Genomic DNA, 111,769 nt, shown 5'->3' on the forward strand with positions numbered 1-111,769 from the left:
TGCGCGACCACCTCGTCGCTACGGTCGAGAGCTACGCGCCGCTGATGGCACGCGCGCCGAAAACCTTTAACTTCTTCATTAACCAGCCGCTGGTGCGCAAACTCTCGGAAAAACATATCGGCATGGTTGATTTGCCGCTGCTGTCGGTCCCCTCGCTACAACAACAAATGGTGGGGCATCGCTCGGCAAACATGACGCTGGAACAGCTTGAATCTCTCAATGCAGAGCAGAAAGCGCGCACAGTGTTGGTGGTGCAGGACCCCTTTACCAGCTATTACGATGCGCAAGTGGTGGCGGATTTTGTCCGTCTGGTCGAAAAATTAGGTTTCCAGCCTGTGTTACTGCCATTTTCGCCAAATGGCAAAGCCCAGCATATTAAAGGTTTTCTTAATCGTTTTGCGAAGACGGCGAAAAAGACGGCGGATTTCCTCAACCGTATGGCGAAGCTGGGTATGCCAATGGTGGGCGTCGATCCGGCGCTGGTACTTTGTTATCGCGATGAATATAAACTGGCGCTGGGCGAGGAGCGTGGCGAGTTTAACGTCTTACTGGCGAATGAATGGCTGGCAAGCGCACTTGAGTCACAGCCAGTGGCTACAGTCAGCGGTGAATCATGGTATTTCTTTGGTCACTGTACCGAAGTTACCGCCTTGCCGGGTGCGCCAGCACAATGGGCCGCGATATTTGCCCGTTTTGGCGCGAAACTGGAAAATGTCAGCGTGGGTTGCTGCGGCATGGCAGGGACTTACGGACATGAAGCGAAAAACCATAAAAATTCGCTCGGGATCTATGAGTTATCCTGGCATCAGGCTATGCAGCGACTGCCGCGTAACCGCTGTCTGGCGACCGGATATTCCTGCCGTAGTCAGGTCAAACGGGTTGAAGGCACGGGGGTACGCCATCCTGTGCAGGCTTTACTGGAGATTATTAAATGATATGGAAACGAAAAATCACCCTGGAAGCACTGAATGCCATGGGTGAAGGAAACATGGTGGGGTTGCTGGATATTCGCTTTGAACATATTGGTGATGACACCCTTGAAGCGACAATGCCAGTAGACTCGCGGACAAAGCAGCCTTTCGGGTTGCTACATGGAGGTGCATCCGTGGTACTAGCCGAAAGTATCGGTTCCGTTGCCGGTTATTTATGTACCGAAGGTGAGCAAAAAGTGGTTGGTCTGGAAATCAATGCTAACCACGTCCGCTCGGCACGAGAAGGGCGGGTGCGCGGCGTATGCAAACCGTTGCATCTCGGTTCGCGTCACCAGGTCTGGCAGATTGAAATCTTCGATGAGAAAGGGCGTTTGTGCTGTTCGTCACGATTGACGACCGCCATTTTGTGACGTTGTCACCAGAAAAGTGTGACGCATATTGCTTTTGGTCATTATCTGCACAGTAAACGGTGGTATACTGTGCAGGTCTTGTCTAAAAGCGAGGATGCTATGTCTACTCAACTTGATCCCACCCAGCTGGCCATTGAATTTTTACGCCGTGACCAGAGCAATCTTTCACCTGCCCAATATCTCAAACGTCTGAAACAACTAGAACTTGAATTTGCTGACCTGCTTACTCTCTCTTCTGCTGAATTAAAAGAAGAAATCTACTTTGCCTGGCGTCTGGGCGTGCATTGATCCTGACTTAATGCCGCAAGTTCGCCAAATCGACTTGGATTAACCTCCGTCCAGGTTCGATGACCTTCTTAATACTGCTTATCTACCGCCTGATATTGTTCAAAAATAACACTAATCGCAGTTTGTGTTAAAACGGCGGGTTAGCTTTATGAGATTATTCTTATCGCCCCTTCAAGAGCTAAGCCACTGAGAGTGCCGGAGATAAGCGCCGGATGGGGTAGAAACCCTTTAGCCTGTGTCGCACAGACTTAAGGGTTTTCTTATTTCTGAACGCTGCACTTTTTTACCTATCTCTTAAATAGTCATTTTCAATACAACTTTTTCTTTTTCATCACAGCCTTAATGCTCCTTAGATAATAACCATTATCTAACAATGAGATACCTAATTCTTAGCGTGCCTGTTAACCCACACATCAGGGTCTATGCTTATTAAAAGCAGGCAAAAAGCATGTTTTACGGTAAAGCCCCTGCGTTTGCTGGGTTGAACTGATAATCATTATCACTAACATGCTGTTATACGCTGAAAGCGATGAAGTGAGGTAAATCGATGGACATGCATTCAGGAACCTTTAATCCACAGGATTTCGCCTGGCAAGGCTTAACGCTGACACCCGCAGCCGCTGTCCACATCCGCGAGCTGGTGGCAAAGCAGCCGGGTATGGTCGGTGTGCGCTTAGGCGTGAAGCAAACAGGCTGCGCGGGCTTTGGCTATGTGCTCGACAGTGTTAGCGAGCCGGACAAAGACGATCTGCTGTTTGAACACGACGGCGCGAAGCTGTTTGTCCCGCTACAAGCGATGCCGTTTATTGATGGCACGGAAGTCGATTTCGTTCGTGAAGGACTTAATCAGATATTCAAATTTCACAACCCTAAAGCCCAGAATGAATGTGGCTGTGGCGAAAGCTTTGGGGTATAGGCGGTACTATGTCTCGTAATACTGAAGCAACTGACGATGTCAAAACCTGGACCGGCGGCCCGCTGAATTATAAAGAAGGATTCTTCACCCAGTTAGTCACCGATGAGCTGGCAAAGGGGATAAACGAAGAGGTGGTGCGCGCAATTTCGGCGAAGCGTAATGAGCCGGAGTGGATGCTGGAGTTTCGTCTAAACGCCTATCGCGCATGGCTGGAGATGGAAGAACCGCACTGGTTGAAAGCGCACTACGACAAGCTGAATTATCAGGATTACAGCTACTACTCGGCACCATCGTGCGGTAATTGTGACGACACTTGCGCGTCTGAATCTGGCGCGGTGCAGCAAACTGGCGCGAACGCCTTTTTAAGTAAAGAGGTGGAGGCGGCGTTTGAGCAGTTGGGCGTTCCCGTGCGGGAAGGCAAAGAGGTGGCGGTGGATGCCATTTTCGACTCAGTTTCGGTTGCCACTACTTATCGCGAAAAACTGGCGGAGCAGGGAATTATTTTCTGTTCCTTTGGTGAGGCGATCCACGATCACCCGGAACTGGTGCGTAAATATCTCGGCACCGTGGTGCCGGGGAATGACAACTTCTTTGCCGCGCTTAATGCGGCGGTAGCCTCTGACGGTACGTTTATTTATGTGCCTAAAGGCGTGCGCTGCCCGATGGAACTTTCCACCTATTTTCGCATTAACGCGGAAAAAACCGGGCAGTTTGAGCGCACCATTCTGGTGGCCGACGAAGACAGCTACGTCAGCTACATTGAAGGCTGTTCCGCTCCGGTGCGTGACAGCTATCAGTTACACGCGGCAGTGGTGGAAGTCATCATCCATAAAAACGCCGAGGTGAAATATTCCACGGTACAAAACTGGTTCCCTGGCGATAACAACACCGGCGGTATTCTCAACTTCGTCACCAAGCGTGCTTTGTGCGAAGGCGAAAACAGCAAAATGTCATGGACGCAATCAGAAACCGGGTCAGCGATTACGTGGAAATATCCCAGCTGCATTTTGCGCGGCGATAACTCCATTGGTGAGTTTTACTCAGTGGCGCTGACCAGCGGTCATCAGCAAGCGGATACCGGCACCAAGATGATCCACATCGGTAAAAACACCAAATCGACCATTATCTCGAAAGGGATCTCTGCCGGACATAGTCAGAACAGTTATCGCGGCTTAGTGAAAATCATGCCGACGGCAACCAATGCGCGCAATTTCACTCAGTGCGACTCAATGCTGATTGGCGCTAATTGTGGGGCGCATACCTTCCCGTATGTTGAGTGTCGTAACAATAGTGCGCAACTGGAACACGAGGCAACGACATCACGTATTGGTGAAGATCAACTGTTTTACTGCCTGCAACGCGGGATCAGCGAAGAAGACGCCATCTCGATGATTGTTAACGGTTTCTGCAAAGACGTGTTCTCGGAGCTGCCGTTGGAATTTGCCGTTGAAGCACAAAAACTCCTCGCCATCAGTCTTGAACACAGCGTCGGATAAGGAATAAACATGTTAAGTATTAAAGATTTACACGTCAGCGTGGAAGATAAAGCTATCCTGCGCGGATTAAGCCTCGACGTTCGTCCCGGCGAAGTTCACGCCATTATGGGGCCAAACGGTTCGGGCAAAAGTACCTTATCGGCAACGCTTGCCGGGCGAGAAGATTATGAAGTGACGGGCGGCACGGTTGAGTTCAAAGGCAAAGATTTGCTTGCGCTGTCGCCGGAAGATCGCGCGGGCGAAGGCATCTTTATGGCCTTCCAGTATCCGGTGGAAATTCCCGGCGTCAGTAACCAGTTTTTCCTGCAAACGGCACTTAATGCGGTGCGCAGCTATCGCGGCCAGGAAACGCTCGACCGCTTTGATTTTCAGGATTTGATGGAAGAGAAAATCGCTCTCCTGAAGATGCCGGAAGATTTATTAACCCGTTCGGTAAACGTTGGTTTTTCCGGCGGCGAGAAAAAGCGCAACGATATTTTGCAAATGGCGGTGCTGGAACCGGAGTTATGCATTCTTGATGAGTCAGACTCCGGGCTGGATATTGACGCATTAAAAGTGGTTGCCGATGGCGTGAACTCGCTGCGTGACGGCAAGCGTTCATTCATCATTGTTACGCACTACCAACGCATTCTCGACTACATCAAGCCTGATTACGTCCATGTGCTGTATCAGGGACGAATTGTGAAATCCGGCGATTTCACGTTGGTCAAACAACTGGAGGAGCAGGGTTATGGCTGGCTTACCGAACAGCAGTAACGCGCTGCAACAGTGGCATCACTTGTTTGAAGCTGACGGAGCGAAACGCTCTCCGCAAGCACAGCAGCATTTACAACAATTGCTGCGTACCGGACTGCCGACACGTAAACATGAAAACTGGAAATATACGCCGCTGGAAGGGCTGACCAATAGCCAGTTTGTCAGCATTGCGGGAGAGATATCCCCACAGCAGCGTGATGCCTTAGCGTTAACATTAGACGCTGTGCGGCTGGTTTTTGTCGATGGACGTTACGTGTCAGCACTGAGCGATGCGACTGAAGGCAGCGGGTATGAAGTGAGCATTAACGACGACCGTCAGGGGGTACCCGACGCTATTCAGGCGGAAGTGTTTCTGCATTTGACGGAAAGCCTGGCACAAAGCGTGACGCATATCGCCGTGAAGCGCGGTCAACGGCCGGCAAAGCCATTGCTGTTAATGCATATTACCCAGGGCGTGGCAGGTGAAGAGGTCAACACTGCCCATTACCGACATCATCTGGATCTGGCGGAAGGTGCCGAAGCAACGGTGATCGAACATTTTGTCAGCCTTAATGATGCTCGTCACTTCACCGGCGCACGGTTCACTATCAATGTCGCAGCGAACGCCCACTTGCAGCATATCAAGCTGGCGTTTGAAAACCCGGTCAGTCACCACTTTGCCCATAACGATTTGTTGCTGGCTGACGATGCCACCGCATTTAGCCATAGTTTCCTGCTGGGTGGCGCAGTGTTACGACACAACACCAGTACGCAACTCAATGGCGAAAACAGCACGCTGCGGATCAATAGCCTGGCGATGCCGGTGAAAAACGAGGTGTGTGATACCCGCACCTGGCTGGAACACAATAAAGGTTTTTGTAACAGCCGACAGTTGCACAAAACTATCGTCAGCGACAAAGGCCGCGCGGTATTTAACGGTTTGATCAACGTCGCGCAGCACGCCATCAAAACGGATGGTCAGATGACCAACAATAATCTGCTGATGGGCAAACTGGCGGAAGTGGATACGAAACCGCAGCTGGAAATCTATGCAGATGATGTGAAATGCAGCCACGGCGCGACGGTGGGGCGTATTGATGATGAACAGATGTTCTATCTGCGCTCGCGCGGGATCAATCAGCAGGATGCCCAGCAGATGATCATTTACGCCTTTGCTGCTGAACTGACGGAAGCACTGCGTGATGAGGGGCTTAAACAGCAGGTGCTGGCCCGAATCGGTCAACGACTGCCAGGAGGTGTAAGATGACTTTTTCCGTCGACAAAGTGCGGGCCGACTTTCCGGTGCTTTCTCGTGAGGTAAACGGTTTGCCGCTGGCTTATCTCGACAGCGCCGCCAGTGCGCAGAAACCGGGCCAGGTGATTGACGCCGAGGCCGAGTTTTATCGTCACGGCTACGCGGCGGTGCATCGCGGTATTCATACCTTAAGCGCCCAGGCGACCGAGAAAATGGAGAACGTACGCAAGCAGGCATCGTTGTTTATCAACGCCCGTTCGGCGGAAGAGCTGGTGTTCGTCCGCGGCACGACGGAAGGGATCAATCTGGTCGCCAATAGCTGGGGCAACAGCAACGTGCGGGCGGGCGATAACATCATCATAAGTCAGATGGAGCACCACGCTAACATTGTTCCCTGGCAGATGCTTTGCGCACGCGTTGGCGCAGAGCTGCGTGTGATCCCGCTCAATCCCGACGGTACGTTGCAACTGGAGACGCTGCCTACGCTGTTTGATGAGAAAACTCGCCTGCTGGCAATTACTCATGTCTCCAACGTGCTTGGCACAGAAAATCCACTGGCGGAAATGATCACGCTTGCGCACCAGCATGGCGCAAAAGTGCTGGTGGATGGCGCTCAGGCGGTGATGCATCATCCGGTGGATGTTCAGGCGCTGGATTGCGACTTTTACGTGTTCTCCGGGCATAAACTGTATGGCCCCACCGGAATTGGCATTCTTTATGTGAAAGAAGCCTTGTTGCAGGAGATGCCGCCGTGGGAAGGGGGCGGTTCTATGATCGCCACCGTCAGCCTGAGTGAAGGCACTACCTGGACCAAAGCACCATGGCGGTTTGAAGCCGGTACACCCAATACCGGGGGCATCATTGGTCTTGGCGCGGCGCTGGAGTATGTTTCGGCGCTGGGGCTTAATAACATAGCCGAGTATGAACAGAATCTGATGCATTACGCGCTATCACAGCTGGAATCTGTACCGGATCTCACTCTCTATGGCCCACAAAACAGGCTTGGCGTTATTGCTTTTAATCTCGGTAAACACCACGCCTATGATGTTGGCAGTTTTCTCGATAATTACGGCATTGCTGTGCGTACCGGACATCACTGCGCTATGCCATTAATGGCCTATTACAACGTCCCTGCGATGTGTCGGGCGTCGCTGGCCATGTATAACACCCATGAAGAAGTGGATCGTCTGGTGACCGGATTGCAACGTATTCACCGTCTGCTGGGATAACAGGGAGGCACTATGGCTGTATTGCCGGATAAAGAAAAATTGCTGCGTAATTTTTTACGCTGCGCCAACTGGGAAGAGAAATATCTCTACATTATTGAGCTGGGCCAGCGTCTGCCAGAATTACGCGACGAAGACCGAAGCCCACAAAATAGCATTCAGGGCTGCCAGAGTCAGGTGTGGATTGTCATGCGCCAGAATGCGCAGGGAATTATTGAATTGCAGGGCGACAGCGATGCGGCGATTGTGAAAGGGCTTATTGCGGTCGTCTTTATTCTCTACGATCAGATGACGCCGCAGGATATTGTCAGTTTCGATGTGCGTCCGTGGTTTGAAAAAATGGCGCTCACCCAACATCTCACCCCATCTCGTTCACAAGGTCTGGAAGCGATGATTCGCGCAATTCGCGCCAAAGCCGCTGCACTTAGCTAAACTAAAGGGACAGCTTTCATCCGGTTGGCTCACATTGCCGGATGGTCAATGTTTACACTGACCTGCACAGGAGTGTTTCGGTTTCAGGTGAACATAAGCGCCATCCGACGTTTCAGCGTGAGTCTCCGGCAAATACAGGAGGTTTACAATGAAACGCGCGTCTTTGCTTACACTCACGCTTATCGGCGCTTTTAGCGCCATCCAGGCTGCCTGGGCGGTTGATTATCCGCTACCACCAACCGGAAGCCGACTGGTTGGGCAAAATCAAACGTATACGGTGCAGGAAGGGGATAAAAACCTTCAGGCTATTGCCCGTCGTTTTGATACTGCGGCAATGTTGATCCTTGAAGCCAATAACACTATCGCCCCGGTGCCAAAACCTGGTACGACGATAACTATTCCTTCGCAACTGTTATTACCTGATGCGCCGCGTCAGGGGATTATCGTTAACCTTGCAGAGCTGCGCCTTTATTATTATCCGCCGGGAGAAAATATCGTGCAGGTTTATCCGATAGGTATTGGCTTGCAGGGGCTGGAAACGCCGGTGATGGAAACGCGTGTGGGGCAGAAAATCCCTAACCCAACCTGGACGCCTACGGCAGGCATTCGTCAGCGTTCGCTGGAGCGTGGCATTAAATTACCTCCAGTCGTCCCTGCCGGGCCAAATAACCCACTAGGACGTTACGCACTGCGCCTCGCGCATGGTAATGGCGAATACCTCATTCATGGCACCAGTGCGCCGGACAGCGTCGGTTTGCGCGTCAGTTCAGGGTGTATTCGCATGAATGCACCGGATATTAAAGCCTTGTTCTCCAGCGTGCGGACGGGAACGCCGGTGAAAGTGATCAACGAACCGGTGAAATATTCCGTGGAGCCTAACGGGATGCGTTATGTTGAAGTACATCGACCACTATCGGCAGAAGAACAGCAGAACGTTCAGACAATGCCATACACACTGCCAGCAGGCTTTACGCAATTTAAAGACAATAAGGCTGTAGATCAGAAGTTAGTCGATAAAGCGTTGTATCGTCGGGCAGGGTATCCGGTTGCGGTGAGCAGTGGAGCAACTCCCACAGCCAGCAATGCGCCTTCAGTAGAGTCAGCGCAGAATGGTGAACCAGAGCAAGGGAATATGTTACGCGCGACGCAGTAGCGGTAAATGGCAGACAAAAAAAATGGCGCACAATGTGCGCCATTTTTCACTTCACAGGTACTATTACTTGCGGTATTTAGTAGCCATGTTGTCCAGACGCTGGTTAGCACGAGCTGCGTCATCTTTAGCAGCCTGAACGTCGGAACGCATTGCGTTCACGTCGTTGCTCAGCTGGTCAACTTTAGCGTTCAGAGTCTGAACGTCAGAAGACAGCTGATCGATTTTAGCGTTGCTGGAGCAACCTGCCAGCAGAGTAGAACCCAGGATTACCGCGCCCAGTACCAGTTTAGTAGCTTTCATTATTAATACCCTCTAGATTGAGTTAATCTCCATGTAGCGTTACAAGTATTACACAAAGTTTTTTATGTTGAGAATATTTTTTTGATGGGAAGGCACTTATTTTTGATCGTTCGCTCAAAGAAGCATCGAACGCTGGGTTTTAGATAAAAAAATTGAGAGAAAACAGGATGCTTCCATCGGATTCATCTTAGATAAAGTGAGATTATATAGTGAAATCCGATTTGATTTTTTATTGCTTCTGGTTATCGATTAAATAAAAAAAGCGCCCATCAGGGCGCTTCGATATACAAATTAATTCACAAAAGCAATATTACAGGACGTGAACAGATGCGGTGTTAGTAGTGCCGCTCGGTACCAGTGCACCAGAAACCATAACTACGACGTCACCTTTGTGTGCCAGACCGCTCTGCAGAGCCAGTTCTTTACCCAGACGGTAGAAATCATCAGTAGAAGTGATCTCTTTAACCAGCTGCGGCACAACGCCTTTGCTCAGTACCAACTGATGAGCCGTTTTTTCGTTGGTGGTCAGTGCCAGGATGGTGGCATCCGGGAAGTATTTACGTACTGCGCGAGCAGATTTACCGCCCTGAGTAGCAACCACGATCAGCGGAGCATCCAGTTTTTCAGCAGTTTCAACGGCACCACGGCATACCGCTTCGGTAATGCGCAGTTTACGGTTGTCATTGTTGAACTCGAGACGGCTGTTCATCACGCGGTCGGTACGTTCGCAGATGGTCGCCATGATAGAAACCGCTTCCAGCGGGTATTTACCTTTTGCGGATTCACCAGACAGCATCACTGCGTCAGTACCGTCGAGGATGGCGTTTGCAACGTCACCGGCTTCTGCGCGAGTCGGGCGTGGGTTTTTGATCATGGAATCCAGCATCTGGGTCGCAGTGATAACGACTTTACGTGCACGGATACATTTTTCGATCATCATCTTCTGGGCGAAGATAACTTCTTCTACCGGGATTTCTACACCCAGGTCGCCACGCGCAACCATGATGCCGTCAGAGGCTTCGAGGATTTCGTCGAAGTTGTTGAGGCCTTCCTGGTTTTCGATTTTGGAGATGATGTGGATGTTTTCGCCGCCGTGCGCTTTCAGGTGCTCACGGATTTCGATAACGTCAGAACGCTTACGAATAAAGGAAGCAGCAACAAAGTCTACGCCTTGTTCGCAACCAAAGATCAGGTCCTGTTTGTCTTTTTCAGCCAGTGCTGGCAGAGCAATGGAAACGCCAGGCAGGTTCACACCTTTGTTTTCGCCCAGGTCACCGTTGTTCAGCACTTTACAGATAACTTTGTTACCTTCAATGGCGGTAACTTCCATACCGATCAGACCATCGTCAACCAGTACGGTGTTGCCAACAGACAGGTCAGTAGTGAAACCTTCATACGTTACCGCAACCATTTCGCTGTTGCCGATAACAGATTTATCAGTGGTGAAAGTAAAGGTCTGACCAGCTTTCAGAGAAACGTCGTTACCGCCTTCCAGTTTCATGGTGCGGATTTCCGGACCTTTGGTATCAAGCAGGATAGCGGCGGTTTTACCAGTTTTGCTCATCACGTTGCGCAGATTCTGAATGCGCTGACCGTGTTCTGCATAGTCACCATGAGAGAAGTTCAGACGCATAACGTTCATGCCAGCGTCCAGCATTTTAGCTAACATCTCTTCAGATTCGGTTTTCGGTCCGATGGTGCAAACAATTTTGGTCTTTTTCATGACAGTCTTAGTCTTTAAGTTGAGAAGGATGGGAGAAACTTGCTTTCTGGGCGCACTGCCGGAAAGCGAATCCGGTATTACGAAAGTGGTGGTGCCTCGCTCTAAGGATAGGTGACATCGAAAAAGCGTGCAGAGGAATGTGTGCTTGTGTCTCAGCCCAACGTGAGTGCCTGTTTTTGAGTCGTTGAGTTCTACAGTCCAAAGTGCTGAAACCATTCAAGAGTCAATTGGCGCGCATTATACGCTGAAATTAATCCAAAAGGAAAACAAAAACAGCGTTTCAAAAAATATACAACTTGTTAGACAATAAATTGTTATCAAAGATTTAACGTTCCAGGGAAAAGGTTACGCAAAAACTTCACTGTTTGCGCAACGTCTGGTGCCGAAGTTGTCAGTGTGAGGATAAGTGAAAGTTCATCCGGTGTATAAATATATCATCGCTCAATTGCTACAGTTAAAATAATTTATCGCGTTATTTGTCTGATTTTGTTTGATTTTTGTTTAATTGGTTAGATTGATATATGCTGATAGTTGGCATGATAAATAGGTATAAAGAATGGGAAATCGGACAAAAGAGGATGAACTGTACCGAGAAATGTGCAGAGTTGTCGGTAAAGTTGTGCTGGAAATGCGCGATCTGGGGCAGGAACCAAAGCATATTGTTATCGCAGGCGTATTACGTACAGCATTAGCCAATAAACGCATTCAGCGCAGTGAGCTGGAAAAGCAGGCGATGGAAACCGTCATTAACGCACTGGTAAAATGACCATTCAGGATGAGGCGGTAAGCTTCATCCTGATATTCTTGCTTCAGTTGCGGTCCAGTTAATCATTCTAAATAACAACTGCTGAAATTATACGAATTTCGGGTGATGCTGCCAACTTACTGATTTAGTGTATGATGGTGTTTTTGAGGTGCTCCAGTGGCTTCTGTTTCTATCAGCTGTCCCTCCTGTTCAGCTACTGACGGGGTGGTGCGTAACGGCAAAAGCACCGCCGGACATCAGCGCTATCTCTGCTCTCACTGCCGTAAAACATGGCAACTGCAGTTCACTTACACCGCTTCTCAACCCGGTACGCACCAGAAAATCATTGATATGGCCATGAATGGCGTTGGATGCCGGGCAACAGCCCGCATTATGGGCGTTGGCCTCAACACGATTTTACGTCACTTAAAAAACTCAGGCCGCAGTCGGTAACCTCGCGCATACAGCCGGGCAGTGACGTCATCGTCTGCGCGGAAATGGACGAACAGTGGGGCTATGTCGGGGCTAAATCGCGCCAGCGCTGGCTGTTTTACGCGTATGACAGGCTCCGGAAGACGGTTGTTGCGCACGTATTCGGTGAACGCACTATGGCGACGCTGGGGCGTCTTATGAGCCTGCTGTCACCCTTTGACGTGGTGATATGGATGACGGATGGCTGGCCGCTGTATGAATCCCGCCTGAAGGGAAAGCTGCACGTAATCAGCAAGCGATATACGCAGCGAATTGAGCGGCATAACCTGAATCTGAGGCAGCACCTGGCACGGCTGGGACGGAAGTCGCTGTCGTTCTCAAAATCGGTGGAGCTGCATGACAAAGTCATCGGGCATTATCTGAACATAAAACACTATCAATAAGTTGGAGTCATTACCCGAATTTCGGTATGTATTTTAATTTATAGCGATAATGTTATTTTTATTTTCTGCAATGAAAGTCACAAATAATTGTCGCTTAAGTTAAATTTATTTCAAATGATAATAAATATCAGTTCACTTATAATTTCTTGCTTTGTAATTTTAATTGATAACGATCAATGTTAAGGGCTCAGAATAATCACATTATTTTTTCTCCTAACCATAAAGGATTAGTTTATCGGCGTTAATCTTTTCTCATACACTATCGGGTTAGGGAAAATATCTGGTGTTGGGGACAGAGTCAGCAGCGTATTAGTTGAATGCTTAATATCAGGCTGCTGAATTGTCAGCACTGTGTTTGCGAAGAGGATGCGAAATAAATGAACCCGGTTGATCGTCCACTATTAGATATTGGCTTAACGCGATTAGAATTCTTGCGTATATCAGGAAAAGGCCTTGCTGGTCTAACAATTGCCCCTGCGTTACTGTCACTTTTGGGTTGCAAACAGGAAGATATTGATAGCGGCACAGTAGGGTTGATAAATACCCCCAAAGGGGTGCTGGTGACCCAGCGAGCGCGATGCACGGGTTGCCACCGCTGTGAAATCTCTTGTACCAACTTCAACGATGGCTCAGTAGGGACATTCTTCTCCCGTATCAAAATCCATCGCAATTATTTCTTTGGCGACAACGGGGTTGGCTCTGGCGGCGGCCTGTATGGCGATCTCAACTATACCGCGGACACCTGCCGTCAATGCAAAGAGCCGCAATGCATGAACGTCTGCCCGATTGGTGCGATTACCTGGCAGCAGAAAGAAGGCTGTATTACCGTCGATCATAAACGCTGTATTGGCTGTAGCGCCTGTACTACGGCATGCCCGTGGATGATGGCCACCGTAAATACCGAAAGTAAAAAATCCTCGAAATGTGTGTTATGCGGTGAATGCGCAAACGCCTGCCCAACAGGGGCGTTAAAAATTATCGAGTGGAAAGATATTACTGTGTGAATCTTGCAAAGGAAAAAATCATGGCTAACGGTTGGACAGGTAATATATTAAGAGTCAATCTCACGACAGGAAATATTACCCTCGAAGATTCCAGTAAGTTTAAAAGTTTTGTCGGTGGCATGGGCTTCGGCTACAAAATTATGTATGACGAAGTACCGCCAGGCACGAAACCTTTCGATGAAGCGAATAAATTAGTCTTTGCTACCGGCCCATTAACTGGATCTGGTGCCCCCTGTAGTTCTCGCGTAAATATCACCTCACTTTCTACTTTTACCAAAGGAAATTTAGTCGTCGATGCCCATATGGGTGGCTTTTTTGCAGCGCAAATGAAATTCGCTGGATACGACGTCATTATTATCGAAGGGAAGGCGAAATCACCGGTATGGCTGAAGATTAAAGATGACAAAGTTAGCCTGGAAAAAGCCGATTTCTTATGGGGAAAAGGGACGCGCGCAACGACGGAAGAAATTTGTCGATTGACCAGTCCGGAAACCTGTGTGGCGGCTATTGGTCAGGCTGGGGAAAACCTTGTTCCTCTCTCTGGCATGTTGAATAGCCGTAACCACAGCGGCGGTGCGGGAACTGGCGCAATAATGGGTTCGAAAAACCTGAAAGCGATTGCGGTTGAAGGGACGAAAGGGGTCAACATTGCCGATCGTCAGGAGATGAAGCGTCTCAATGATTACATGATGACTGAACTTATTGGTGCGAATAACAACCATGTCGTGCCAAGTACGCCACAATCGTGGGCAGAGTATTCAGATCCCAAGTCACGCTGGACAGCACGTAAAGGGCTGTTTTGGGGCGCGGCTGAAGGTGGTCCGATTGAAACGGGTGAAATTCCGCCAGGCAATCAGAATACGGTCGGCTTTCGTACCTATAAATCCGTTTTTGACTTAGGACCGGCGGCAGAGAAATACACAGTAAAAATGAGCGGCTGCCACTCTTGCCCGATCCGTTGTATGACCCAAATGAATATTCCTCGGGTGAAAGAGTTTGGCGTGCCCAGCACAGGTGGTAACACTTGTGTAGCAAACTTTGTCCATACCACCATCTTCCCGAACGGGCCGAAAGATTTTGAAGATAAAGACGATGGTCGTGTGATTGGTAACCTGGTGGGTCTGAATTTGTTCGATGACTACGGCCTATGGTGTAACTACGGGCAGTTGCATCGCGACTTTACTTATTGTTACAGCAAAGGTGTGTTCAAGCGTGTTCTGCCAGCTGAAGAGTATGCAGAAATTCGCTGGGATCAACTGGAAGCGGGTGACGTTAACTTCATTAAAGATTTTTACTACCGTCTGGCGCATCGTGTGGGTGAGCTGAGTCACCTGGCTGATGGTTCATATGCCATCGCAGAACGCTGGAATTTGGGTGAAGAGTACTGGGGCTACGCGAAAAATAAACTCTGGTCGCCGTTTGGCTATCCGGTTCACCATGCCAATGAAGCGTCAGCGCAGGTCGGTTCCATTGTTAACTGTATGTTCAACCGTGACTGCATGACGCATACCCATATCAACTTTATTGGTTCCGGCTTGCCATTGAAACTGCAACGTGAAGTGGCGAAAGAACTTTTTGGTTCTGAAGATGCTTACGATGAAACCAAAAACTACACGCCAATCAATGACGCAAAAATTAAATATGCAAAGTGGTCGCTGTTGCGGGTCTGTTTGCATAACGCCGTCACCCTGTGCAACTGGGTCTGGCCAATGACCGTTTCGCCGCTGAAAAGCCGTAATTACCGGGGCGATCTGGCGCTTGAAGCCAAATTCTTCAAAGCGATCACCGGCGAAGAGATGACTCAGGAAAAATTAGATTTAGCTGCAGAGCGTATTTTTACGTTGCATCGTGCCTACACGGTAAAACTGATGCAAACCAAAGATATGCGTAATGAACACGATCTTATCTGTTCCTGGGTATTCGACAAGGATCCGCAGATCCCGGTCTTTACTGAAGGTACTGACAAAATGGATCGTGACGATATGCATGCTTCGCTCACGATGTTCTACAAAGAAATGGGCTGGGACCCACAGCTTGGTTGTCCAACCCGCGAAACATTGCAGCGTCTGGGGCTGGAAGATATTGCCGCCGATCTGGCAGCACACAATCTACTGCCTGCGTAAGGAATGGGTAAGATGAACCATCAGGATGAATTGCCGTTAGCGAAAGTCAGCGAAGTTGACGAGGCGAAGCGGCAATGGTTGCAGGGGATGCGTCACCCCGTTGATACGGTAACCGAACCAGAACCTGCTGAAATCCTGGCTGAGTTCATTCGCCAGCATTCTGCGGCTGGGCAGCTGGTGGCGCGCGCCGTGTTTCTCTCGCCACCCTATTTGGTTGCAGAAGAGGAACTGTCAGTTTTGCTGGAAAGCATTAAGCAGAACGGAGACTACGCGGATATCGCTTGTTTGACGGGAAGCAAGGATGATTACTATTACTCAACGCAGGCCATGAGTGAAAACTACGCGGCGATGTCTTTGCAAGTTGTGGAGCAGGACATTTGTCGCGCCATTGCACACGCCGTTCGTTTTGAGTGCCAGACGTATCCTCGTCCTTACAAAGTCGCCATGCTGATGCAAGCGCCATATTACTTCCAGGAAGCGCAGATTGAAGCCGCGATCGCCGCGATGGATGTTGCACCTGAATATGCCGATATACGGCAGGTGGAGTCATCGACGGCGGTGTTGTACTTGTTTAGCGAGCGATTTATGACCTATGGCAAGGCTTATGGCTTATGCGAATGGTTCGAGGTAGAGCAGTTTCAGAACCCCTGAAATTTCAGGGAGATGTCATGGATAGGGTGGACAGTTGCAGCCACTGCATTAGGGGATAATCAGATGTCCTTCACTCGACGCAAATTTGTTCTGGGGATGGGAACAGTAATCTTTTTTACTGGTTCTGCGTCTTCTCTGTTAGCGAACACGAGGCAAGAAAAGGAAGTTCGGTATGCCATGATTCATGACGAGTCACGGTGCAATGGCTGTAATATTTGCGCCCGCGCATGCCGTAAAACTAACCACGTCCCCGCTCAGGGAAGCCGTTTATCGATAGCACACATTCCAGTCACCGATAACGACAACGAAACGCAGTATCACTTTTTTCGCCAGTCATGTCAGCACTGCGAAGATGCTCCGTGCATCGACGTTTGCCCGACGGGGGCATCGTGGCGTGATGAGCAGGGGATCGTGCGGGTAGAAAAATCGCAGTGCATCGGCTGCAGTTATTGCATTGGCGCTTGTCCGTACCAGGTTCGCTACCTTAACCCTGTCACTAAAGTGGCAGATAAATGTGATTTCTGCGCTGAGTCCCGGCTGGCAAAAGGCTTTCCGCCCATTTGCGTCAGCGCCTGCCCGGAACACGCATTGATCTTTGGTCGCGAAGATAGCCCAGAAATTCAGGCGTGGTTGCAGGATAATAAATACTATCAATATCAGCTACCTGGTGCCGGGAAACCGCATCTGTATCGCCGGTTCGGTCAACATTTGATTAAAAAGGAAAATGTATGAACCCGTCGCAACATGCTGAACAGTTTCAGAGCCAGTTAGCGAACTATGTGCCACAGTTCACTCCCGAATTTTGGCCGGTGTGGTTGATCATTGCCGGAGTATTGCTGGTTGGGATGTGGTTGGTGCTGGGGCTGCACGCCTTGCTTCGTGCTCGTGGCGTGAAGAAATCAGCCACCGATCATGGTGAGAAGATTTATCTTTACAGCAAAGCGGTCAGATTATGGCACTGGTCGAATGCGTTACTCTTTGTATTGTTGCTGGCAAGTGGGCTGATAAATCACTTTGCGCTGGTGGGCGCAACTGCGGTTAAAAGTCTGGTTGCGGTGCATGAAGTTTGCGGATTTTTGTTACTGGCATGCTGGCTCGGCTTTGTTCTGATCAATGCCGTTGGGGGTAATGGCCACCACTATCGCATTCGTCGTCAGGGTTGGCTGGAGCGGGCGGCAAAACAAACGCGATTTTATTTGTTTGGCATTATGCAGGGGGAAGAACATCCTTTCCCGGCAACAACCCAGTCTAAATTTAATCCCTTACAGCAGGTTGCCTATGTTGGTGTCATGTATGGATTGCTGCCGTTGTTACTATTGACGGGGCTGCTGTGTCTCTATCCGCAAGCCGTGGGAGATGTGTTTCCTGGCGTAAGATACTGGTTATTGCAGACACATTTTGCTCTGGCATTTATAAGCCTCTTTTTTATCTTCGGTCATCTTTATCTTTGCACCACGGGGCGTACGCCACACGAAACCTTTAAAAGCATGGTCGATGGCTATCACCGGCACTAACGAATGATCATTACACAAGCAGACCTGCGAGAATGGCGTATCGGAGCGGTGATGTATCGCTGGTTCCTGCGCCATTTCCCACGCGGCGGTAGTTATGCCGATATTCATCATGCACTGATTGAGGAAGGATATACGGACTGGGCGGAGAGTCTGGTTGAGTATGCGTGGAAAAAATGGCTGGCGGATGAAAACTTCGCGCATCAGGAAGTTTCCTCTATGCAAAAACTGGCCACAGACCCCGGAGAGAGACCATTTTGCAGTCAGTTTGCCCGCAGCGACGATCATGCTCGCATCGGCTGTTGTGAGGATAACGCCAGAATCGCAACCGCTGGGTATGCCGCGCAAATTGCCAGTATGGGTTATAGCGTGCGGATTGGAAGTGTCGGCTTTAACAGTCACATTGGCAGCTCCGGTGAACGCGCACGGGTTGCTGTAACCGGTAATTCTTCGCGGATAAGCAGCGCTGGAGATAGCAGTCGGATTGCGAATACCGGAATGCGAGTACGCGTTTGTACATTGGGTGAACGATGTCATGTCGCCAGTAATGGTGACCTGGTGCAAATCGCCAGCTTTGGCGCAAACGCCAGAATTGCCAACAGTGGCGACAATGTACACATCATTGCCAGCGGTGAAAATTCAACGGTAGTGAGCACGGGCGTGGTCGACTCAATTATTCTCGGGCCAGGAGGAAGCGCTGCACTGGTATATCATGACGGCGAAAGAGTTCGCTTCGCCGTCGCCATTGAAGGTGAAAACAATATTCGAGCCGGAGTCCGCTATCGTCTTAATGAACAGCATCAGTTTGTTGAGTGCTGATAGCTTTACCTTTAATCAAACGAAAGACGCCGACGTGCACGGGAGGCAGGTTTTACGACCGCCCGAGCCATCGCCTCACCAATTTCTGCACATGCCGTAAGTCCCTGAACGAAAGGCTGGTCGTGCATTAACCAGGGCAACGCGCCGAACGCTACGCGCCCACGAATATCTTCGGGTTGCTGTAACGTATAATCTTCACCAACATCAGGGATTTCATCCCCTGTTTTCTGTAATTGTTCGCGTAGTCCATGGAAAGGAATATCTTTCACTTTAAGCGGACGCTGCCCGCGGGCATCGATAAAAACGTCAAACGAGTAGCTGTTGTCTTCCGTTTTCAGGACGGTGCGCGACTCATTAATTTCCATTTTGTAGTCTTCACCGAGGGCGAGAATATGAATGATTCCCGCTTCACGTAAGGCAAGTAGGCGACGAATAGACTCTGAAGGGATTGCCGCATAATTATCGATGAAAACCCGGGCAAGGCCTTTACTGAACCGTTTATGGTCGTGTTCATTCAGATGTGGAACAATTTCCTGTACGGCTTCATGCAGGCGCAGAATGACATAACGCCAGGGAACAGTATGTTTTTCTCGTTTATTGCGTTCGACTTCCTGGAGATTTTTTTCTGCCCAGTCAAATGGGTCGCGTTGTTTGCGCTCGGCAAACCAGGCTTGAGCAAAGGAATCGACATTCAGGCTCTCTAAGGCTATGCGTTGACTCCAGTCTGGATCAGCAAACTTGATTTCCTCTACTATCAATCTAAATACCCGATCCAAAAGGCCCTCTTCGCCTTTTTGAATCTCAGCATTTAATGCCTGATCGGTGACGATGTGTAAGGGCTCGTAGGGAATAGGGCAATAGAAATCGGCTTCGGGTAAAATACCCGTGCGCGACATCAACGTGATATTTAGCTTTTCACTTGCGTTATCGCGGTGAAAAACGACGTGTTGTTTATCATCTTCAATGAACGAACCATGCTGAATAGCCACTGCCATTGCCGCATCCAGTCCGCTCAAGGATGTTCCCATAATACCCACGTTACACGCATCGACCTTTGCTTCCATCAGGCCTGACCACGGGCTGGGAAAATACGTTCGGGTTGCTTCTTCTTCATCAGGCCAGACGTGACCCGTGGCAATCACCGCTAAATCAAACGTCTCGCTGGGTAAATCCTGATTTGTAGCGAGCATGACGCCAGCATTTGTAATTTGCAGATCGGTAACCTGGCATGATTCATAAACAGCCACTGCAAATTTTTGCTTTCGTGCCTGGTCTACTAATCGTAAAAATTGATCGCGGAAATATTCGCCCAGCAGAATTCGCGGTAAAAACTGACGATCGTGCAAGGTTTCTTTTTTAACGCCATAACGCTGGAGATGGCTGGCTTCTTGCTTTTGTAGCCATTCGAGATACGTACAATAAATCGGCGGTATTTCAATACTGGCAATATTTGCCAGCATCATTTTTGAGTTTTCCTCATCACTGTATGGCATCCCGACACCGGCCTCGTCAGCCTGCTCGAAGATAGAAATAGAAAGTGGAGTTTGTTGCTGTAGAAGCGAGAATAAGGTGTAGATCCCCGTAGGCCCGGCACCCACAATAGCAATTTTTTTCATTGTTACTTACCTGTACGCATTCTTTCGAATTTAGTGTTATCAGATAAGTTTGGTTGAAATTTTTAGAATTTGAGAAATTTCAGACAGGGATGAAAAGGGCGCTAACCGCCCTTGATTAAATTCTGTCAGGCGAGTTTTGCCTGATTGATTTGACTCAGTGGCTCATTGACATTGAAAACTTTGGCGACAACTTCCTCAACGCCGAGATTTTTCAGTCGGGCAGTGTGTTTTTCCAGATAGGCAAGGGCGCTTTTTTCATCAGTGAAAAGGTAGATCCCACCGGCTTCGTGGTTCTTTTCACTTTCGGTCCATACCTTCCACAGAAAACCAGGTTCCTGATTAATCGACTCAGCAAGCGGTTTAAGCTGCTCAGCCATTGTGTCGCCAAATGGGCCATTGAAAGAAAAATGAAGTTGTAACAAAGTTGCCATAGCGATTCTCCTTCTGATAACGCATACGAAGACAGTGTAAATCTTTTAACGTATTGGATACAGAGAAGAAACAGAGGGAAAAAGGAGAAGACCAGATTAAGAAAATCTGGTGCGTCCGAGTGGACTCGAACCACCGACCCCCACCATGTCAAGGTGGTGCTCTAACCAACTGAGCTACGGACGCAGGATGGTGCGTTCAATTGGACTCGAACCAACGACCCCCACCATGTCAAGGTGGTGCTCTAACCAACTGAGCTATGAACGCAACGTTGTAGGTGACAACGGGGACGAATATTAGCGGCAGAGTGGGAAGGTGGCAAGAGGCAAAACGTAATTTTCTGCGCTATTTCGACCGTTTGCAGAGCTTTTAAGCAAATTGGCTATATTTTGTTGATTTGCAAGGGCGATTTTTATTCAGGATCGCATTTACATCTGATACAACCCAATAATTCGTGTATCAGAGTTTAAACAGAGTTGTTTGCCACCATCTCAAATCTGTCGTGGATAAATCCTCCGTAGCCTTTACACTTAGGTAGCAATAAAGGCACACAGATGCAGCAAAGGAATAAATCATGGGATCTGATGCGAAAAACTTGATGAGCGACGGGAACGTGCAAATTGTTAAGACCGGCGAGGTCATTGGCGCGACTCAACTTACTGAAGGCGAGTTAATTGTTGAGGCTGGCGGAAGAGCTGAAAATACCGTGGTCACGGGGACCGGCTGGTTGAAAGTTGCAACCGGTGGGATCGTCAAATGCACACAGTACGGTAACAATGGCACGCTATCGGTCAGCGACGGTGCCATTGCCACAGATGTTGTTCAGTCCGAGGGAGGCGCAATTAGTCTCTCTACGCTCGCTACGGTTAATGGCCGCCATCCCGAAGGTGAATTCAGCGTTGATCAGGGTTATGCCTGCGGTTTGTTGCTGGAAAATGGCGGTAACCTGCGTGTACTGGAAGGACATCGCGCGGAAAAAATCATTCTCGATCAAGAGGGCGGCCTGTTGGTCAATGGGACAACCTCAGCGGTTGTGGTAGATGAAGGTGGTGAATTGTTGGTGTATCCAGGTGGGGAAGCCAGCAATTGTGAGATTAATCAGGGCGGCGTTTTTATGCTGGCCGGGAAAGCCAGTGATACGTTGCTTGCTGGTGGCACCATGAATAATCTCGGTGGTGAAGACTCTGACACTATTGTTGAGAATGGATCCATTTATCGTCTGGGGACGGATGGCCTTCAGCTCTACAGTTCCGGTAAGACGCAAAACCTGTCCGTGAATGTGGGTGGTCGGGCTGAAGTGCATGCCGGTACGCTGGAAAATGCGGTAATACAAGGTGGAACAGTGATCCTGTTGTCACCCACCAGCGCGGACGAAAATTTTGTCGTAGAGGAAGATCGCGCACCGGTTGAACTGACCGGGAGTGTTGCATTACTGGACGGCGCTTCAATGATTATTGGTTATGGCGCAGAGCTGCAACAATCAACGATTACTGTACAGCAGGGCGGTGTGTTGATTCTCGACGGCAGTACGGTAAAAGGTGACAGTGTCACTTTCATTGTTGGTAACATCAATCTGAATGGCGGAAAACTGTGGCTGATCACTGGTGCGGCAACGCATGTGCAACTGAAAGTGAAACGCCTGCGCGGAGAGGGAGCGATTTGCCTGCAAACCAGTGCGAAAGAAATTTCACCTGACTTCATCAATGTGAAAGGGGAAGTTACCGGGGATATACGCGTTGAGATAACAGATGCCAGTCGGCAAACTCTGTGTAACGCACTGAAACTACAGCCAGACGAAGACGGGATTGGCGCAACGCTCCAGCCTGCGTAAAAACACAGGCGCAACCCGTGAAGGTTGCGCCTTGTCTTTATTAGCGGGACGCTCGTTGCAGAATGATGGCTGACGGCAGACGTTGCAGGAACCGCATACGCAGCATCATCATAATGGCTGCCGACGTCAGGCCAATAATAAAGCCTATCCAGAAGCCTGCTGGCCCCATAGGTTCAACGACCAGATCGGTCAGTGCCAGAATATAGCCGCTTGGCAAGCCCAGCACCCAGTAAGCCGTAAAGGTAATATAGAAAATGGAACGCGTATCTTTATAACCACGCAAAATCCCACTGCCAATCACCTGGATCGAGTCAGAAATCTGATATACCGCCGCCAGCAACATCAAATGCGCAGCCAGCGTTACAACCTCGGGATTGTCGTTGTACAACAGGGCGATTTGCTCCCGCAGTGAAACCGTGAATATGGCCGTCAGGGTTGCCATACAGACACCCACCATAAGCCCGGTCCGCGCAGCGGTTTGCGCATCCAGCGTTGAGCCCTGACCCAGACGATAACCTACGCGGATAGTTACCGCTGCCGCCAGCGACATTGGAAGCACAAACATCAGTGAACTAAAGTTCAGGGCAATCTGGTGTCCTGCGACATCAACAATACCGAGCGGAGACACTAACAGAGCCACGACGGCAAACAGTGTCACTTCAAAGAATAGTGCCAGCGCAATCGGCAAACCGAGTTGAATCAGTCGTTTCATAACCGCAGGATCGGGTTTCGCGGTGCCTTTTTCGTTACGAATATCGCGCATGGAGCGGGCGCGTTTAATGTAAGAAACCATGGCAAGGAACATGACCCAATACACCGCCGCAGTAGCCACGCCACAACCAACGCCACCGAGCTCAGGCATACCGAAATGACCATAAATAAAGATATAGTTCACCGGAATGTTCACCAGCAGGCCGATAAAGCCCATTACCATACCCGGCTTGGTTTTTGCCAGACCTTCACATTGGTTACGGGCAACCTGGAAGAACAGATATCCCGGCGCGCCCCACAGCAACGCACGCAGATAACCCACGGCTTTCTCCGCCAGAGCCGGATCGATGTTTTCCATGGAGCGGATAATGTAACCTGCATTCCACAGCACCAGCATAATGAGAACGGAAACAAAACCTGCCAGCCAGAAACCTTGTCGCACCTGATGCGCAATGCGCTCACGTCGACCAGAACCATTTAATTGCGCGATAACCGGCGTTAATGCCAGCAGCAGTCCGTGACCAAAGAGGATCGCCGGAAGCCAGATAGAAGTACCGATAGCGACCGCCGCCATGTCGGTGGCACTATAGCCGCCCGCCATCACGGTATCGACAAAACCCATCGCAGTTTGGGCGATTTGCGCGAGAATCACCGGGATTGCTAATGCTAATAACAGACGCGCTTCACTGATATACTTCTGCACGTGAACACCTTTTATTTGTAGTTATATGAGAGACTAAAAAGCCGCCTGAATGGGCAGCAAAAAGAAGAAGCAGGGGAAATTCAGTCTATTGTAGCGAGGATTTATTAATTCTCCAGTGAAAAAATAGTCATTCTTACCCCTTCACTGGTAAGGGCGTTTGCCACCTGCTATTGTGCTGAACAGAATGTCTTAACTGATTTCAGGAGTTGTAAGTATGTTTACGGGGATTGTACAGGGCACCGCAAAACTGGTGTCGATTGACGAGAAACCAAATTTTCGTACGCATGTGGTGGAGTTACCCGACCACATGCTGGACGGCCTGGAAACCGGTGCGTCCGTGGCGCATAACGGTTGCTGCCTGACCGTGACGGAAATTAACGGCAACCATGTCAGTTTTGACCTGATGAAAGAAACGTTACGCATTACCAATCTTGGCGATTTAAAAGTGGGGGATTGGGTAAACGTTGAGCGTGCGGCGAAATTCAGTGATGAAATTGGCGGACACTTAATGTCAGGTCATATTATGACCACCGCTGAAGTGGCGAAAATATTAACCTCGGAAAATAATCGCCAGATCTGGTTTAAAGTCCAGGATAGTCAGTTGATGAAATATATTCTGTACAAAGGATTTATTGGCATCGACGGTATTAGCCTGACCGTCGGCGAAGTCACGCCAACGCGTTTTTGCGTCCATTTAATTCCGGAAACACTGGAACGCACGACTCTTGGGAAGAAAAAACTTGGCGCACGCGTCAACATTGAAATCGATCCACAAACTCAGGCAGTGGTAGATACGGTAGAACGTGTGCTGGCGGCACGAGAAAATGCCATGAATCAACCAGGTACAGAAGCCTGATCTGAAATCGCCCCCGGAGAGGGGGCGATAGAATAGCCTTTAGCGAGCCACTCGAAGGCCGTTTTCAACACCGCGTGAGAACACGACCTGCCAGAGCTGAATATCACGGGCGCGGAAAGCACCTGCACAGGCATTCAGATAATAGGTAAACATTCGTTTAAAGCGTTCACTGTAGTTATCCGCAATTTCTGGCCATGCGGCGAGGAATCGTTCATACCACGCCATCAACGTAGTATCGTAATCAGCACCGAAGTTATGCCAGTCTTCCATCACAAAGTGGGGTTCGCTGGATTGAGCAATCTGGCGTACAGAGGGCAGGCAACCGTTCGGAAAAATATATTTGTTAATCCAGGGATCAACATTCAGATCGGTTTTTTTCGAACCGATAGTATGGAGCAGGAATATGCCTTCCGGTTTCAAATTACGATCCACCACCGCAAAATAGGTATCGTAATTTTTCGGTCCGACGTGCTCGAACATCCCCACAGAAACAATACGATCAAACTGGTCGTTCAGGTCACGATAATCTTGCAGCAAAATGGTGACATCCAGGCCTTCACAGCGTTCCTGAGCCATTTTTTGCTGTTCGGCAGAAATGGTGACGCCCACCACGCTTACGTCATAATTAGATGCCATGTAGTGTGCCAGTCCGCCCCAGCCGCAGCCAATATCCAGTACGCGCATCCCTGGTTTTAACTGCAATTTTTCACAAATCATTTTGAGCTTCGCCTGCTGGGCAGATTCCAGATTATCGGCATCTTTCCAGTAAGCGCAGGAATATTGCATGAAGGGATCAAGCATGCGGCTGAACAAGTCATTACCCAAATCGTAATGCTCTTTGCCGACTATCCAGGCACGTTTTTTACTCTGCAGATTGAAGAGACGAGCGCCGGCAATACGCAGCGTGTCTTTGAAATGATGGGGGAGTTGGTTCTCGAGACCTGCGCGTAAGACTTTGCTAAAAAACATATCCAGTCGGTCACATTCCCACCAGCCATCCATATAACTTTCGCCTAACCCCAAAGAGCCTTCTTGCAGAACGCGTTTAAAAAAATCGGGGTTTTTCACACGAATATCCGCCGGGGCAGAACCGTTAATGGCTATACCGGCACGGCTAAGTAATTCGTTGGCGATACGGTACCAGTTGTCATCCGGTACGCTGACTTCTTCTATACACGATGAACTCATAGTTTCTCCATCACTGGTCGGTGATCAGAACCTTAAAACAGCGTAGACGCTTTTTGGGCTTTGTGAGAAATCTCGCAGAAAAAACCGCGAGTCTATAATCCGACGTAGAACAGAGGGAAAGGAGGAACCCTTGCCGAAATGACCATCCATAGTGAGTCGGGAACGATCCTGTCCCCGTAAAAACATAATATTTATCGTAGCTTTAACAACTCGAAATTAGTATAGGCCGCTAATTTCAATCATACAACAAAATTTTGTTAGCAGCCTAAGTATATCGATATAGATCAGTGTGATTCGCTATGAGCGACTTCGGCATTGCCATGATTCTGGCAGCCAACTTCTTCACAACGTTGCATCATGTAACCCAGCGCGACCAGCACTACTGTTGATAACATCACGCTGGTGGTGGTGAGCAATGGCGTGCTGATACTGATCAGCCAGGAAACTACCAGACTTGCGAGGAAGCACAGACCCAGTTGTAGAGTGTTCTGCAAAGCTGCGGCGCGACCAGTTGCGTGTGGGAAGGGACGCAGCGCCTGGGCGACAACAATAGGGTAGATCGCGCCATTGGCAATCGCCATCACACAGAATGGGATCAGGATTTCGACCAGCGACACATGGCTAATGAAGCCTGCAGCCCAGGTCGCAATGACGCTGACAGCAAACAGCACCAGCAACCACGGTAATAACTGCTTGCCTTGCCATTTCTGCAGTGCGGCGCGACAGCCATAACCACCAATCAGAAACGCGATAGTTTGCGGGACATAACTTAAACCAATAACTGCCGGGCTGTAGCCCATTTCACTAAGGATGAACGGTGAACCGGTCAGCCATGCAAAAAAACTGGCTGAACAGGCCGCATATATCAGCACGTTGCCGCGATAGGTTTTAGAACGTAGCAGGTCGGTAAAGGTCAGACCATCCTGACTATTGTTACGGGCCTTCGTCGTGGGTTTGAGCCAGAAAATAGGCAGAATCAGCACCACGGTAATGGCAAACAGGGTGGCGAAAATCGCCTGCCAGGAAAAATGGACCAGCAGCCAGCTTCCTAACAGGGGAGCAAGTGCCGGAGACAGACCCACCAGCGGCATGATGGTCGCAAAAATACGGTTGACTTTCTGTGAAGGATAATAATCCGTCACTAACGCTTGCCAGATAACCGCCGCGGCGCAGACCCCCACAGCCTGTACAAAACGCAATACCAGCAGCGTAGCGGCGTTTTCTACCCACAGCATCCCCAGACTACCTAACGCAAAAATTGTCAGGCCGATTAATAACACCGGTTTACGACCATAACGGTCGGAGAGTGGCCCCCACAGAAGCTGGGCTGCGGCAAAACCGGCAAGGAACAGACTAAGGCTGGCACTGACAGCAGACGCAGGCGTTTGCAGGTCGGCCTGTATGGCGGCGAAAGCAGGCAGATACATATCGGTTGCCAGAAAACCGAGTACGCTCAAACCCGCCAGCCAGACTAAAAATCTTTTCCCAGGTTGCATGTATATTCTCTAAATCTCTCAATTAAACACCGCCGCAAAGTGTAGGGAGTGAAATTAGTGTTGTGAAACGGTAATATTTGATGACTGGTTTCAAAAATTTTGTAGGCAGACTATGTGGTCAGAATATTCACTCGAAGTTGTTGATGCGGTAGCGCGTAATGGTAGTTTTAGCGCTGCGGCACAGGAGCTGCATCGCGTTCCTTCTGCGGTCAGCTATACCGTGCGTCAGCTGGAAGAGTGGCTGGCGGTGCCGCTCTTTGAACGACGGCACCGTGATGTGGAGCTGACCGCTGCTGGAGCGTGGTTTCTCAAAGAAGGGCGCTCTGTTGTCAAAAAAATGCAGATCACCCGCCAGCAATGTCAGCAGATAGCGAACGGCTGGCGCGGTCAGTTAGCTATCGCAGTGGATAATATTGTCAGGCCAGAACGTACACGGCAGATGATCGTTGATTTTTATCGCCATTTTGATGATGTCGAACTTCTTGTCTTTCAGGAAGTGTTCAACGGTGTCTGGGATGCGCTTTCCGACGGGCGCGTGGAACTGGCGATTGGCGCAACACGCGCGATTCCGGTAGGCGGTCGTTATGCCTTCCGGGATATGGGGATGCTAAGCTGGAGTTGCGTTGTTGCCAGCCACCACCCGCTGGCGTTGATGGATGGTCCATTCAGCGATGATACGTTGCGCAACTGGCCGTCGTTGGTGCGCGAAGACACCTCGCGAACGCTACCTAAGCGTATTACCTGGTTGCTGGATAACCAAAAAAGACTTGTCGTGCCTGACTGGGAATCATCGGCAACCTGTATCTCGGCAGGATTATGCATAGGGATGGTGCCAACACATTTCGCCAAACCGTGGCTTAATGAGGGGAAGTGGGTAGCATTAGAACTGGAAAACCCCTTTCCGGATTCGGCATGTTGTCTGACATGGCAGCAAAATGATATGTCGCCTGCGTTAACCTGGTTGCTTGAGTATCTCGGCGATAGTGAGACGCTGAATAAGGAGTGGCTGCGGGAGCCGGAAGAGACTCCCGCAACGGGTGATTAACGACGATAGTCGCGGAACGGGCCGTCAGCCACGGAGCGGCGTTCAATCAAGCGCGGATGCACTTCAATGGACTGCGGTTCTTCACGTTTGTTGACGATACGATCCAACAGCATGTTGAACGCTGTTTCACCCAGCGAGTCTTTTGGCTGATGGATCGTGGTCAGCGCCGGCGTAAAATAGCGGGCGTTGCGCACGTTATCATAACCGATCAGCGAAACATCCTGCGGGACGCGCAGGCCCATTTCATCAGCAGCACAAAGTGCGCCCATTGCCATGATATCGCCACCACAGAAGACGGCAGTAGGGCGATGCGGCTGCGACAGGATTTGCTGCATGGCGCGATAACCGGATTCAGGTTCAAAATCACCCTGCACAATCCAGCTTTCCGGCACCTTGATCATTGCTTCTTCCATCGCCTTCATAAAACCGGCAAGGCGGCCTGCGCCAGTGTTACGTTCCAGCGGGCCGGGGATAACGCCGATTTCGCGGTGACCGCGTTCAATCAGATAACGCCCGGCCATGTAGCCGCCTTCAAACGCGTTATCAATGACCGCATCGGTGAAGTCAGCTTTTGCTTCACCCCAGTCCATCACCACCATTGGGATATGGCGATACTCTTCCAGCATCGCCAGCAACGGCTCTGGGTACTCAGAACACATCACCAGCAGACCATCGACGCGTTTTTGCGCCATCATCGACAGATAAGCCCGCTGTTTCTCAAGATTGTTCCACGCATTACCCAGAATCAGGGTGTAACCTTTCTGGAAGCAATTTTTTTCAACCGCTTCAATGATCTCGGCAAAATAGGCCGCTTCGCTGCTGGTCGCCAGCAAACCGATAGACTTGGTGTGGTTAACCTTCAGGCTACGCGCCACCGCGCTAGGGGAGTAGTGTAATTCTTTAATCGCTGCCCACACGGCGTTGCGCGTTTCTTCAGCGACGAAACGTGTTTTGTTGATCACGTGTGACACAGTTGTAGTGGAAACGTTTGCTCGTTTCGCTACATCTTTTATTGTTGCCATTCCATTTCACTCCAGACCCTAACTTCAGCTCCTGCAAAATCGCAAGGTAAACGTTTGCCTTTACACACCTTACGCACAACAAAAGTGTTGCGGTACGCCGGAAAAACGACACGGAGCGTCAGGAAGGGGTCAATGGCCAGTACGCAAATAGTGTAAGCGTGGAATTTTGGCCGATCTTGACGAAAAGGGGAAGTGGTAAAAACACTTATCATTATAAATGACGGGAGATTTTTTCATCACAGTGTGTAAAAATGCGTAATATCACTTTTTGTGTGGTAATAAAAAAGGAGAAAACTTGATGAGCACCGACCTTAAATTTTCACTGGTAACAACGATTATCGTCCTCGGTTTGATCGTAGCCGTGGGTTTGACTGCCGCGCTGCACTGATTTCCTCTCGAGGGAGCGCGTTCTCCCTCGCATCTCCTTCCTGTTTGTTAGCAAAATGGCAAAAGTGTTTTCTCTTTTTGTTATTTTCATTTTTTTGTGATTGCTGTCATGCTTTCGCCACTTTAATGAATATCGCGTAATGACGCGAAGAGGTGGAGATAAGGCATGAAAATTAACTATCCGTTGCTGGCGCTGGCGATTGGCGCGTTTGGTATCGGGACAACGGAGTTCTCGCCAATGGGCTTGTTGCCCGTCATTGCGCGCGGTGTGGATGTCTCGATTCCCGCTGCCGGAATGTTAATCAGTGCCTATGCAGTTGGCGTAATGGTGGGCGCGCCGCTGATGACGCTTCTACTTTCTCATCGTGCCCGCCGCAGTGCGTTGATTTTCCTGATGGCAATTTTCACGCTAGGCAACGTTCTTTCCGCCATCGCGCCGGATTATATGACCCTGATGCTTTCACGCATTTTGACCAGCCTGAATCACGGAGCATTTTTTGGTTTGGGTTCAGTCGTGGCCGCAAGCGTGGTGCCAAAACATAAACAGGCCAGCGCAGTTGCCACTATGTTTATGGGGTTAACCCTGGCAAATATCGGTGGCGTGCCGGCGGCGACCTGGTTGGGTGAAACCATCGGCTGGCGGATGTCATTTCTGGCAACGGCGGGGCTGGGAGTGATTTCAATGGTAAGTCTGTTCTTCTCATTACCTAAAGGTGGTGCAGGGGCACGACCTGAAGTGAAAAAAGAGCTGGCGGTATTAATGCGTCCGCAGGTGCTGTCTGCATTGCTGACGACGGTACTGGGAGCTGGTGCAATGTTTACTCTCTACACCTATATCTCTCCGGTACTGCAAAGTATTACCCACGCAACACCGGTGTTCGTCACGGCAATGCTGGTGCTGATTGGTGTCGGATTCTCTATCGGTAACTATCTCGGCGGCAAACTGGCAGATCGTTCAGTTAACGGCACGTTGAAAGGCTTTTTGTTGCTGCTGATGGTGATTATGCTGGCAATCCCGTTCCTGGCCCGCAATGAGTTCGGCGCAGCTATTAGCATGGTGGTGTGGGGCGCAGCAACCTTTGCGGTCGTACCGCCGTTACAGATGCGCGTGATGCGTGTCGCCAGTGAAGCGCCGGGTCTGTCTTCATCAGTCAATATTGGTGCCTTTAATCTTGGAAATGCGCTGGGAGCAGCTGCTGGTGGTGCGGTAATTTCCGCTGGGCTGGGATACAGCTTTGTGCCGGTGATGGGAGCGATTGTCGCGGGACTGGCATTATTGCTGGTGTTTATGTCAGCCAGAAAACAACCTGAAACAGTTTGCGTTGCTAACAGCTAATTAAACAAAAACGCAGAAGGATAACCTTCTGCGTTACAGTTGCTGACAACGTGCGATTTATCTTGCCGGATGCGGTGTTAACGACTCATCCGCGTTGACATGAAAAGACGCGTTAGGCGTCGTATCATGCAGCGCTTGTCGGATGCGGCGAGTGCCTTATCCGACCTACATCGATGATCCGCGTAGGCCTGATAAGCGTAGCGCTTCAGGCAATGCTGCATTTGCCATCAGTTATTATGCAGCGAGATTTTTCGCTACGAATTCCCAGTTCACCAGCGCCCAGAAGTGCTCCAGATAGCCAGGACGTGCATTGCGATAGTCGATGTAATAAGCGTGTTCCCAGACATCAACGGTCAGCAGCGGAGTCGCATCGGTGGTCAGCGGAGTACCCGCGTTAGAGGTTGAAACGATAGCCAGTTTGCCATCGCTGTTTTTCACCAGCCAGGTCCAGCCAGAACCAAAGTTTTTGATCGCTGCATCAGTAAACTGCGCTTTGAAATCGGCAAAGCTGCCAAAAGATGCGGCGATAGCTTCAGCGACTTTTCCAGTCGGTTCGCCACCGGCGTTCGGTGCCAGGCAGTTCCAGTAGAAAGTATGGTTCCAGACCTGAGCTGCGTTGTTGAATACGCCACCTTCAGAGCTGCGAATAATCTCTTCCAGTGATTTACCTTCAAACGCGGTACCTTTAATCAGGTTGTTCAGGTTAGTGACATAAGTCTGATGGTGCTTGCCGTAGTGATACTCGATGGTTTCCGCAGAAATGTGCGGTGCCAGAGCATCTTTAGCATATGGTAGTGCAGGTAATTCGAATGACATTGCTACTCTCCTTTATTATTAATTTGCATACGTACAATAGCCTTATTGTGCGTATGGATAGGGTAGCAAATTAAAAGGTGAGACAAAAGATGAACTTACCCTGTTGCCGTAACAACAGGGTAAAGTTTTAGCGAAGTGTTTTTGGGGTCATTACCCGACGAGCGCCAACATAGTGGCGCTGCCAGTAGTCTTCACTGAGAGAAGTGATTTGAATTTCCTGACCTGTGCGCGGTGACTGAATAAATTTGCCGTTGCCGACATACACGCCGACATGATCGGCTGTGCCGCGTCCCTGAGTACGGAAAAAGACCAGGTCGCCGTTTTTCAGTTCACTACGTTCGATTGGCGCTGCATCACGCAGGTGATACATTTCATTCGCCGTACGCGGAATACGAATTTTCACCAAATCTTTATAAGCGTAATAAACCAGGCCGCTGCAATCAAAACCGGTACGCGGTGAGCTGCCACCCCAACGATATGGCTTACCAATTTGCTGCATCAGTTTATTCATTGCCACTTTCGTAGCTTTTTGCACCTTCGCTTTGTGCGCGTCGGCAAGAGTTCCTGACGCGGCATTTTTGACTTTCACACAATGCGATTTATAGCCCTTACGTTTGGTACACTTTTCGGTAAAGCTGGCTGAGGCCGTTTTATTGACGGCGTGTTTGCTGCGAGTTTTGGCGTTTTTAGAAGCGGTAATGGAAGATTTTTTAACGGAAAAAGCGGTTTTGCTTTTGGTCGTACTTTTACTGGCGGCTTTTTTCGCTGTTTTCTGGGTCTTTTTGGTGGTTGCCGTGCTTTTCTTTTTATCTGCTTTTTTGGTGATATGAGTGGTAGCAGAACTCTCCCTGGCTTGCTTTGAAGCATGGGCCATAGGCGTTAAAGGCAGGGTGGTAAAAAGTAAAGCACAGAGCGTGATCGAAATACGGTTTATCCGCGCCACTGAGCGTCCCTCTGTTAAGGCAGGTCTATCATGCCTGCGTCTGATTTACAAAACTTGATGATTCTAATGCATAGAAGAAGAGAAAGTTAATAGCTTTTATTGTTAAAAAATACGTTTCGTTGGCGAGCGCAAAAAAATGCAGCAGTGAAAGCTAAAAATGGTTATAAATACGCCAGTTTGCCGGCATCAGAGAAGAAACGAATATTTGAAATGCAACAAATAGAGCAAAGGGATAAAATAGCAAAAGCGTGATGAAAATGTTATTTTCCGATGCCGCACTGACCCGCTACAATGTCAGATTACTGCCGTAAAGAAGTTTGAGGAAGCAAGACAATGAGCACCACTATCGAAAAAATCCAACGCCAGATTGCTGAAAACCCGATCCTGCTGTACATGAAAGGTTCACCGAAACTGCCGAGCTGCGGTTTCTCTGCCCAGGCAGTCCAGGCGCTTGCCGCATGTGGCGAACGTTTTGCCTATGTTGATATTCTGCAGAATCCGGACATTCGTGCGGAACTGCCGAAATATGCTAACTGGCCGACCTTCCCGCAACTGTGGGTTGACGGCGAGCTGGTCGGCGGTTGTGATATCGTGATCGAAATGTATCAGCGTGGCGAACTGCAGCAGCTGATCAAAGAAACTGCCGCTAAATACAAGTCTGAAGAGCCGGACGCGGAATAATCCGTCCTGCAATACTGACGGATGCGAACGGGCATCCGTCAGTCCTTTCTCTATCCCCAATCCAGCCCTTGTGGCGAACTTGAAAATCCCGCCTCACGCAGCAGCGTAAACATCGGCGTTTGCCGGACCGGTAGATCATTCACTTCTGTTAGCGTAAAGCGCAGCCGTGGTTCGCGACGCAGTGCGGTAGTCAGCGCGTGGAAAACCTCTGGGGCGAGTAATTCCTCTTTTTCCTGCCAGACCAGCATTTTTTTGCCACCTTGCGCCAGATAGAGTAACAATTTGCCGCCAGAAACGACCACCAGCGCACCCGCCCGACGCGTTGGAACCAGCGTTGCCGGATGTGCAGGCCAGGGCAGAAGATTTCCCCACACATTAGCCGGATCGTTGGCAGAGAGCGCCACTGGTGTATAGTGGCGCGTTTGCGTGGCTTGTGTCGCCAGATCGCGCAATCGGTCAATAGTCAGACGTTCAGCGAATTGCGCGCCACCCAGACCTTCTACAAAACGACCTCGCATAATTCGCCCGGAGTCTTCCATACTTCGACAAAGCGTTTGCATCGATGGAAACCCGCCAGGGATATTTTCGGCTATCACCGCCTGACGACTGATGATGCCGTAGCGGTCGAGCATATTTTCCGCCAGCGCCAGCATCCTTTCGGTATCGTTTAGTGGCTCCACCTGCAATAACGACCAGCGTCCAGCCAGATTTGGTGTGTTGTAAGATACCCGCGGCGAGACGGGTTGCGCATAGACAGGACGTCCACGACGAGCCCGGTGACTGCGGCGAGTTGAGGTGCGTGCGTTGGAACTGCTGCGGGTGAGGGCGCGTAACGGTGCCCAAATGTCGCTGGTGATGACGCCTTGCCAGACCAGCGCCCATAACGCCTCTTGCAGGGCAGAGAGATCAACCGATTCGCCGATTTTGTCGCGTATCCGTTGGCTGATTTGTTGTGCAAACCAGGCTCCTCCGTCAGCCAGAACAGCGACTATCGCTTGTTGCAGCGCCGAACGATTCGCCTGATCCGCTTCGGCGGGAGTGAACGATTCTGCAGCATATTCCTGTAGATGCAGTGCCACCAGGCCGTCATCTTCACCCAGTTTTTTTTGCCCCGACCAGATAACCGCACCGGTTGCCAGTAATTCATCGAGCATTTCTGACGAATAGTCGCGTACGCGGGCAGGCAGGATCTGGCTTTCCCAGAGTGAGGCGGGTAAACCGACTCCGGCAAGCTGTTCGATCACCCGCATCACGCCATCTACGCCCTCATAAACGCCTGGCGATGTTGAGGCAAAGAGCGCCGGGCTACCATCGGTGGCGGGTAATACGCCCTGACGTTCCAGCAGCAATCGCGCATAGGTCGTGGCTGCAACGGGACGCGTCGCTTCTCTGGCGGCTTGCAGCGAGCGCAAACGCAGACGACGAAATACTTCATCGCTCACCCAGATGTCTTGTTGCAGATTCATCACCAGACCCTGTTCACGCAGTTGCTGAAGCTGCTCTTCGACAATGGCAATACCGAGACTAAACTCATGAGCCAGTTGTTCAGCCGTGACCAGAGCATGAGCCCGGAGATAGCGCAGAAAGAGGTCGCGAAGCGGGTAACTGACTCTATGTAAATAAATCTCTGGCAATGACTCTGGTAGTCGTACGCCGAGGGCATCACGCAGCCTGGCGGCATCATCCATACAGGCAAGACGCTCCTGTCCGCTAATCATCGCTGGGAAGATTCGTTTTACTGCAAGAAGATTTTCCAGATACGACGCAACCTCTTCACTGCTGCCTGTATGCCGTTGCGCCAGGTCTTCAACGGTCATTGGCCCCAGTTCGCGCAGCAGGTCGAACAATCCTTCTTCACCTTTCGCTCTTCTGCCAGGAGCCAGTCGTTGCAACTCTTCTTCCACCTGGCGAATGACCTGCGGGTCGAGTAATTCCCCCGGATCGACCTGTCCGAGTAGATTGCGCAGTAACTCGCTGTCCAGCGACAGTACGGATGCCCGGCGCTCTGCCAGCGGGGCGTCGCTCTGGTACATAAATTCCGCGACATAGCCGAACAATAAACTTGTGGCGAAAGGCGAGGGCGTAGTGGTCGTTACATCGGATATTTGAATTTCGCCACCGTTCAGGCGACGCATCAAACGTTCCAGTGCGGGAAGATCATAAACATCTTGCAGACATTCGCGTAGGGTTTCGAGAATGACCGGAAAATCCGGATATCCCTGAGCGATTTCCAGCAACTGACTGGCGCGCAGCCGTTGTTGCCAAAGCGGGGTGCGATGGCCCGGAGTGCGCCCCGGCATTAATAATGCCCGCGCGGCGCATTCGCGAAAACGGGCGGCGAAAAGTGCCGAGCTGCCTACCGCCTCGCGGACAATTTGCAGCAACTTTTCTGGTTCAAACAAAAAAATCGCGGCATCGGGCAATTTACCATCGGTGTCAGGAATACGTGCAACAATGCCGTCATCACTGGCGACCACCGACGCGTCAGCGCCCCATAGCGCATGTATTCGCCCGGCAATCGCCAGCGCCCAGGGTTCATGCACCCGTCTTCCATAGGGAGAGTGCAAAATAATACGCCAGTCACCAATTTCATCACGGCACCGTTCGAGGACCAGATGGCGACTCCCCGGAACGATGCCCGTCGCGTTGCGCTGCTCCTCAATCAACCCCTGAATATTGGCGATCGTATTTTCTTCTGCCAGCCACGGGGGAATAGTCCCGGAAAAGAACGCGCCATCCGCCAGCAAATGAAGAAAATCGCCGATCATCTCGCCTAATTCAGCCGGACGTCCGTTACCTTCACCACGCCAGAAGGGGAGCCGGGCAGAACGACCCGGAGCAGGAGTCACAATCACCTGATCGCGGGTGATTTGCTGGATCCGCCATGAGGTAGCGCCGAGAGTGATAATGTCGTTCACCCGCGACTCATATACCATCTCCTCATCCAGTTCACCCACCCGCCGCGAACCGGCCTTTTCTTCACCTTCGGGTAATAACACGCTATACATGCCACGATCCGGAATGGTGCCGCCGCTGGTAACCGCCAACAATTGAGCGCCAGGTCGGGCGGTCAATATCCCGGTCTCCCTGTTCCAGACCAGTTTGGGGCGAAAAGCAGAAAAATCGCCAGAGGGATAGCGCCCGGAAAGCATATCCAGCGTGGCGTCAAAAACACGTCTTGGCAGATCTTTCCACGGTGCGGCACGGCGTACGCGGGAGTACCATTCGTCTACCTGTAATGCATCCATCGCCGCGGCGGCAACGGTTTGCTGCGCAAGGACGTCGAGAGGATTATGCGGTGGTGTCAGGTTTTCCAGCCTGCCTGCGAACATACACTCTACAATGACTGCGGAATCGACTAAATCACGCCGGGTACGGGGGAAAAACAGCCCTTTAGATACACCGCCAACCTGATGTCCGGCGCGACCAATGCGTTGTAACCCACTGGCAACAGAAAGCGGCGTTGCCACCTGAATCACCAGATCCACCGCGCCCATATCAATCCCCAGTTCAAGACTGGAGGTTGCGACCACGCAGCGTAATTCACCCGATTTCAGCGCCTGTTCGGTGATTGCTCGTTGTTCTTTAGAGACGGAGCCGTGGTGTGAGCGGGCAATAAAAACGTCGCTACTTTGTACACGGTTAGAGGTTGCGCCGGAGGTCGACTCGAAATGGGCCGCATCAACGGCGATAGACGGGGAACGCTGTAAGCGTGCGGCGTAAAGCTCATTTAATCGTGCCGTCAGTTTTTCCGCCAGCCCGCGTGAATTAGTAAAGACAATGGTCGAGCGATGGCGCAACACTTCATCAAGGATACCCGTTTCAATATATGGCCAGATGGAGCCTTCCCGGCCGGCATGGCTGTCTTCGCCGGTGCCGCTGGCGACCGATGAGACATCATCCATATTGGCGACCGGTACGACAATTCGTATCTGCGGATGGCGCATTGCGGGCGGGTTGACTACCGTAACCGGGCGATCGCCACCAAGAAATGCTGCCACATCGCTGGCTGAGCGCACAGTGGCAGAAAGGCCAATTCGCTGTGCTGAGGTGTGGAGCAGCGCATCGAGCCGCTCCAGACTTAACGCCAGATGCGCACCACGTTTACTGCCCGCTACCGCGTGGACTTCATCAATAATTACCGTTTCGACGCCGCGTAGCGTTTCGCGCGCGCGGGAGGTCAGCATCAGATAGAGTGATTCGGGTGTGGTGATCAGAATATCCGGCGGATTACGGGTGAGTTTGCTGCGTTCCTGTGCAGGCGTATCGCCAGTACGGATCCCTACGCGAAGATTGACTTCCGTTTCGCCGCGCCGCCGCCGTTCATCGGCAATACCCTTCAACGGGATCTGCAAGTTGCGCTGAACGTCGGTGCCCAGGGCTTTTATCGGTGAAATATAGAGGATGCGTGAGGTTTTACGCTTATGCGCCTCGCGGGTATCTTCGCCGCCTTCGCGGAAGAGCCGATCGAGGGCGTAGAGAAATGCTGCCAGCGTTTTCCCGGAGCCGGTCGGTGCAATCACCAGCGCATGTTCGCTTCGCGCCGCCACATGCCAGGTTTGCGGCTGGACAGCGGTCGGCTGTTTAAAGGCGCGAAGAAACCAGTCGCGGGTCGCCGGTGAAAACACGTCCGGCAGGAGCGATGAAGGGTCTGGATTATCTGCCATTAACGCTATTCCCCGTGAATATCATGCAGGATGCGTGGAATAGCCTCACTATAGATGCCTGAATCATTGCATGTCATCAGGCATCGACTCGATTACACCTCTTCGGCGGCAGGTAGCGGCCAGCCTCCCAGACGTTTCCAGCGGTTGACGATTTCACAAAACAGCACAGCAGTGCGTTCGGTGTCGTACAGCGCGGAGTGCGCCTGGGTGCTGTCGAAGTCCATGCCAGCGGTCTGGCAAGCCTTTGACAATACGGTTTGTCCGAGTGCCAGCCCGGCCAGTGCAGCAGTGTCAAAAGTGGCGAAAGGGTGGAACGGGTTACGTTTCAGTGAGGCGCGTTCTGCGGCGGCCATCATAAAGCTGTGATCAAAATTGGCATTGTGCGCCACCATAATGGCGCGGTTACAGCCGCTCGCTTTAATACCTTTACGTACAACTTTAAAAATTTCGTGCAGCGCCTCGTATTCGCTGACCGCGCCGCGATCGGGATCGTTCGGGTCAATGCCGTTGAAGGCGAGGGCTTCTGGTTGCAAATTTGCGCCGACAAATGGTTCGACGTGGAAATGTAATGTGGTGTCCGGCATCAGCCAGCCTTGTTCATCCATTTTCAGGGTGATGGCGGCAATCTCAAGCAGCGCATCGGTTTTGGCGTTAAATCCGGCTGTTTCAACATCGATCACAACAGGATAAAAACCACGAAAACGGTCGCACAGACCGGTAAGTTGAGCGTTATCGGACATCTGATTCTCTTAATACGGATAAATTGCAGCGCGCATTATGACAAATATTACTTGTCGATGCAGTAAAGATGCGGGCGCGATGAGTTCACGCCCGGCAGGAGATTAGTTGCCCAGACCGCGACCGGCGTCTTTCTCTTCGATTAACTCAATTTTGTAACCGTCCGGATCTTCCACAAACGCGATAACCGTAGTACCGCCTTTTACCGGACCCGCTTCACGGGTCACGTTACCCCCGTTTTGACGGATTTTTTCGCACGCTTCAGCGGCGTTATCTACGCTAAGCGCGATGTGACCATAAGCAGTGCCGAGTTCGTATTTATCCACGCCCCAGTTGTAGGTCAGTTCAATCACCGCTTCTTCGGTTTCCGGGCCGTAGCCAACAAACGCCAGTGAGTATTTGTATTCCGGGTTTTCGCTGGTACGCAGCAGTTTCATGCCCAGCACTTTGGTATAAAAATCGATGGAGCGTTGCAAATCGCCAACGCGCAGCATGGTATGAAGAAGACGCATCTTTTTATCCTCAAAATGGCTAACAGATTCAAAATGTTGTTTTAGTATAGCGGCGGCTTTACGCCGCTCGCAATGTTGGATTACAACGTCGGGTAATCGGTATAGCCTTCCGCGCCGCCACCGTAGAAACTTTCGGCACGCTGTGGGTTAAGCTCAGCTTTGCGCTGCAAGCGGGCGACCAGATCCGGGTTCGCAATCCAGTCACGACCAAATGCCACCGCATCAATTAACCCTTTGCCGATCAGCGTTTCAGCTTTTTCTACTGTGTATGCACCTGCCCCGATAATCGGACCGTGGAAACGGGCGCGTACTTTTTCGCGGAACGCATCAGTATACGGTTCACCCCCCGCCCAATCTGGTTCTGACATATGCAGATAAGCAATGCCGCGTTTACCCAGTTGTTCAATCAGATACAGTGCATCGGCTTCTTCATTCGGGCCGTTATCTGTGTTCTGGAAAGTACCGATTGGCGAAACGCGAATGCCAATGCGATCGGCACCCCATTCTTCAATCCCGGCATCGACCACTTCCAGTACCAAACGTGCGCGATTTTCCACGCTGCCGCCGTACTGATCGGTACGATGGTTTGAAGAAGGAGAAAGGAACTGATGCAGCAAATAACCGTGAGCAGAGTGGAGCTCTACCAGATCAAAACCGGCTTCACGCGCGTTAGCAATGGCCTGACGGAAATCATTGACGATACCTGGAATCTCTTCCAGTTCAAGCGCACGCGGCATGGATGTTTCAACACGGATCGCCTGACCATTTTCATCGCGCAGAGAAGTACGTGTTCCCGCGCTAAGTGCTGAAGGCGCTACCGGTGCCTGACCGCCAGGTTGCAGGCTGGCGTGAGAAATGCGTCCGGTGTGCCACAGCTGCACGGCCATATGACCATTTTCAGCATGAACGCCAGCGGTGATTTTTTTCCATGCGGCAATTTGCTCCGGACTATGGATGCCAGGCGCACCTGCATATCCTTTTGCCTGGGCAGAAATTTGCGTGGCTTCACTAATAATCAAACCGGCACTGGCACGTTGGCGATAGTATTCCGCCATCAACGGGGTAGGAATGTCACCCGGTTCAATACTGCGCAGACGCGTCAGCGGTGCCATAAAAATACGGTTTGCCGCCGTGATCGCGCCCACTTTCAGTGGGGAATACAGTTTTTCAGATGACATAAAGGCTCCCGGTCGTCTGGTGATAAAAAATGCCTGCTAAACGGCAGGCGTCGCAATAATGTTTTTTACATGGGCCAGCGCGTTTTCCAGTGGCTCGAAACTGCGCGAAATTTTGGCCTGCAGATTCGCGCCAAGCCACAGTGCGTAAAGCACTTGTGCCTGTTGCAGCGGTTCGCCACAAAAGGTTAAACAATGGTTCTCACGGCCATTTTCCAGCGCCTGAGAGAGCAGGGCGATCACGCCGCGAGCACCTTTATCCATCGCGCTGCGCATATCTTCTGACAGATCGCACACTTCGGCAGAGAGTTTTACTGTCAGGCAACCACTGATGGTTCCATGTTGGCAAAACTGGTTCAGTGTTTGCTGGTAATAAGCCAGTATGCGGTCGCGGTAGTTACCTTCGCCGGATTGCAGCAACTCAGTCAGTCGCTGGTGATATGCGGCGTAATGACGCTCAAGCATGGCAACGCCAAACGCTTCTTTAGAGCGAAAGTAGTGATAGAAGGACCCTTTCGGCACTTCAGCGGTTTTTAGTAATTCGCTTAGCCCCATCCCGGTGAATCCACGTTGCAGGCAAAGTTGCTCGCCCGTCGCCAGGAGATGTTCGCGAGTATCATGTTCGGTGTGTTTGTTCATGCGTTGGAGTGTAGTAGACCAGTCGGTCTAGTGCAAGCAAAGTTGCTACTTTGGACATTAACAGCTTCAATAATGGTAATAATCTTATCTGAGGAGGGCGAAGTGGCGGAGCAATTAGAGTTCTTTCCCGTCCAGAGCCCGTGCCGGGGAATTTGCCAGTCTGACGAACGCGGGTTTTGTCGCGGCTGTTTTCGTAGTCGTGATGAGCGTTTTAACTGGAATAAAATGAGCGATGGCGAAAAACAAGAGGTGCTGCGCCTTTGTCGGCAGCGATTAATGCGCAAATTACGCGCAAATAAGCCAGCGTCATCAGACGAACCGGAGCAACCATCACTCTTTTGAACCTAATCTTGCGTATACTCCTCTCATATCTGATAAGAGGAAGCGATTATGGTTCAGCGTATTACTATTGCGCCGCAAGGCCCGGAGTTTTCCCGTTTTGTGATGGGCTACTGGCGATTGATGGACTGGAATATGTCCGCCCGCCAGCTGGTCAGTTTTATTGAAGAGCATCTGGATCTCGGCGTGACCACCGTGGACCATGCTGATATTTATGGTGGCTATCAGTGCGAAGCGGCGTTTGGCGAGGCACTGAAACTGGCACCTCACCTGCGTGAACGGATGGAAATCGTCAGTAAATGCGGTATCGCGACGACCGCGCGTGAAGAAAACGTCATTGGTCATTACATCACTGACCGCGATCACATCATTAAGAGCGCCGAACAGTCGCTAATTAATCTCGCGACCGATCATCTGGATTTGCTGTTAATCCACCGACCAGACCCGTTAATGGATGCCGATGAAGTGGCGGACGCGTTCAAACATCTGCATCAGAGCGGCAAAGTGCGTCATTTTGGCGTATCGAACTTTACGCCTGCGCAATTTGCCCTGTTGCAATCACGTCTGCCGTTTACCCTTGCCACTAATCAGGTGGAAATATCCCCGGTGCATCAGCCGTTACTGCTGGATGGCACGCTCGACCAACTACAACAACTGCGTGTTCGTCCGATGGCGTGGTCCTGCCTTGGTGGTGGTCGTCTGTTTAATGATGATTATTTCCAGCCGCTGCGTGATGAACTGGCTGTGGTGGCAGAGGAGTTAAACGCGGGCTCGATTGAACAGGTGGTTTACGCCTGGGTATTACGTTTACCATCGCAGCCGCTGCCAATTATCGGTTCAGGTAAAATTGAGCGCGTACGGGCAGCTGTCGAAGCAGAAACACTGAAAATGACCCGTCAACAATGGTTTCGTATCCGTAAAGCGGCACTGGGGTACGACGTACCGTAAGCACTTTTAGGAATAGCCGCCGTTCAAAAATGTGTCACTGGTTTACACTTATTCAGGAATGCACAATGAACGGAGGTCCTATGAAACGTTTTAGTCTGGCTATTCTGGCGCTGGTTGTTGCAACCGGCGCACAAGCTGCCAGTGAAAAAGTCGAGATGAACCTCGTCACGTCGCAAGGGGTAGGGCAGTCAATTGGTAGCGTCACCATTACTGAAACCGATAAAGGTCTGGAGTTTTCGCCCGATCTGAAAGCATTACCCCCCGGTGAACATGGCTTCCATATTCATGCCAAAGGAAGCTGCCAGCCAGCCACCAAAGATGGCAAAGCCAGCGCCGCGGAATCCGCAGGCGGGCATCTTGATCCACAAAATACCGGTAAACATGAAGGGCCAGAAGGTGCCGGGCATTTAGGCGATCTGCCTGCACTGGTCGTCAATAATGACGGCAAAGCTACCGATGCCGTCATCGCGCCTCGTCTGAAATCACTGGATGAAATCAAAGACAAAGCGCTGATGGTCCACGTTGGCGGCGATAATATGTCCGATCAACCTAAACCGCTGGGCGGTGGCGGTGAACGCTATGCCTGTGGTGTAATTAAGTAATTAAGAGGCCAGCGTACCTTGCGGTGGTGCTTGCTCAAGTTGCGAAAGCGAGCAGTACAGCCGCCAGACAATTGCCGCCAGCTCACGGGCGGCAGGTTGATGATGACGGGCAAGGCTGTCGCAAATCCGCTGTAATTCTTCAAGTGTGGCCGCCAGTGATTTTTGCTGAACGCCACGCTCACTCATCACTCCCCGCAACAGTGAAATACAGTTATCCCGTACTCGCGATAACGGATCGGAACGCGATTCCCAGTCGCGCAATTGCCAGACAACATGAGAACAGTTCAGCAGCACTACACCCCAGCGTAATAACCAACGGCGAGCCAGCGCATCCTGGCTGTTACTCAACTGACTGACGTGATGATAAGTGAGCGATTCAAATTCGCTTTCACTCAGTGTTGGATGGCGGCTTAGCTGATCGACAAAATCCCGGCGCAGCGCGCGAATATGGCGGCGGCTTTTACGAGCATCCGATCCTGGACGCAGAATGGCGAACGCTAACCACGCCAACGCGACGCCAACGATTTTTGCCAGATTATCGTTAAGAAAATCAGCAAAATCATACACCGGGGGATTAGTGACAGCGATAAAAGAACCCATAAAAACAATCAGTTGCCCCCACAATGCGGCAAATTTTGGCATCTGCAATTTAAGAAGCTGCATTGTCGCCAGCAGTGGAAAGAGAAACAGTAAAAATTGCCACAGATCGCTAATCTGGACCATCAGACCAAATTTGACCACAAAGCTGAATAGCGAAAGTAACACCAGCGTGCGCATCAGAAGTGACAACGACTTAAACGGTGCTGCGACGGCGGAGTAGAGTACGCAGCTAATTGCTGCCAGCGTTAATGCATTGGCACCGGCATCCCATTGCGAAGCAATACTCCATGCGCCAATCATCATCAACGTACAAAATGTACGCAGCCCGCTCCACATAGCTTCGGCGTTATCGGTATGACGAGCCAGGCCGGATGTCCGTGGGAGTCTGGTATGATCATCTACACCGCTTTGCAGACGATGTAATTCCTGACTACTTTGCAGATAAAGGCGGCAAAAATAACGTAGTCGCTGCCAGAAGGCGACGTGCCGATAGTCGGCGACGTTGGTCGGGCGTAGCGGGGCGATAATACGTGCGACGGTGTAAACATCTGTTTGCGAACTGGCGAGCGCCGTCAGCAACTGTTCGAGAATTTCTCGTGTGGCACCTGGCGGTGAGGGCCAGTTGAGCAACATACGTCGCAGGCTGGAGATGACACTGGTCATACGTAATTGCTGGTGGAGCAGCGCATTAAGGCGCGCGTTTTGCTGGCGAAAACGATAGTGGCTCCAGAAAGCCTGGATACGCAGCAAATTCATGGTCAGTATCTGCCCAATCACCCCTTCATGTGCTGCACGAATGGCATCGGTTGTTTCAGGCTGCCAGAGTAAACTGGCATGTTCAAGTAGTCGGGCGTGCATGTTTTTCAATGCGGTTAAAAGGGCTGTAGCATCGGAACTGCTAGGCAGGATCATCATCATCATGCCGCCGCACAAAATGCCGACAATCACCTCGCAAACGCGCGCCTGAGCGATATCCCACAGCTGGCTGGCCTCAGTAATATTAACCATCGGAAAGGCGATGATGGCAGCCGTGTAGCCCGCCAGTTGAAATGCATACGCGACGTTATTCGTGAAGTGCGCACAGGCCCAGGTACAAAAGCCAAGCCACGCCGACATGCTCAATAGAAAAAACCACGGCTCATTGAGCGTATGCCCGGCAAGAAGCAGTGCCGCAATGGCTCCGAGCAAACTGCCAGCGATGCGTCCGAGGCTTTTGCTGATAACACCGCCAACGGTGGGAAAGCTAACCACTGCAGCCGAGGTCATCGCCCAATAGGGTTCATCCAGATTTAAATAATAGGCAACCGTCAGCGCCAGACACATGGCAATGGTATTGCGTAACGCATAACGCCATTGCGCCAGCGTGGCCCTGAACCAGGGCAAATTGCGCAAGGACCATGACGATGCGTTCATTATTGACCTACGGCAATGCTACAGGTGGTGCCCGACACCAACGTGACATCGCCTGGGACTTTATCCAGCGCAAAGCGGACGGGAACGCGTTGGGCGAGTCGAACCCAGGGGACGTTAGGTTTAACATCCGGAATAAGGCTTGAGTCACTTTCAACGCTCTGATCATAAATCGCCCGACCGATACTGGAAACGTGACCCTGTAACGTTTTGTTATCACTATAGAGGGTAATTTGTGCTGGTGCACCTTCGCGGATATGGCGCAACTTGGTTTCTTCAAAATAACCAATGACGTAAAACGAGTGGCTGTCGACAAGGGCAAACAGCGGTTTCCCGGTATCAGCGTAATCGCCGATGCGGGTAGTAAGGTTAGTCACCCATCCACTCACCGGGGCGCGAATTTCCGTTTGCGCCAGTTGCCATTGTGCCTGTTTCAGCGTCGCCTGTGCGGCATCAACACTGGCCTGCATCGCTTTAACATTGAGGTTAGCGGTATCGAGTTCTTCGGCAGAAATAAAATTTTGTGAGAGATGACGACGACGATTCGCTTCGTTATTGGCTTTTGCGAGGTCAGATTGCGCTTTCGCCAGCTGAGCCTGTGCGTTCAGCTCGGCGATCTGAAAGGGCGTTTTATCGATCGTGAGCAGAAGATCCCCCGCGTTAACCAGCTGGTTGTCTTTTATATTCAGCTCAACAATACGTCCCGACACCTGTGGGGTGATAGAAACCTGTTCTGCGCGTATTTTCCCGTCGCGTGTCCACGGAGATTGCATGTAATAATTCCACAGCCACCATCCGGCAAGAACCGCAACTACCGCTACAATGATTGTTGAGAAATACTTAATTGTTTTAATTGACATAGTTACCACGCAATCAGTATTGCCAGAGCAAGGCAAACGCAAATCGCAAACAGCGATAAATCCATTAACAAGGGATGCCAGATGTCACCGGCGTAGATCCAGCCACGAAGCAGGCGGTGTACGACAAGCCAGATGACGAATCCAAACGCGAAGGCTTTGAAAAACGGAGGAAAGTAGACGGACGCACCGAACACCAGATCTTGTAAGGGCAATCCTGTTGCATTGAGCATAAACTTCACAAAGTAGATTCCTTTACGACCGAATATATTGCGTTAGATTAATAAATATTCTTTAAGTGCGAAAAATTTACGCGCAATTTCTGAAAAATATGTCTGACGGTAACCAAATGCAGCAATACATTTGTTTTAGCAATACAATTGCTGCACACTATTCTAAAAGCCGCATAATATCTTAGCAAGCTAATTATAAGGAGATGAAATTGGAATCGCCACTAGGTTCTGATCTGGCACGGTTGGTGCGCATATGGCGTGCTCTGATAGACCATCGCCTGAAACCGCTGGAGTTAACACAAACCCATTGGGTTACGTTACACAATATCCATCAGTTACCTCCAGACCAGTCGCAAATTCAACTGGCAAAAGCGATTGGCATCGAGCAGCCATCACTGGTCCGTACTCTGGACCAACTGGAAGAAAAAGGGTTAATTTCGCGTCAAACTTGTGCCAGCGATCGTCGGGCTAAACGTATTAAACTGACGGAAAAGGCAGAGCCACTGATCAGCGAAATGGAAGCTGTTATTAACAAAACCCGCGCGGAAATATTACATGGCATCTCCGCAGAGGAACTGGAACAACTGATTACGCTCATCGCAAAACTTGAGCATAATATCATTGAGTTACAGGCCAAAGGGTGAAATGAAGGGGGCGTGTGGTCAGTAACCTGACCACACGCAAACTTATTTAGCGCGGAGAAACGGTCACCTGACTGCCATTGCTGGCCAGTACGACACGTTGGCCCGGAGAGAAACGAGTGTTGCCTTGTTTCTGTACCACCATGATGGTATTACCATCGTCTTTACGAATTTCCAGCTCGACACCCTGCGTTTTGTTCATTGCACTCTGTACGCCCTGACCAGCTACGCCACCTGCAACAGCGCCTGCTGCAGTAGCCAGAGAACGCCCGGTTCCGCCACCAACAGTATTCCCCAGGAAACCACCAAGAACAGCACCGCCAATTGCACCGATAACGTTGGAATCATCACCGCCCTGAATCTGTACCGGACGTACGTTAACGATGGTGCCATAGCTGACATTCTGTACTTGTTTCGCTTCAGAAGCGGTATAAACATCCCCTGACAGGGTGTCGTTATTAACACAACCGACAAGAGACAGACCTACCATTGAAACAACCAATACGCGTTTAATCATTGAAAAATCTCCTGTTCACCATGAAACGCCACGCAAGCATCCCTCATGGTCAAAGTATATGGCATATGTGAATCCATGGTTACATGTTCTACCAAATATGAGCAAATCATAATGAAAGTAGGATCAACCAATTATAAACAAAACATTCATGATGATTATTGATTTGAAGATAATGTTTTACTACCAACGGTAAAAATCGGTCATTCCGCATGGTATTCACGAAAAGTTTATGTTTGAGTGGTGCGCAAACGTCAGATTGAAAAAGGATGAACTATGAAATCGGGCCGCTTTATTGGCGTTATGTCAGGCACCAGCCTTGATGGTGTTGATGTTGTGTTGGCGACAATTGATGAACACCGGGTCGCACAGCTGGCAAGTTTGAGTTGGCCGATCCCGGTATCTCTGAAACAGGCTGTACTGGATATTTGCCAGGGCCAGCAGCTTACACTTTCGCAGTTTGGACAGCTTGATACTCAACTCGGGCGACTTTTTGCTGATGCGGTCAATGCCTTGCTTAAGGAACAAAATCTGCAGGCAAGAGATATAGTTGCGATCGGTTGTCACGGTCAAACCGTCTGGCATGAACCGACGGGCGTGGCACCACACACTTTACAGATTGGCGATAACAATCAAATTGTGGCACGCACCGGAATTACGGTTGTCGGTGATTTTCGCCGTCGCGATATTGCCTTGGGAGGACAAGGCGCACCGCTGGTACCTGCGTTCCATCATGCGCTGCTGGCTCACCCAACCGAGCGACGAATGGTGCTCAATATTGGCGGCATCGCCAATCTGTCACTGCTCATTCCTGGGCAGCCGGTTGGGGGCTACGATACCGGTCCTGGTAACATGCTGATGGATGCCTGGATCTGGCGTCAGGCCGGTAAACCTTACGATAAAGATGCCGAGTGGGCACGGGCGGGTAAAGTTATTCTCCCACTGCTGCAAAATATGCTCAGCGACCCGTATTTCTCGCAACCTGCACCGAAAAGCACCGGACGCGAATACTTTAACTATGGTTGGCTGGAGCGCCATTTGCGCCATTTTCCGGGTGTTGATCCCCGAGATGTGCAGGCGACACTGGCAGAACTCACCGCCGTGACCATTTCTGAACAAGTTTTGTTGAGCGGTGGCTGCGAACGATTGATGGTATGTGGTGGAGGTAGTCGTAATCCGCTACTCATGGCGCGTCTGGCGGCATTACTGCCAGGCACAGAAGTCACCACCACCGATGCCGTTGGCATTAGTGGCGATGACATGGAAGCATTGGCTTTCGCCTGGCTTGCCTGGCGGACGCTGGCGGGATTACCAGGAAATCTGCCTTCCGTCACTGGCGCAAGCCAGGAGACGGTACTGGGGGCTATTTTCCCCGCTAACCCGTGATATCAGAGTTAACTGAATTTTTCTTACCGCGTCTGCCGTTACACTTGGAACGTTAGGGAGGGCGTATTGCCCTCCAGACCAGGAAAGTCTTCGGGATATGACTATGAAAAAACTGTTAATTATCATTTTGCCGGTCCTTCTCTCCGGCTGTAGCGCCTTTAATCAGCTGGTTGAGCGCATGCAAACCGCTACGCTGGAATACCAGTGTGATGAAAAACCGTTGACGGTCAAACTGAATAATCCGCGCCAGGAGGTCAGTTTTGTTTACGATAATCAACTACTGCATCTCAAACAGGGCATTTCAGCCTCTGGCGCGCGTTACACTGACGGAATCTATGTTTTCTGGTCGAAAGGCGATGAAGCGACTGTCTATAAACGCGACCGCATCGTCTTGAATAACTGTCAGTTACAAAATCCACAGCGTTGAGATTTTTCCAGGGGCGGCGCACAATAGCGTCACCCACTGACAATCCGTAAAGAAAACCATGTCTGATAACGACGAATTGCAGCAAATCGCGCATCTGCGCCGTGAATACACCAAAGGCGGGTTACGCCGCCGCGATCTTCCCGCCGATCCATTAACCCTTTTTGAACGTTGGCTCTCTCAGGCTTGTGAAGCCAAACTGGCGGACCCTACCGCGATGGTGGTCGCTACCGTGGATGAACATGGTCAGCCTTATCAGCGCATCGTTTTACTCAAACATTACGACGAAAAAGGCATGGTGTTTTACACCAACCTCGGCAGCCGTAAAGCACATCAAATCGAAAATAATCCGCGCGTTAGCCTGCTGTTCCCGTGGCATACCCTTGAGCGCCAGGTGATGGTGATCGGTAAAGCAGAACGACTTTCGACTCTCGAAGTGATGAAATATTTTCATAGCCGCCCGCGTGATAGCCAGATTGGTGCATGGGTTTCGAAGCAGTCCAGTCGCATTTCTGCCCGCGGTATCCTTGAAAGTAAATTCCTGGAGCTGAAGCAGAAGTTTCAACAGGGCGAAGTGCCATTGCCGAGCTTTTGGGGCGGTTTTCGCGTCAGCCTTGAACAGATTGAGTTCTGGCAGGGTGGTGAGCATCGCCTGCATGACCGCTTTTTGTACCAGCGTGAAAATGATGCGTGGAAGATTGATCGTCTTGCACCCTGAAAAGATGCAAAAATCTTGCTTTAATCGCTGGTACTCCTGATTCTGGCACTTTATTCTATGTCTCTTTCGCATCTGGCGAAAAGTCGTGTACCGGCAAAGGTGCAGTCGTTATATACATGGAGATTTTGATGGCAAGCAGTAACTTGATTAAACAATTGCAAGAGCGGGGGCTGGTAGCCCAGGTGACGGACGAGGAAGCGTTAGCAGAGCGACTGGCGCAAGGCCCGATCGCGCTCTATTGCGGCTTCGATCCTACCGCTGACAGCTTGCATTTGGGGCATCTTGTTCCATTGTTATGCCTGAAACGCTTCCAGCAGGCGGGCCACAAGCCGGTTGCGCTGGTAGGCGGCGCGACGGGTCTGATTGGCGACCCGAGCTTCAAAGCTGCCGAGCGTAAGCTGAACACTGAAGAAACTGTTCAGGAGTGGGTGGACAAAATCCGTAAGCAGGTTGCCCCGTTCCTCGATTTCGACTGTGGAGAAAACTCTGCTATCGCGGCGAACAACTATGACTGGTTCGGCAATATGAATGTGCTGACCTTCCTGCGCGATATTGGCAAACACTTCTCCGTTAACCAGATGATCAACAAAGAAGCGGTTAAGCAGCGTCTCAACCGTGAAGATCAGGGGATTTCGTTCACTGAGTTTTCCTACAACCTGTTGCAGGGTTATGACTTCGCCTGTCTGAACAAACAGTACGGTGTGGTGCTGCAAATTGGTGGTTCTGATCAGTGGGGTAACATCACTTCTGGTATCGACCTGACCCGTCGTCTGCATCAGAATCAGGTGTTTGGCCTGACCGTTCCGCTGATCACCAAAGCAGATGGCACCAAATTTGGTAAAACTGAAGGCGGCGCAGTCTGGTTGGATCCGAAGAAAACCAGCCCGTACAAATTCTACCAGTTCTGGATCAACACTGCGGATGCCGACGTTTACCGCTTCCTGAAGTTCTTCACCTTTATGAGCATTGAAGAGATCAACGCCCTGGAAGAAGAAGATAAAAACAGCGGTAAAGCACCGCGCGCCCAGTATGTACTGGCGGAGCAGGTGACCCGTCTGGTTCACGGTGAAGAAGGTTTGCAGGCGGCAAAACGTATTACCGAATGCCTGTTCAGCGGTTCCTTGAGTGCGCTGAGTGAAGCGGACTTCGAACAGCTGGCGCAGGACGGCGTACCGATGGTTGAGATGGAAAAGGGCGCAGACCTGATGCAGGCACTGGTCGATTCTGAACTGCAACCTTCCCGTGGTCAGGCACGTAAAACTATCGCCTCCAATGCCATCACCATTAACGGTGAAAAACAGTCCGATCCTGAATACTTCTTTAAAGAAGAAGATCGTCTGTTTGGTCGTTTTACCTTACTGCGTCGCGGTAAAAAGAATTACTGTCTGATTTGCTGGAAATAATGCATTAAGTGGAAAGGGGGAGTGAGAAATCACTCCCCCTGGTTTTTATACAGGGAACATGATGAAAAATATTCTCGCTATCCAGTCTCACGTTGTTTATGGTCATGCGGGTAACAGTGCGGCAGAGTTTCCGATGCGCCGCCTGGGCGCGAACGTCTGGCCGCTGAACACCGTTCAATTTTCTAATCACACCCAATACGGCAAATGGACTGGCTGCGTGATGCCGCCCAGCCATTTAACCGAAATTGTGCAAGGCATTGCCGCCATTGATAAATTACACACCTGTGATGCCGTATTAAGTGGCTATCTGGGATCGGCGGAGCAGGGTGAACATATCCTCGGTATCGTCCGTCAGGTGAAAGCCGCGAATCCGCAGGCGAAATATTTTTGCGATCCGGTAATGGGTCATCCGGAAAAAGGCTGTATCGTTGCACCGGGTGTCGCAGAGTTTCATGTGCGGCACGGTTTGCCTGCCAGCGATATCATTGCGCCAAATCTGGTTGAGCTGGAAATACTCTGTGAGCATGCGGTAAATAACGTCGAAGAAGCGGTTCTGGCAGCGCGCGAACTCATTGCGCAAGGGCCACAAATTGTGTTGGTTAAACACCTGGCGCGAGCTGGCTACAGCCGTGACCGTTTTGAAATGCTGCTGGTCACCGCCGATGAAGCCTGGCATATCAGCCGTCCGCTGGTGGATTTTGGTATGCGCCAGCCGGTAGGTGTTGGTGATGTGACGAGCGGTTTACTGCTGGTGAAACTGCTTCAGGGGGCAACGCTGCAGGAGGCGCTGGAACATGTGACCGCTGCAGTCTACGAAATCATGGTGACCACCAAAGCAATGCAGGAATATGAGCTGCAAGTGGTGGCTGCTCAGGATCGTATTGCCAAACCAGAACATTACTTCAGCGCAACAAAGCTCTGAAATATCTCATTTCGGCCCACAACGACCTGTGGGCCGATGGCTATTACTTTAAGCCTTCCGCTGACAGCGCGTCTTGTACTTCCGGACGTTCAGCCATACGTTGCATAAATGCTGCAATGTGCTCTAACCCTTCCAGATTCAGTTTCACCGCGTATGCCCAGCGCAGAACCGTAAACAGATAGGCATCAGCAATTGTAAATCTTTGCCCGCAGATCCAGTGCTCATCCTTCAGTGCCTCGTTCACATATTGCAGATTCTTCTCCAGCTGCGCGCGAACTGTCGGTTTGTACTCTTCCGGTGTATCAGGGCGAAACAGAGGTGTGAAACCTTTATGCAGCTCGGTGGCGATGTAATTCAGCCATTCGATGGTTTTATAGCGGGAAATACTGTTTACCGGTGCCAGCAACTGGCGGTCGGGGACGCTGTCGGCAAGATACTGCATAATCGCTACGCCTTCCGTCAGCAAAGTACCGTCATCCAGCAGCAATGCAGGCACCTGCCCCTTAGGGTTAACGGCAAAGTAATCGTCACCGTTTTCGAGACGTTTTTTCATTAAATCCACACTGACGAGGGTAAAATCCTTTCCGCTCTCACGCAGGGTGATATGGGAAGCGAGAGAGCAGGCACCCGGTTTGTAGAACAATTTCATCGGTAACTCCTTTTGTCTGTGGTTTAAAGTATGGTAGTGCGTTGCTGAACAAAAAAAAAGCCGCTAACGAAAAGTTAGCGGCTTGTAAAAGAGTTTCCCTGAATTTTACGCTACGGCTGCTTTCGCCGCTTTGTCTGCAGCGTCATCCTGCGTCATGCGGTGCAGTTTCGGCGCGGTCAGCAGCATCAGTACTGCAATAACGGCAGTAGCGACACCAATCTGCAAGAATACGCGACCATAGACTTCCAGTGACATCAGCGGATCGGTAACGTTATCCGGCACAGCCATCATACCCGCAACATAACCACCAATCAGGTTTGCACCGGCAGTGGTCAGGAACCAGCTACCCATAATGAAGCCCATCAGACGCTGCGGAACGAGTTGAGCAACCATTGCCAGACCCAGACCAGAGATCATCAGTTCCCCGATGCTCTGCAGGCCATAGCTTGCGACCAGCCAGCTTACAGACACGATACCAGCGTCAGACGCGAATTTCGCACCCAGCGGCAGAATCAGGAACGCACCAGAACACATCACCATGCCGATTGCAAACTTGGTTGGCATCGGCAGGGTATCGCCCATCTTGTTATAGATAGCGGCCAGAATCGGACTACCGATGATGATCCAGAACGGGTTCAGTGCCTGATACTGCTCAGGTTCTACGGCCAGACCCAGAATGGAGTGCTCAACGTTACGAATCGCAAAGAAGTTCAGTGACGTTGGCATCTGGCTGTACAGCACGAAGAAGATAATGGCTTCGAGCATCAGGATGAAGGCAACGATCATTTTACGACGCGCAGCACCTTTCATCGCGAAGGCTTCTTTACCGAAGATAACCACGATACCGAAGGCAACAACGCCCAGCGCCATACGCGCAACTTCCTGATTGTGCAGCAGCCAGGTGGCGATAGCGATCAGTGCCACAACACCAATAATGGTCAGCAGCAGGTTACGGTAGTTGATAGGCTCGAAGTCTGGTTTTGAACCGTACTGTTTAACCCAGCGTTGGCAGAAGGCGAAGTTAACGATAGTGATCAGCAGGCCTACAACGCTCAACGCAAACGCAACACTCCAGCCGTATTTCGCGGCCAGCCACGGCGTAGCAATCATAGAGAAGAAAGAGCCGATGTTGACGGACATGTAGTACATGGTGAATGCACCGTCCAGACGCGGGTCGTTTTTCTCATAGCATGTAGAAAGCAGAGAAGACGGGTTAGCTTTAAACAGGCCGTTACCGACCGCAATAGCCGCCATACCCATATAAACGATACCGGCGTCGTGACCAGACCAGGCAACCAGAGCATAACCAATCGCCAGCACAATAGCGCCGAGCATAATTACGCGTTTAGTACCCAGTACCTTGTCACCTAACCAGCCGCCGATAGCGACCAGACCATAAACCAGGGCACTAAAGGAAGAGAAAAGGGTGATTGAATCCGCTTCAGACATACCCAGTTGTTTAACCAGGTAAACAGCCATAATTCCTTGTAGGCCGTAATAACCAAAACGTTCCCATAACTCAATCGAGAAGATGAGATAGAACGCCTTCGGTTGTTTGAAAGCGTTCAAACTGACGCTTTCAGTTGGTTTTTGGTTTGCAGTGGACACTTTTACCTCTTTTTTTACATCCCATATTAACGGGGGGGCTTTCTCGCGTTATGTATAAAAAACATACGCGCAATTGTTATAGTGGGAGGGGAAACGGCAGGTAATGTTCACTATCTTGCACTTTCAGACAAGTCCTTTGTAATAATCTGTTACATATAACTGAGGCGGGGAATTCAACCATTCCGGGAAATGTTATCCAGCGTTAAATTTTTCAAAAAACGTAACGGCAGATTTTTTCACTGCACTGAGAGGGGGTGATGGCTTAACGGCGATATGTTCTGCTATTTAGCGTTTTTACTAGTGAGATAGTCCAGTTTCTGAAAAATAGCCAGTGTAATGTTTTGTAGGTCAATATTTGTTGCGTGTGTAAATTTAAATGATTTTAACCTGATTCTTGCAATGTTTTTACATTGCGACAGCATCGTGATCTTGATCACGAATGAATAGAAAATTTCGCTATTAAAAAAACAATTAACCTGCATTTTTGGTTATCCGCAAACGGATTACCTGATGATAACGCTAAGCAATGGCATCATTGACGTTAAAAAGATGTTTTAAAAGAGGATAAAGAAAGGTTATCAATGGGGTAATCGGTGTTACCCCTTTTCTTCAGATGTCAACTTTCTCTTTGTATTCACAAAGATCTTCAATAATACAAGAGCCACAGCGGGGCTTGCGGGCAATGCAGGTATAACGCCCGTGCAGGATCAACCAATGGTGGCAGTCGACTTTAAACTCTGCCGGAACCACTTTCAGTAGCTTTTCTTCTACCTGTTCGACGTTTTTCCCCGGCGCAAATTGAGTACGATTACAAACGCGGAAAATGTGCGTGTCGACAGCAATAGTCGGCCAGCCGAATGCAGTGTTTAATACGACGTTGGCTGTTTTACGACCTACGCCGGGCAGGGCTTCAAGCGCAGCACGATCTTCCGGAACCTCGCCATTATGCTGCTCCAGCAAGATACGGCAGGTTTTGATGATATTTTCTGCTTTGCTGTTATAAAGCCCAATCGTTTTGATATAGGTTTTCACCCCTTCAACGCCCAGTTCAAGCATCGCTGCAGGCGTATTCGCCACCGGGTAGAGTTTCGCCGTCGCCTTATTAACACTGACATCGGTCGCCTGAGCGGAAAGCAGTACGGCAATCAGCAATTCAAAAGGCGAACTGAAATTAAGCTCGGTGGTGGGATGAGGATTGTTCTCACGCAGGCGAGTGAGGATCTCCAGGCGTTTTGCTTTATTCATCAGACATTCCCTGTTTCACCGTTTGGCAATGCACGTTCTGCAGCTGCTTCAGCACGGCGCTTTTTCATTCTTTCATCAATCAGGTATTTTCCTGCCAGCATCAGTCCCAGGCCAATAAATGCACCTGGTGGCAGCATCGCCAGCAGGAAAGGGGAGTCGGTGTGGAAAATCTCCACGCGTAATACTTTTGCCCAGCTACCTAACAGCGCATCTGCACCGTCAAACAACGTGCCATTGCCGATAATTTCGCGTAGTGAACCCAGCACGAACATGGCGCAGGTTGCGCCCATACCAATTGAAAAGCCGTCCAGTGCCGAAAGCGCCGGACCTTTTTTGGCGGCGAAGGCTTCAGCGCGGCCCACCACGATACAGTTAGTGACAATCAGCGGAATAAAAATCCCTAATGATTGATACAGGCCAAAGGCGTAGGCGTTGATCAGCATCTGTACAGCGCTGACCACCGAGGCGATGATCATCACGTAAATGGGAATGCGGATCTCGGCTGGCGTCCAGTGACGCAGCGTCGAAATGGTCAGGTTAGTCAGCGTCAGTACCAGCGTAGTCGCAAGTCCTAAACCCAGAGCGTTAGTGGCAGTGGACGTGACCGCCAATAGCGGACAGAGGCCGAGCAGCTGGACCAGCGCAGAGTTGTTTTTCCACAACCCCTGAACAATAACGTCTTTAATTTCGCTCACGCTTTATTCTCCACAGGCAGGAAGTTGAGAAAGTTGTGACGGTAACGTCTGAGCGTACAATCCGGCGCGTTTTACCGCATTAACCACCGCGCGGGGAGTAATCGTTGCGCCGGTGAACTGGTCGAAATCACCACCATCTTTCTTCACCGCCCAATGCGCATCATCCGCACCACTGATTTTTTTACCCGCAAAATGGGTGATCCAGTCAGAAAGGCGCAGTTCGATTTTATCGCCAAGCCCTGGCGTTTCGTGGTGCTCTGTCACGCGCGTGCCAAGTACCGTGCCGTTAAAATCGGCTCCCACCAGCAGCTGAATCGCACCGGAATAGCCATCTGGCGCGGTTGTTTCCAGAACGGCGGCTACCGGTTTGTCATTCTGTTTGGCGATGTAAACCCGATGCTCACCTTTACCTAACTCTGGCGCAGTTACCAGATAGCAACTCTGTGCCAGCGCATTGTTATAGCGTTCGGCTGGCAGCACCTGATCAAATAACGCCTTTTGTTGCAGACTGGCCTGTTCAGCAATCGTCGTTTTGGTCATCTGGTTGATGGCCGCAGTTAACCCTGTTGAACCCGCTGCAAATAGCGCCAACGTAATGCCGTGTTTTCGGATAGTTTTCAGCATGGTTTACCCTTTGCGATGGCCGTAGACGCGCGGACGCGTGTAGTAATCGATCAGAGGAACCGTGATGTTCGCCAGCAGGACGGCAAAAGCCACGCCGTCAGGATAGCCGCCGAAACTGCGGATCAACCAGACTAATAAGCCCGCCAGCGCGCCGAAAATAAGACGACCACGATTGGTCGTAGAAGCGGTAACCGGGTCAGTCAAAATAAAGAATGCGCCGAGCATGGTCGCACCAGACAGCAGATGAATTTGCGGTGCTGCCAGTGTTTCTGGTGAGAACAACCAGCCCAACGTTGCGCATAACGCCAGCGTTACTAAGAAGCTGAGGGGAATATGCCAGCGAATCGCTTTCTGCCATAGCAACCACAGGCCGCCAGCCAGCCAGGCGAGATTTACCCATTGCCAACCAGCGCCCGCCAGAATACCGCTGTAGATCGGATATTGCATAATCTGTTCAACCGAATGACCGGCACGGACAGAGGTTTTAAATGTATCCAGCGGTGTCGCCTGACTAATGCCATCAATACCTAAGCGTAGTGTGTTCATATCACCACCACTGGCGGTATGTCCGCTGAAAATAACCTGTATGGCGTCGATAAAACCAGGGATGTTGACCGCAATTTCATGTGGCGGTAACCAGCTGGTCATCTGCACAGGGAAGGAGATCAGTAAGACCACATAACCAATCATTGCCGGATTAAACGGGTTTTGCCCCAGACCGCCATACAACTGTTTAGCGATGATCACCGCAAACACCGTACCCAGCACGACCATCCACCATGGCGCGAGGGGGGGAATACTTACCGCCAGCAATAAGCCTGTCAGCAATGCTGAGTTATCTTTCAACGTTGCGGCTACCGACTGCTTGCGTAGTTTGAGTACGAGAGCTTCGGCTAACAGAGCACTAACCGATGCCAACAGGATCTGAACGAGAGTACCCCAACCAAAAAACCACAGTTGCGCTGCGATTCCTGGCACGGCTGCGAGCAACACCAACAGCATAATGCGCGATGTCTGGCGCTGGTTATGGGTATAAGGGGAGCTAGCTATTCTGAATACCATTTAGTCCTCGTTTACAACCTTCTGCTGGGCGGCTTTTTTGGCCTGAGCGCGGGCAATAGCCGCGGCAACTGCCGCTTTGCGCGGATCAACCTGTTCTTCTGGTACCGCATTAGCCTGTTGCTGTTCCAGCTTGCGTGCTTTGGCGCGTGCAATAGCCGCTTCGACGGCAGCTTTGCGCGGATCAACCTGTTCTTCTGGCTCCGCATTAGCCGGTTGCTGTTCCCGTTTGCGCGCTTTGGCTCGGGCAATAGCGGCTTCGACGGCGGCTTTGCGCGGATCGACCTGTTGTTCTGGCTCGGCATTAGCCTGTTGCTGTTCCAGCTTGCGTGCTTTGGCACGGGCAATAGCGGCTTCGACGGCGGCTTTGCGCGGATCGACCTGTTGTTCTGGCTCGGCATTAGCCTGTTGCTGTTCCAGCTTGCGTGCTTTGGCACGGGCAATAGCGGCTTCGACGGCGGCTTTGCGCGGATCGACCTGTTCTTCTGGTTCCGCATTAGCCTGTTGCTGTTCCAGCTTGCGCGCTTTGGCGAGGGCGATAGCTGCTTCAACGGCAGTTTTACGTGGATCAGCAACGGTTGCTGCGTCGTTAGTTTGCTGCAGTTCTGCCTGTTTCGCTCTGGCTTGCGCTTTACGGGCTTCCCGTGCTGCAATAATTGCACTGTTATCCGGGCGTTCGCCCGCTTTAATCACAATAGGCTGTGTAGCCTGGGCCTGTTTCTCTTTCACCCGCGCCAGAGCGGCAGCAATCGCATCTTTATCTTTGGCTGCAGGTTGAACGGCTGCGCTCTTATGTCGTTCAAGGCGAGCCGCTTTTTCGCGCTCCAGACGAGCCTGGCGCGCTTCGAAACGCGCTTTGGCTTCTGCGGCGCGCTTTTCTTCCTGACGAATAGCCGCAATTTCAGCTTTTTCCTGACGGAAATATTGCACCAGGGGAATATTGCTCGGGCAAACCCACGCGCAAGCCCCACATTCAATGCAATCAGCAATGTTATGCGTGGTAGCTTTATCGTGTTGCTGACCTTTGCTGAACCAGTACAACTGTTGCGGCAAAAGATCCGCAGGGCAGGCGTCAGCACAGGCGCTACACCGGATGCAGCTTTGTTCTTCCTGTGGTTCGCCAAGTTCATTGGCAGAGGGAGCCAACAGACAGTTGGTAATCTTTACGACCGGGACATCCAGCCATGGCAAGGTAAAGCCCATTAGCGGGCCACCCATAATCACCATTTGATCGGCAGAGGGGCAGAATCCGGCATCATTCAATAAATGACGCACTGGCGTCCCCAGCCGTGCCCAGACGTTGCCCGGGCGAGCGATTGCTTCGCCAGTCAGGGTTACAACACGCTCGGTAATCGGCTCGCCATCAATAACGGCACGTTTCACTGCATAAGCAGTGCCGACGTTTTGCATTAATACGCCGATATCGGATGAACGCCCGCCATGTGGAACCTGCTTCCCGGTCAGAATGTAGGTTAATTGTTTAGCACCGCCAGAAGGATATTTGGTTGGAATCACCCGCAGAGAAATATCGTTAGAGTCCGCCAGCACCGCGCGCAGCATGGAAATCGCCTGCGGTTTGTTATCTTCAATGCCGATAAGAATTTCGCGTGGCTGCAGAATATGCGCAAGAATGCGAATACCCTCTACGACCTGAGCCGCGCAATCCTGCATCAAACGGTCATCGGCGGTAATGTACGGCTCGCACTCAGCCGCGTTGATAATCAACGTTTCAATCTTATCTCCGCCACCCTGCAATTTAACGCCTGTCGGGAATCCTGCACCGCCCAGCCCGGCAACACCAAACTGATGTATGCGCTCGATTAACTCTTCGCGACTGCGAGTGCGATAATCGGCCCAGCCGTCGCGCGGGATCCAGCAGTCTTCACCATCGGCATCAATAATCACGCTTAATTCAGCTAAAGCTGAAGGATGAGCCGTAGAGTGGGGCGCAATAGCCGTAACGGTACCCGAGGTGGGCGCGTGAACAGGCAGCATTTTGCCGCGACCACGGGTAAGCGGCTGGCCGCGCAATACTTTATCGCCGACGCTAACGCACAACTCACCTTCAGCGCCAATATGCTGTTTCAGTGGAATAACAAAACGCTGCGCCAGGGGTACCTGGCGCAGGGGTGTACCGTTGGACTGGGTTTTCATCTCCGGTGGATGGATGCCGCCGTTGAAATCCCAGATTTTATTTTTTCTGAATGCAGAGAATAACTTAAGCATGGTGTTCCACGGGAATGATACGCACGGGAATGGTGTTCAGATCCCATTTCCAGGAGTCAGGTGTTTCTGCGACCGGTTGCAACGAGATGCAGTGCGTCGGGCACGGATCAACACATAAATTGCAGCCCGTACAGAGATCACTCATTACCGTATGCATGGCACGGGTAGCGCCAACGATGGCGTCTACCGGACACGCCTGAATACATTTAGTGCAGCCAATACAGTTATTTTCATCAATAACCGCCACCATCCGCGCAGGCGTTATCTCTTGCGCTTCGCCATCCAGCGGCTGCGGCTCGACATTAAGCAACTCGGCAATTTTTAGCATCACAGCTTCGCCACCTGGGGCGCAACGGTTGATTTTTTCACCGTTACAGCTGATGGCTTCCGCGTAGGGGCGACAGCCGGGATAACCGCACTGACCACACTGGCTCTGCGGTAAGATTTCGTCAATTTTCTCAACGACCGGATCGTCTTCCACCGCAAAACGGCGGGAGGCATAACCCAGAATGGCGCCAAACGCCAGGCCCAGCAGGCTCACGGCGGCAACGGCAATCCAGATAGCATTCATTACAACTTCACCAAACCACTAAAGCCCATAAAGGCCAGAGACATAAGACCTGCGGTAATTAACGCAATGGCATTACCGCGAAAAGGTGCCGGGACATCAGCCACAGCAAGGCGTTCGCGGATGGCGGCGAAGAGCACCATCACCAGCGAGAAACCGACAGCGGCGGAAAAACCGTACAGCGCCGACTGCAAGAAATTGTGCCCGAGATTGATATTCAGCAACGCCACGCCGAGCACTGCACAGTTGGTGGTGATAAGCGGCAAAAAAATCCCCAGCAGACGGTAAAGCACCGGGCTGGTTTTGCGCACCACCATCTCGGTGAACTGCACGACCACAGCAATCACCAGAATAAATGCCAGGGTGCGCAGGTAAATCAGATTAAGTGGGATCAAAATCCACGTATCGATAAGCCAGGCGCAAATAGACGCCAGCGTCATCACAAACGTTGTTGCCAGCCCCATGCCCATCGCGGTTTCCAGTTTTTTGGAAACCCCCATAAACGGACAGAGACCGAGAAACTTGACCAGTACAAAGTTATTGACCAGTACAGTTCCGACAAACAGTAACAGGTAGTCAGTCATTTTTCGGCCTGAAATAAAAAAGCCGCCTATTATCCGTTAATCCAGAGCAGGCGACAACAGGTTAACTGTAAGGTTATTACGGATTCACAAACGTCGCTTTTACCCGCGACGAGCGTTTGAAATAGGGGACGATCAATGCGGTTGCCAACAAAGTAAACAGCAACTGGCGAACGGCTATGCCATCTTCCACGGGTGAAAAAGCGAATGCTTTTACTGCCAGCAATACGGAAATAAGCAGCCAGATAATATAGTGTTTAGGAACACAACGCCGACGTTTAAAGAAAGCGATGGTCAACCACAGTGTGTAATACCACAAGGCGATAGCGGTAATAAAAGAAACGCCCCATAAGATTTGTGTCGTCAGTGCTTGTCCGCCGAGCGTTTGAAATGTTTGCGGAGAAGATAACGCAGCGGTATACAGCAACAACGCCAGCGTCGTACTCAACAGAGCGACTAAAAGCCAGGCCAACGGGCCAAGCAACCAGCCTCCAATACGTTGTGGCGTTGTGGTGGTCATAGGTTCTCCAGAATAGCGACGCAAACAGGCAAATCTAATTTTAGGGGCGTTATTATAAGGCTTTTATAACCGATCGCTACTTTCTTTATTGGACATAGTGCCAGACGGACTTCGGTACCTGGCCGAGGTCAAACAAACGCCCGCCAGAAACCAGCTCTGCGCGACGGTGATCGGCAGCACGATACATATTGATCAGTTCCTGATCGTCCGTCAGGGTGTAATTAAGATGGTCGTAGAGTTTTTCCAGACTTTCGAGTGAACTGATTTTGCGAAATTTTAATAAGTAGTCCTGAACAGTCATAAAAGGTCCATAAAATAATTAATACCAAAGGGGTAGGTATTATTAGTGATGATAAAATTTCACCAAAAGTGAACGCTTGTGTTATTACAATAATAAGAATGCGCTGATGGCAAATATTCAGGGATGAAAAACTGCTCTGAAAAGAGTAACGCGCTTTACTATCCCTGACAATCACCAACAACATCGAACAAGATAATAAATTCCTGGTTTAATATCCGACAAGTGAAAACATGCACCCGGACGGGCAGCATGTCGCTCCACAAGTGCAGAGCTTACTTGTGTTGTACCGAAGCACTCTGTTCAGGTGGCTGATAGTTGTCAATGTGACTCGCCACGCCAAGAAGAATGACTGAAACGACAAGAACGATCCAACCTGTTAATTCAATAAGACGATTCATTACAGCCCACATCTCTCTTGATTGATCCATTAACTTCAGGGGGTAAATGTTACTTAGCAATAATAGCTCCAGCAAGATTTTTACTGAGGTTTTTGCGATATTTAGCTTTTGTCGTTGGAAAATTCGCTATTTTTTTGACTTAAGTTAAACAACATCCCTTATTGCTGGCAGGTTATTAAACTGTTGAGCGTGGGTAAAGGATAGTGTCAAATAGCCATCATACTTCAATGAGAGGCAATGACATGAGCGACAACATCCGTGTTGGGTTGATTGGGTATGGTTATGCGAGCAAAACCTTCCATGCGCCCCTGATTGCGGGCACGCCCGGGCTGGAACTGGCGGTAATCTCCAGCAGTGATGAAACAAAAGTAAAAGCCGACTGGCCAACGGTTACGGTTGTCTCTGAGCCGAAGCATCTGTTTAACGATCCCAACATAGACCTGATTGTCATTCCTACACCCAACGATACCCATTTCCCGTTAGCCAAAGCGGCGCTTGAGGCGGGTAAACATGTGGTCGTTGATAAACCCTTTACCGTGACACTGTCACAAGCGCGAGAGCTGGATGCGCTGGCAAAAAGCCTGGGGCGTGTGCTGTCTGTATTCCATAACCGTCGCTGGGATAGCGATTTCTTGACGCTAAAAGGTTTACTCGCGGAAGGCGTGCTGGGTGAAGTTGCTTACTTTGAGTCTCATTTTGACCGCTTCCGTCCGCAGGTGCGCGATCGTTGGCGTGAACAGGGCGGCCCAGGCAGCGGTATCTGGTACGATTTAGCACCACATCTTCTTGATCAGGCCATTACGCTTTTTGGTTTACCGGTCAGCATGACGGTAGATTTGGCACAGTTACGGCCCGGAGCGCAGTCGACCGATTATTTCCACGCCATCTTGTCCTATCCACAGCGGCGAGTCATTTTACACGGTACCATGCTGGCAGCCGCTGAGTCAGCACGGTATATCGTGCATGGATCCCGAGGCAGTTATGTGAAATATGGCCTCGATCCACAGGAAGAACGTCTGAAAAATGGCGAGCGTCTACCGCAGGAAGACTGGGGCTACGATATGCGTGATGGCGTACTTACCCGCGTGGAAGGTGAGGAACGTGTCGAAGAAACGCTGTTGACGGTGCCTGGGAATTATCCGGCTTACTATGCGGCTATTCGTGATGCGTTAAATGGCGATGGTGAAAATCCGGTTCCGGCAAGCCAGGCAATCCAGGTAATGGAGTTGATTGAGCTGGGCATCGAATCCGCCAAACATCGCGCGACTTTGTGCCTTGCATGAAAAATGGATGGTGCATTTGCACCATCCATTTTGTTACTTCGCGGCGACTTTTTCTCGCAGTGCGCGTTTTTCCTCAGCGCTGAGGAAAGCCATTTCCAGACCATTAATCTGTGCCTGGCGGATTTGCTCGCGGGATAACCCAGCAGCTGGCGCGGCAACGGTATATTCGTGAATGATATCCACTCCCTGTACGCCGGGATCGTCAGTGTTAATGCTGGCACGAATGCCATGCTCAAGGAACGTTTTCAGCGGATGTGCAGCCAGCTCTGCTACGGTGCTGGTCTGAATATTGGAGGTCAGACAGGATTCAATACCAATTTGTTGCTCGGCGAGAAAATCCATCAGCGCCCGATCTTCAATGGCTTTTACGCCATGTCCAATACGCTCCGCACCCAGTTCACGAATCGCCTGCCAGATGCTTTCCGGCCCGGCAGCTTCGCCTGCATGGACGGTAATATGCCAGCCCGCATCACGCGCGCGGTTGAAGTGAGAAAGGAACAGACTTCCCGGGAAACCAAGTTCATCACCGGCTAAATCAAGTGCGGTAATCTGGTCACGGTGGGCTAAAAAGGCCTCCAGCTCTTGCTGACAGGCGGCTTCGCCGAAGGTCCGGCTCATAATGCCGATAAGCTTCGCCTGCACACCAAAGGTGCGGCAACCTTCACGTACGCCATCGATCACCGCTTCGACAACACCCGCTACAGGCAGCTGATGTGCCATTGCCATGTAGCCTGGTGAAAAACGCAGCTCGACATAGTGCAGGCCGTGACGGGCTGCATCTTCAATGTTTTCAAATGCCACGCGGCGACAGGCATCAAGAGAGGCGAGAACTTTAACGCCCCAGTCAAGTTTGGTCAGAAAGCTCACCAGATCGGGTTCGTTGGCAATGACCTGAACGTGGGGAATCAGTGTTTCCAGGGATTGTGCAGGAAGCGAGATATTATACTGGCGGCCAAGTTCAAGAATGGTCTGGGGACGAATGTTGCCATCAAGGTGGCGATGGATATCAGTTAATGGCAGGGTGGTATCAATCATGGTCGCACTCTTTTTCTGGATATAAAAGTGCGCACCATTATAAAAACAAAGCAGGGTAAAAATCCACGATTGCGCAACGATTTTTTACGTTGCGCAATTGGGGTTAACGAACAGCGCGGATGGCGTTAATTAATCCAGCCACACCTTTTTCCAGTTTCGAACGTGGGCAGCCGGCATTGAGACGGACAAAACCACGACCTTCTTCACCGTAGGTATACCCCGGCATGATCGCGACTTTTTCTTGTTCGATAAGTGCTTTTTGCAACGCGTTGTCGTCAATATTCAACGGACGTAAATCAAGCCATGCCAGATAAGTGGATTGTGGGATCTGCCAGTTGAGTTCAGGAAACGCGGCGTTCATTTTATCTGCGATATACGTCAGGTTATCTTTCAGATAGATGCGTAAGGCATCCAGCCACGGCGCGCCTTGCTGATAGGCGGCGATATGGGCAGTTAACGCCAGTACCGAAGGGGAAGAAAGCCCATCACGGCCTTTCAGTGCCGATAAATAGGCATCGCGGCTACTGCTATTTTCTATAATCCCGTAAGCACCGGTCAGGGCGGGAATATTGAAACTTTTCGAGCCCGACGTTAGCAACGCCCAGTCTCCGCGAGCCACATTACTCCAGGGAATATGCGGCTGCTCGCCCCAAACCATATCCATATGGATTTCATCGGAAATAACCCGCACACCATGACGCTCGCACAGGTCAGCCATGATCTCCAGCTCATCGCACGTCCACACTTTCCCGGTAGGATTCTGTGGGCTACACAGGAGCATAATTTTACATTCTGGTTTCGCCAACACGGCTTCCAACTTGCCCATATCGCAAAACCAACCATCAGCCTGCTTCTCTAAAGCAACGGGCATTACTGTGCGCTGGTTACCTTCAATGGCCTTGTAAAATGCGTCATAGGCGGGTGTGTGGATCACCACGCCTTCACCTGTTTCAGACCACTGACGAATCAGTTCTGAAACCATATAGATGACAGAAGGGCCATACACCACCGTCTGAGAATCGATGGCGGTGTAATGCTGGGTGGAAAACCAGTGGGCAATAGCCGCGAGAAACTCATCGTTTTTCCAGCGGCTGTAGCCAAATACGCCGTGCATCAGGCGCTGATTCAGCGCCTCGATAATGCAGGGGGCAGTGGCAAAATCCATGTCTGAAATCGTGAACGGTAACAGGTCAGCAGTGCCGAAACGGTCAGCGACATAATCCCACTGTGTACACCATGTGCCATGACGATCCACGACCTTTGAAAAATCGAACATATCTTATCCTTATGCCTGGACAGTATGCATCAGACCGGCCATTTCATCTTTTACTGACTGAACTTGTGGCCCGATAACAACCTGCAGGTTATGTTGATTAAGTTGTACTACGCCAATTGCCCGATTGTCCTTCAGTGCCTGCACATTAACAAGCGACATATCTTTCACAGACAAACGCAGACGGGTAATGCAGTTATCGAGGCTGACAATATTGTCGGCACCGCCTAATGCTTCGAGGATTGCAGGAACGTTGTAACCTGATTTACCCGGCGCACCGGCAACGGCTTTTTCGATTGAGCTGGCAACTTCGCTATCGCGCCCCGGGGTTTTCAGATTGAAGCGGGTGATAGCGAAACGGAAGATGACGTAGTAAACGACAAACCAGATTGCCGCCACCACTGGCACCATGTACCACTTGGTTGACAGACCATGCAAAATACCGAACACCACGAAGTCGATGATATTGCCGTCGGTATTACCGATGGTGACGCCGAGCACAGACATGACGGTGAAGCCGAGGCCGGTTAACAGCGCGTGGATGACATACAGAACTGGCGCTACGAACAGGAACAGGAATTCCAGCGGTTCGGTAGTGCCGCCAACGACGCAGGCGATCAGGCCAGAAATCAGCAGACCTTTAATTTTATGGCGATTTTCCGGGCGCGCGCAGTGATACATAGCTAACGCTGCACCTGGCAGACCGCCGAGAAACGCAGGCATTTTACCTTGCGAAAGGAAACGCGTGGCGCTTTCAGAAAAACCGTGAGTGGTCGGGCAACTCAATTGCGCCTGGAAGATGGTCAGTGCGCCGCTGACGGTTTGACCGCAGACTTCCTGCGTGCCGCCTGCGTCGGTAAAGCGAATTAATGCCACCAGAATGTGATGCAGACCAAACGGCAACAGCAGACGTTCACCGGTACCAAACAGCATCGGTCCGAAATCACCCGCGCTGTTTATCATATGGCCCAAGCCGCTAATACCCATGGCGAAAATCGGCCAGACTAATGGAATCACCAGGCCGACAAGGCCCATCACCAGCGAGGAGATAATTGGTACGAAGCGCGTACCGCCGAAGAATGCCAGCGCATCCGGCAGGCGGATATTATGGAAACGCTCATGCAGCATCCAGACGATAATACCGGCGATCACCGCACCGAGGATCCCGGTATCGATCGACTGGATCCCAAGAATGCTCTGGATGTTATTGGCTTTCAGAACCGCGGCATCCGTGGTTGGCAGAATGCCTTTATTGGTCAACCAGAAGTTTACCGCGAGGTTCATTACCGCATAACCGACGAAGCCAGCGAATGCCGCTACGCCTTTATTTTCGCGTGCCAGGCCCAGCGGGATGGCGATACAGAACATGACAGGCAGGAAACTAAAAGCAAACGAGCCAATCTTACTCATCCAGGTGAATCATGATTGAAGTGATATTGATATGTTAAATCAGATACTTAAGGTTATGCGGTTTTTCTATGGGGCATCAGTGGGGCATTTTGAGTAAATGATGCGTTCAAAATGCCCACCTGGTCATGGTTATTCTCGGTCATCCATTTACCGTAAACCGTGAATAGCATTTGCGCTGACGAATGACCCATCTGGTGCGCAACGAAATTTGGGTTCGCTCCGGCGACCAGTGCCCAGCACGCATATGTGTTTCTTGTTTCATAAGACCGTCTTTGCCGGACGCCTGCACGACGCAGGGCAGTGCGCCATGCTGAATTAATGGATCCGGGGACGTAGCACATCGTCTTCTTACCGTTCATTGAAGTAATGGACGGCGAGAATATAAAGGTGCATTCATCGGTTCTCTTTTTTTTGTATTCCCGTAGGCTGACGCTTACCTTGTGGGATGCCATCATTCTGGTCAGTGGCATTTGCGCCTTGAGTGCATCAATTGCTGGCTGGGTCAGCTGTATTGTTCGAATCCCGGCGTTGGTTTTTGGCAGGGTGAAGTTTCCCTTCAGGGAATAGTTCCGTGACACTGTAACAGTCCAGTTGACAGTATCCACATCCTCCCAGGATAACGCGCTTAGTTCGCCATGCCTGACGCCTGTATTTACCGCAAAGATAACCATATTCTGAAACTGTAGCGTTGGGCAGGCCGCAACCACTTTCTGATACTCATCAGAAGTAAGAGGATCTGGAATGGGTCTTTCTTTTGCGAGAGGGGTAATACCTGCCATCAGATCGGTTTTCAGGTATCCACTTTTGAAAGCAAAGCCCAGCATCCCGCCAAGGCATGCCATATAGCTATTGACTGTAGGAACGCTTCTTCCCTTTTTGGGTGGATGATTTAGGCCATGTCTGGTCTTCTGCCAGCCGTTCAGTAGCTCCTTCCTGGCACTAAGGATATCTTCAGTGTTCAGGCTGCCGATATACCTGTGCTCACCAATTGTTTCGATAGTGGTTGTGAGGTGGCAATCGTAACGCCTCAACGTCCCGAGGCTAAGCTCCATCTCTTTAAGCCCAAGCCATTTCGATTTCAGTTCAAGTAGTGAGATTTGCTTTCTGACAGTGCTGAATTTCTCTGCGTTCGATGAATCAGGGAATTGCGAGGCATAATTGAATGTGCCTGTCTTTATCGCAAAGCAGACTGAAGCCCGAAGTTCGCCTGCCATTTTCCTGTTTTTTGGCGTGTCAGGAACGCCGAGATTTTCCCTGACACGCTTCCCCTGATATATGAACCATATGCGTAACGATTCGCCATGAACCTCTACGCCTGTTGGGTATGCTGCCATAATCATTCCTCGTTTGATGTGCCAAAGGACATTTAAGCAGATATTCTCCGGCGTTTCGCTGGGCTTTGGTGCTCGATCCAGTGATTTATCTCATCGCGGTTATACATGATTGGGCTGTTTTGCTTAGGTGCCATATCAGGGGCAACATGGCGATAATGCTTCCCCTCCATCCAGGTAGACCGGCGGGCATGCTGAATCATGTGCTTTGACATGCCGGTTGTCGCAGTTAAAAGTTCCTCTGTGACCCATTTATTCGGTACCAACTGAATAATGTCGCTCATGGTTTTCTCCAGGCAAAAAGAAGCCGCCCGTAGGCGGCAATAACATCAAGGGATGTGAGGCAGTGCTTTCGCACCCAATAGCCAGCTCATAACTGGCTATCAGTTGCTTCATGATCGGTTGCGAATTTTATTCAGCCAATCATGGTCCGGCCCTGCCTCATCACATACTTCGGGCTCTTCGAGAGCGTCACGAAATGCAACTGCGACAATCTTCCCGCCCATAAACTCAAGCCCCGCACTGACTGGCGGCTCCTTGCCGTCTTCATACTCAAATACGAAAGTCATCTTTCCCATAATCTCTCCTCATGCCGCACGCATAGCGCGCAGCGATCTGTATTTATCGTGCTGAAAATTCGCCGAAGTGAGTTTCTTCACCTTTTTTTCTGGCCGCTATCGCATCTTCTTTTTGCTTAAAATATCCGAGGCTTTTCATTTTTCCGTTCACCTTTATGTGGGCTCGCCACTTTCCTCTTCTCTCCTCATAAGAAACTCCTGCGACACCGGATGTGTTGTTTGATGCGACGGAACGATTCATGGTGTTTTGGAGTGGGGTTACTTCGCGTAAATTGCAGAATCTGTTGTCTCGAGGGTTTCTGTTTATGTGGTCTATGTAACTTTTCGGCCAACTTCCAGTCATGAGAAGAAATGCGATTCGGTGGGCCTTAATAAGCTTCCTGTGCACCTGGATGGTGAGATACCCAAGCCTGTCAGTATTTCCTGCTAAATTTCCGGCAGACTGATTTCCCCATTTGATCTTCCATCTAAACTCACCAGTTTCCGGATTGTAAGAAAGCAGTTTTTCTACCTCCTCACGAGTGATATCTGGCATCACATCCCCCTCTGCTTATTCCTCAATTCGATAACACCCTGGCACTCTGCGCACGTCTTGCAGCCGGGAACGGCAGCGCGTCGCGGCTCGGGAATTGGTTCGTCGCATTCTTCACAACGCTCATCTGATACGGCGTTGCGGTTGAGCCGGTGAGCGGAAAGGGCAGCGTTACGCTGAAGCTCTTCAATCTCTGCTGCGGTATCGATGATGTCGGCCATGGTCAATGCTCCCGGAACTGTCGGTTAATTCGGTTGAAGGTGAACGCCAGCAATAAAAAAGGCCGACTAAGCGACCTAGTGATTAGTGCCTTCATGCTGCACCGCCTTCATTCTTCTCGGCTTCGACCGCCATCTGCTCAAGCCGTCGCGATAGCTCGGCGGCCAGTTTCTGGAATTCTTCTTCGGTCGCCACCGGGATCGGCACAAAGCGAATCCCGATGTGTGCGAGGTTGTTGGCGATTTCGAGGCTCTTCCTCAAATCAACGGGTGAGGCTCGGTTCATGCGGCACGCTCCAATTCTGCGATTCCACCGCGCACTGCATCAATGATGCGTTCGAGGTACTGATAATGATGGTTCGGCACTGACGGCCATTTTGCGTACCATGGATCATCGCCTAGCAGGTTAAGCAGCTTGTCGCCGACGAGATAATTGCAGCAGCTCGCCTTCACATCTTCAGCATCTTCAGCCTCATCCCACATTGAGCGGGCTTCATTGCCGTCAATTTCCTGCTCACGACGAAGCCGGATAATCTCACCCTTAACGAAAGCGAGGTTGGCATCATTGTCATCATCTATTGTGCTTTGCAGCTGCGGATCGAAATAGCCGATAAGGTACTCATTGCTGACGCGCTTAATGAAGTCCTGAACAGTGTCACCGCCCATAGCAAACCAAGCCCCGGTCCAGGCCTTACCGAAGCAGGTGATGGTGATGCGACCCTTACCAGGTTCATAGTTTTCAATCATCACCCTGACAGGGTCGAGACGTTCAACATCTGAAATGGTAAACGCCAGAACATCGCTTTTTTCAACCTTCACAATTCAACTCCGAAGCGGCGATTAAGCCGCCCTGTGTATACGACGAACTCCAGGAGGCTAACTCCCAGAGCTTCAATTTTCTTGTGATGCTTGTTGATGATGGGAGGCACCATTTCGTTCCAGTTTGGCTTTGGTTTCTTGCGCATGGCCTATTGGATTTCCTCGGTGCAGCGGCGGCAGGCGGCGCGGATGGCGTTGTCTGTTTCTGGCGTCATGCGGCCTCCGTCGTCTTTTTGAAGGAGTGAGCTATTCGCGCAGAAGCGATAGTTACGTAATCCGGGTTCAGGTCGATGCCGATGAAGTTAAATCCTTCCTCGATAGCTGCCCGGCCAGTGCTCCCGCTCCCCATCCACGGATCAAGCACGGTACCGCCAGGCTTGAGAACGCGCAGGCATTCCTGCCACTGCTCAACTGTCGGGACGTCGTAATCCCATTTGTGGTTCATGAAGCTCAGCCCGTACGGTGGATCCGTCACGATGGCGTCAACGGAGTTATCCGGGAGCGTTTTCAGGACGTCCTCGCAGCGCCCGACGTGGAGTTGATATGTCATGCCGCCTCCTGCCTTTCCCGATATTCCTCAGCGAGCCTCTGCGCCTTTAATGGATTGCTGACCACTTCACCCCATGGCATTAGCCAGCCGTTACCTATGAAGGGAAGGCACAGCGTGCCAACCCTGATGTCGTCGTGAGCGTGAGTCATAGGATGGACTCCATTTCGTCGATGTAGAGGCCCTGAGCAATCAGGCGGCGACGACGGGCGGCACGCGCTATGCACTCCTGCCGTCTGCCTTCCTGCGATTGCTCAATGGCGCGCCGGGTGAACAGCCGCTATTTACCCTGTGGCGTTACTACCTTTGGCTTGCTGGCCAGGCTAAATTTCCGGTCGCAGATGCCGTCTTCGTTGATCCACTTCTCCGACTCAACGATCTGCGCTATCTGTCCTGTGCCGCGGGTGATGCCGTTGGCGACCCGGTTAAACTCGATGAGCTTTACGCCAAACTTCTCGGCGATTTCGCTGCCGGTTACCGGGCGGCCGCGCGTCTGAATCATCCAGATAACGCGCTCACGGAGACCGGAGAATTGCCCGGTTCGCCCGGGCCGATGGTAGAAGGGTGTGCGTTTCATTTCCACTGCTCCCCGAACGTGAAGCCGATCTCCGCCAGCGCCTCGTCCATCTTCTCGATGAACTCCGGCACCATTTCGTTGAAATCGGTCATGTACTGTGGATCCCGCTCAACGACGACGTGGTGAATACCTTCGCGCTTCATGCGCGGGTCGTAGTTGGCAAAGAACCAGGCGTCTTTTCCGGTAAGCCGCAATGGAGCGCTACGGTATCAACCGTCTGACCGAAGCTACTGAGCTGCTGTATTCCCGCAACGGTATGAGCGCTACGCAGAAGTATGAGGCCATTCAGGGTATCTTCACCCAGCTCGCAGATCATTCAAAAACCGGAAATCGTCGTGGGTTGCGGTCGTTCGGCGAGGTTATGGATGACTGGGTAGCAGATCTGGAAAAACGATTTGACCCCTCAGGCGAACAGCGCGGCATGAGTACCGGTATCCCGTCACTCGACCGGCTGCTGGCGCCGAAAGGTCTGGTTAAAGGCTCTCTGTTCGTAATTGGCGCAAGGCCAAAAATGGGCAAAACAACCCTGTACGGGCAGATGGCGATCAACTGCGCGGTTCGTGAGAAAAAGCCGGCGCTGATGTTCAGCCTGGAAATGCCAGGCGACCAGATCCTCGAAAAACTGGTTGGTCAGAAGTCGGGCATTAACCCGAGCATTTTTTACATGCCCGCCACGGATGATGCCGATGACCAGTATCAGGGCGACTACGACGGCGACTTTAAGAAGGCGATCGCAACAGCCGGGCGGCTGAGTGAAATCGACATGCTGTACATCGACGACACTCCTGGCCTGTCACTGGCGCATATCGTTACCGAATGCCGTCGAATTAAGCGCGAGAAAGGCTGCGTAGGCATGATTCTGGTTGACTACCTGACGCTGATGACCGCCGAAAAAGCAGACCGTAATGACCTGGCCTACGGGATGATCACCAAAGGGTTGAAGAACCTGGCCAAAGAGCTTGGCTGCGTCGTCGTGCTGCTGACTCAGCTCAACCGCGAACTGGAGAAGCGAGTGAATAAACGCCCGTTGCCGAGTGATTCCCGCGACACAGGACAGATTGAGCAGGACTGCGACTACTGGGTTGGTATCCACCGGGAAGGTGCTTTCGATGACAGCGTGCCGCCGGGCGAAACCGAGTTAATCCTGCGACTCAACCGCCACGGCAGTACCGGAACGGTTTATTGCAATCAGATTAACGGGGCAATTTACGACACAGACCAGCAGGCCGCCGCCGCAGAACGTCGCGGGCGCGAGCAGCAGCCGAAAAAGAAAGGGGGCTTCTGATGAAAGGCAAACAGGCAATTCTGCGTTATCTCGAAACGCACCGGACCTTCACTGCGAAGGATGTGGCCACAGAGTGCGTCATGACCATCAACTGCATCACCAAGAACGCTATCGATCTGGAGCGGGCCAGGAAGATTGTGCGCGTGAGCAAGGTCTGGCGAACGGTGACTTACCGCCTGGCGACGCCGGAAGAGCAAGATGGTACCGCGCGCAGCTGCACCAACGGAATATTTCAGGAGTGCCGCAACAGCGCGGCGATGAAGCGAGTATTGATGGTTTGGGGGAGGGTAGGGGTATGACAAACGTAAGCGCAGTAGAAAAAATGGCTGAATTAATGCAGCAGATGGAAGAGAACTCGCCACGGGTGGCTGCTCTCGAGTATTGCCTGAAATTGGTTGGCGACAAAATGAAAGAAGCAGAAAAGCGAAGTGCGGAACTTGAAGCCATATGCGCGGCGCTGGCTGCGGAAGTTCAGGCTGTGAAGTCTGCGGCATTGGAAGAAATTGAGGTCATCAACCGCGGCGGCCAGGCGTATTGCGTAAAAGATAGCATGTCAGTTAATCCAATCTACGCAAGAGGCTGGAACGACTACCGGGCTAAATCACTGTCAGTGGAAACCCCGGCCACCGACGCTTTCCTGGCTGAAGTGCGGGCCAGTGCTATTGAACATGCTGCATCAGAGCGCTGGGGTAGCGGATACGTATTCGACGAGCTCAATGACTTCGCCGCCCAGCTTCGCAAAGGAGTACAGTCATGAAAAACCGTAAAGCCAAAATCATCGTTCTTCGCGCTCTGAAAAACTGCTACCCGCGCCAATGGCTGAATGTAAGCAATCGACGCATGGTTCTCTTCACGCTCGGTGGTGTTAGCCGTGAAGGGCATCAATTCAAAAACAGCGCAGCACAGAATCGCTGGAAGAATCATGTGAGGTTCCAATGAGCAACATCGACAAACATGCCGTCCAAGCAGTTGCCGATTTGAAAGCTGGTTACACCCTCGGTCACGCTGATGTGGCAATCCTGAACGAGTTGGCGCGTATCGCGCTGGCATCGCTCGAAGCGGAGGCTGTGGCTGATGTTGTCGCATGGTCTTCGCCAAACGAAGAGCGAACCTGTGATATCCGTATGCGTCGTCATGATATCAAGCCTGGCTCGCTCTACACCGCACCGCCAGCGCCGGAATTCTACAAGATAGGTGACGCCACCATGCGCCACATCTTCACGCCCGCTGTCATAACTGATGTTTCTGACATGCAGGCTGTGTTTGACCAGATTGAAACCGTGTTGGTAGGAATGTGGCAGCCAGCACCGGTATCTGTGCCTGATGAGCTAACCCGCGAAGAGTACAAGCGTCGGTTCATGGAAGATGACTCTTTTGATGACACTTTCCGAGGTGGCTGGAACGCCTGCCGCGCCGCCATGCTTCATGGTGCCGAACCTGTAAGTAATCGTGATGAGTTGACAGACGGTTGGGTGGCTTGCAGTAAGCGGATGCCAAGCCCATCAACAGGTGTGATAGTTGCTGCGCCATGGCAATCAGCTCCTGGCGGCTATGCAATGAAGTGGGCAACAAATTGCCCTGGGCATCCGGATGCAGATATAGATGGCTGGATTATACCAGGAGCATCATGGAGCCCAACCCACTGGATGCCGCTGCCGGCAGCGCCGCAGCAGGAAGATATTATTTGCTGATCTAAGATGGTCTGTATGTAACAACCACCCCTAACTTACTGCCTACCGCATTGAGAGAATTAGAAATAGTTGTATAGGTTTCTTTGGGGGTGGTGTTTCTTCCTTCTTCTAAAATAGACGCAATAAGATTCAGATTCCACGAGGCCTTAAGGACATCTTTGTATCGAGGAAGGAGACGTAAAGTAGCCAACATTCCATACAAGGGTATGGCATTAGATTTTGACAACAGCAAAGCTGACGCCTGTTTGATTTCGTTTATTACTTCGCTTTTCGCATTGATGCTAAGGATTTTATTTTGCTCACGCAGGAGAATGGCCGAAACCATCCCCAAATGTTCCTTGAATGAAATGTAAGGATCAAGCATGGATTTTACAAATATCTGACCCAACACAAACACTGAAACACCAGTAATGACGGTAGTAAACACCCCATTATTCATAACCAGGCCATCCCTTCTGTTTTTTATCCCGATATCATAATCTACGGATTGTTTAACAAGCTAGATCAAATCCAGCCTTCCCTGAAGTACTAATTGCAAATGTATTTTGTGAATCATCCCGGCGGGTAGAGATTTATAAACCAGCATCAAGACACCAATGGCCTCTTCGAAGGCCTTTCTCTTATGTTGATTTTCCATAATCAACCAGCCATAATTTAACCGTCGTCGGAGTTGAACGCCCGACGGTAAGACTTCTGCGCATTTAAGGGGACTTAAATGCGACCACAATCTGAACTCCTCACCTTGCCACAGATGCAGAAATGCACCTGCGATTTTCTGCATTCTGCGTTACCTCTCGGAGGTGGCGCATGAAGCAGTACTACTGCATCGTTAACGACACCGTTAAAGACAACCTCATAGCATTCATTCGCACCATACCGGTAAACCCTCGCGCGCCGATGGTGGTCGAGGCCCGGGAAGAAACCCGAACAGACAAGCAGAACCGTCTGATGTGGCCGTTGCTGAAAGACCTGTCTGACCAGGTTGTCTGGCACGGCGAAAAGCTGACTCGCGAAGAGTGGAAGGACCTCATCACCGTTCTGGTGAATCAGACCCATAACCAGGAGCAGAAATCCGCGCCGGGCATCAACGGCGGACGCGTTTATTTCGGCGTCCGCACATCCAAATCCAGCAAGCGCTACATGGTAGACGTCATCGAGGCGATTTACTGGTTCGGAACCGACCGCGGAGTGAAGTTCTCCGAAGCATCCAGTAAGCGCATCGCCTGGGCGCAAGAGTGGAGGGCTTCCCGTGGGTAGTCCTCTCGCACGCGTCATCACCAATGAAATCTTCCGCGTTCCGGCGCGCCGCCAGCGTAAGCCAGCGGTTAAGCCGTCCGACATCCCGACCCTGAAGGGCTACACCGCCCGCCTGGTGGATCAGAAATGGCTGCGACTCGCAGCGAGGAGAAAATCCGCATGAGCATGTATCAACGCATTAATGGCGCTGACTGGCGCAATATCTTCGTTGTGGGCGATCTGCATGGGTGCTACACGCTGCTGATGAGTGAGCTCGAAAAAGCTTCGTTCGACCCGGCGCGTGATTTGCTGATCTCGGTTGGAGACCTTGTTGACCGCGGCGCGGAAAACGTCGAGTGCCTGGAGCTGATTACTATGCCGTGGTTCCGGGCTGTGCGCGGGAACCATGAGCAGATGATGATTGATGGCCTTTCGGAGTTTGGAAACGTCGTTCACTGGTTGGCAAATGGTGGCGGATGGTTCTTCAATCTCGACTATGACAAAGAGGTGCTGGCTAAGGCTTTGGTCCACAAAACGGCTGATCTGCCACTCGTCATCGAACTGGTTACCGGCGATAAGAAGGTCGTCATATGCCACGCTGACTATCCGCACAACGAATACGCATTCGATAAGCCAGTACCAGAAGAAATGGTGATCTGGAACCGCGAGCGGGTTAGCGACGCTCTGGACGGCATTGTATCGCCGATAGCCGGTGCTGATCTGTTTATCTTCGGGCACACTCCAGCTCGCCAGCCCCTGAAGTATGCCAACCAGATGTACATCGATACCGGTGCCGTGTTCTGCGGAAACCTCACACTGGTACAGGTTCAAGGTGGTTACCATGCGTAAACCATCCCGCCGCAAATGCAAAGTATGCGGTGAATATTTCGTGCCGAAATTCCACGACATCCGGATCCGCTGGTGCTGCCCGGAGCACGGCGCAATCCTCGCGATGGAAGAACGCGAGAAGGAGAAGGTGAAAGCCGCTGCTAAGCGCATCAAGGAGCAGAAAGAGGCAGAGAAGGCTGGTCGCCAACGGCGCGCTGCGCGTCGTAATGAGCTGAAGCCAATCCGCCACTGGGTGCAGATGACTCAGCGTGCCTTCAACGACTGGCGGCGTGAAATGCTGCTGGCCGCCGGGCACGGCTGTATCTCCTGCGGAACCAAGACTGCGTTTGCCTGGCATGCCGGGCATTACCGGACCACGGCAGCCGCACCACAGCTTCGCTTTAACCTGGACAATATCTGGCTTCAGTGCTCCGCCTGCAACGTCCACAAATCCGGAAACATCGAGGCGTACCGCGCCGCCCTGGTTGAGCTGATCGGCGAAGAACGCGTGCTGGCGCTGGAATCCAACAACGAAACCCACAGATACACCCGTGAAGCGCTGGATGGCATCCGCGCCAAGGCCAGAGCAGACCTTCGTGCACTGAAACAGCAGGAGGCAGCATGAAACCAGAAACGCTTGAGATACTCCGCACGCGCTGGCAGCGCCTACGGATTTACCGCCGCCCGGGCTCCGTGCTGGTGGATTACCGCATCCTCCGTAACTTCGTTCGCATCTATCACCCAGCAGGAGCCGCACAATGAACAGCCAGCAACTGGAATACGTACGTCAGCAGCTCATTGTGGCGACCGCAGACCTCAGCGGAGCGACGAAAGGGCAGCTGGTAGCTTTCGCCGAGAACGCGCAATTCACCGCGACGGCGCGCAGTCGGGGCCGGAAAAAGGTTTTCGACAAGGATAAGCAGCGCATGGTCAATCCAGACGCCCCACCTATGAGCGGCAGCCAGTCACGCGCCAAGGGATCATCTATCGCGCTGGTGGGCCCGGTTGAGTTCGTGACCGCATCCTGGCGCCGCGCTGTCCTTTCTCTGGAAGACCACCAGAAAGCATGGCTGCTGTGGAACTACAGCGAGAACATCCGCTTCGAGTATCAGGTGGCGATAACTCAGTGGGCATGGGCAGAGTTCCGTGAGCAACTCGGCACGAAGAAGGTGGCCGGCAAGACGATGGAGCGCCTGAAGAAACTTATCTGGCTGGCGGCGCAGGACGTCAAAGCGGAGCTGGCAGGCAAGGATGTATATCAGCATCAGGACCTGGCGGCCCTGTGTGGCGTTAAGCCTGATAACTGGTGCCATAACTACTCCGACTACTGGCGGGCCATGTGCACCATCTTTAAGCGGCTTGATGGCGATTCTCTTCTCTGCACTGTGAGAACACGATCACAACAAAAGGCGACTTTTTCGCAGCAGGGTATTGCAAAAGTCAATTAAATAGCATACATTTCATGTAAATCTGATATCGTCGCCATAGCTTTGATTGTCGACACAAAGAATTCAAGCCCGAGGTTAACGCCTTGGGCTTTTTCGTATCTGGAACTCTGGCGTAGATGGTTCGCGCGGATGCCTGAAGAGCATTAGGAGATGGTTCGATTCCATCGGGTTCCACCAAATTAGCCGGTCTAGTTCAGTGGCAGAACGGCAGCCTTGTAAGCTGCGCGTCAGAGGTTCGATTCCTTTGCCCGGCACCAGAACCCACTGCCTGGGACCCTTCGGCCAGAGAGCCGACATTGCCTTACCCTCATCTTCCCGGCCTGTCGCCGGTTTTTTTATTCAGGCCGCAGACAATCAATTCCAGATGCCACGTAGCTATCGTGTCTGACGGCCTTTCCCACTACACGAACAGCACCCGCAAACAACGCGAGGTGAGAGCATGTATCGCATGGAAAAAATAACCACTGGTGCTGCCTATGGCGCTTCAGCCGGGAGCATCCTAAACGGCATGCTGAATGCCTACAGCCCCGAGCAGTGGAACGCTATCGGCGTGCTGGTGGGTATCATCATTGCCGTACTGACGTATCTAACGAATCTCTATTTCAAAATCCGCGAAGACAATCGCCGCAGCAGGAGCCGAGATGAACCCAACATTGAGGAATAAGCTGGTGGGTGCCATCGTTGGCGGATCCGGAGCAATTACCATTGCCGCAGTAATGCTTGGCAATGCGGATGGGCTGGAAGGGCGGCGCTATTACGCCTATCAGGATGTGGTCGGCGTCTGGACCGTTTGCGATGGGCACACTGGTACCGACATTCGCCGCGGCCACCGATACACCGACAAAGAGTGTGACAACCTGCTTAAGGCAGATCTGCGAAAGGTGGCAAACGACATCGACCCGCTGATCAAGGTTCGCATCCCTGAACCTACCCGCGCCGCGCTTTACTCCTTCACCTATAACGTTGGCTCTGGTGCTTTTGCCAGCTCAACGCTGCTGAAGAAGCTGAACTCCGGTGATGTTCCGGGTGCGTGCAAAGAACTGCAGCGCTGGACGTATGCCGGTGGTAAGCAGTGGAAGGGGCTGATCACCCGACGCGAGATTGAGCGTGAAGTTTGCGAGTGGGGCCAAAAATGAGAGTGGCATTACTGGTAGCAGTATTCATGCTTACGGCATGTGATCGTGGCCCTGAGCCAGCGAAATCAACAATGGCTGTTTCCTCTCAACTGTCCTCTGACGCAGACCGCATTAAGGTAACCAAAATGTCAGAGTTCAGGGATACCCTGGCTTACGATAACTGGCGTGGCGTATACCTCATTCAGGATCAGCAAACCGGGAAGGAATACATCGGCATAAGCGGTATCGGCATTTCTGAAGTAGGTTCGCATACGCAAATGGTAGGCAAAGTTCAGCAATCCGTAAGGGATGAGCGATGAGCAGATTAACCGCCATCATTTGCGCTGTCGTTATCTGCCTGCTCGTTTCCATGGCCTGGGCGATTAACCACTACCGCGACAACGCCATCGCTTATAAAGACCAGCGCGATAAAGCCACTGAGAAACTCAGCCTGGCTAACACCACCATAAAAGACATGCAGGCCCGCCAGCGTGATGTCGCTGCACTGGATGCCAAATACACCGGAGAACTAGCTGATGCGAAAGAAACCATTGAGCGTCTGCATAGCGATGTCATTGCTGGCCGTAAGCGGCTGCAGCTCAACGCAAACTGTCCCGCGAACGGAACGACCGGCTCCAGCGGCATGGGCGATGCTTCCGGCCCCCGACTTACTGACTCCGCTGAACGGGATTATTTCACCCTCAGAGAAAGAATCGCCACAGTGATGAAGCAGGTTGGCTATCTTCAGGAATATCTAAGCACTCAGTGCTTGAAGTAAAGGTTTTCTTAATAGTTGCATCTGGTTGTATTGTAGGCTCTGTCTACAACAAAATAAGGTGCTCATATATGCAACAGTTGCTGAGTGGAATAGATGATTGCTTGTCTAAAAAGAATTGGTTTGGTGCTTTATTCATAGCAATATCACTTCCTGACATCTGTGGCGCGACAGAGGATAAAATCAAAGGAAATGGCGCGAGGTACAAGGACTGGTTTAATCGCTATCTTAAGCCAAGATATAACGCTGATAACATGTATGACTATTTAAGTCTCACCAGCCCTGCAATGGTTCAGAGCATGCCTGAAGGAATAAAGCAAAGCTTAAGGGCGCAAAAACCCGTAGTCTCATTCACTGCAGAAGACTGTTGGAGTTTAAGGAATGCATGTTTGCATGAAGGCGTTGATGAAACGAAGCTAAGGAAGTTTAAGATAACGACCCCTGCGCGAGAAAACCTTCATGCACATATGAATGCTTTTAATGGTGTTCTGCAATTAGATGTTATTGAGTTATGTAATGATATAGCTAATGGCGTGAGGAGATGGCTTGTTGATATGCAAGAAAATCCTGAGGTTATGGAAAAACTTACGAAAATGATGACCATCGATAGTCTGATTTTTGACGGGTTTATTGAATACAAAACTGCAAAATAATACAGCCATATTATTGAATTGTAATGCCATCACCATGCTGATGGCATTTTCTTCAACAGTGGCTTGTGAGGGTCTTCATGTCCGACATCTACCAAATCACGCTAACCACTCAAACAGGCGAAACCTTCACGGGCAAGATGTCACGACGTCAGCCAGAGCTGGTTAACGGCTTTGTGCCGCTGGCGACGGAGACGGGACAGTGGCTTTACTTCGCTCCGGCCGATGTGAAGCGCGTGGAGTTCACGCCGGTACCGACAGAGGAAGACACCAATGGCGATGAGCAGACTGTCAGTTGAAATCAAAAGCAGGTGGTGGCTTCCCGTTTACATCAATGAGCCTGTAAAGAGATAACGGAGTAACCCATGGCTAACGATGACGAGCGCAGGCCATATCCGCCAGTTAACTTCATCGACTCCGAGAGTTGGCAGCCATACACCAGGCTTATACCTGCTAACGAAGTGCATGAGTGGATAAACCGACAAATCCTGAGCGATACCGGCAGAATCCATAACCCTGACCATGGGCACCTGTTAGAGGCTAACCTCTGCTTCATGTGGGCGTCTGATTCGTTCGCGAAGAAAGGGCGGTATGTCCTTGGCCAAGCCGAGCAGGTAATGCTCCGAGCCAGTGGTTGGCAAAAAGCCAGAATGGAACAGCAGATGCATGAATGGTTTGGGCGCATCCCTAAGTTCATCATCACGCTGGCAGCCGATTACTGCTCACAATGCAGCGACCTCGAGTTCTGCGCTCTGGTAGAGCATGAGCTTTACCACATCGCACAGGCCACCGATGATTTCGGAGCGCCTAAGTTCAACAAAGAGACCGGGCAACCAGTGCTTACACTGCGCGGCCACGACGTTGAAGAATTCACTGGTGTTGTACGTCGATACGGTGCCAGCAAAGAAATACAGGAGCTCGTTGATGCTGCCAATGCGCCAGCAGAAGTGGCTCACATCGATATAGCCAGGTCATGCGGGACGTGCATGCTAAAACTGGCCTAACAATATGACTGATTATGACAGGCAGGTAATCCATGGCGACACTGAAAGGTGAGGTCAAAGCCTTCATCGTTCAGTCCCTTGCCTGCTTCGATACCCCATCTCAGGTGGTTGAGTTGGTCAAAAAAGAATTTGGCCTGAGCATCACTCGTCAGCAGGTCGAATCTCACGACCCGACGAAAGCAAACGGCAGGGGGCTGGCGCAGAAATGGGTAGAGCTATTCCACGAAACCCGTAAGCGCTTCCAGACCGAATTAAGCGACATTCCGATCGCCAACAAAGCCTATCGTCTACGTGCGCTTGACCGGATGATGACCAAGGCCGAGAGCATGCGAAATATGGCGCTGGCTGCCTCATTGATGGAGCAGGCCGCCAAAGAGTGCGGGGATGCGTACACGAATAAACAGAAGGTTGAACACTCAGGCGGCCTTGCCGTAAGCTCAGTTGCATCTGTCATGGACGAGATAGGAGATGAAGACCTGTAAGGAGTGACTGTGTTAACTGAAAAGCAGAAAGCGCTCCTGAAAAACAGGTTATGGCGTCTCAACCACCTGTACAAAATCAAAGATAAAAACGGCAAGTGTGTGACGTTTAAGATGACTCCGGAGCAACTGGAGTATTTCGACGGCATGCACGACCGCAACGTAATACTTAAAGCGCGCCAGCTCGGTTTTACCACAGAGGTGTGCATCATCCAGCTAGATCTGGCGATCTTCCACAAAAAAGAATGCGCCCTGATCGCTCACTCTCTCCCGGATGCAGAAAGGCTATTCCGAAACAAAACGCAGTTTGCTTATCAGCGAATGCCTGACGATATCAAGCTGGCCAACCCTCTCGTCAAAGAGACGACCAGCGAGTACGTCTTCGCGAAAGGCGGTAGTGTAACGGTGTCAACATCTTTCCGTGGCGGCACGCTGTACAGCCTGCACGTATCAGAGTTCGGGAAGATATGCGCCAAGTATCCAGAGAAGGCCAAGGAGATTGTTACAGGTGCCTTCGAAGCTGTGCCACTTGGTGGCGTAATTACGCTTGAGAGTACTGCTGAGGGGCGTGCTGGGTATTTCTATGACTACTGCACTGAGGCTGAGAAGGCCATGCTGCAGGGTAAGGAACTATCCAACCTCGATTGGAAGTTTTTCTTCTTCTCCTGGTGGAAGAATCCGCAGTACGCAATCGACCCTGTGGAATCACTGCCAGTACGCCTGCTTGAGTACTTCGCTGAAATGGAGTCGAAGCACGGCGTAGTGGTCAATGAGCGCCAGAAAGCCTGGTACTACGCTAAAGAGAAAACGCTCGGCGACGACATGAAGCGCGAATACCCGACCATTCCGGCCGAGGCGTTCCAGCAGTCGGTCGAGGGCGCGTACTACGCCAAACAGTTCCGCTGGCTCTACACCAACAAGCGGATCGGCCAATTACCGGATAACTGCCACCTCCCGGTGCACACGTTCTGGGATATCGGTGTGGGTGACTCCACGGCGATATGGTTCGTTCGTGAGGTCGGCGAAGAGTTCCACGTCATCGACTACTACGAAAACTCTGGCGAAGGCTTGAGGCACTACATGAAGGTGCTGAAGGACAGGGGCTATGAGTACGGCGAGCACTGGGGTCCGCACGACATCGAAAACCGCGAATTTGCCGCTGATGCTAAGTCACGCAAAGAGCTGGCTCGCGAAGGTTACGAGATTGACGGCCAGATGTATTCGATGAACTTCCGTGTTGTGCCGAAGGCCGGTATCGACACCGGTATTGAGTCGGTCCGTGAAATCCTCAAGTCCTGCGTATTCGATGAAGAGAAGTGTGCTGTTGGCATCTCTCACCTTGAGGGCTACCGCAAGGAGTGGGACGACAAACGCGGCTGCTGGAAAGATAAGCCGCTTCATGACTTCACATCGCACGGCGCTGACAGCTTCCGTTATTTCGCAGTAGCGAAGAATAACCGCAAGCAGGTCGGCACAGTATTCTTCTAAGGAGCATCGCCAGTGAGCGAACAAGATAACGGCCTTCAGATGGCTGTGAACAACCTCGCCACTGAAATGAGGCGAGCGAATTACCTGAATGCCATCGGTATCGGTGGCGGGAACACGAAGCGCCCGACGCTTTACCAGGAATTTGGCTACCCGCGCACGATCACCTTCAACGACTTCTACAACATGTACCGCCGCAACGCCGCTGGCTTCGCTGTGGTGCATCGTCTGCTGGATGGTTGCTGGCAGGATTATCCGGTCATAGTCGACGGTGATGAAGCGCAGGAAGCGGAGAAAACAAACACTTGGGAAAAGAACGTCACCAAGTTCATGAAGAAGTGGTGGCCGAAGGTGAAGGATGCCGATCGCCGTAATATGGTTGGGCGTTACTCAGCGCTCCTGCTGCAGGTGAAAGACAATCGGAACTGGGATCAAGAAGTCGATACTGCTTTAGTAAAACGACTCGGCGAGTCAGCGCTGGTAAAACTCATCCCGGTATGGGAACCACAGTTAACTGTCGCCGAATGGGATAATAACCGTCAGTCAGAAACGTTCGGCCAGCCGAAGATGTTCAACTTCAACGAGCAGCCGGTTGGTGATGAGCCTTTTGTCGGGCCGATGCGCGGAGAACCGGTACACCCGAGCCGCGTTATCCTGTTCTGCGAAGGATCTGAAGACGACAATGTCCTGTCCGGCATCCCGCTGCTGGAGGCTGGTTTCAACAAAGGCCTCGATATCGAGAAGATTTCCGGCGGTGGCGCTGAGGGCTTCCTGAAGAACGCCAGCCGTCAGATTGCCGTCGAATTCAGCAAAGAAACCGACATGAACACGCTGGCAGACCAAGCCAAAAAGGCTGGCTATGCCGATCTCGGTGAAGCGATGGGCGACAAGGTCAACAAGCTTAACCGTGGCACCGATGCTGCCGCCGTGATGCAGGCCGGGCAGATGCACGTTCTGAGTGTTACGCCAGGCGACCCGGGGCCAACGTGGGAAGTCACCGCAAACGAACTGGCAGCCTCCGTGCAAATCCCGTTCACCATCCTGTTCGGTCAGCAGACTGGTCGGCTGGCGAGCGATGAGGATAAAACTGACTGGGCTATCCGCCGTAATACTCGGCGCAATGGCTTCCTTACGGACCGGATCACCGCGTTGCTGGAACGCTTCTGGACGCTTGGGATTATCGACCCGCCGACCAAAGGCGAGGTCACCATCTCATGGAGCGATCTGCTGGCGCCAGGAGAGAAAGAGAAGATCGAGAACGCTTCTAAGTTGGCCGATATTGTGCAGAAAACCACTGGCTTCTATGGCGGTGAGCCGCCAATTACAGCCAATGAGCTGCGAGAAGTTGTTGGGCTTGACCCGCTGCCGAAGCCCAAAGAACCGCCTAACCCGGATGATAAGGTGACTACCGATGATCCACTGGCCGATGACACCAGAACAGACGGCAAAGGTGGGGCCGCCGATAGTTCCTCGCAGCAAGGTTGACCCGACACGCTCTGCAAAGCAGGTTACCGCGATGTACCGGGATATCGAGAATCGGTATCTCGGCATCAAGCGCGCACTGAAAGCTCTGTTCGACCAGCGCCTGACCGGGCGAGAGCGTGAGGTAAACAGCCATAACTGGCATTTCCTGTGCCACGACCACGGCGCGGATATGCGTCTCTACCAGGTCAACGCCGGTAAGTTCATCTACGACATGTCGGCGCAGGAACTGGCGGACCTGCTTGAGGCGGTGCAGGCTATTCTCGATGACCACCTGCTGGATGACGGCGAGCAAAACCTGTGGGCGATGGATTACGTCGTCGCAGAGGCGCAGCGCGGCACGCTGGAGGCTTTCAATAACCTCTCGCAGCAGTCGCAGGTCTACGCCAGCCAGACGACGCTACAGCAGCTTTTAAGCAGTCCCGGTTATCAAAACCAGATTGCCTCCGCCAGACTGACAACGTTCAGCGACTGGAAGGCGATCAGCGATGCTTCCCGGGCAGACCTGACAGGCATCATCACTGATGCAGTGGCGCGCGGGGTTAACCCGAGGGAAACTGCCAGCGTCATCAGTAAGCGCCTTGACGTGAGCATGTCCAGAGCCAAGGCGATTGCCCAGACTGAGCAGGTCGGCGCGCTGCGGCAGGCGCAGTGGAACGAAACGGACTGGGCCGCCGACCGGCTGGGGTTGAATACTGGCTTACTGTGGCTATCAGCGCTCAAGCCAACAACGCGCAGCTGGCACGCCAGCCGTCACGGCAGGGTCTATACCACCGAAGAGGTGCGCGACTTCTACGCCGTGAACGGGAACCGGTACAACTGCTACTGCAGCCAAATCCCGGTGTTGCTCAACGACGACGGCAGCATATTCAATGAAGGTTTGAAAGAAAAGCTCGCCACCGAGAGAAGGGGGTGGCAGAGCTTAGATGGCTAAACTAGCGGAACGATAGATTCGATGTGGAACTCAATTGAAAATATTGGCGTGTCTACATCAACAACCTCAGAAAGGGCCTGCATCACAGCTTTTATTACTTCTTTATCGGTGAGTTTTGGCTCTTTAGGTGATTCGAAAACAGCATCAAGATTTTGTTTTTTGCCTTCAATAAAGGCATGGAATAGAACTTTATATTGCATTTTAACTCCTTGTTTTTAGTGAATAACAGTCATCAGCATAATGAGGCCAATACATGAAGCTGTCCAGCATTCATGTTAAATCCCTCGCCATCAACGCCTCCAACATCTCAACGACCACCATCAACGGCCAGGAACACTACGTCATTCGTGGTGCGGTTCCGATCGTCGATGACATCGTGATGAATGGCGGGCTGTACCCGGCGGAGGAGATTAACAACAGCTACCAGACGATGGAGCGCAAGTTAATGCCGATCGGCCACCCGATGGTTAACGGCAAATACGTCAGCGCCAACGACCCGCAGGCGGTAAATGATTACTACGCCGGGGCATGGGCGCAGAACGTCAGCAAAGCCAGCGACAAGGTGGTGATGGACGTTTACGTCAACAAGGCGGTGGCAGAGGCCAAGCCTGACGGCAAGCGACTGATTCAGCGACTCGACGACATGATCACCGGCAATAACGCCGAACCGATCCACGTCTCCACCGGGCTGCTACTGAACAAAGAGCAAAAGGCTGGCGAGTCGAAGGGGAAGAAACACTACTGGGTCGCCCACAACATGCAGTTCGACCACATCGCCATTCTGCTGGACGAGCCGGGTGCCGGGACGCCTGAAGAGGGTGTGGGCATGTTCGTGAACGCTGATGGGCAGGAGGGCGAGGTCGAAACCGCCAGCCTCATCGACGCGGCGAACAGTCTCAAAGACGGCCTGCTGAACAAGGTGAAGTTCTTCTTCGCCCACAACTCCGACGCCTCATTCGACGAAATCTACCAGATGCTGCGCGAGGCTATCCGCGCGCCGTCAGGAAGTGACGTTTATCGCTATGTGGTGACCGTCTGGCCGGACAAGTTCATCTACGAAGAGGGACGGCATCTCTTCCAGCAGAAATACCTCATCGATGACAACGCGGTAACGCTGGTCGGTGAGCCCATCGAAGTCGTGCGCAAACCCACTGAGTACGAAGTCAAAACCAACGGAGAACAAAACCCGATGAAACAGAAGATGATCGCCGCGCTCAATGCCGCAGGCGTAACAACCGAGGGGCTGACCGACGATCAGGTCTGGGATGCCTACAACCAGCAGATGCAGAAGAAAGCCGGTGGCGGCGATCCGGCGGGCACTCCTATGAATGCTGAAGCCATCACCGCAGCGGTAAACATGGCGATCGGACCACTGACCGACAAAATCAGCCACCTGGAAACTCAGCTGCAGGCCAATGCGGAGAAAGACACCGCCGAGAAGCGCCAGGCGGTGAAAGCCAAGTTCCCGTTCATGACTGAAGCGGCGATCAACTCGCTGGCTCCCGAAGCGCTGAACGATATGTTCTCTCAGTGCCAGACCAGCACCGGGCTGAACCCTGCATTCCAGGGTAACGGCGCACAAAGCGAAATCCTTACCATGGAGGCACCTGAATAATGGCACTCGCTCCTCGTTTCCATACCGTAATCGCGGGCCCGGCCCGCAAGAATGACCCACAGGTCATTGAGGCGCTCATGGCAGCCGCCGTTAAGCCTGGCTCTCTGGTGATGCTGGACAGCTCCGGGAAAATTGCAGTCCATGCGACCGCTGGCGGTACCGGCGTTCCGCTGGCGCTTCAGCACAACTACATCGGCGGTGGTGATATTCGTGACACCGTTCCGGCTGGTGACACGGGCGCCGCCATCATGTGCGAAGACGATGTCGATTACCACATGCTGGTCAAGGCTGGCGAAGTCCTGCTGGAGAACGAAGGCCTGATCTCCAACGGTGACGGCACCCTGGCGAAATCGACCACTCCGGCCACTGACCACATCCTCTTCTACTCACGCGAGAAAATCACTGTCGGCGCGGAAGCGCAGCTCGTGAAAGTTCGCAAATCAGGGAAAGCAACCGCATGAGCATGATCGTTTTCAACAAAAAGCTGGTTACCGAATATAACCAGGTTAAGCAGGCGTGGAATCAGCTGCTGATGCAGCGCCAGGCCTTCAACATCAACCAGAACACCATTTCCGCACAGTACGGCGGCGCGGTGGAGGTTAACCAGGCAGCGCTGATCTCCAAAGACTACTGGCGCGAAGTGGACAACATCACCACTCGTGTTTTCCGCAATGACGAAGGTAATGGGCTGTTGGATGACCTGCTGGGGCTTGGTACGCCGATCTCTATCGGCAAAACCGCCGCTCTGTACCGCGTTTCCAGCGACGCCGGCAAGGTGCATCGCACTCTGACTGGCCATGTGCCGGAAGAGCTGGATAAAGTCATCTACGACGAAGCAGGCGACCCGATCCCAATCTTCAACACCGGCTACAGCCGTGAATGGCGTGAATGGAACGGCATGCAGTCGGAAAACCTCGACGCGATGGCCGACGACCAGGAAGCGCACGTTGCGGCCATCCGTGAAGACATGGCTGACTACATGCTGTCTGGTGACGCGAAGGTGAAGGTGAAGGGCTACGTCGGTGCAGGCATCGCCAACCACGCCAACACCAATCAGGTGGATCTGAGCGCGTCCGGTCTGAATATCGACCTGACCACCGCCAACCCTGACGAGATGGTCGCGTTCTTCACCGGTCCGTTCGCGAAGCTCCTGGACGATAACTACGTGCAGGAAAAGGTGAAGGTGTGGGTGTCACCTGACATCATGCGCAACATGAGCAAACCGTATTCCTCCGCTGCCGGCTTCAAAGAAGGCACCGTGCTGGAGTACATCCTGCGCTACGGCCGCATCGAATCGGTGAATCAGACCTTTAAGCTGACGGGTAACCACTTCATCGCGTACGTGCGCAATTCGCAGTACATCAAGACGCGTATCGCCGCGCCGGTGGGCACCTTCATGATCCCGCGCCAGAATCCGTTCGACAACTACAACACTCTGGTATGGAGTGCGGTCGGTCTGCAGATTAAGCGCGATTTCAACGGTCGCTCGAAAGTGTTCAACGCACAGGGTTAAGGGGCTTCGGCCCCTTCTCTTCAGGAGAGAACATGCAAAAGTTAAGAATCGAAAAACCGGGCTGCTGGGGCACGATTGATGGCGTATTCCAGCAACTGCCTGTTGGTCACGAGTTCATCGCGGCATCCGTTCCGCCAGCGTTCGCAGGCCGGGTGTCAGTCGTCGGTGAAGTCGATGAGCAGGATCTTGAAGTCGCCACCCCTGGTGATAATCCTGCAGAGCAGGCAGAGCAGGCAGAGCAGGCAGAGCAGGCAGAGCAGGCAGAGCAGGCAGAGCAAGCAGAGCAGGCAGAGCAGGCAGAAACCTCCTCTAAATCGAAGAAGGCGAAATAACCATGGCTGACCCAATCACGGCGGCAGACGTGCAGGCGTTCCTCGGTGAATTGGGTTACTCCATCCCGGGGGCGCTGCTTGAGCCTATCCTCTGCGTGGTGAACAAAATCATCCCGTGCCTCGACGGGGCCGGGTATGACGACTGCACCGCGAAGCTGATCCTGATGTACGCCGCCGCGCTGATGGCTACGTCGTCCGGCGCGCGCCGCATCAAATCGCAGGGTGCGCCGTCTGGCGCGTCACGCTCGTTTGAGTACGGCGACGACAGCATCACCTGGTTACGCGATTCACTGGGCCGCCTCGATACCAGCGGCTGCACTGGGGAGCTGCCAATCAGCGCTGGTAATAGCGTCGGAATGTTCATGGTCGTCGGGGGCTGCGGATGACCTGGACACCTGTTAGCGTCCGGCAGCCGCGCCCATTCACCCGCGTCTGGGTGTTGACCGATGCCGGGCGGGAGACTACCGGCTACGTGAAATCGGACGGCGAGTGGTTCATTAACTGCCCGCGGATTCGGGCGACTGGCGCGGTGGTACTGCGCTGGAGGGAGGGATGATGTCAGCAACGGCTAACTGGTCATACACCGCCAAAGCCACCATCTGGCGCAAGGGTGCAGGCGGCAGGGACGAGAACGGCGATCCCATAAACGGCTATGACGCGCCCGTCGTCATCATGGTCGATTATGAGGGAGGGCTGTCAAAGCGCATCGGAAACCTGGGCGCTGAAATCGTCGTGAAAAATACCGTCTGGACGGAGTACGCGCTGGCCGACGCCGGTGATTACCTGCTGATTGGTGAATCCACTGAAGCCGACCCGGTTGCTGCTGGCGCTGACGAGGTGCGGCAGGTCATCCGCTATGCCGACACGTTCGAGCGAGTGGCGGATGATTTCGCCATCCTGACGGGGGTGTAGCTATGGGCATCAAAGTGAAGGGCATCAGCCAGGCGAAAAAGCATCTGAATGACATCATTAACGACGTTCAGGGCCGGAAAGCAGTCCGCGCCATCCAGTCAGCGTTGATTCTTATTGGTGCCCGGGCTGCTTATTACACCCCCATCGATACCTCTACGCTGGTGAACAGCCAGTTCCGGGAAATTGATGCGAGTGGCGTGATTATTACCGGGCGCGTCGGCTATTCGGCCAACTATGCGGCGTATGTGCACGAGGCGTCCGGCAAGTTGAAAGGCCAGCCGCGTGCGCACTTCGGCACCACTCGATCAGGGCAGGAGTTTGGCGGCGGCACCGGGACGGGGAACTACTGGGATCCGCACGGTGAACCTCAGTTCCTGACCAAAGGAGCAAACGAAGAGCGCGATGCTATCGATGCAGTGATGCGCAAGGAGCTTTCGCTATGACACCCATGATGCATGAGCGGGTGCGCAACATGTTCGGTGATGCTGGCCTGACAGCCGGATTTACGGTGCAAAAGTTGATGTACGACGACCCGGAGGATTTGACCCAGGCCGTGATGGTATTCCGGCCAAACGGTGGTTCGAACATCCGTCACGACCTTGGATCTGAACATCACGTCCTCGTTGATGTGATCGGTGCGAAGGATAAGCGCGGCGACGCCGCCGATGCCGTGCAGCGCATCGTCGATTACGTCCAGGCCAACCCTATGGCTGATGAGTGTGTCGGCTACATCCAGAACATGGGCGCAATCCCTGCGCCGGTGCTCACGGCAGAAGGTCGGATAGTCTTTCGCCTCCAGTTCGCCTGCACCTACGGCGAATAGCCATACCAACCAAATAGACCCGCTCCGGCGGGTTTTCTTTTTTATACGTCAAAGAGGAAGTTTCTATGGCTAATTGCCAGAACTCGAACGAACGCCTGTTCGGTGGTGCAGTCGTACTGGAAGTCGCCGATGGTTGCCCGGACGTCAAACCACTCGAAGCTGAGTGGAAGGCGCTGGCGGCCGGTACGTCGAAAGGCTTCGACTTTAACCCGAACTCGGTAACCTCAGATGCGGATGACGGCGGTGGCTATGTCGAAACCATCATCACCAACAGTGATTTTACCCTGAGCTTCGAGGGTGAGGTCCGCAAGAAGGATAAGCTGGATCAGTACGGTGTTGGCAAATTCATCAAGTATTTCGCTGACGAGCTGAAGGCCAAGCGCCAGCCCGGTATCTGGGTGCGTATGGACTACGGCCCGGTAGAATTTATCGGCTACATGAACATCACGGCGCTGAGTTCTGACGGCGGTACCAACGATATCGTCACGTTCTCTACCGAGTTCAAAGTGGGCGATGCCAGCACCATCGAGGTTAACGAAGTGACAGCGGTGGCGGTGACCGGCGTAACGGTAACCCCTGCTACCAGCACCGGCGCGGCAGGCGGTACCAGCACCTTTACGGTGAATATCGCCCCGACTGGCGCAACCAACAAAGACTTCACCGTAGCATCAACCGATCCAACCAAAGCCACTGCCACTGCCTCCGGTACCACCGTCACGGTGAACCGCGTCGCCGCCGGCAGCGCGCAGATCATCATCAACACCGAAGATGGAAACTTTGTGGCCGTGCATACGGTTACCGTTACCTAACGGACATTCCAAAGGGTGGCCTCGGCTGCCCTTGATAATGCTCGTTACCCGGGAAGGAAAATGAATGCACTAATCGACATTGGCGAGTTTTCTGTCAGTGATGGCCGTGAAGGAGGAAAAGACTACCTGCTGAGACCATCACTGATGGCTATGACGCGGATCGGCAATCCAGCGGAGATTGTTCAGGCGTATGCCACGGTGCACGGTAGCGATGTTGCTGCCGTCATCCAGTTCTGTACTGATACGCTTGGCCGCTTTCCGGACTGGCTGTCGCCATCCATGAATCGCATCGCAGAACGGCTGCTATCGCTGAGTATGCACATCATGCAGGCCTGCTGTGATGACGATCTTACCCCGATGATAGGTGAGTGGAAAGGGTGGAGCCGGTACGTTGTTTACCGGCCCGGGCAGATGCCGAGAAACGACATCATCGTGCTGGCTCAGCACCTTATGCAGCATGGCGTCGTAGGTAAGGCCAGTGTGCGCCGCCTGCAGCGGCATGAGTCAGGTGAAACGACGAACGAGTTTAAGGTCTTCGACTACATCAGCGCGGCGCGTAGCCACTTCGGCATGAGCCGGGAAGAGGCTGCGGCGCTGACAATGACTGAGTTTCAGCTGATGCTGGCGCAGAAATACCCCGATCAGAAGGGCTTCACCCGCGAAGAGTACGACGCGGTTGCTGATGACTACCTGAAAAAGCAGGCGGCACGCCGGGCGCAGGCGAATCAGAAGTAATCGGCATTCACTCCGGGCACCTCTTGAGATCAATAAATCAGCAGTTGCCGTTGCGCCTGTGCTATTCCTGGGTAGGATGTTTCCATTTTTACCAATCGGGAATAGGGATATGAAGAAGTTAGCTTTGGCATTGCTTGCAGTGGTTTCTTTGGGGGCTTCTGCGTCAAATACGTACACAAAAGAACAACTCAACTCAATGGCTGCATCTGGGAGTTACCCAGAACAGGAATCGCCAGTTACTAAGAGCGTTGAGTCAGTGTCATTTGAGAGGTGTAAGCAAGACACCTACGGCGTTTATAACCAAGTAGCTGGCAATTATCCGGCACAAGAAGTTGTCAACACCGGCATCCTTTACATTGTTAAAATTTGGACCAATGACGGCGTGATCATGGTTTCATGTTCAGGGCCTGATGGTAAAAAACTTGTCACTCAATCCTCCTACAAGTAAGGGAATATCTATGAGCGAACAAGAGCAACTGCAGCGTTTGAGTGAAGAGGTGGCCAGAGCATACCTGCGCCACCTGGAAGCAACCACTGGCGGAAATACGGTTACTTACGATGGTGTGACAAGATCAATTACTCTCGAAGAACTACTTTTTGGCCTAATAGGGGTCGCACATTTCAATGCTAAAAACCACCCAAACGACGAGATACTAAAAGACCCATATAAACATCTCTCGCACATGATTGATATTTTATCAAAGCCATATGTGATAACTGAGTTCGGTCTAAAAGTTATTGAACATATGAATGAAATTTCCATTCATAAACAGCGTGGGGTGTTGATGTGAAAACGGGTGCAATGTGCTTATCTTTGCTGTTTTTAATTTCTGGTTGCGATGATGGCGGAAAAGGAAGTGTAGCTAACGGGGCCGATACAGCTATAACAATGTTCAAATCATCTATGAGTGAGGGTGATCATCCACCCTTCGAATATCAGCGCCTCGTATTCAAACCAGATCAGCAAAACTCAAGCAAGGTAATAAGTGGATGGGTTTGCGGAGATGGAAGCATGAAGCGTGATGATAAGACCTTTAACTTTAAAGTTAGAGGTCATGTTATTAAGTCAGAAGATATTTCATATGTTGGTGACATAGCCGCACTGCTTTCTGATACTGAAATGGTCAAATACGACATTCTTTACAATAAGAATTGCAAAGAATAAGCAGGAAGAAATCTTAACAAACCTCGCCTCGGCGGGGTTTTTTATTGCCCGGAGATAGCAATGGCAAAAGAACAAAATGCTGGCAGCGTCGTCTATACGGTAAGCGCTGAGATCGAGCCCCTACTGATTGCTGGTAAGCAGGCCATTGATGTTCTGGATAAGCTGGATGCAGCCGCTCAACAATCTGGCAAGGGAATGGATAGCCTGGACCAGAGTACATCCCATACTGGATCGGCGTTCAACGAACTGGCTGGATATGCCAATTCAATGGATAACCAACTGCGTAAACTGAACACCAATGTAAGCGGCATAGCTCGCGCCATGGAAGAAGCTCGCAGCGGTACCGGGGGAGCAAACAGCGAATTCAATCGCGCTGAATCTATCATTGAGGCATTGGGTAACCAGTTGGCAATACTGGACGAGGCGCAGGAGAATGGTGCTCGCAGCGCTGCAGTGCTGGCAGCCCAGTTGCGCGCTGGCTCTAAAGCCACCGATGAAGAAAAGCAGAAAATTGGCGAGCTGACAGGCCGTCTATACGATATGAAAACCAGTGTAGATGCCGGTTCAAAAGGGCATGGGAACTGGAAAACCAGCATGCAGCAAGCTGGCTACCAAGTGCAGGACTTTATCGTTCAGGTTCAGGGTGGGCAGTCTGCACTGGTGGCTTTTGCTCAGCAGGGATCGCAGCTTGCTGGAGCCTTCGGTCCGGGAGGTGCGGTAGTAGGTGCTGTTCTTGCGCTAAGCACGGTTGTAGCAGGGGCACTAATAACATCTTTGAACGGCGGAAAGACAGCCATGGATGCGCTGAAAGATGCGGCCGAGGCGATGGATAAGGTCATTACTATTTCGCAAAATGGTGTGGCTGCGCTGTCAGATAAGTACGCAATGCTCGCTAAAACTAACGCAGAAGCAGCGACCATTCTCCGCAATCAAGCCATCATTGAATATAATTCAGCTGTTTCAAAGATACCGAAGGCTATTGGTGATGCAGCAGCTTCGGTAATTGATTTCGGCGATAAAGCTCTCAGCGCTTTTTCAGGTGGCTATGCATCAATTAAGGGGTTCAGTGATCGACTTGCCTCGCTGAATATCACCACTGATGACTACACAGAGGCAATGAAGCAGGCTTATGGCGCTGGACAGGCCTTTCAGGCTACAGCGAGTAGCATTGGCAATACCGTTGGCTCGGTTGCGAGTAAGTTCGCAATCTCTGAGCAAGCTGCCTTTAAACTTGTAAAGCAAATGGATGAAGTGCAGCGGACCAAATCCACAGAAGCACTTCAAAGATTGGTCATAGAATTACAAAACACCAAAAGCTCATCAGATAGCGGAACTAACGCGATTATCGAGTTTTTGAAACCACTAACGGAATTAGTTGGTGCGGCTGGGATGGCAAAAGTCAACTTGGCCGGTATGAACCTTGAGATGGACAATCTCACCGCTGGCCAGAAAAACCTTATCAAGCAGACAGAACGCAACTTGGCACTGTCAAAATTGCAGGGTGAGGAGCGAGCGCGACTGCAGGCGCAATACGCAGCAGAGGATGCGGGATTTGCAAAAGATGATCCGCATGCCAAGCGCATGGAAGATGATGCCGCGGCGACGTACCGTAACACTCAGGCACAGAAAACACTCCAATCCGAGCAGAAAAAAGGTGCTTCGCAGTCTGAATCCATTGCCCAGAAGCTGGCAGACCTCAAACAGCAGGCTGAACTGGCCGCCGGCTCGACCCAACAACTGAGCCGTGAACAGGCCATCCTCACTGCCCAGCAGTCTTTGGGTTCCGCTGCCACTCAAAACGACCTCGAACTGGCAGGACGTTATGCTGCAGCAAAATGGGATACAGCCAATGCGCTTAAAGCCCAAACAGCTGCCGAAAAACTCCTGCCGGAAGCGCGCGAAAACGCCAGCTATAAGCAGGATGTTGCGGATCTGAATACTGCCCTGGCCGCGAAGAAAATAAGTCAGGAACAGTACAACGAGACCGCAGAACGCCTGGAGGCTACGCACCAGAATAACCTCGCCAAAATCCGTGCTCAGCAGGCAGTTACGCCCCAGCAGGAAGCGGCTGGCACTGTTGACCCGGTGCAGCAACTGGCAAACGAGAACGCGCGCAAACTCGCACTGATCCAGCAGTACGAGCAGCAGGGCGTGTTAACCCATCAGAATGCGCTGGCGCTACGAGCTGCAGCTGATACTGAATACGAGCAGGCGCGTATCGCCGCCCAGTGGGAAATCTATCGTAATCAGAGCACTGGCAATGAACTGCTGGCTACCTCGCTGGAAGGCCTGCAGAGCGGGGCAACCAACGCACTCACCGGACTTATTGACGGCACCCAGAGCCTGCAGGAAGCAATGGCTAACGTCGGCTCGACCATCATCAACAGCGTGATCAGCAGTCTCGTAGAGATGGGCATGCAGTGGGTTAAAAACCAGGTGATGGGGCAGGCAGCGACGGCGGCTTCTCTGGCTTCCACCATGGCCCAGGCAACAGCTGCCGCATCAGCCTGGGCGCCTGCAGCAATGAGTGCGTCGATCGCCACGTACGGCAGCGCCGCTGCTGTTGGTGAATCGGCTTACGCCGCTTCTCTTCTTTCCGCTAAGGGGTTAGCTGTCGCCGGTGCCCGCGAACACGGCGGCCCGGTATCTGCCAGTTCCATGTACCGCGTGGGCGAAGGTGGCAAACCTGAGATTTTCAAAGCCAGCAATGGCAGCCAGTACATGATCCCCGGCGATAACGGTCGCGTCATCAGTAACCGGGATATTGGCGGTGGTGGCGGCGGGTTCAATTACAGCCCAACTATCCAGATCAACGGTAATCCGGATGAAAAAACCATTGCCCTGGTAGAAGCGGCAGTGGCTCGCGGTGGTAAGCAGGTATACCAGCAAATAAGCGGGGACCTTGCCTCAGGGAAAGGAAACGTCTCTAAAGGTCTGCAAAGCGGCTGGACCGCTAAAAGGAGGATCGGTTAATGGGTAAGCAAACCGACATCAATTACCCCCATGAGTACCTGCCAATGCCCCAGCGCCCCGGGCATGGATTCACCCCGGTCAGCTCCCTGCAGCGTTCCACCATGACATCCGGCCGCACGCGCCAGCGTCGCAAATACACCTCGGTTCCGACTGAGGCATCTGTTTCGTGGGTGTTTAACGATGCCCAGGCGCAGCTGTTTGAGGTGTGGTTCAGGGACGTGATTACTGACGGTGCAGCGTGGTTCAACATGCGCATGCGTACTCCGATGGGTGTCGGTGACTACGTCTGCCGGTTCAAGGATATCTACGAAGGTCCGGTACTGTATGCCCTGGGGTTCTGGAAATACACGGCAATCCTTGAGTTGTGGGAGCGTCCAATCCTGCCACCTGGCTGGGGTAATTTCCCTGAGTTCATCGTCGGGCAGAGCATTATTGATTACGCGCTCAACAAGGAGTGGCCGGAAGCATGACAAGCCCAACACTCAACAGGCTGTATGCCAGCGGAGGCAGTGAGATCCTCTTCAACACGCTGCAGATTGCCGTCGGCGGCCAGACTTACTGGCTGGTTGAGAACTTCGAGGATATCACTGCTGTAACGGAAACTGGCACATCGGTGAAATTCGAAGCCGCTGCCATGGCCGTCGCGCTGCCAGCCAGAAATAAGGATGGCACACAGGATCTACAGTTCGTCATCAGCAACATTGACGGCATCGTTTCCACTGCAATACGCAACGCCCTGGCTAACCTCAATAGCGGCACGCTGATAATGCGGCAGTACATCTCAACCGATTTGAGTTTCCCTTCGGCACCGCCTCTGGTTTTCCAGATTAAAGACGGGTACTGGAAAGCGACTGAGGTGCAGATTAAAGCCGGTTTCCTCAATATTCTCGATACTGCATGGCCGCGCTACCGTTACACGCTTCCTGTCTTCCCGGGCCTCCGCTACCTCCAGTAGGAAATCACCATGTTCAATCCAGATAAATACCGTTCTGTCGAGTGGCAGAAGGGCGGGCGCGCTTACCCCGCGCTGGACTGCTTTGGCATCGTCAACGAAATCAGGCGCGATCTGGGTCTGGCTCCGTGGCCTGATTTCGCCGGAGTCACGAAGGATGATAACGGTCTCGACCGGGAGGCGCGCGGGCTGATGGCTGGCCTGACTCGATGTGAACCGGTCCCGGGCGCGGGTATCGCCTGTTATTCCGGTTCAGTGGTGACACACGTTGCCATCGTGGTCGAGATTGACGGCCAGCTGCGTGCCGCAGAGTGCAATCCCCGCACCAATGTAACTTTTCTGCCGCTGGCGCGGTTTGCGCGCCGCTTTGTTCGCGTGGAGTATTACCAGTGACGATCCGAATCTATCCATCCCGGCTGCAGGGCGAACCGCTGGAGACGCACGAGCACGAAACGATGACCCTCAGCGCCTGGTTTGCGCTGAACGTGAAGGACTGGGCACCGGATCGGCAGCACCCGGTTGCGGTTGAAATCGACGGAGTCCCGGTCCCGCCGGCAGAGTGGCCACTGTGCGTTATCAAGCGAGAAACAGACGTCAGGATGTTTCCGGTACCATACGGTACCGGTGCGGAAATCGCGCTGTGGGTTGCCGTCAGCGTAGCCGTCGCCTCTGCTGCGTACAGCATCTACATGATGAGCACAATGTCTCAGGCTGGCGGTGGCGGCTCCCAGGCGGCCAGCGGTGACCAGATTGACCTCAACCCGGCCAAAGCGAACGCGGCAAAACTGGGTGACCCCATCCGGGAAATCTTCGGAAAATATCGCGTCTGGCCTGATTACGTTGTGCAGCCGGTGAGCCGTTTCGTCAACGAGACCAGCATGGAAACCAGCATGTTCCTGTGTGTGGGTGTCGGCGACATGGTGATTAACCAGTCCGACATTAAGATAGGCAATACGCCGATCTCCGCGTTCGGTACCGACGTGCGCTACACCCTCTATCCGCCTGGTGCCACGGTATCAGGCGATACCCGTACCGAAAACTGGTTCAACTCACCAGAGGTCGGCAATACCGGCTCCGGTACCGCCGGGCTGGATCTGGGATCAAGCGGCCCGGAGACGGTCAGTATTATCGCTGATGCGCTGGTTGTGTCGGGGAACTCCATCACGCTGGTTGACGTATCGTCGTCTGGGGATGAGGAAATCCCGCCGTCGTGGACTGTCGGAACGGTGATAACCGTGCTGGCCCCAAACTCTTATACGGTCGTGTCGTCCGGCGGTTACAGCGTGATTTATGGCGGGGTAGAGGAGCTGGCACCGGTGGTCGGAATGGCGGTGTCTCTCAACTATAACGGCAACGACTACGACCTGGTGATCGCCAGCTATGCCCCGGGAGTTCCGCCGGTGCCGGGTGTGGGCGGTAGCGCCGCCAGCATCACCGCTAACGCCGCGCCGACGACCTACGATTTCAGCAGCACGCCTGTGACGTTCAGCATCAGCTGGCAGGGCACGACTTACCCGGTATCGCTGGTGACCAACTATGTCACCATGTCAGGCCTGGTTTCTTCGATCACCTCTCAACTCTCTGGTTCCGGCCTGGTCGCGCGCGATAACAGTGGGCGGCTGGAGATTGTCGAGGCCAGTAGCCCATATGCTGGCGGGTCCATTACGAACAGCCCGTTGCCCGTTGCTGTGTTCGGTGATGCTCCGGTCAATACGGCTGGCGTGAAATCTACGGGCGGCACGGCGGAGGTAAGGGCGCACATCGCCCTAGCCTATAACAGCGCCACTGGTACGCCATTCACCGGACTGCTGGAGGGTATTCAGCGATTCTCTCTGGGATTGTCTGGCAATCAGTTCCGTATCACCGATGTGGACAGTCAGACGGTAACCGTGGAGCGGCTTACGGTCACCACTGGGCCGGGCGGTGAGACCATCACCACGCCGGATCCATCGTGGCCTGGATTCACTGAGCGCACGCTGTTGGATGCGACCGTAACGGGTGTCAGCGACGATTACGAATGGGTTGGCCCGTTCCTGGCCTGCCCGGACGGGGAAACGCTGGACGCATTCGAGGTGAACATCAACTTCCAGAGCGGCCTGGTGCGTTATACCGATAAAGGAAACAAGCGCTCCATGCCGGTACGCCTGGTGATCCAGTATCGCAAGGTCGGCACCACCACCTGGCAGCAGCAGTCTCCGTTCTATTCGCGCAGCACTGAAAACCAGATCGGGTTTACGCATCGCTACAACGTGTCACCCGGGCAATATGAGATACGGATGCGCCGCACCGAACCAGTTAAGGGTGGCAGCACACGCGACCAGGTTTTCTGGCAGGCGCTGCGCTCCCGGCTCAGCAAGCGCCCAACGAAGTACGATGGTGTCACCACCATGGCACTGACCGTGCGCACAGGGAACCGCCTGGCGGCCATGTCCGATCGTCGGATTAGCGTCACACCAACCCGGATTTACAGCGGCGGCAGAACAGCGCGGAGCATCAGCGGTGCGCTATACCATGTGCTGGAGTCGCTGGGGTTCGCGGCCAGCCAGATTGACTCGGCGGCAATTGATGCGCTGGAGCAAACCTACTGGACGCCCCGCGGGGAGAAGTTCGACTGGGCGAGCGGTGAGAGTAAATCAGCCCTCGAGGTGCTGCAGAAGATCACCAACGCAGGGATGGGATATTTCCTTCTGTCTGACGGGCTGGCGTCTGCCGGCAGGGAAGGGATTAAACCCTGGGTCGGCATGATCACCCCGCAGGAAACCACCGAGGAACTGCAGACCGCGTTTAAGGCGCCGAGTCAGGATGATTACGACGGGGTCGATGTCACCTATATCAATGGCACGACATGGGCTGAAGAAACTGTTCAGTGCCGCTTGCCCGGTAATCTGACGCCAGTGAAGGTGGAGGATTACAAACTGGACGGCGTTCTTAATGAGGACCGCGCCTACCGCATCGGCATGCGCCGGCTGCTGGGCTACCAACTGCAGCGCCTGCAGCACACCACCTCAACGGAAATGGATGCGCTCTGCTACGAGTTCATGGATCGCATTGTGCTGGCCGACGACATCCCCGGCAGCCAGACGCTGAGTTGCCTGATTACCGATATGAAGTATGACAGCAGCAAAATCACCTTGACGCTCAGTGAGGCCCCGGACTGGTCGTTTGAAAACCCGCGCGTGATTATCCGACATCAGGATGGCAGGGCTTCGACAATGGTAGTGCCGACACGCATTGACGACTTCACCATTTCGGTACCGTACAGCGCCGCGCTGGAGCCAGAACTGTGGGCGATGAACGACCCGTACATTGAGCCACCGCGCCTGCTTTTCTGCTCATCAGTCCGGGTGCCGTATGACGCACTGGTCGGGGAAATATCTCCGGGTAACGACGGTATCAGCCAGGTCACAGCGATCCAGTACCACCCAGGGAAGTACGCTTACGACGACGCCACATACCCCGGTGACGCTGCTTAACAGCAAATCAAAATTATCTGACCCGCTACGGCGGGTTTTTTTATGCCCGGAGCGAGCATGACCACATACGCCACTAAAAATTCGATCGGGTCCATGGATCCGAAGGACCTTTTTGATAACGCCCAGAATCTTGACTATGCGCTGAACGACATTACGAAAGCGATCTGGAAGGACCGTTTTGGCAGGGACAGAAAAACTTACTGGGGGATGGAGCAGGCGTTCTCATCTCAGTTGCTCAGTCAGCAAATACGGTTTAACTATTTCATCCAGAATTCTGGCTACAAAGTTGTTGGGGACTATACCTCCAGTCCTCTGACCGTTACTGACTATAACCAGCTGATTCGCTATCAGAATGAGCTTTATAAATTAACGGCCGATACAGCGATTCCTTATACGACAACCGGCAATAATGCTGCTTCATGGGTTAATGATTCCGCTCATTTCATCAACGTTGGAGATGCTGCGCTCCGTCAGGAGTTAGCCCTGCCGGGCGGGTCATCCCTGGTCGGCGGCATTGAAATCACAGCCGAGTCATTCGGAGTAGTAAGTGGAACCGTTGGAGCAGCAACAGCCAAAGCTAACGCCGATAAGATCATGCAAAAGGCCGCAGAGATTAGCGCTGCGGGTGGTGGGAAGATCCTCTTCCCGCGGAGTCTTTATCAGGTTCACATGAATGAGTCTGATTACAGCTCTGATCTCGCCACTATTCGGGTGGCCGCGCTTTGTATTCCCTACGACAACGTGATCCTGTGTGGCCAGGGGTGGAATTCCACCACGATCCAGGCGTACGCCACTAATTCGGCTTATACCGTTATTCAGTGGACCAAAGCCCCACTGGTAAATGGGGTGACGAAAGTCCACGGAGTGGGGCTGCACAACATCTGTATCGACGCTAACTATCAGGGCGATTTCACGCCGGCATCTTATGTCCGACAGACTGAAGGTATCGTTGGGGCAGGCATAGAAGGTCTTAACATCAGAAATCTCAAAGTGAAGAACTGTTCTCACTATGGGATGGGGTTACAGAACGGGGGCTATAAAGGCTGCAGCATTGACGGTTACTGGTCGGAAAACACTGGCGCTGACGGTATCGACATTAAGGATAACGGCTCTGTTAGCCGCGCTTTCCAGATCAGCAATGCCATTATCCTGAACTTCGGTCAGCTTGATGAGCCTGCTAATCCATGGGCGGGTGTGGACGTTATGTCGCTGGCTCCCCAGGTATCCAATGTTTTCGTGTCTGACTTTGGTAACAAAGGTCAGCCCGGTGCGGCAGTGCGTCTTAAGCAGGGCCCTATTGGTGATTTAGCCAGTCGTGGAACGGCAGGGGCATGGGCCAACGTTTCTAATATCACGGCAATTCAGAACCGCTTTAAAGCCACCCCGTCCGGGGTAATTACGCTTCACATTAAAGCGCCTCATGTTAACTATTCAAATATCGTGGGCTATGGCGACGGCGGCAAAATTGGCGCTGGCGTATGGATTGAAGAGCGATATTGCCATGGGGCTAATGTCCAGATAGCGCATGCAAATGACGGGTATTACACCAGCACGGCATCAGGTCCAAGCGATCGCGTTTATGGCGATGCTGACTCCTGTACAATCACTGGCCTGACTGTTATGGATACTGGTCGGGCGCTCATCCTGAACCGAAAATACCAGAAGCTGAACAACGTTATCCTGAAAGATTGTCCTGTGGGTGTTGTTGCCGGTGGGAGTGGGTCCGGGAAGGTTATTATCAAAGGCCTGCACCTGGATAACGTTACCGATCCTTTCGGTCAGATGGGAGGCACTCTTCACGCCATCACTGATGTTACAGGCCCCAGCTCAGCAAGCTGGCAGGCTGGCATTGGCGTGATAAAGGGTGCCAATGATTTAACTGCCACCGCGATATTCAGTAAAAACGGCATTCGTCTTTATTCAGGCTCCACTGATGATGCTCTTGGCACGGAACTCGCGCGCTTTGCCTCGACTGTAAGTGATGTATTTTCTACGCTGCGTATCACCGGCAACCTCCAGCCGGTCGCCGCCAACACATATTCTGTAGGCACAAATACATTGCCATGGGCGGGCGGTTATACCCAGACAGCGTTTACAGTCACCTCCGATGAACGGCAAAAATCGCGACCAGTGATGCTGGCGCGTGGCTCTCTTGATTTTGATGTTTCATCAGACGAGCGATTGATGCAAATGCCTTATGCCGATGAAATTCTGGATGCCTGGGCGGAAGTCGATTTCGTGCAGTTCCAGTTCATTGACCGCATAGAGGCTAAAGGAGACGATGGAGCCCGTTGGCATGTCGGCATTATTGCTCAGCGTGCGCAAGAGGCGTTTATCCGTCATGGACTTGATCCTCACCAGTTTGCTTTCTTCTGTTACGACCCAGAGGAAACCATTCCCGCTGTGTATGAATCCGTCCCGGCGAAGTATGAAGTTGTGCCAGCCGTTTATGATGCCGAGGGCAGGCTGGTTTCGCCAGAGTTGTGGGAAATGACTGAACCAGCGCATGAAAAGCTGGTAGCTGAGTCTTACGTTGTCGGTGAGAAATACGGGATTAGATACGAGGAGGCGCTTGTGATAGAGGCGGCTCTACAGCGTAGAAACGCCGATAGGCAGAAAGCATTAACCGATCAGTTGTCAAACCTCATTAAGGAATTAACGATACGACTGGAGACTCTCGAGTCGTGATGACAAATGGCAAGGGATTGCCGTGTGCCTGTCAAATCGAAGCTGTCTAACTTTCACAGCATGTCCCTTCTATTGGGTGTCGAGATACCACCCTTGACCACATCCGCTTATTTTGGTTTTATGAGGTCACACTTACATAATGAGCCTTTTGACTCATTAAATCATGCCTCAGGAAGAAGAATGATAGATAATTTTATTGCAGGTGTTAAAGAGAGAATTAAATCATTAAGCCCTGTAGCCGAGCATATACGCTTTCCTGTTCCAGAAGAAATATCTCCAGAACCGTCTGTAGGTTGTGATGTTAAAATATCAACAGGAAGAGGCGGTAAAATCTATACTGGTGAAGGCCTTAAAACTATTGGGCCGATAGTGAAAATAACAGCAGATGGTGAGTGCACAGTAATTATAGGGAAAAATGTAACGTTAAATCGCTGTGTTATTCAGGCTGGCGGGAATGGTTGCTTTATTTCAATTGGTGATAACTGCCATCTATCTGGATTGACCATTGTAGCTAAAAGAGATAATTCAGTAGTTATCATTGGAGAAGGGACTACCTGGGAAAGCGGCGCGGCATTAAACGGACATGGTAAAGTAATCTATATTGGTAATGATTGCATGATTTCAAATGGCGTCATGATAAGAACTAGTGACGGCCATGGAATTTTCGACGCATCGACAAAAGAATGTATCAATCAACCTTCTGATGTGCTTATTGGCGATCATGTTTGGCTTGGCAATTCTTCAAGAGTTAACAAGGGAAGCACGATTCATTCAGGTAGCGTAATAGGTCAAGGCTCCATCGTTTCTAAAGTTGTAGATGGGAACTGCATCTATGCCGGAATCCCTGCGAAGAAAATCAAAGAAAACATCGTCTGGTCCAGGTCTGACTCATACGAAAAGATCCCGGAAGAGTACCGAATTTAGTTCAGCAATCACAACTCCGCGCTTGATCTGCACCTCCTTTAAAACTACTGTATATAAAAACAGTAATAAGGAGTGCGGATCATGCCCCGCCGTTCCGACATTCACGTCGCATTTGTGGCCGCAATACAGCTAAACCCCAAGGGCTACCGGTGCTTACGCACAGATGACTTCATCCGTGAGTTGCGTGCCAGGAACTGGCATTTCACGCCGGACGACGCCAATGAATGGATAGAGCGCTACCAGGAGTTCTTCGTCGATAAGACGCCGGACAACAGCCAGAACCGTCTCTGGATGATGCGCAACATGGGGAGGGTCGTGTAATGGGGTTCCCTTCACCGGCTACCGACTATGTAGAGCGCAGGCTCTGCCCTGAAACCATTTGCGGCATTGGCATCGACAGCCGCATTCTCGAAACTTCATCAGGCTTTGCAGTAATCGAACCGGTTAGTCGACTGGTGCAGGGCCAGGTGTTGCTGATCCTCAGTGGTGGTCGTACCCAGTTCGCTCGGGTCATGGGCAAGTCACTTATTTTCGATGACGGCGAGACAATGGAGGGGTCTGCAGCGGAAGAGGTCGAAGTCATGGGGCGAGTGACGTTTTTCATCAACAGTGCGATCGAAGACGACAGGGTGGTGTGATGGGGCATGGGTGGGGCATAAAGTTACCGCGAAACGACGTTAGTTCATTGCACATGACAAATCGTATCGCGGCAACATAGCAGAACTTACCGCACTTAAATCCAACATCAAGCCACTTCGTTAAAAGACTTAATAGTCTCCAGGTAAAGATAGCCTGCAACACGGGGTTGCCCAGGACCGGGATCAGGGTTATGACATCATGGCTGCTAAGAGAACTACCAATGCCGAGCATAATGCCGCAGAACGACAATAATGCCACGGGTAACATGAAGGTTTTGCCTAACTGCTGGAAGAACTCCCACAGCGTGACTTTCGGTGCTGTTTTCGCCGTCATAAAACGACTCCTCGTAGAGAACAATCTGGATTCAGTAAATTGCGCGAGAAGATAAAACGTTTTATCAAATTTTAGTGAGGCATAAATCACATTACGCAACGATAATAGCGGGTATAAGATAAATAAAAGGTAAAACGTTTTATCTGTCACATAATCAGGGAGTAGGTCATCTGCATGGCTACCGCCAAAAAAATAACCATTCATGATGTTGCGCTGGCTGCGGGCGTGTCGGTAAGTACCGTTTCGCTGGTGCTTAGTGGCAAAGGGCGAATCTCTACCGCCACAGGAGAACGCGTTAACGCCGCCATTGAAGAGCTGGGATTTGTGCGCAATCGCCAGGCGTCGGCGCTGCGCGGCGGGCAAAGCGGCGTCATTGGTTTGATCGTCCGTGATTTATCTGCGCCGTTTTACGCCGAATTGACGGCCGGATTGACGGAAGCTCTGGAAGCGCAGGGACGGATGGTTTTTTTGCTTCACGGCGGTAAAGACGGTGAGCAGCTGGCACAGCGGTTTTCACTGTTACTGAATCAGGGTGTCGATGGTGTGGTAATTGCCGGAGCTGCAGGAAGTAGCGATGACCTGCGACGGATGGCAGAAGAAAAAGCTATCCCGGTGATTTTCGCTTCCCGTGCCAGTTATCTTGATGATGTTGATACGGTTCGCCCGGACAACAGGCAGGCTGCACAGTTGTTGACGGAGCATCTCATTCGCAATGGGCATCAGCGGATCGCCTGGCTGGGAGGGCAAAGTTCCTCATTAACCCGTGCAGAACGGGTTGGGGGCTATTGTGCAACTCTACTAAAATTTGGCCTGCCGTTTCATAGCGATTGGGTGTTGGAGTGCACTTCCAGCCAGAAGCAAGCCGCGGAAGCTATCACGGAGCTTTTACGTCATAACCCGACCATCAGTGCCGTGGTTTGCTATAACGAAACTATTGCGATGGGGGCATGGTTTGGTTTGCTCAAAGCAGGGCGGCAAAGCGGGGAAAGCGGAGTCGATCGTTACTTTGAGCAACAGGTTTCGCTGGCGGCATTTACCGATGCGACACCAACCACACTTGATGATATACCTGTTACCTGGGCCAGCACGCCAGCGCGGGAACTTGGTATCACACTTGCGGATCGCATGATGCAAAAAATCACCCATGAAGAGACGCATTCACGCAATCTTATTATTCCCGCCCGGCTCATTGCAGCGAAATAATCCTCTCTTTATCTGCTATACCTGGTAGTGTCCTTTCCTCAAGGTTAATGATAAAAAATGTGGCACACAGGCGGTGCCTTTTATTTTTACTGAAGTTCACAGGAGGTTTATGTGTTTAATTCTGACAACCTGAGACTCGACGGAAAATGCGCCATCATCACAGGTGCGGGTGCAGGTATTGGTAAAGAAATCGCCATTACATTCGCGACAGCTGGCGCATCTGTGGTGGTCAGTGATATTAACGCCGACGCAGCTAACCATGTTGTAGACGAAATTCAACAACTGGGTGGTCAGGCATTTGCCTGCCGTTGTGATATTACTTCCGAACAGGAACTCTCTGCACTGGCAGACTTTGCTATCAGTAAGCTGGGTAAAGTTGATATTCTGGTTAACAACGCCGGTGGCGGTGGACCTAAACCGTTTGATATGCCAATGGCGGATTTTCGCCGTGCTTATGAACTGAATGTGTTTTCTTTTTTCCATCTGTCACAACTTGTTGCGCCAGAAATGGAAAAAAATGGCGGTGGCGTTATTCTGACCATCACTTCTATGGCGGCAGAAAATAAAAATATAAACATGACTTCCTATGCATCATCTAAAGCTGCGGCCAGTCATCTGGTCAGAAATATGGCGTTTGACCTGGGTGAAAAAAATATTCGGGTAAATGGCATTGCGCCGGGGGCAATATTAACCGATGCCCTGAAATCCGTTATTACACCAGAAATTGAACAAAAAATGTTACAGCACACGCCGATCAGACGTCTGGGCCAACCGCAAGATATTGCTAACGCAGCGCTGTTCCTTTGCTCGCCTGCTGCGAGCTGGGTAAGCGGACAAATTCTCACCGTCTCCGGTGGTGGGGTACAGGAGCTCAATTAATACACTAACGGACCGGTAAACAACCGTGCGTGTTGTTTACCGGGATAAACTCATCAACGTCTCTGCTAAATAACTGGCAGCCAAATCACGGCTATTGGTTAACCAATTTCAGAGTGAAAAGTATACGAATAGAGTGTGCCTTCGCACTATTCAACAGCAATGATAGGCGCTCACCTGACAACGCGGTAAACTAGTTATTCACGCTAACTATAATGGTTTAATGATGGATAACATGCAGACTGAAGCACAACCGACACGGACCCGGATCCTCAATGCTGCCAGAGAGATTTTTTCAGAAAATGGATTTCACAGTGCCTCGATGAAAGCCATCTGTAAATCTTGCGCCATTAGTCCCGGGACGCTCTATCACCATTTCATCTCCAAAGAAGCCTTGATTCAGGCGATTATCTTACAGGACCAGGAGAGGGCGCTGGCCCGTTTCCGGGAACCGATTGAAGGGATTCATTTCGTTGACTATATGGTCGAGTCCATTGTCTCTCTCACCCATGAAGCCTTTGGACAACGGGCGCTGGTGGTTGAAATTATGGCGGAAGGGATGCGTAACCCACAGGTCGCCGCCATGCTTAAAAATAAGCATATGACGATCACGGAATTTGTTGCCCAGCGGATGCGTGATGCCCAGCAAAAAGGCGAGATAAGCCCAGACATCAACACGGCAATGACTTCACGTTTACTGCTGGATCTGACCTACGGTGTACTGGCCGATATCGAAGCGGAAGACCTGGCGCGTGAAGCGTCGTTTGCTCAGGGATTACGCGCGATGATTGGCGGTATCTTAACCGCATCCTGATTCTCTCTCTTTTTCGGCGGGCTGGTGATAACTGTGCCCGCGTTTCATATCGTAATTTCTCTGTGCAAAAATTATCCTTCCCGGCTTCGGAGAATTCCCCCCAAAATATTCACTGTAGCCATATGTCATGAGAGTTTATCGTTCCCAATACGCTCGAACGAACGTTCGGTTGCTTATTTTATGGCTTCTGTCAACGCTGTTTTAAAGATTAATGCGATCTATATCACGCTGTGGGTATTGCAGTTTTTGGTTTTTTGATCGCGGTGTCAGTTCTTTTTATTTCCATTTCTCTTCCATGGGTTTCTCACAGATAACTGTGTGCAACACAGAATTGGTTAACTAATCAGATTAAAGGTTGACCAGTATTATTATCTTAATGAGGAGTCCCTTATGTTACGTCCTGTAGAAACCCCAACCCGTGAAATCAAAAAACTCGACGGCCTGTGGGCATTCAGTCTGGATCGCGAAAACTGTGGAATTGATCAGCGTTGGTGGGAAAGCGCGTTACAAGAAAGCCGGGCAATTGCTGTGCCAGGCAGTTTTAACGATCAGTTCGCCGATGCAGATATTCGTAATTATGCGGGCAACGTCTGGTATCAGCGCGAAGTCTTTATACCGAAAGGTTGGGCAGGCCAGCGTATCGTGCTGCGTTTCGATGCGGTCACTCATTACGGCAAAGTGTGGGTCAATAATCAGGAAGTGATGGAGCATCAGGGCGGCTATACGCCATTTGAAGCCGATGTCACGCCGTATGTTATTGCCGGGAAAAGTGTACGTATCACCGTTTGTGTGAACAACGAACTGAACTGGCAGACTATCCCGCCGGGAATGGTGATTACCGACGAAAACGGCAAGAAAAAGCAGTCTTACTTCCATGATTTCTTTAACTATGCCGGGATCCATCGCAGCGTAATGCTCTACACCACGCCGAACACCTGGGTGGACGATATCACCGTGGTGACGCATGTCGCGCAAGACTGTAACCACGCGTCTGTTGACTGGCAGGTGGTGACCAATGGTGATGTCAGCGTTGAACTGCGTGATGCGGATCAACAGGTGGTTGCAACTGGACAAGGCACTAGCGGGACTTTGCAAGTGGTGAATCCGCACCTCTGGCAACCGGGTGAAGGTTATCTCTATGAACTGTGCGTCACAGCCAAAAGCCAGACAGAGTGTGATATCTACCCGCTTCGCGTCGGCATCCGGTCAGTGGCAGTGAAGGGCGAACAGTTCCTGATTAACCACAAACCGTTCTACTTTACGGGTTTTGGTCGTCATGAAGATGCGGACTTGCGTGGCAAAGGATTCGATAACGTGCTGATGGTGCACGACCACGCATTAATGGACTGGATTGGGGCCAACTCCTACCGTACCTCGCATTACCCTTACGCTGAAGAGATGCTCGACTGGGCAGATGAACATGGCATCGTGGTGATTGATGAAACTGCTGCTGTCGGCTTTAACCTCTCTTTAGGCATTGGTTTCGAAGCGGGCAACAAGCCGAAAGAACTGTACAGCGAAGAGGCAGTCAACGGGGAAACTCAGCAAGCGCACTTACAGGCGATTAAAGAGCTGATAGCGCGTGACAAAAACCACCCAAGCGTGGTGATGTGGAGTATTGCCAACGAACCGGATACCCGTCCGCAAGGTGCACGGGAATATTTCGCGCCACTGGCGGAAGCAACGCGTAAACTCGACCCGACGCGTCCGATCACCTGCGTCAATGTAATGTTCTGCGACGCTCACACCGATACCATCAGCGATCTCTTTGATGTGCTGTGCCTGAACCGTTATTACGGATGGTATGTCCAAAGCGGCGATTTGGAAACGGCAGAGAAGGTACTGGAAAAAGAACTTCTGGCCTGGCAGGAGAAACTGCATCAGCCGATTATCATCACCGAATACGGCGTGGATACGTTAGCCGGGCTGCACTCAATGTACACCGACATGTGGAGTGAAGAGTATCAGTGTGCATGGCTGGATATGTATCACCGCGTCTTTGATCGCGTCAGCGCCGTCGTCGGTGAACAGGTATGGAATTTCGCCGATTTTGCGACCTCGCAAGGCATATTGCGCGTTGGCGGTAACAAGAAAGGGATCTTCACTCGCGACCGCAAAC

126 protein-coding genes, 4 tRNA genes and 6 pseudogenes (2 of these 136 only partly in view) are annotated in these 111,769 nt (G+C 51.8%); 84 read left to right on the forward strand and 52 right to left on the reverse strand.

Annotated features, from left to right (window positions below):
- From ydiJ to ldtE, 10 genes are all read left to right on the forward strand, one after another.
- Positions 1-935: the 3' portion of a D-2-hydroxyglutarate dehydrogenase YdiJ gene (gene ydiJ, locus ACU8XX_RS10930; protein ID WP_001543807.1), read on the forward strand. 2,122 nt of this gene lie to the left of the window's left edge; only the last 935 of its 3,057 coding nucleotides appear in the window; the start codon falls outside the window, past its left edge; the stop codon is at positions 933-935.
- Positions 932-1,342 (forward strand): 1,4-dihydroxy-2-naphthoyl-CoA hydrolase, encoded by a 411-nt coding sequence (gene menI, locus ACU8XX_RS10935; RefSeq protein ID WP_000637986.1) that lies wholly within the window; start codon positions 932-934, stop codon positions 1,340-1,342. Before ydiJ ends, menI begins: the two co-directional genes overlap by 4 nt.
- A gap of 99 nt (positions 1,343-1,441) precedes the next feature.
- A complete protein-coding gene (locus ACU8XX_RS10940; RefSeq protein WP_001296104.1) occupies positions 1,442-1,630 on the forward strand; it encodes a YdiH family protein in 189 nt (62 codons plus the stop codon).
- A gap of 547 nt (positions 1,631-2,177) precedes the next feature.
- Entirely contained in the window at positions 2,178-2,546 is a 369-nt protein-coding gene (gene sufA, locus ACU8XX_RS10945) for a Fe-S cluster assembly scaffold SufA (protein WP_000367171.1), read from the forward strand.
- A gap of 8 nt (positions 2,547-2,554) precedes the next feature.
- Positions 2,555-4,042: a Fe-S cluster assembly protein SufB gene (gene sufB / locus ACU8XX_RS10950; RefSeq protein ID WP_001300696.1), complete on the forward strand. Its 1,488-nt coding sequence runs from the start codon at positions 2,555-2,557 to the stop codon at positions 4,040-4,042.
- Between the two features lie 9 nt (positions 4,043-4,051).
- Positions 4,052-4,798, forward strand: coding sequence for a Fe-S cluster assembly ATPase SufC (gene sufC, locus ACU8XX_RS10955; RefSeq protein WP_000948872.1), 747 nt, complete (start codon positions 4,052-4,054; stop codon positions 4,796-4,798).
- Positions 4,773-6,044 carry a Fe-S cluster assembly protein SufD gene (gene sufD / locus ACU8XX_RS10960; protein ID WP_000907948.1) on the forward strand — a complete coding sequence of 424 codons (1,272 nt, stop codon included), beginning with the start codon at positions 4,773-4,775 and terminating at the stop codon, positions 6,042-6,044. Before sufC ends, sufD begins: the two co-directional genes overlap by 26 nt.
- On the forward strand, positions 6,041-7,261 hold the full coding sequence (gene sufS, locus ACU8XX_RS10965; protein ID WP_000144540.1) for a cysteine desulfurase SufS: 1,221 nt from the start codon (positions 6,041-6,043) through the stop codon (positions 7,259-7,261). Before sufD ends, sufS begins: the two co-directional genes overlap by 4 nt.
- Before the next feature lie 12 nt (positions 7,262-7,273).
- Complete coding sequence (gene sufE / locus ACU8XX_RS10970) at positions 7,274-7,690, forward strand: cysteine desulfuration protein SufE (protein ID WP_000279735.1); 417 nt, start codon at positions 7,274-7,276, stop codon at positions 7,688-7,690.
- A 148-nt stretch (positions 7,691-7,838) separates the two neighbouring features.
- Positions 7,839-8,843: a L,D-transpeptidase LdtE gene (gene ldtE / locus ACU8XX_RS10975; protein WP_000817098.1), complete on the forward strand. Its 1,005-nt coding sequence runs from the start codon at positions 7,839-7,841 to the stop codon at positions 8,841-8,843.
- 63 nt (positions 8,844-8,906) lie between these two features.
- Here ldtE and lpp read toward each other — a convergent pair whose 3' ends face one another.
- The 3 genes from lpp to ynhH all read right to left on the reverse strand — a co-directional run bounded on the left by lpp (position 8,907) and on the right by ynhH (position 11,068).
- Positions 8,907-9,143: a murein lipoprotein Lpp gene (gene lpp / locus ACU8XX_RS10980; RefSeq protein WP_000648420.1), complete on the reverse strand. Its 237-nt coding sequence runs from the start codon at positions 9,141-9,143 to the stop codon at positions 8,907-8,909.
- 310 nt (positions 9,144-9,453) lie between these two features.
- The gene (gene pykF / locus ACU8XX_RS10985) at positions 9,454-10,866 is read right to left on the reverse strand and encodes a pyruvate kinase PykF (protein ID WP_001295403.1); all 1,413 of its coding nucleotides are present in this window, start codon (positions 10,864-10,866) and stop codon (positions 9,454-9,456) included.
- A 7-nt stretch (positions 10,867-10,873) separates the two neighbouring features.
- On the reverse strand, positions 10,874-11,068 hold the full coding sequence (gene ynhH / locus ACU8XX_RS10990) for a protein YnhH (protein ID WP_240806354.1): 195 nt from the start codon (positions 11,066-11,068) through the stop codon (positions 10,874-10,876).
- A 354-nt stretch (positions 11,069-11,422) separates the two neighbouring features.
- On the opposite strand from ynhH, the gene fumD reads away from it, so the two are divergent.
- The 8 genes from fumD (at position 11,423) to ydhT (ending at position 18,594) form a co-directional block, all read left to right on the forward strand.
- Entirely contained in the window at positions 11,423-11,632 is a 210-nt protein-coding gene (fumD, locus tag ACU8XX_RS10995; RefSeq protein ID WP_000528342.1) for a fumarate hydratase FumD, read from the forward strand.
- A gap of 156 nt (positions 11,633-11,788) precedes the next feature.
- Positions 11,789-12,486 (forward strand): IS1-like element IS1A family transposase gene (locus tag ACU8XX_RS11000; RefSeq protein WP_103215986.1). Its coding sequence is split into 2 segments (ribosomal slippage): positions 11,789-12,038 and positions 12,038-12,486, totalling 699 coding nucleotides; the frame shifts between segments, so codons are not numbered across the junction.
- 377 nt (positions 12,487-12,863) lie between these two features.
- Positions 12,864-13,490 carry a ferredoxin-like protein gene (locus ACU8XX_RS11005; RefSeq protein WP_001070230.1) on the forward strand — a complete coding sequence of 209 codons (627 nt, stop codon included), beginning with the start codon at positions 12,864-12,866 and terminating at the stop codon, positions 13,488-13,490.
- Between the two features lie 20 nt (positions 13,491-13,510).
- Positions 13,511-15,613 carry an aldehyde ferredoxin oxidoreductase gene (locus ACU8XX_RS11010; RefSeq protein WP_001273527.1) on the forward strand — a complete coding sequence of 701 codons (2,103 nt, stop codon included), beginning with the start codon at positions 13,511-13,513 and terminating at the stop codon, positions 15,611-15,613.
- 12 nt (positions 15,614-15,625) lie between these two features.
- Positions 15,626-16,264 (forward strand): YdhW family putative oxidoreductase system protein, encoded by a 639-nt coding sequence (locus ACU8XX_RS11015; protein ID WP_001301419.1) that lies wholly within the window; start codon positions 15,626-15,628, stop codon positions 16,262-16,264.
- Positions 16,265-16,327: 63 nt separating this feature from the next.
- A complete protein-coding gene (locus ACU8XX_RS11020) occupies positions 16,328-16,996 on the forward strand; it encodes a 4Fe-4S dicluster domain-containing protein (RefSeq protein ID WP_001349911.1) in 669 nt (222 codons plus the stop codon).
- Complete coding sequence (phsC, locus tag ACU8XX_RS11025; protein ID WP_001069977.1) at positions 16,993-17,778, forward strand: thiosulfate reductase cytochrome B subunit; 786 nt, start codon at positions 16,993-16,995, stop codon at positions 17,776-17,778. Before ACU8XX_RS11020 ends, phsC begins: the two co-directional genes overlap by 4 nt.
- A gap of 3 nt (positions 17,779-17,781) precedes the next feature.
- The gene (ydhT, locus tag ACU8XX_RS11030; protein WP_000587527.1) at positions 17,782-18,594 is read left to right on the forward strand and encodes a protein YdhT; all 813 of its coding nucleotides are present in this window, start codon (positions 17,782-17,784) and stop codon (positions 18,592-18,594) included.
- An 11-nt stretch (positions 18,595-18,605) separates the two neighbouring features.
- Here the strand turns inward: ydhT and ACU8XX_RS11035 are convergent, their stop codons facing one another.
- The 4 genes from ACU8XX_RS11035 to ACU8XX_RS11050 all read right to left on the reverse strand — a co-directional run bounded on the left by ACU8XX_RS11035 (position 18,606) and on the right by ACU8XX_RS11050 (position 20,906).
- Positions 18,606-20,210, reverse strand: coding sequence for an FAD-NAD(P)-binding protein (locus ACU8XX_RS11035; protein ID WP_000716937.1), 1,605 nt, complete (start codon positions 20,208-20,210; stop codon positions 18,606-18,608).
- 125 nt (positions 20,211-20,335) lie between these two features.
- Entirely contained in the window at positions 20,336-20,641 is a 306-nt protein-coding gene (locus ACU8XX_RS11040; protein ID WP_016242169.1) for a monooxygenase, read from the reverse strand.
- Between the two features lie 107 nt (positions 20,642-20,748).
- A tRNA-Val gene (locus ACU8XX_RS11045) sits at positions 20,749-20,825 on the reverse strand.
- 4 nt (positions 20,826-20,829) lie between these two features.
- Positions 20,830-20,906, reverse strand: a tRNA-Val gene (locus tag ACU8XX_RS11050).
- 307 nt (positions 20,907-21,213) lie between these two features.
- On the opposite strand from ACU8XX_RS11050, the gene ACU8XX_RS11055 reads away from it, so the two are divergent.
- Positions 21,214-22,470: an AIDA repeat-containing protein gene (locus ACU8XX_RS11055; protein WP_000534307.1), complete on the forward strand. Its 1,257-nt coding sequence runs from the start codon at positions 21,214-21,216 to the stop codon at positions 22,468-22,470.
- Between the two features lie 40 nt (positions 22,471-22,510).
- Here ACU8XX_RS11055 and mdtK read toward each other — a convergent pair whose 3' ends face one another.
- Positions 22,511-23,884: a multidrug efflux MATE transporter MdtK gene (gene mdtK / locus ACU8XX_RS11060; protein ID WP_001174961.1), complete on the reverse strand. Its 1,374-nt coding sequence runs from the start codon at positions 23,882-23,884 to the stop codon at positions 22,511-22,513.
- 214 nt (positions 23,885-24,098) lie between these two features.
- Between mdtK and ribE the strand changes: the two genes are divergently transcribed.
- Positions 24,099-24,740, forward strand: a complete 642-nt coding sequence (gene ribE / locus ACU8XX_RS11065) for a riboflavin synthase (RefSeq protein ID WP_000493947.1) — start codon at positions 24,099-24,101, stop codon at positions 24,738-24,740.
- Between the two features lie 39 nt (positions 24,741-24,779).
- Here the strand turns inward: ribE and cfa are convergent, their stop codons facing one another.
- Positions 24,780-25,928, reverse strand: coding sequence for a cyclopropane fatty acyl phospholipid synthase (gene cfa, locus ACU8XX_RS11070; protein WP_000098896.1), 1,149 nt, complete (start codon positions 25,926-25,928; stop codon positions 24,780-24,782).
- 284 nt (positions 25,929-26,212) lie between these two features.
- On the reverse strand, positions 26,213-27,424 hold the full coding sequence (gene punC, locus ACU8XX_RS11075; protein ID WP_001182363.1) for a purine nucleoside transporter PunC: 1,212 nt from the start codon (positions 27,422-27,424) through the stop codon (positions 26,213-26,215).
- 112 nt (positions 27,425-27,536) lie between these two features.
- On the opposite strand from punC, the gene punR reads away from it, so the two are divergent.
- Positions 27,537-28,469 (forward strand): DNA-binding transcriptional activator PunR, encoded by a 933-nt coding sequence (gene punR, locus ACU8XX_RS11080; RefSeq protein ID WP_000269493.1) that lies wholly within the window; start codon positions 27,537-27,539, stop codon positions 28,467-28,469.
- Here punR and purR read toward each other — a convergent pair.
- Positions 28,466-29,491: an HTH-type transcriptional repressor PurR gene (gene purR / locus ACU8XX_RS11085; protein WP_000190982.1), complete on the reverse strand. Its 1,026-nt coding sequence runs from the start codon at positions 29,489-29,491 to the stop codon at positions 28,466-28,468. The genes punR and purR overlap by 4 nt on opposite strands.
- 298 nt (positions 29,492-29,789) lie before the next feature.
- Between purR and cydH the strand changes: the two genes are divergently transcribed.
- Both cydH and ACU8XX_RS11095 read left to right on the forward strand, forming a co-directional pair.
- Positions 29,790-29,879, forward strand: a complete 90-nt coding sequence (gene cydH, locus ACU8XX_RS11090) for a cytochrome bd-I accessory subunit CydH (protein ID WP_000102278.1) — start codon at positions 29,790-29,792, stop codon at positions 29,877-29,879.
- Between the two features lie 165 nt (positions 29,880-30,044).
- Positions 30,045-31,214, forward strand: coding sequence for an MFS transporter (locus ACU8XX_RS11095; RefSeq protein WP_000701040.1), 1,170 nt, complete (start codon positions 30,045-30,047; stop codon positions 31,212-31,214).
- Positions 31,215-31,448: 234 nt separating this feature from the next.
- Here ACU8XX_RS11095 and sodB read toward each other — a convergent pair whose 3' ends face one another.
- Together sodB and mepH are read right to left on the reverse strand one after the other, a co-directional pair.
- The gene (gene sodB, locus ACU8XX_RS11100) at positions 31,449-32,030 is read right to left on the reverse strand and encodes a superoxide dismutase [Fe] (protein ID WP_000007283.1); all 582 of its coding nucleotides are present in this window, start codon (positions 32,028-32,030) and stop codon (positions 31,449-31,451) included.
- Between the two features lie 127 nt (positions 32,031-32,157).
- A complete protein-coding gene (gene mepH, locus ACU8XX_RS11105) occupies positions 32,158-32,973 on the reverse strand; it encodes a peptidoglycan DD-endopeptidase MepH (protein ID WP_112034104.1) in 816 nt (271 codons plus the stop codon).
- Between the two features lie 333 nt (positions 32,974-33,306).
- Here mepH and grxD point away from each other — a divergent pair, with 333 nt between their 5' ends.
- Positions 33,307-33,654 (forward strand): monothiol glutaredoxin 4, encoded by a 348-nt coding sequence (gene grxD / locus ACU8XX_RS11110; protein ID WP_000108172.1) that lies wholly within the window; start codon positions 33,307-33,309, stop codon positions 33,652-33,654.
- Positions 33,655-33,704: 50 nt separating this feature from the next.
- Here grxD and ACU8XX_RS11115 read toward each other — a convergent pair whose 3' ends face one another.
- From ACU8XX_RS11115 to nemR, 5 genes are all read right to left on the reverse strand, one after another.
- Complete coding sequence (locus ACU8XX_RS11115) at positions 33,705-38,321, reverse strand: ATP-dependent helicase (RefSeq protein WP_001301008.1); 4,617 nt, start codon at positions 38,319-38,321, stop codon at positions 33,705-33,707.
- A gap of 92 nt (positions 38,322-38,413) precedes the next feature.
- Positions 38,414-39,061 carry a ribonuclease T gene (gene rnt / locus ACU8XX_RS11120; protein ID WP_001282281.1) on the reverse strand — a complete coding sequence of 216 codons (648 nt, stop codon included), beginning with the start codon at positions 39,059-39,061 and terminating at the stop codon, positions 38,414-38,416.
- A gap of 102 nt (positions 39,062-39,163) precedes the next feature.
- Positions 39,164-39,571, reverse strand: coding sequence for a lactoylglutathione lyase (gene gloA, locus ACU8XX_RS11125; protein ID WP_001237796.1), 408 nt, complete (start codon positions 39,569-39,571; stop codon positions 39,164-39,166).
- Positions 39,572-39,651: 80 nt separating this feature from the next.
- Entirely contained in the window at positions 39,652-40,749 is a 1,098-nt protein-coding gene (nemA, locus tag ACU8XX_RS11130) for an N-ethylmaleimide reductase (RefSeq protein ID WP_000093589.1), read from the reverse strand.
- Positions 40,750-40,785: 36 nt separating this feature from the next.
- On the reverse strand, positions 40,786-41,385 hold the full coding sequence (gene nemR / locus ACU8XX_RS11135; protein WP_001032936.1) for a DNA-binding transcriptional regulator NemR: 600 nt from the start codon (positions 41,383-41,385) through the stop codon (positions 40,786-40,788).
- Between the two features lie 102 nt (positions 41,386-41,487).
- On the opposite strand from nemR, the gene ACU8XX_RS11140 reads away from it, so the two are divergent.
- From ACU8XX_RS11140 to sodC, 3 genes are all read left to right on the forward strand, one after another.
- Positions 41,488-41,727: a DUF1289 domain-containing protein gene (locus tag ACU8XX_RS11140; RefSeq protein WP_000840481.1), complete on the forward strand. Its 240-nt coding sequence runs from the start codon at positions 41,488-41,490 to the stop codon at positions 41,725-41,727.
- 48 nt (positions 41,728-41,775) lie between these two features.
- A complete protein-coding gene (locus ACU8XX_RS11145; RefSeq protein ID WP_000250656.1) occupies positions 41,776-42,672 on the forward strand; it encodes an aldo/keto reductase in 897 nt (298 codons plus the stop codon).
- Between the two features lie 80 nt (positions 42,673-42,752).
- Positions 42,753-43,274, forward strand: a complete 522-nt coding sequence (gene sodC, locus ACU8XX_RS11150) for a superoxide dismutase [Cu-Zn] SodC (protein ID WP_001296937.1) — start codon at positions 42,753-42,755, stop codon at positions 43,272-43,274.
- On the opposite strand, the gene ACU8XX_RS11155 is transcribed toward sodC, so the two are convergent.
- The 3 genes from ACU8XX_RS11155 to ACU8XX_RS11165 are packed head-to-tail and all read right to left on the reverse strand — an operon-like array spanning position 43,275 to position 46,383.
- Positions 43,275-45,287 (reverse strand): FUSC family protein, encoded by a 2,013-nt coding sequence (locus ACU8XX_RS11155; protein ID WP_000994333.1) that lies wholly within the window; start codon positions 45,285-45,287, stop codon positions 43,275-43,277.
- On the reverse strand, positions 45,287-46,144 hold the full coding sequence (locus ACU8XX_RS11160) for an efflux RND transporter periplasmic adaptor subunit (RefSeq protein WP_001300356.1): 858 nt from the start codon (positions 46,142-46,144) through the stop codon (positions 45,287-45,289). The genes ACU8XX_RS11155 and ACU8XX_RS11160 overlap by 1 nt, the downstream gene beginning before the upstream one ends.
- A 2-nt stretch (positions 46,145-46,146) precedes the next feature.
- Positions 46,147-46,383 carry a DUF1656 domain-containing protein gene (locus ACU8XX_RS11165; protein ID WP_000670998.1) on the reverse strand — a complete coding sequence of 79 codons (237 nt, stop codon included), beginning with the start codon at positions 46,381-46,383 and terminating at the stop codon, positions 46,147-46,149.
- Positions 46,384-46,583: 200 nt separating this feature from the next.
- Between ACU8XX_RS11165 and slyA the strand changes: the two genes are divergently transcribed.
- Positions 46,584-47,018: a transcriptional regulator SlyA gene (gene slyA / locus ACU8XX_RS11170; RefSeq protein ID WP_001296943.1), complete on the forward strand. Its 435-nt coding sequence runs from the start codon at positions 46,584-46,586 to the stop codon at positions 47,016-47,018.
- Positions 47,019-47,064: 46 nt separating this feature from the next.
- Here the strand turns inward: slyA and slyB are convergent, their stop codons facing one another.
- Entirely contained in the window at positions 47,065-47,532 is a 468-nt protein-coding gene (gene slyB, locus ACU8XX_RS11175; protein WP_000597196.1) for an outer membrane lipoprotein SlyB, read from the reverse strand.
- A 273-nt stretch (positions 47,533-47,805) separates the two neighbouring features.
- Between slyB and anmK the strand changes: the two genes are divergently transcribed.
- The 5 genes from anmK (at position 47,806) to pdxY (ending at position 52,382) form a co-directional block, all read left to right on the forward strand.
- The gene (anmK, locus tag ACU8XX_RS11180; protein ID WP_000835077.1) at positions 47,806-48,915 is read left to right on the forward strand and encodes an anhydro-N-acetylmuramic acid kinase; all 1,110 of its coding nucleotides are present in this window, start codon (positions 47,806-47,808) and stop codon (positions 48,913-48,915) included.
- Between the two features lie 97 nt (positions 48,916-49,012).
- A complete protein-coding gene (mliC, locus tag ACU8XX_RS11185; protein ID WP_000178042.1) occupies positions 49,013-49,342 on the forward strand; it encodes a C-type lysozyme inhibitor in 330 nt (109 codons plus the stop codon).
- Between the two features lie 58 nt (positions 49,343-49,400).
- Complete coding sequence (gene pdxH, locus ACU8XX_RS11190) at positions 49,401-50,057, forward strand: pyridoxamine 5'-phosphate oxidase (protein WP_001282319.1); 657 nt, start codon at positions 49,401-49,403, stop codon at positions 50,055-50,057.
- Between the two features lie 128 nt (positions 50,058-50,185).
- The gene (tyrS, locus tag ACU8XX_RS11195; RefSeq protein ID WP_001295400.1) at positions 50,186-51,460 is read left to right on the forward strand and encodes a tyrosine--tRNA ligase; all 1,275 of its coding nucleotides are present in this window, start codon (positions 50,186-50,188) and stop codon (positions 51,458-51,460) included.
- 58 nt (positions 51,461-51,518) lie between these two features.
- Positions 51,519-52,382, forward strand: a complete 864-nt coding sequence (gene pdxY / locus ACU8XX_RS11200; protein ID WP_001307229.1) for a pyridoxal kinase — start codon at positions 51,519-51,521, stop codon at positions 52,380-52,382.
- 43 nt (positions 52,383-52,425) lie between these two features.
- Here pdxY and gstA read toward each other — a convergent pair whose 3' ends face one another.
- The 12 genes from gstA to blr all read right to left on the reverse strand — a co-directional run bounded on the left by gstA (position 52,426) and on the right by blr (position 62,856).
- A complete protein-coding gene (gstA, locus tag ACU8XX_RS11205) occupies positions 52,426-53,031 on the reverse strand; it encodes a glutathione transferase GstA (RefSeq protein WP_161402177.1) in 606 nt (201 codons plus the stop codon).
- A 105-nt stretch (positions 53,032-53,136) separates the two neighbouring features.
- Positions 53,137-54,639, reverse strand: a complete 1,503-nt coding sequence (dtpA, locus tag ACU8XX_RS11210; RefSeq protein ID WP_000100932.1) for a dipeptide/tripeptide permease DtpA — start codon at positions 54,637-54,639, stop codon at positions 53,137-53,139.
- A gap of 609 nt (positions 54,640-55,248) precedes the next feature.
- Positions 55,249-55,884, reverse strand: coding sequence for an endonuclease III (gene nth, locus ACU8XX_RS11215; RefSeq protein WP_001030339.1), 636 nt, complete (start codon positions 55,882-55,884; stop codon positions 55,249-55,251).
- Complete coding sequence (gene rsxE, locus ACU8XX_RS11220; protein WP_001289652.1) at positions 55,884-56,579, reverse strand: electron transport complex subunit RsxE; 696 nt, start codon at positions 56,577-56,579, stop codon at positions 55,884-55,886. Before rsxE ends, nth begins: the two co-directional genes overlap by 1 nt.
- A 3-nt stretch (positions 56,580-56,582) precedes the next feature.
- On the reverse strand, positions 56,583-57,203 hold the full coding sequence (gene rsxG, locus ACU8XX_RS11225; RefSeq protein WP_000920802.1) for an electron transport complex subunit RsxG: 621 nt from the start codon (positions 57,201-57,203) through the stop codon (positions 56,583-56,585).
- Positions 57,204-57,206: 3 nt separating this feature from the next.
- The gene (rsxD, locus tag ACU8XX_RS11230) at positions 57,207-58,265 is read right to left on the reverse strand and encodes an electron transport complex subunit RsxD (RefSeq protein WP_000231922.1); all 1,059 of its coding nucleotides are present in this window, start codon (positions 58,263-58,265) and stop codon (positions 57,207-57,209) included.
- Complete coding sequence (gene rsxC, locus ACU8XX_RS11235) at positions 58,266-60,488, reverse strand: electron transport complex subunit RsxC (RefSeq protein WP_240765504.1); 2,223 nt, start codon at positions 60,486-60,488, stop codon at positions 58,266-58,268. It abuts the gene before it with no gap.
- Positions 60,481-61,059 (reverse strand): electron transport complex subunit RsxB, encoded by a 579-nt coding sequence (rsxB, locus tag ACU8XX_RS11240; RefSeq protein WP_000991805.1) that lies wholly within the window; start codon positions 61,057-61,059, stop codon positions 60,481-60,483. Before rsxB ends, rsxC begins: the two co-directional genes overlap by 8 nt.
- On the reverse strand, positions 61,059-61,640 hold the full coding sequence (gene rsxA, locus ACU8XX_RS11245) for an electron transport complex subunit RsxA (protein ID WP_000133193.1): 582 nt from the start codon (positions 61,638-61,640) through the stop codon (positions 61,059-61,061). The genes rsxB and rsxA overlap by 1 nt, the downstream gene beginning before the upstream one ends.
- A gap of 76 nt (positions 61,641-61,716) precedes the next feature.
- On the reverse strand, positions 61,717-62,157 hold the full coding sequence (locus ACU8XX_RS11250) for a DUF2569 domain-containing protein (RefSeq protein WP_001310854.1): 441 nt from the start codon (positions 62,155-62,157) through the stop codon (positions 61,717-61,719).
- A gap of 85 nt (positions 62,158-62,242) precedes the next feature.
- Positions 62,243-62,458, reverse strand: coding sequence for a transcription modulator YdgT (gene ydgT, locus ACU8XX_RS11255; RefSeq protein WP_000217950.1), 216 nt, complete (start codon positions 62,456-62,458; stop codon positions 62,243-62,245).
- Between the two features lie 272 nt (positions 62,459-62,730).
- Complete coding sequence (gene blr / locus ACU8XX_RS11260; protein WP_001300888.1) at positions 62,731-62,856, reverse strand: division septum protein Blr; 126 nt, start codon at positions 62,854-62,856, stop codon at positions 62,731-62,733.
- 242 nt (positions 62,857-63,098) lie between these two features.
- Between blr and ACU8XX_RS11265 the strand changes: the two genes are divergently transcribed.
- Positions 63,099-64,139, forward strand: a complete 1,041-nt coding sequence (locus ACU8XX_RS11265; protein WP_001282516.1) for an oxidoreductase — start codon at positions 63,099-63,101, stop codon at positions 64,137-64,139.
- 33 nt (positions 64,140-64,172) lie between these two features.
- Here the strand turns inward: ACU8XX_RS11265 and add are convergent, their stop codons facing one another.
- The 15 genes and pseudogenes from add to ACU8XX_RS11340 form a co-directional block, all read right to left on the reverse strand.
- Positions 64,173-65,174 (reverse strand): adenosine deaminase, encoded by a 1,002-nt coding sequence (gene add / locus ACU8XX_RS11270; protein WP_000567490.1) that lies wholly within the window; start codon positions 65,172-65,174, stop codon positions 64,173-64,175.
- Between the two features lie 103 nt (positions 65,175-65,277).
- Positions 65,278-66,450 carry a bifunctional maltose regulon transcriptional repressor/cystathionine beta-lyase MalY gene (gene malY / locus ACU8XX_RS11275; protein WP_000459379.1) on the reverse strand — a complete coding sequence of 391 codons (1,173 nt, stop codon included), beginning with the start codon at positions 66,448-66,450 and terminating at the stop codon, positions 65,278-65,280.
- 9 nt (positions 66,451-66,459) lie between these two features.
- A pseudogene (gene malX / locus ACU8XX_RS11280) lies at positions 66,460-67,866 on the reverse strand (PTS maltose transporter subunit IICB); the annotation flags it as partial.
- Between the two features lie 44 nt (positions 67,867-67,910).
- Positions 67,911-69,191, reverse strand: coding sequence for a site-specific integrase (locus ACU8XX_RS11285; protein ID WP_227479019.1), 1,281 nt, complete (start codon positions 69,189-69,191; stop codon positions 67,911-67,913).
- A gap of 32 nt (positions 69,192-69,223) precedes the next feature.
- A complete protein-coding gene (locus tag ACU8XX_RS11290) occupies positions 69,224-69,472 on the reverse strand; it encodes an excisionase family protein (RefSeq protein WP_022650951.1) in 249 nt (82 codons plus the stop codon).
- 108 nt (positions 69,473-69,580) lie between these two features.
- Positions 69,581-69,766: a hypothetical protein gene (locus ACU8XX_RS11295; RefSeq protein WP_227479018.1), complete on the reverse strand. Its 186-nt coding sequence runs from the start codon at positions 69,764-69,766 to the stop codon at positions 69,581-69,583.
- A gap of 43 nt (positions 69,767-69,809) precedes the next feature.
- Positions 69,810-70,301 (reverse strand): HNH endonuclease, encoded by a 492-nt coding sequence (locus ACU8XX_RS11300; protein ID WP_047355337.1) that lies wholly within the window; start codon positions 70,299-70,301, stop codon positions 69,810-69,812.
- Entirely contained in the window at positions 70,301-70,519 is a 219-nt protein-coding gene (locus ACU8XX_RS11305) for a TraR/DksA family transcriptional regulator (protein ID WP_227479017.1), read from the reverse strand. Before ACU8XX_RS11305 ends, ACU8XX_RS11300 begins: the two co-directional genes overlap by 1 nt.
- A gap of 91 nt (positions 70,520-70,610) precedes the next feature.
- Positions 70,611-70,802 carry a DUF1382 family protein gene (locus tag ACU8XX_RS11310; RefSeq protein ID WP_059453067.1) on the reverse strand — a complete coding sequence of 64 codons (192 nt, stop codon included), beginning with the start codon at positions 70,800-70,802 and terminating at the stop codon, positions 70,611-70,613.
- The gene (locus tag ACU8XX_RS11315) at positions 70,799-71,335 is read right to left on the reverse strand and encodes a hypothetical protein (protein WP_111203013.1); all 537 of its coding nucleotides are present in this window, start codon (positions 71,333-71,335) and stop codon (positions 70,799-70,801) included. Before ACU8XX_RS11315 ends, ACU8XX_RS11310 begins: the two co-directional genes overlap by 4 nt.
- Positions 71,332-71,550: pseudogene (locus tag ACU8XX_RS11320) on the reverse strand (hypothetical protein). Before ACU8XX_RS11320 ends, ACU8XX_RS11315 begins: the two are co-directional and overlap by 4 nt.
- Positions 71,547-71,885: a DNA methyltransferase gene (locus ACU8XX_RS11325; RefSeq protein WP_223717402.1), complete on the reverse strand. Its 339-nt coding sequence runs from the start codon at positions 71,883-71,885 to the stop codon at positions 71,547-71,549. The pseudogene ACU8XX_RS11320 and the gene ACU8XX_RS11325 overlap by 4 nt, the downstream one beginning before the upstream one ends.
- Positions 71,882-72,034, reverse strand: coding sequence for a DUF1317 family protein (locus tag ACU8XX_RS11330; protein ID WP_006809793.1), 153 nt, complete (start codon positions 72,032-72,034; stop codon positions 71,882-71,884). The genes ACU8XX_RS11325 and ACU8XX_RS11330 overlap by 4 nt, the downstream gene beginning before the upstream one ends.
- A pseudogene (locus tag ACU8XX_RS11335) lies at positions 72,031-72,459 on the reverse strand (regulator). Before ACU8XX_RS11335 ends, ACU8XX_RS11330 begins: the two are co-directional and overlap by 4 nt.
- A pseudogene (locus tag ACU8XX_RS11340) lies at positions 72,456-72,647 on the reverse strand (exonuclease); the annotation flags it as partial. The pseudogenes ACU8XX_RS11335 and ACU8XX_RS11340, both read right to left, overlap by 4 nt.
- A 2-nt stretch (positions 72,648-72,649) precedes the next feature.
- Here ACU8XX_RS11340 and ACU8XX_RS11345 point away from each other — a divergent pair.
- The 5 genes and pseudogenes from ACU8XX_RS11345 to ACU8XX_RS11365 all read left to right on the forward strand — a co-directional run.
- Positions 72,650-73,744 (forward strand): annotated as a pseudogene (locus ACU8XX_RS11345) (DnaB-like helicase C-terminal domain-containing protein); the annotation flags it as partial.
- Positions 73,744-74,043 (forward strand): hypothetical protein, encoded by a 300-nt coding sequence (locus ACU8XX_RS11350; RefSeq protein WP_047658974.1) that lies wholly within the window; start codon positions 73,744-73,746, stop codon positions 74,041-74,043. The pseudogene ACU8XX_RS11345 and the gene ACU8XX_RS11350, both read left to right, overlap by 1 nt.
- On the forward strand, positions 74,040-74,501 hold the full coding sequence (locus ACU8XX_RS11355) for a hypothetical protein (protein ID WP_227479016.1): 462 nt from the start codon (positions 74,040-74,042) through the stop codon (positions 74,499-74,501). Before ACU8XX_RS11350 ends, ACU8XX_RS11355 begins: the two co-directional genes overlap by 4 nt.
- Positions 74,498-74,683 carry a hypothetical protein gene (locus ACU8XX_RS11360; protein ID WP_000797269.1) on the forward strand — a complete coding sequence of 62 codons (186 nt, stop codon included), beginning with the start codon at positions 74,498-74,500 and terminating at the stop codon, positions 74,681-74,683. Before ACU8XX_RS11355 ends, ACU8XX_RS11360 begins: the two co-directional genes overlap by 4 nt.
- Positions 74,680-75,435: a DUF551 domain-containing protein gene (locus ACU8XX_RS11365; protein WP_227479015.1), complete on the forward strand. Its 756-nt coding sequence runs from the start codon at positions 74,680-74,682 to the stop codon at positions 75,433-75,435. The genes ACU8XX_RS11360 and ACU8XX_RS11365 overlap by 4 nt, the downstream gene beginning before the upstream one ends.
- Before the next feature lies 1 nt (position 75,436).
- On the opposite strand, the gene ACU8XX_RS11370 is transcribed toward ACU8XX_RS11365, so the two are convergent.
- Positions 75,437-75,874 carry a hypothetical protein gene (locus ACU8XX_RS11370; RefSeq protein ID WP_023306327.1) on the reverse strand — a complete coding sequence of 146 codons (438 nt, stop codon included), beginning with the start codon at positions 75,872-75,874 and terminating at the stop codon, positions 75,437-75,439.
- A 368-nt stretch (positions 75,875-76,242) separates the two neighbouring features.
- Here ACU8XX_RS11370 and ACU8XX_RS11375 point away from each other — a divergent pair, with 368 nt between their 5' ends.
- The 19 genes from ACU8XX_RS11375 to ACU8XX_RS11465 all read left to right on the forward strand — a co-directional run bounded on the left by ACU8XX_RS11375 (position 76,243) and on the right by ACU8XX_RS11465 (position 86,871).
- Entirely contained in the window at positions 76,243-76,692 is a 450-nt protein-coding gene (locus ACU8XX_RS11375) for a recombination protein NinB (RefSeq protein ID WP_059343306.1), read from the forward strand.
- The gene (locus ACU8XX_RS11380) at positions 76,685-76,855 is read left to right on the forward strand and encodes a NinE family protein (RefSeq protein WP_059343305.1); all 171 of its coding nucleotides are present in this window, start codon (positions 76,685-76,687) and stop codon (positions 76,853-76,855) included. Before ACU8XX_RS11375 ends, ACU8XX_RS11380 begins: the two co-directional genes overlap by 8 nt.
- On the forward strand, positions 76,852-77,520 hold the full coding sequence (locus ACU8XX_RS11385; protein WP_240765512.1) for a serine/threonine protein phosphatase: 669 nt from the start codon (positions 76,852-76,854) through the stop codon (positions 77,518-77,520). The genes ACU8XX_RS11380 and ACU8XX_RS11385 overlap by 4 nt, the downstream gene beginning before the upstream one ends.
- Entirely contained in the window at positions 77,513-78,124 is a 612-nt protein-coding gene (locus ACU8XX_RS11390) for a recombination protein NinG (protein WP_227479014.1), read from the forward strand. The genes ACU8XX_RS11385 and ACU8XX_RS11390 overlap by 8 nt, the downstream gene beginning before the upstream one ends.
- Positions 78,121-78,261 (forward strand): YlcG family protein, encoded by a 141-nt coding sequence (locus ACU8XX_RS11395; RefSeq protein ID WP_045332081.1) that lies wholly within the window; start codon positions 78,121-78,123, stop codon positions 78,259-78,261. The genes ACU8XX_RS11390 and ACU8XX_RS11395 overlap by 4 nt, the downstream gene beginning before the upstream one ends.
- Positions 78,258-78,947 carry a bacteriophage antitermination protein Q gene (locus ACU8XX_RS11400; RefSeq protein ID WP_227479013.1) on the forward strand — a complete coding sequence of 230 codons (690 nt, stop codon included), beginning with the start codon at positions 78,258-78,260 and terminating at the stop codon, positions 78,945-78,947. Before ACU8XX_RS11395 ends, ACU8XX_RS11400 begins: the two co-directional genes overlap by 4 nt.
- 101 nt (positions 78,948-79,048) lie before the next feature.
- Positions 79,049-79,124 (forward strand) — tRNA-Phe (locus tag ACU8XX_RS11405).
- A 5-nt stretch (positions 79,125-79,129) separates the two neighbouring features.
- Positions 79,130-79,204: transfer RNA gene (locus tag ACU8XX_RS11410), tRNA-Thr, on the forward strand.
- A gap of 182 nt (positions 79,205-79,386) precedes the next feature.
- Positions 79,387-79,611: a class II holin family protein gene (locus tag ACU8XX_RS11415; protein ID WP_013095970.1), complete on the forward strand. Its 225-nt coding sequence runs from the start codon at positions 79,387-79,389 to the stop codon at positions 79,609-79,611.
- Positions 79,589-80,083, forward strand: coding sequence for a lysozyme (locus tag ACU8XX_RS11420; protein ID WP_227479012.1), 495 nt, complete (start codon positions 79,589-79,591; stop codon positions 80,081-80,083). Before ACU8XX_RS11415 ends, ACU8XX_RS11420 begins: the two co-directional genes overlap by 23 nt.
- A gap of 125 nt (positions 80,084-80,208) precedes the next feature.
- On the forward strand, positions 80,209-80,382 hold the full coding sequence (locus ACU8XX_RS11425) for a hypothetical protein (protein ID WP_162988439.1): 174 nt from the start codon (positions 80,209-80,211) through the stop codon (positions 80,380-80,382).
- Complete coding sequence (locus ACU8XX_RS11430) at positions 80,379-80,840, forward strand: lysis protein (RefSeq protein ID WP_047658997.1); 462 nt, start codon at positions 80,379-80,381, stop codon at positions 80,838-80,840. The genes ACU8XX_RS11425 and ACU8XX_RS11430 overlap by 4 nt, the downstream gene beginning before the upstream one ends.
- A gap of 68 nt (positions 80,841-80,908) precedes the next feature.
- Complete coding sequence (locus tag ACU8XX_RS11435) at positions 80,909-81,490, forward strand: hypothetical protein (protein WP_047658998.1); 582 nt, start codon at positions 80,909-80,911, stop codon at positions 81,488-81,490.
- Between the two features lie 77 nt (positions 81,491-81,567).
- The gene (locus ACU8XX_RS11440) at positions 81,568-81,786 is read left to right on the forward strand and encodes a hypothetical protein (RefSeq protein ID WP_058655832.1); all 219 of its coding nucleotides are present in this window, start codon (positions 81,568-81,570) and stop codon (positions 81,784-81,786) included.
- Positions 81,787-81,852: 66 nt separating this feature from the next.
- Positions 81,853-82,491, forward strand: a complete 639-nt coding sequence (locus ACU8XX_RS11445; RefSeq protein ID WP_446908498.1) for a putative metallopeptidase — start codon at positions 81,853-81,855, stop codon at positions 82,489-82,491.
- A gap of 32 nt (positions 82,492-82,523) precedes the next feature.
- On the forward strand, positions 82,524-82,973 hold the full coding sequence (locus ACU8XX_RS11450; protein WP_032634757.1) for a DUF2280 domain-containing protein: 450 nt from the start codon (positions 82,524-82,526) through the stop codon (positions 82,971-82,973).
- Between the two features lie 9 nt (positions 82,974-82,982).
- Entirely contained in the window at positions 82,983-84,458 is a 1,476-nt protein-coding gene (locus tag ACU8XX_RS11455) for a terminase (RefSeq protein WP_227479010.1), read from the forward strand.
- Between the two features lie 12 nt (positions 84,459-84,470).
- Positions 84,471-85,940, forward strand: a complete 1,470-nt coding sequence (locus tag ACU8XX_RS11460) for a DUF1073 domain-containing protein (RefSeq protein ID WP_094312735.1) — start codon at positions 84,471-84,473, stop codon at positions 85,938-85,940.
- Entirely contained in the window at positions 85,867-86,871 is a 1,005-nt protein-coding gene (locus ACU8XX_RS11465) for a phage minor head protein (RefSeq protein WP_227479009.1), read from the forward strand. Before ACU8XX_RS11460 ends, ACU8XX_RS11465 begins: the two co-directional genes overlap by 74 nt.
- Here the strand turns inward: ACU8XX_RS11465 and ACU8XX_RS11470 are convergent.
- Positions 86,868-87,071: a hypothetical protein gene (locus tag ACU8XX_RS11470; protein WP_227479008.1), complete on the reverse strand. Its 204-nt coding sequence runs from the start codon at positions 87,069-87,071 to the stop codon at positions 86,868-86,870. The two genes, ACU8XX_RS11465 and ACU8XX_RS11470, sit on opposite strands and share 4 nt — an antisense overlap.
- 53 nt (positions 87,072-87,124) lie before the next feature.
- Here ACU8XX_RS11470 and ACU8XX_RS11475 point away from each other — a divergent pair, with 53 nt between their 5' ends.
- The 22 genes from ACU8XX_RS11475 (at position 87,125) to ACU8XX_RS11580 (ending at position 106,423) form a co-directional block, all read left to right on the forward strand.
- The gene (locus tag ACU8XX_RS11475) at positions 87,125-88,486 is read left to right on the forward strand and encodes a DUF2213 domain-containing protein (protein ID WP_227479007.1); all 1,362 of its coding nucleotides are present in this window, start codon (positions 87,125-87,127) and stop codon (positions 88,484-88,486) included.
- Positions 88,487-88,563: 77 nt separating this feature from the next.
- On the forward strand, positions 88,564-88,947 hold the full coding sequence (locus ACU8XX_RS11480) for a hypothetical protein (protein WP_241214036.1): 384 nt from the start codon (positions 88,564-88,566) through the stop codon (positions 88,945-88,947).
- Positions 88,944-89,999 (forward strand): major capsid protein, encoded by a 1,056-nt coding sequence (locus ACU8XX_RS11485; RefSeq protein ID WP_227479005.1) that lies wholly within the window; start codon positions 88,944-88,946, stop codon positions 89,997-89,999. The genes ACU8XX_RS11480 and ACU8XX_RS11485 overlap by 4 nt, the downstream gene beginning before the upstream one ends.
- A gap of 32 nt (positions 90,000-90,031) precedes the next feature.
- Complete coding sequence (locus ACU8XX_RS11490; RefSeq protein WP_227479004.1) at positions 90,032-90,331, forward strand: hypothetical protein; 300 nt, start codon at positions 90,032-90,034, stop codon at positions 90,329-90,331.
- A 2-nt stretch (positions 90,332-90,333) separates the two neighbouring features.
- Positions 90,334-90,717, forward strand: a complete 384-nt coding sequence (locus tag ACU8XX_RS11495) for a DUF7370 family protein (protein ID WP_227479003.1) — start codon at positions 90,334-90,336, stop codon at positions 90,715-90,717.
- Between the two features lie 169 nt (positions 90,718-90,886).
- A complete protein-coding gene (locus ACU8XX_RS11500; RefSeq protein WP_227479027.1) occupies positions 90,887-91,243 on the forward strand; it encodes a hypothetical protein in 357 nt (118 codons plus the stop codon).
- Between the two features lie 2 nt (positions 91,244-91,245).
- On the forward strand, positions 91,246-91,686 hold the full coding sequence (locus tag ACU8XX_RS11505; RefSeq protein ID WP_227479002.1) for an HK97 gp10 family phage protein: 441 nt from the start codon (positions 91,246-91,248) through the stop codon (positions 91,684-91,686).
- Positions 91,683-92,066 carry a phage tail termination protein gene (locus ACU8XX_RS11510; RefSeq protein WP_088902282.1) on the forward strand — a complete coding sequence of 128 codons (384 nt, stop codon included), beginning with the start codon at positions 91,683-91,685 and terminating at the stop codon, positions 92,064-92,066. Before ACU8XX_RS11505 ends, ACU8XX_RS11510 begins: the two co-directional genes overlap by 4 nt.
- Before the next feature lie 65 nt (positions 92,067-92,131).
- Entirely contained in the window at positions 92,132-92,875 is a 744-nt protein-coding gene (locus ACU8XX_RS11515; protein WP_227479001.1) for an Ig-like domain-containing protein, read from the forward strand.
- Between the two features lie 60 nt (positions 92,876-92,935).
- Complete coding sequence (locus tag ACU8XX_RS11520; RefSeq protein ID WP_227479000.1) at positions 92,936-93,610, forward strand: DUF6246 family protein; 675 nt, start codon at positions 92,936-92,938, stop codon at positions 93,608-93,610.
- Positions 93,611-93,719: 109 nt separating this feature from the next.
- A complete protein-coding gene (locus ACU8XX_RS11525; RefSeq protein WP_227478999.1) occupies positions 93,720-94,058 on the forward strand; it encodes a hypothetical protein in 339 nt (112 codons plus the stop codon).
- 10 nt (positions 94,059-94,068) lie between these two features.
- Complete coding sequence (locus ACU8XX_RS11530) at positions 94,069-94,401, forward strand: hypothetical protein (protein ID WP_227478998.1); 333 nt, start codon at positions 94,069-94,071, stop codon at positions 94,399-94,401.
- Positions 94,398-94,775, forward strand: coding sequence for a hypothetical protein (locus ACU8XX_RS11535; RefSeq protein ID WP_146032140.1), 378 nt, complete (start codon positions 94,398-94,400; stop codon positions 94,773-94,775). Before ACU8XX_RS11530 ends, ACU8XX_RS11535 begins: the two co-directional genes overlap by 4 nt.
- A 60-nt stretch (positions 94,776-94,835) precedes the next feature.
- Positions 94,836-97,748, forward strand: coding sequence for a tail protein (tape measure) (locus tag ACU8XX_RS11540; RefSeq protein WP_227478997.1), 2,913 nt, complete (start codon positions 94,836-94,838; stop codon positions 97,746-97,748).
- Entirely contained in the window at positions 97,748-98,218 is a 471-nt protein-coding gene (locus ACU8XX_RS11545) for a hypothetical protein (RefSeq protein WP_227478996.1), read from the forward strand. The genes ACU8XX_RS11540 and ACU8XX_RS11545 overlap by 1 nt, the downstream gene beginning before the upstream one ends.
- The gene (locus ACU8XX_RS11550) at positions 98,215-98,703 is read left to right on the forward strand and encodes a DUF1833 family protein (RefSeq protein WP_227478995.1); all 489 of its coding nucleotides are present in this window, start codon (positions 98,215-98,217) and stop codon (positions 98,701-98,703) included. The genes ACU8XX_RS11545 and ACU8XX_RS11550 overlap by 4 nt, the downstream gene beginning before the upstream one ends.
- Positions 98,704-98,712: 9 nt before the next feature.
- The gene (locus ACU8XX_RS11555) at positions 98,713-99,093 is read left to right on the forward strand and encodes a nitrite transporter (protein WP_155024038.1); all 381 of its coding nucleotides are present in this window, start codon (positions 98,713-98,715) and stop codon (positions 99,091-99,093) included.
- A complete protein-coding gene (locus tag ACU8XX_RS11560; RefSeq protein ID WP_227478994.1) occupies positions 99,090-102,173 on the forward strand; it encodes a host specificity factor TipJ family phage tail protein in 3,084 nt (1,027 codons plus the stop codon). Before ACU8XX_RS11555 ends, ACU8XX_RS11560 begins: the two co-directional genes overlap by 4 nt.
- A 57-nt stretch (positions 102,174-102,230) precedes the next feature.
- Positions 102,231-104,861 (forward strand): tail fiber domain-containing protein, encoded by a 2,631-nt coding sequence (locus ACU8XX_RS11565; protein ID WP_202131997.1) that lies wholly within the window; start codon positions 102,231-102,233, stop codon positions 104,859-104,861.
- Positions 104,862-105,041: 180 nt separating this feature from the next.
- Complete coding sequence (locus ACU8XX_RS11570) at positions 105,042-105,785, forward strand: acyltransferase (protein ID WP_160458576.1); 744 nt, start codon at positions 105,042-105,044, stop codon at positions 105,783-105,785.
- An 81-nt stretch (positions 105,786-105,866) separates the two neighbouring features.
- A complete protein-coding gene (locus tag ACU8XX_RS11575; RefSeq protein WP_227478993.1) occupies positions 105,867-106,106 on the forward strand; it encodes a hypothetical protein in 240 nt (79 codons plus the stop codon).
- Complete coding sequence (locus tag ACU8XX_RS11580; protein WP_182279967.1) at positions 106,106-106,423, forward strand: hypothetical protein; 318 nt, start codon at positions 106,106-106,108, stop codon at positions 106,421-106,423. The genes ACU8XX_RS11575 and ACU8XX_RS11580 overlap by 1 nt, the downstream gene beginning before the upstream one ends.
- 139 nt (positions 106,424-106,562) lie before the next feature.
- On the opposite strand, the pseudogene ACU8XX_RS11585 reads toward ACU8XX_RS11580, so the two are convergent.
- A pseudogene (locus ACU8XX_RS11585) lies at positions 106,563-106,757 on the reverse strand (PTS sugar transporter subunit IIBC); the annotation flags it as partial.
- 174 nt (positions 106,758-106,931) lie between these two features.
- Here ACU8XX_RS11585 and malI point away from each other — a divergent pair.
- The 4 genes from malI to uidA form a co-directional block, all read left to right on the forward strand.
- Positions 106,932-107,960 (forward strand): mal regulon transcriptional regulator MalI, encoded by a 1,029-nt coding sequence (gene malI, locus ACU8XX_RS11590; protein WP_154311653.1) that lies wholly within the window; start codon positions 106,932-106,934, stop codon positions 107,958-107,960.
- A gap of 111 nt (positions 107,961-108,071) precedes the next feature.
- Entirely contained in the window at positions 108,072-108,839 is a 768-nt protein-coding gene (gene hdhA / locus ACU8XX_RS11595) for a 7-alpha-hydroxysteroid dehydrogenase (RefSeq protein WP_000483353.1), read from the forward strand.
- A 220-nt stretch (positions 108,840-109,059) separates the two neighbouring features.
- Positions 109,060-109,650, forward strand: coding sequence for a DNA-binding transcriptional regulator UidR (uidR, locus tag ACU8XX_RS11600; RefSeq protein ID WP_000969092.1), 591 nt, complete (start codon positions 109,060-109,062; stop codon positions 109,648-109,650).
- A 390-nt stretch (positions 109,651-110,040) separates the two neighbouring features.
- A protein-coding gene (gene uidA / locus ACU8XX_RS11605; RefSeq protein ID WP_000945881.1) for a beta-glucuronidase crosses the window boundary here: on the forward strand, positions 110,041-111,769 show its 5' portion. It continues 83 nt past the right edge of the window; 1,729 of the gene's 1,812 nt are visible here — the first part of the coding sequence; it begins with the start codon at positions 110,041-110,043; the stop codon falls past the right edge of the window.

It is taken from the genome of Escherichia sp. MAL-1 (genome assembly GCF_052948035.1).

Bases quoted from the DNA above. Each gene is read 5' to 3' on its own strand.
- menI (WP_000637986.1), top strand. From the start codon at position 932: ATGATATGGAAACGAAAAATCACCCTGGAAGCACTGAATGCCATGGGT.
- ACU8XX_RS10940 (WP_001296104.1), top strand. From the start codon at position 1,442: ATGTCTACTCAACTTGATCCCACCCAGCTGGCCATTGAATTTTTACGC.
- sufA (WP_000367171.1), top strand. From the start codon at position 2,178: ATGGACATGCATTCAGGAACCTTTAATCCACAGGATTTCGCCTGGCAA.
- sufB (WP_001300696.1), top strand. From the start codon at position 2,555: ATGTCTCGTAATACTGAAGCAACTGACGATGTCAAAACCTGGACCGGC.
- sufC (WP_000948872.1), top strand. From the start codon at position 4,052: ATGTTAAGTATTAAAGATTTACACGTCAGCGTGGAAGATAAAGCTATC.
- sufD (WP_000907948.1), top strand. From the start codon at position 4,773: ATGGCTGGCTTACCGAACAGCAGTAACGCGCTGCAACAGTGGCATCAC.
- sufS (WP_000144540.1), top strand. From the start codon at position 6,041: ATGACTTTTTCCGTCGACAAAGTGCGGGCCGACTTTCCGGTGCTTTCT.
- sufE (WP_000279735.1), top strand. From the start codon at position 7,274: ATGGCTGTATTGCCGGATAAAGAAAAATTGCTGCGTAATTTTTTACGC.
- ldtE (WP_000817098.1), top strand. From the start codon at position 7,839: ATGAAACGCGCGTCTTTGCTTACACTCACGCTTATCGGCGCTTTTAGC.
- lpp (WP_000648420.1), bottom strand. From the start codon at position 9,143: ATGAAAGCTACTAAACTGGTACTGGGCGCGGTAATCCTGGGTTCTACT.
- pykF (WP_001295403.1), bottom strand. From the start codon at position 10,866: ATGAAAAAGACCAAAATTGTTTGCACCATCGGACCGAAAACCGAATCT.
- fumD (WP_000528342.1), top strand. From the start codon at position 11,423: ATGGGAAATCGGACAAAAGAGGATGAACTGTACCGAGAAATGTGCAGA.
- ACU8XX_RS11005 (WP_001070230.1), top strand. From the start codon at position 12,864: ATGAACCCGGTTGATCGTCCACTATTAGATATTGGCTTAACGCGATTA.
- ACU8XX_RS11010 (WP_001273527.1), top strand. From the start codon at position 13,511: ATGGCTAACGGTTGGACAGGTAATATATTAAGAGTCAATCTCACGACA.
- ACU8XX_RS11015 (WP_001301419.1), top strand. From the start codon at position 15,626: ATGAACCATCAGGATGAATTGCCGTTAGCGAAAGTCAGCGAAGTTGAC.
- ACU8XX_RS11020 (WP_001349911.1), top strand. From the start codon at position 16,328: ATGTCCTTCACTCGACGCAAATTTGTTCTGGGGATGGGAACAGTAATC.
- phsC (WP_001069977.1), top strand. From the start codon at position 16,993: ATGAACCCGTCGCAACATGCTGAACAGTTTCAGAGCCAGTTAGCGAAC.
- ydhT (WP_000587527.1), top strand. From the start codon at position 17,782: ATGATCATTACACAAGCAGACCTGCGAGAATGGCGTATCGGAGCGGTG.
- ACU8XX_RS11035 (WP_000716937.1), bottom strand. From the start codon at position 20,210: ATGAAAAAAATTGCTATTGTGGGTGCCGGGCCTACGGGGATCTACACC.
- ACU8XX_RS11040 (WP_016242169.1), bottom strand. From the start codon at position 20,641: ATGGCAACTTTGTTACAACTTCATTTTTCTTTCAATGGCCCATTTGGC.
- ACU8XX_RS11055 (WP_000534307.1), top strand. From the start codon at position 21,214: ATGGGATCTGATGCGAAAAACTTGATGAGCGACGGGAACGTGCAAATT.
- ribE (WP_000493947.1), top strand. From the start codon at position 24,099: ATGTTTACGGGGATTGTACAGGGCACCGCAAAACTGGTGTCGATTGAC.
- cfa (WP_000098896.1), bottom strand. From the start codon at position 25,928: ATGAGTTCATCGTGTATAGAAGAAGTCAGCGTACCGGATGACAACTGG.
- punC (WP_001182363.1), bottom strand. From the start codon at position 27,424: ATGCAACCTGGGAAAAGATTTTTAGTCTGGCTGGCGGGTTTGAGCGTA.
- punR (WP_000269493.1), top strand. From the start codon at position 27,537: ATGTGGTCAGAATATTCACTCGAAGTTGTTGATGCGGTAGCGCGTAAT.
- purR (WP_000190982.1), bottom strand. From the start codon at position 29,491: ATGGCAACAATAAAAGATGTAGCGAAACGAGCAAACGTTTCCACTACA.
- cydH (WP_000102278.1), top strand. From the start codon at position 29,790: ATGAGCACCGACCTTAAATTTTCACTGGTAACAACGATTATCGTCCTC.
- ACU8XX_RS11095 (WP_000701040.1), top strand. From the start codon at position 30,045: ATGAAAATTAACTATCCGTTGCTGGCGCTGGCGATTGGCGCGTTTGGT.
- sodB (WP_000007283.1), bottom strand. From the start codon at position 32,030: ATGTCATTCGAATTACCTGCACTACCATATGCTAAAGATGCTCTGGCA.
- grxD (WP_000108172.1), top strand. From the start codon at position 33,307: ATGAGCACCACTATCGAAAAAATCCAACGCCAGATTGCTGAAAACCCG.
- ACU8XX_RS11115 (WP_001301008.1), bottom strand. From the start codon at position 38,321: ATGGCAGATAATCCAGACCCTTCATCGCTCCTGCCGGACGTGTTTTCA.
- rnt (WP_001282281.1), bottom strand. From the start codon at position 39,061: ATGTCCGATAACGCTCAACTTACCGGTCTGTGCGACCGTTTTCGTGGT.
- gloA (WP_001237796.1), bottom strand. From the start codon at position 39,571: ATGCGTCTTCTTCATACCATGCTGCGCGTTGGCGATTTGCAACGCTCC.
- nemA (WP_000093589.1), bottom strand. From the start codon at position 40,749: ATGTCATCTGAAAAACTGTATTCCCCACTGAAAGTGGGCGCGATCACG.
- nemR (WP_001032936.1), bottom strand. From the start codon at position 41,385: ATGAACAAACACACCGAACATGATACTCGCGAACATCTCCTGGCGACG.
- ACU8XX_RS11145 (WP_000250656.1), top strand. From the start codon at position 41,776: ATGGTTCAGCGTATTACTATTGCGCCGCAAGGCCCGGAGTTTTCCCGT.
- sodC (WP_001296937.1), top strand. From the start codon at position 42,753: ATGAAACGTTTTAGTCTGGCTATTCTGGCGCTGGTTGTTGCAACCGGC.
- ACU8XX_RS11155 (WP_000994333.1), bottom strand. From the start codon at position 45,287: ATGAACGCATCGTCATGGTCCTTGCGCAATTTGCCCTGGTTCAGGGCC.
- ACU8XX_RS11160 (WP_001300356.1), bottom strand. From the start codon at position 46,144: ATGTCAATTAAAACAATTAAGTATTTCTCAACAATCATTGTAGCGGTA.
- slyB (WP_000597196.1), bottom strand. From the start codon at position 47,532: ATGATTAAACGCGTATTGGTTGTTTCAATGGTAGGTCTGTCTCTTGTC.
- anmK (WP_000835077.1), top strand. From the start codon at position 47,806: ATGAAATCGGGCCGCTTTATTGGCGTTATGTCAGGCACCAGCCTTGAT.
- mliC (WP_000178042.1), top strand. From the start codon at position 49,013: ATGACTATGAAAAAACTGTTAATTATCATTTTGCCGGTCCTTCTCTCC.
- pdxH (WP_001282319.1), top strand. From the start codon at position 49,401: ATGTCTGATAACGACGAATTGCAGCAAATCGCGCATCTGCGCCGTGAA.
- tyrS (WP_001295400.1), top strand. From the start codon at position 50,186: ATGGCAAGCAGTAACTTGATTAAACAATTGCAAGAGCGGGGGCTGGTA.
- pdxY (WP_001307229.1), top strand. From the start codon at position 51,519: ATGATGAAAAATATTCTCGCTATCCAGTCTCACGTTGTTTATGGTCAT.
- gstA (WP_161402177.1), bottom strand. From the start codon at position 53,031: ATGAAATTGTTCTACAAACCGGGTGCCTGCTCTCTCGCTTCCCATATC.
- nth (WP_001030339.1), bottom strand. From the start codon at position 55,884: ATGAATAAAGCAAAACGCCTGGAGATCCTCACTCGCCTGCGTGAGAAC.
- rsxG (WP_000920802.1), bottom strand. From the start codon at position 57,203: ATGCTGAAAACTATCCGAAAACACGGCATTACGTTGGCGCTATTTGCA.
- rsxD (WP_000231922.1), bottom strand. From the start codon at position 58,265: ATGGTATTCAGAATAGCTAGCTCCCCTTATACCCATAACCAGCGCCAG.
- rsxC (WP_240765504.1), bottom strand. From the start codon at position 60,488: ATGCTTAAGTTATTCTCTGCATTCAGAAAAAATAAAATCTGGGATTTC.
- rsxB (WP_000991805.1), bottom strand. From the start codon at position 61,059: ATGAATGCTATCTGGATTGCCGTTGCCGCCGTGAGCCTGCTGGGCCTG.
- rsxA (WP_000133193.1), bottom strand. From the start codon at position 61,640: ATGACTGACTACCTGTTACTGTTTGTCGGAACTGTACTGGTCAATAAC.
- ACU8XX_RS11250 (WP_001310854.1), bottom strand. From the start codon at position 62,157: ATGACCACCACAACGCCACAACGTATTGGAGGCTGGTTGCTTGGCCCG.
- ydgT (WP_000217950.1), bottom strand. From the start codon at position 62,458: ATGACTGTTCAGGACTACTTATTAAAATTTCGCAAAATCAGTTCACTC.
- blr (WP_001300888.1), bottom strand. From the start codon at position 62,856: ATGAATCGTCTTATTGAATTAACAGGTTGGATCGTTCTTGTCGTTTCA.
- ACU8XX_RS11265 (WP_001282516.1), top strand. From the start codon at position 63,099: ATGAGCGACAACATCCGTGTTGGGTTGATTGGGTATGGTTATGCGAGC.
- add (WP_000567490.1), bottom strand. From the start codon at position 65,174: ATGATTGATACCACCCTGCCATTAACTGATATCCATCGCCACCTTGAT.
- malY (WP_000459379.1), bottom strand. From the start codon at position 66,450: ATGTTCGATTTTTCAAAGGTCGTGGATCGTCATGGCACATGGTGTACA.
- ACU8XX_RS11285 (WP_227479019.1), bottom strand. From the start codon at position 69,191: ATGGCAGCATACCCAACAGGCGTAGAGGTTCATGGCGAATCGTTACGC.
- ACU8XX_RS11290 (WP_022650951.1), bottom strand. From the start codon at position 69,472: ATGAGCGACATTATTCAGTTGGTACCGAATAAATGGGTCACAGAGGAA.
- ACU8XX_RS11295 (WP_227479018.1), bottom strand. From the start codon at position 69,766: ATGGGAAAGATGACTTTCGTATTTGAGTATGAAGACGGCAAGGAGCCG.
- ACU8XX_RS11300 (WP_047355337.1), bottom strand. From the start codon at position 70,301: ATGCCAGATATCACTCGTGAGGAGGTAGAAAAACTGCTTTCTTACAAT.
- ACU8XX_RS11305 (WP_227479017.1), bottom strand. From the start codon at position 70,519: ATGGCCGACATCATCGATACCGCAGCAGAGATTGAAGAGCTTCAGCGT.
- ACU8XX_RS11310 (WP_059453067.1), bottom strand. From the start codon at position 70,802: ATGAACCGAGCCTCACCCGTTGATTTGAGGAAGAGCCTCGAAATCGCC.
- ACU8XX_RS11325 (WP_223717402.1), bottom strand. From the start codon at position 71,885: ATGACATATCAACTCCACGTCGGGCGCTGCGAGGACGTCCTGAAAACG.
- ACU8XX_RS11330 (WP_006809793.1), bottom strand. From the start codon at position 72,034: ATGACTCACGCTCACGACGACATCAGGGTTGGCACGCTGTGCCTTCCC.
- ACU8XX_RS11350 (WP_047658974.1), top strand. From the start codon at position 73,744: ATGAAAGGCAAACAGGCAATTCTGCGTTATCTCGAAACGCACCGGACC.
- ACU8XX_RS11355 (WP_227479016.1), top strand. From the start codon at position 74,040: ATGACAAACGTAAGCGCAGTAGAAAAAATGGCTGAATTAATGCAGCAG.
- ACU8XX_RS11360 (WP_000797269.1), top strand. From the start codon at position 74,498: ATGAAAAACCGTAAAGCCAAAATCATCGTTCTTCGCGCTCTGAAAAAC.
- ACU8XX_RS11365 (WP_227479015.1), top strand. From the start codon at position 74,680: ATGAGCAACATCGACAAACATGCCGTCCAAGCAGTTGCCGATTTGAAA.
- ACU8XX_RS11370 (WP_023306327.1), bottom strand. From the start codon at position 75,874: ATGAATAATGGGGTGTTTACTACCGTCATTACTGGTGTTTCAGTGTTT.
- ACU8XX_RS11375 (WP_059343306.1), top strand. From the start codon at position 76,243: ATGAAGCAGTACTACTGCATCGTTAACGACACCGTTAAAGACAACCTC.
- ACU8XX_RS11385 (WP_240765512.1), top strand. From the start codon at position 76,852: ATGAGCATGTATCAACGCATTAATGGCGCTGACTGGCGCAATATCTTC.
- ACU8XX_RS11390 (WP_227479014.1), top strand. From the start codon at position 77,513: ATGCGTAAACCATCCCGCCGCAAATGCAAAGTATGCGGTGAATATTTC.
- ACU8XX_RS11395 (WP_045332081.1), top strand. From the start codon at position 78,121: ATGAAACCAGAAACGCTTGAGATACTCCGCACGCGCTGGCAGCGCCTA.
- ACU8XX_RS11400 (WP_227479013.1), top strand. From the start codon at position 78,258: ATGAACAGCCAGCAACTGGAATACGTACGTCAGCAGCTCATTGTGGCG.
- ACU8XX_RS11415 (WP_013095970.1), top strand. From the start codon at position 79,387: ATGTATCGCATGGAAAAAATAACCACTGGTGCTGCCTATGGCGCTTCA.
- ACU8XX_RS11420 (WP_227479012.1), top strand. From the start codon at position 79,589: ATGAACCCAACATTGAGGAATAAGCTGGTGGGTGCCATCGTTGGCGGA.
- ACU8XX_RS11425 (WP_162988439.1), top strand. From the start codon at position 80,209: ATGTCAGAGTTCAGGGATACCCTGGCTTACGATAACTGGCGTGGCGTA.
- ACU8XX_RS11430 (WP_047658997.1), top strand. From the start codon at position 80,379: ATGAGCAGATTAACCGCCATCATTTGCGCTGTCGTTATCTGCCTGCTC.
- ACU8XX_RS11435 (WP_047658998.1), top strand. From the start codon at position 80,909: ATGCAACAGTTGCTGAGTGGAATAGATGATTGCTTGTCTAAAAAGAAT.
- ACU8XX_RS11440 (WP_058655832.1), top strand. From the start codon at position 81,568: ATGTCCGACATCTACCAAATCACGCTAACCACTCAAACAGGCGAAACC.
- ACU8XX_RS11445 (WP_446908498.1), top strand. From the start codon at position 81,853: ATGGCTAACGATGACGAGCGCAGGCCATATCCGCCAGTTAACTTCATC.
- ACU8XX_RS11450 (WP_032634757.1), top strand. From the start codon at position 82,524: ATGGCGACACTGAAAGGTGAGGTCAAAGCCTTCATCGTTCAGTCCCTT.
- ACU8XX_RS11465 (WP_227479009.1), top strand. From the start codon at position 85,867: ATGATCCACTGGCCGATGACACCAGAACAGACGGCAAAGGTGGGGCCG.
- ACU8XX_RS11470 (WP_227479008.1), bottom strand. From the start codon at position 87,071: ATGCAATATAAAGTTCTATTCCATGCCTTTATTGAAGGCAAAAAACAA.
- ACU8XX_RS11475 (WP_227479007.1), top strand. From the start codon at position 87,125: ATGAAGCTGTCCAGCATTCATGTTAAATCCCTCGCCATCAACGCCTCC.
- ACU8XX_RS11480 (WP_241214036.1), top strand. From the start codon at position 88,564: ATGGCAGCCGCCGTTAAGCCTGGCTCTCTGGTGATGCTGGACAGCTCC.
- ACU8XX_RS11485 (WP_227479005.1), top strand. From the start codon at position 88,944: ATGAGCATGATCGTTTTCAACAAAAAGCTGGTTACCGAATATAACCAG.
- ACU8XX_RS11490 (WP_227479004.1), top strand. From the start codon at position 90,032: ATGCAAAAGTTAAGAATCGAAAAACCGGGCTGCTGGGGCACGATTGAT.
- ACU8XX_RS11495 (WP_227479003.1), top strand. From the start codon at position 90,334: ATGGCTGACCCAATCACGGCGGCAGACGTGCAGGCGTTCCTCGGTGAA.
- ACU8XX_RS11500 (WP_227479027.1), top strand. From the start codon at position 90,887: ATGTCAGCAACGGCTAACTGGTCATACACCGCCAAAGCCACCATCTGG.
- ACU8XX_RS11505 (WP_227479002.1), top strand. From the start codon at position 91,246: ATGGGCATCAAAGTGAAGGGCATCAGCCAGGCGAAAAAGCATCTGAAT.
- ACU8XX_RS11510 (WP_088902282.1), top strand. From the start codon at position 91,683: ATGACACCCATGATGCATGAGCGGGTGCGCAACATGTTCGGTGATGCT.
- ACU8XX_RS11515 (WP_227479001.1), top strand. From the start codon at position 92,132: ATGGCTAATTGCCAGAACTCGAACGAACGCCTGTTCGGTGGTGCAGTC.
- ACU8XX_RS11520 (WP_227479000.1), top strand. From the start codon at position 92,936: ATGAATGCACTAATCGACATTGGCGAGTTTTCTGTCAGTGATGGCCGT.
- ACU8XX_RS11525 (WP_227478999.1), top strand. From the start codon at position 93,720: ATGAAGAAGTTAGCTTTGGCATTGCTTGCAGTGGTTTCTTTGGGGGCT.
- ACU8XX_RS11530 (WP_227478998.1), top strand. From the start codon at position 94,069: ATGAGCGAACAAGAGCAACTGCAGCGTTTGAGTGAAGAGGTGGCCAGA.
- ACU8XX_RS11540 (WP_227478997.1), top strand. From the start codon at position 94,836: ATGGCAAAAGAACAAAATGCTGGCAGCGTCGTCTATACGGTAAGCGCT.
- ACU8XX_RS11545 (WP_227478996.1), top strand. From the start codon at position 97,748: ATGGGTAAGCAAACCGACATCAATTACCCCCATGAGTACCTGCCAATG.
- ACU8XX_RS11550 (WP_227478995.1), top strand. From the start codon at position 98,215: ATGACAAGCCCAACACTCAACAGGCTGTATGCCAGCGGAGGCAGTGAG.
- ACU8XX_RS11555 (WP_155024038.1), top strand. From the start codon at position 98,713: ATGTTCAATCCAGATAAATACCGTTCTGTCGAGTGGCAGAAGGGCGGG.
- ACU8XX_RS11565 (WP_202131997.1), top strand. From the start codon at position 102,231: ATGACCACATACGCCACTAAAAATTCGATCGGGTCCATGGATCCGAAG.
- ACU8XX_RS11570 (WP_160458576.1), top strand. From the start codon at position 105,042: ATGATAGATAATTTTATTGCAGGTGTTAAAGAGAGAATTAAATCATTA.
- ACU8XX_RS11575 (WP_227478993.1), top strand. From the start codon at position 105,867: ATGCCCCGCCGTTCCGACATTCACGTCGCATTTGTGGCCGCAATACAG.
- ACU8XX_RS11580 (WP_182279967.1), top strand. From the start codon at position 106,106: ATGGGGTTCCCTTCACCGGCTACCGACTATGTAGAGCGCAGGCTCTGC.
- malI (WP_154311653.1), top strand. From the start codon at position 106,932: ATGGCTACCGCCAAAAAAATAACCATTCATGATGTTGCGCTGGCTGCG.
- uidR (WP_000969092.1), top strand. From the start codon at position 109,060: ATGATGGATAACATGCAGACTGAAGCACAACCGACACGGACCCGGATC.